The organism is Enterobacter sp. MEB024, from assembly GCF_030209635.1.
Classification (GTDB): Bacteria; Pseudomonadota; Gammaproteobacteria; order Enterobacterales; family Enterobacteriaceae; genus Enterobacter; species Enterobacter ludwigii.
The window spans coordinates 402,737-515,994 of sequence record NZ_JARVRQ010000003.1; the positions used below are offsets into that span (position 1 = coordinate 402,737).

General features: G+C 53.5%; 116 protein-coding genes, 3 tRNA genes and 1 pseudogene (2 of these 120 running past the window's edge). 82 read left to right on the forward strand and 38 right to left on the reverse strand.

Going from position 1 to position 113,258, the window contains the following annotated elements; translation table 11 throughout:
* From QRN24_RS08065 to sdiA, 14 genes are all read left to right on the forward strand, one after another.
* Positions 1-436: the 3' portion of a bifunctional class I SAM-dependent methyltransferase/glycosyltransferase gene (locus QRN24_RS08065; RefSeq protein WP_284942605.1), read on the forward strand. Its footprint begins 2,900 nt before the window's first position; 436 of the gene's 3,336 nt are visible here — the last part of the coding sequence; its start codon lies beyond the left edge, outside the window; it ends in the stop codon at positions 434-436.
* 3 nt (positions 437-439) lie between these two features.
* Complete coding sequence (locus tag QRN24_RS08070; RefSeq protein WP_032680748.1) at positions 440-1,594, forward strand: DegT/DnrJ/EryC1/StrS family aminotransferase; 1,155 nt, start codon at positions 440-442, stop codon at positions 1,592-1,594.
* Between the two features lie 12 nt (positions 1,595-1,606).
* Positions 1,607-2,305 (forward strand): WbqC family protein, encoded by a 699-nt coding sequence (locus QRN24_RS08075; RefSeq protein ID WP_032680749.1) that lies wholly within the window; start codon positions 1,607-1,609, stop codon positions 2,303-2,305.
* Position 2,306: 1 nt separating this feature from the next.
* Positions 2,307-3,269 carry a glycoside hydrolase family protein gene (locus tag QRN24_RS08080; protein ID WP_032680750.1) on the forward strand — a complete coding sequence of 321 codons (963 nt, stop codon included), beginning with the start codon at positions 2,307-2,309 and terminating at the stop codon, positions 3,267-3,269.
* On the forward strand, positions 3,263-4,228 hold the full coding sequence (locus tag QRN24_RS08085) for a glycoside hydrolase family protein (RefSeq protein ID WP_284942606.1): 966 nt from the start codon (positions 3,263-3,265) through the stop codon (positions 4,226-4,228). Before QRN24_RS08080 ends, QRN24_RS08085 begins: the two co-directional genes overlap by 7 nt.
* Positions 4,225-4,677, forward strand: coding sequence for a GNAT family N-acetyltransferase (locus QRN24_RS08090; RefSeq protein ID WP_047355476.1), 453 nt, complete (start codon positions 4,225-4,227; stop codon positions 4,675-4,677). Before QRN24_RS08085 ends, QRN24_RS08090 begins: the two co-directional genes overlap by 4 nt.
* The gene (locus QRN24_RS08095) at positions 4,674-5,411 is read left to right on the forward strand and encodes a class I SAM-dependent methyltransferase (RefSeq protein ID WP_032680753.1); all 738 of its coding nucleotides are present in this window, start codon (positions 4,674-4,676) and stop codon (positions 5,409-5,411) included. The genes QRN24_RS08090 and QRN24_RS08095 overlap by 4 nt, the downstream gene beginning before the upstream one ends.
* Positions 5,412-5,559: 148 nt before the next feature.
* Entirely contained in the window at positions 5,560-6,279 is a 720-nt protein-coding gene (locus QRN24_RS08100; RefSeq protein ID WP_014170714.1) for an RNA polymerase sigma factor FliA, read from the forward strand.
* Between the two features lie 54 nt (positions 6,280-6,333).
* A complete protein-coding gene (gene fliZ / locus QRN24_RS08105) occupies positions 6,334-6,885 on the forward strand; it encodes a flagella biosynthesis regulatory protein FliZ (RefSeq protein WP_284942607.1) in 552 nt (183 codons plus the stop codon).
* Between the two features lie 86 nt (positions 6,886-6,971).
* Positions 6,972-7,772 (forward strand): cystine ABC transporter substrate-binding protein, encoded by an 801-nt coding sequence (gene tcyJ, locus QRN24_RS08110; protein ID WP_020883350.1) that lies wholly within the window; start codon positions 6,972-6,974, stop codon positions 7,770-7,772.
* Positions 7,773-7,879: 107 nt separating this feature from the next.
* Positions 7,880-8,866 (forward strand): D-cysteine desulfhydrase, encoded by a 987-nt coding sequence (gene dcyD / locus QRN24_RS08115; protein WP_047366323.1) that lies wholly within the window; start codon positions 7,880-7,882, stop codon positions 8,864-8,866.
* 20 nt (positions 8,867-8,886) lie between these two features.
* The gene (tcyL, locus tag QRN24_RS08120; protein WP_014170710.1) at positions 8,887-9,555 is read left to right on the forward strand and encodes a cystine ABC transporter permease; all 669 of its coding nucleotides are present in this window, start codon (positions 8,887-8,889) and stop codon (positions 9,553-9,555) included.
* Positions 9,552-10,304, forward strand: coding sequence for an L-cystine ABC transporter ATP-binding protein TcyN (gene tcyN / locus QRN24_RS08125; RefSeq protein ID WP_014170709.1), 753 nt, complete (start codon positions 9,552-9,554; stop codon positions 10,302-10,304). Before tcyL ends, tcyN begins: the two co-directional genes overlap by 4 nt.
* Positions 10,305-10,525: 221 nt before the next feature.
* Positions 10,526-11,248 (forward strand): quorum-sensing transcriptional regulator SdiA, encoded by a 723-nt coding sequence (sdiA, locus tag QRN24_RS08130; protein WP_014170708.1) that lies wholly within the window; start codon positions 10,526-10,528, stop codon positions 11,246-11,248.
* A gap of 66 nt (positions 11,249-11,314) precedes the next feature.
* Here sdiA and QRN24_RS08135 read toward each other — a convergent pair whose 3' ends face one another.
* A complete protein-coding gene (locus tag QRN24_RS08135; RefSeq protein WP_003859644.1) occupies positions 11,315-11,539 on the reverse strand; it encodes a DUF2594 family protein in 225 nt (74 codons plus the stop codon).
* The gene (locus QRN24_RS22820; RefSeq protein ID WP_418251707.1) at positions 11,526-11,606 is read right to left on the reverse strand and encodes a hypothetical protein; all 81 of its coding nucleotides are present in this window, start codon (positions 11,604-11,606) and stop codon (positions 11,526-11,528) included. Before QRN24_RS22820 ends, QRN24_RS08135 begins: the two co-directional genes overlap by 14 nt.
* Before the next feature lie 399 nt (positions 11,607-12,005).
* On the opposite strand from QRN24_RS22820, the gene uvrY reads away from it, so the two are divergent.
* The 6 genes from uvrY to QRN24_RS08165 all read left to right on the forward strand — a co-directional run bounded on the left by uvrY (position 12,006) and on the right by QRN24_RS08165 (position 15,542).
* Positions 12,006-12,662: a UvrY/SirA/GacA family response regulator transcription factor gene (gene uvrY, locus QRN24_RS08140; RefSeq protein ID WP_013096026.1), complete on the forward strand. Its 657-nt coding sequence runs from the start codon at positions 12,006-12,008 to the stop codon at positions 12,660-12,662.
* Complete coding sequence (uvrC, locus tag QRN24_RS08145) at positions 12,659-14,491, forward strand: excinuclease ABC subunit UvrC (protein ID WP_014170707.1); 1,833 nt, start codon at positions 12,659-12,661, stop codon at positions 14,489-14,491. Before uvrY ends, uvrC begins: the two co-directional genes overlap by 4 nt.
* 56 nt (positions 14,492-14,547) lie before the next feature.
* Positions 14,548-15,096 (forward strand): CDP-diacylglycerol--glycerol-3-phosphate 3-phosphatidyltransferase, encoded by a 549-nt coding sequence (gene pgsA, locus QRN24_RS08150; RefSeq protein WP_014170706.1) that lies wholly within the window; start codon positions 14,548-14,550, stop codon positions 15,094-15,096.
* A 152-nt stretch (positions 15,097-15,248) separates the two neighbouring features.
* Positions 15,249-15,324 (forward strand) — tRNA-Gly (locus QRN24_RS08155).
* Positions 15,325-15,370: 46 nt separating this feature from the next.
* Positions 15,371-15,444, forward strand: a tRNA-Cys gene (locus QRN24_RS08160).
* 11 nt (positions 15,445-15,455) lie between these two features.
* Positions 15,456-15,542, forward strand: a tRNA-Leu gene (locus QRN24_RS08165).
* Between the two features lie 824 nt (positions 15,543-16,366).
* On the opposite strand, the gene QRN24_RS08170 is transcribed toward QRN24_RS08165, so the two are convergent.
* Positions 16,367-16,756: a hypothetical protein gene (locus QRN24_RS08170; protein WP_284942608.1), complete on the reverse strand. Its 390-nt coding sequence runs from the start codon at positions 16,754-16,756 to the stop codon at positions 16,367-16,369.
* Between the two features lie 22 nt (positions 16,757-16,778).
* Entirely contained in the window at positions 16,779-16,979 is a 201-nt protein-coding gene (locus QRN24_RS08175; RefSeq protein ID WP_284942609.1) for a hypothetical protein, read from the reverse strand.
* A 289-nt stretch (positions 16,980-17,268) separates the two neighbouring features.
* On the opposite strand from QRN24_RS08175, the pseudogene QRN24_RS08180 reads away from it, so the two are divergent.
* Positions 17,269-17,788: pseudogene (locus QRN24_RS08180) on the forward strand (transposase); the annotation flags it as partial.
* A 482-nt stretch (positions 17,789-18,270) separates the two neighbouring features.
* On the forward strand, positions 18,271-18,660 hold the full coding sequence (locus tag QRN24_RS08185; protein WP_025203818.1) for a DUF1090 domain-containing protein: 390 nt from the start codon (positions 18,271-18,273) through the stop codon (positions 18,658-18,660).
* 373 nt (positions 18,661-19,033) lie between these two features.
* Here the strand turns inward: QRN24_RS08185 and fucO are convergent, their stop codons facing one another.
* Both fucO and fucA read right to left on the reverse strand, forming a co-directional pair.
* Positions 19,034-20,182, reverse strand: coding sequence for a lactaldehyde reductase (fucO, locus tag QRN24_RS08190; RefSeq protein ID WP_284942610.1), 1,149 nt, complete (start codon positions 20,180-20,182; stop codon positions 19,034-19,036).
* A gap of 27 nt (positions 20,183-20,209) precedes the next feature.
* Positions 20,210-20,857, reverse strand: a complete 648-nt coding sequence (gene fucA / locus QRN24_RS08195) for an L-fuculose-phosphate aldolase (RefSeq protein WP_020883353.1) — start codon at positions 20,855-20,857, stop codon at positions 20,210-20,212.
* A gap of 543 nt (positions 20,858-21,400) precedes the next feature.
* On the opposite strand from fucA, the gene fucP reads away from it, so the two are divergent.
* The 5 genes from fucP to fucR all read left to right on the forward strand — a co-directional run bounded on the left by fucP (position 21,401) and on the right by fucR (position 27,247).
* Positions 21,401-22,711, forward strand: coding sequence for an L-fucose:H+ symporter permease (fucP, locus tag QRN24_RS08200; RefSeq protein WP_284942611.1), 1,311 nt, complete (start codon positions 21,401-21,403; stop codon positions 22,709-22,711).
* A gap of 30 nt (positions 22,712-22,741) precedes the next feature.
* Positions 22,742-24,517: an L-fucose isomerase gene (gene fucI, locus QRN24_RS08205; RefSeq protein ID WP_279258406.1), complete on the forward strand. Its 1,776-nt coding sequence runs from the start codon at positions 22,742-22,744 to the stop codon at positions 24,515-24,517.
* A 102-nt stretch (positions 24,518-24,619) separates the two neighbouring features.
* Positions 24,620-26,038: an L-fuculokinase gene (fucK, locus tag QRN24_RS08210; protein ID WP_279258405.1), complete on the forward strand. Its 1,419-nt coding sequence runs from the start codon at positions 24,620-24,622 to the stop codon at positions 26,036-26,038.
* A gap of 1 nt (position 26,039) precedes the next feature.
* Positions 26,040-26,462 carry an L-fucose mutarotase gene (gene fucU, locus QRN24_RS08215; RefSeq protein WP_279258404.1) on the forward strand — a complete coding sequence of 141 codons (423 nt, stop codon included), beginning with the start codon at positions 26,040-26,042 and terminating at the stop codon, positions 26,460-26,462.
* A 56-nt stretch (positions 26,463-26,518) separates the two neighbouring features.
* Entirely contained in the window at positions 26,519-27,247 is a 729-nt protein-coding gene (gene fucR, locus QRN24_RS08220; protein WP_049022886.1) for an L-fucose operon activator, read from the forward strand.
* 191 nt (positions 27,248-27,438) lie between these two features.
* Here fucR and QRN24_RS08225 read toward each other — a convergent pair whose 3' ends face one another.
* Positions 27,439-27,666 carry a hypothetical protein gene (locus QRN24_RS08225; RefSeq protein ID WP_014170703.1) on the reverse strand — a complete coding sequence of 76 codons (228 nt, stop codon included), beginning with the start codon at positions 27,664-27,666 and terminating at the stop codon, positions 27,439-27,441.
* Between the two features lie 57 nt (positions 27,667-27,723).
* Positions 27,724-27,918, reverse strand: coding sequence for a cold shock small protein YmcF (ymcF, locus tag QRN24_RS08230; RefSeq protein ID WP_032669962.1), 195 nt, complete (start codon positions 27,916-27,918; stop codon positions 27,724-27,726).
* 131 nt (positions 27,919-28,049) lie between these two features.
* Between ymcF and QRN24_RS08235 the strand changes: the two genes are divergently transcribed.
* A complete protein-coding gene (locus QRN24_RS08235) occupies positions 28,050-28,214 on the forward strand; it encodes a YnfU family zinc-binding protein (protein ID WP_214579409.1) in 165 nt (54 codons plus the stop codon).
* Positions 28,215-28,511: 297 nt separating this feature from the next.
* Here QRN24_RS08235 and QRN24_RS08240 read toward each other — a convergent pair whose 3' ends face one another.
* Positions 28,512-28,730: a cold shock domain-containing protein gene (locus tag QRN24_RS08240; protein WP_014170702.1), complete on the reverse strand. Its 219-nt coding sequence runs from the start codon at positions 28,728-28,730 to the stop codon at positions 28,512-28,514.
* Between the two features lie 285 nt (positions 28,731-29,015).
* Between QRN24_RS08240 and cspF the strand changes: the two genes are divergently transcribed.
* Positions 29,016-29,228: a cold shock-like protein CspF gene (gene cspF / locus QRN24_RS08245; RefSeq protein ID WP_025203826.1), complete on the forward strand. Its 213-nt coding sequence runs from the start codon at positions 29,016-29,018 to the stop codon at positions 29,226-29,228.
* A 103-nt stretch (positions 29,229-29,331) separates the two neighbouring features.
* Here the strand turns inward: cspF and QRN24_RS08250 are convergent, their stop codons facing one another.
* The 5 genes from QRN24_RS08250 to QRN24_RS08270 all read right to left on the reverse strand — a co-directional run bounded on the left by QRN24_RS08250 (position 29,332) and on the right by QRN24_RS08270 (position 34,339).
* Entirely contained in the window at positions 29,332-30,048 is a 717-nt protein-coding gene (locus tag QRN24_RS08250; RefSeq protein WP_284942612.1) for an ABC transporter ATP-binding protein, read from the reverse strand.
* Positions 30,045-30,920, reverse strand: a complete 876-nt coding sequence (locus QRN24_RS08255; RefSeq protein WP_279258403.1) for an ABC transporter ATP-binding protein — start codon at positions 30,918-30,920, stop codon at positions 30,045-30,047. Before QRN24_RS08255 ends, QRN24_RS08250 begins: the two co-directional genes overlap by 4 nt.
* On the reverse strand, positions 30,917-32,191 hold the full coding sequence (livM, locus tag QRN24_RS08260; RefSeq protein ID WP_020883360.1) for a high-affinity branched-chain amino acid ABC transporter permease LivM: 1,275 nt from the start codon (positions 32,189-32,191) through the stop codon (positions 30,917-30,919). Before livM ends, QRN24_RS08255 begins: the two co-directional genes overlap by 4 nt.
* Before the next feature lie 11 nt (positions 32,192-32,202).
* The gene (locus tag QRN24_RS08265; RefSeq protein WP_025203827.1) at positions 32,203-33,117 is read right to left on the reverse strand and encodes an ABC transporter permease subunit; all 915 of its coding nucleotides are present in this window, start codon (positions 33,115-33,117) and stop codon (positions 32,203-32,205) included.
* 100 nt (positions 33,118-33,217) lie between these two features.
* Entirely contained in the window at positions 33,218-34,339 is a 1,122-nt protein-coding gene (locus QRN24_RS08270) for a branched-chain amino acid ABC transporter substrate-binding protein (RefSeq protein WP_020883361.1), read from the reverse strand.
* A 425-nt stretch (positions 34,340-34,764) separates the two neighbouring features.
* On the opposite strand from QRN24_RS08270, the gene QRN24_RS08275 reads away from it, so the two are divergent.
* The gene (locus QRN24_RS08275) at positions 34,765-35,433 is read left to right on the forward strand and encodes a YecA/YgfB family protein (protein ID WP_020883362.1); all 669 of its coding nucleotides are present in this window, start codon (positions 34,765-34,767) and stop codon (positions 35,431-35,433) included.
* 31 nt (positions 35,434-35,464) lie between these two features.
* On the opposite strand, the gene tyrP is transcribed toward QRN24_RS08275, so the two are convergent.
* Positions 35,465-36,676 carry a tyrosine transporter TyrP gene (tyrP, locus tag QRN24_RS08280; protein ID WP_063215272.1) on the reverse strand — a complete coding sequence of 404 codons (1,212 nt, stop codon included), beginning with the start codon at positions 36,674-36,676 and terminating at the stop codon, positions 35,465-35,467.
* A gap of 248 nt (positions 36,677-36,924) precedes the next feature.
* Between tyrP and QRN24_RS08285 the strand changes: the two genes are divergently transcribed.
* Positions 36,925-37,266, forward strand: coding sequence for a PM0253 family protein (locus tag QRN24_RS08285; RefSeq protein WP_063215271.1), 342 nt, complete (start codon positions 36,925-36,927; stop codon positions 37,264-37,266).
* A gap of 53 nt (positions 37,267-37,319) precedes the next feature.
* Here QRN24_RS08285 and ftnA read toward each other — a convergent pair whose 3' ends face one another.
* From ftnA to QRN24_RS08300, 3 genes are all read right to left on the reverse strand, one after another.
* Positions 37,320-37,817, reverse strand: coding sequence for a non-heme ferritin (gene ftnA, locus QRN24_RS08290; protein ID WP_014170693.1), 498 nt, complete (start codon positions 37,815-37,817; stop codon positions 37,320-37,322).
* A 201-nt stretch (positions 37,818-38,018) separates the two neighbouring features.
* Positions 38,019-38,357, reverse strand: a complete 339-nt coding sequence (gene yecR, locus QRN24_RS08295) for a YecR family lipoprotein (protein ID WP_020883365.1) — start codon at positions 38,355-38,357, stop codon at positions 38,019-38,021.
* Between the two features lie 103 nt (positions 38,358-38,460).
* Complete coding sequence (locus tag QRN24_RS08300) at positions 38,461-40,614, reverse strand: HD domain-containing phosphohydrolase (protein ID WP_262104596.1); 2,154 nt, start codon at positions 40,612-40,614, stop codon at positions 38,461-38,463.
* A gap of 247 nt (positions 40,615-40,861) precedes the next feature.
* On the opposite strand from QRN24_RS08300, the gene QRN24_RS08305 reads away from it, so the two are divergent.
* From QRN24_RS08305 to QRN24_RS08315, 3 genes are all read left to right on the forward strand, one after another.
* Positions 40,862-41,500, forward strand: coding sequence for an RpiB/LacA/LacB family sugar-phosphate isomerase (locus QRN24_RS08305; RefSeq protein ID WP_020883367.1), 639 nt, complete (start codon positions 40,862-40,864; stop codon positions 41,498-41,500).
* Between the two features lie 150 nt (positions 41,501-41,650).
* Positions 41,651-41,734, forward strand: a complete 84-nt coding sequence (azuC, locus tag QRN24_RS08310; RefSeq protein ID WP_014832437.1) for a stress response protein AzuC — start codon at positions 41,651-41,653, stop codon at positions 41,732-41,734.
* 109 nt (positions 41,735-41,843) lie between these two features.
* The gene (locus tag QRN24_RS08315) at positions 41,844-42,095 is read left to right on the forward strand and encodes a DUF2766 family protein (RefSeq protein WP_014170688.1); all 252 of its coding nucleotides are present in this window, start codon (positions 41,844-41,846) and stop codon (positions 42,093-42,095) included.
* Positions 42,096-42,144: 49 nt separating this feature from the next.
* Here the strand turns inward: QRN24_RS08315 and QRN24_RS08320 are convergent, their stop codons facing one another.
* Positions 42,145-43,488, reverse strand: a complete 1,344-nt coding sequence (locus tag QRN24_RS08320) for an anaerobic C4-dicarboxylate transporter (RefSeq protein WP_020883368.1) — start codon at positions 43,486-43,488, stop codon at positions 42,145-42,147.
* A gap of 175 nt (positions 43,489-43,663) precedes the next feature.
* Complete coding sequence (locus QRN24_RS08325) at positions 43,664-44,167, reverse strand: non-heme ferritin-like protein (protein WP_020883369.1); 504 nt, start codon at positions 44,165-44,167, stop codon at positions 43,664-43,666.
* 506 nt (positions 44,168-44,673) lie between these two features.
* On the opposite strand from QRN24_RS08325, the gene QRN24_RS08330 reads away from it, so the two are divergent.
* From QRN24_RS08330 to otsA, 6 genes are all read left to right on the forward strand, one after another.
* Positions 44,674-45,234: a DJ-1 family glyoxalase III gene (locus QRN24_RS08330; RefSeq protein WP_262104806.1), complete on the forward strand. Its 561-nt coding sequence runs from the start codon at positions 44,674-44,676 to the stop codon at positions 45,232-45,234.
* 316 nt (positions 45,235-45,550) lie between these two features.
* Positions 45,551-46,540 carry an arabinose ABC transporter substrate-binding protein AraF gene (gene araF, locus QRN24_RS08335; RefSeq protein ID WP_020883371.1) on the forward strand — a complete coding sequence of 330 codons (990 nt, stop codon included), beginning with the start codon at positions 45,551-45,553 and terminating at the stop codon, positions 46,538-46,540.
* A gap of 71 nt (positions 46,541-46,611) precedes the next feature.
* Complete coding sequence (gene araG / locus QRN24_RS08340) at positions 46,612-48,126, forward strand: L-arabinose ABC transporter ATP-binding protein AraG (protein WP_104440076.1); 1,515 nt, start codon at positions 46,612-46,614, stop codon at positions 48,124-48,126.
* A gap of 14 nt (positions 48,127-48,140) precedes the next feature.
* Complete coding sequence (araH, locus tag QRN24_RS08345; RefSeq protein WP_014884358.1) at positions 48,141-49,121, forward strand: arabinose ABC transporter permease AraH; 981 nt, start codon at positions 48,141-48,143, stop codon at positions 49,119-49,121.
* A gap of 176 nt (positions 49,122-49,297) precedes the next feature.
* A complete protein-coding gene (gene otsB / locus QRN24_RS08350; RefSeq protein WP_014170681.1) occupies positions 49,298-50,101 on the forward strand; it encodes a trehalose-phosphatase in 804 nt (267 codons plus the stop codon).
* Positions 50,076-51,500: an alpha,alpha-trehalose-phosphate synthase gene (gene otsA / locus QRN24_RS08355; RefSeq protein ID WP_014170680.1), complete on the forward strand. Its 1,425-nt coding sequence runs from the start codon at positions 50,076-50,078 to the stop codon at positions 51,498-51,500. The genes otsB and otsA overlap by 26 nt, the downstream gene beginning before the upstream one ends.
* A gap of 15 nt (positions 51,501-51,515) precedes the next feature.
* On the opposite strand, the gene uspC is transcribed toward otsA, so the two are convergent.
* A complete protein-coding gene (gene uspC, locus QRN24_RS08360; protein WP_014170679.1) occupies positions 51,516-51,944 on the reverse strand; it encodes a universal stress protein UspC in 429 nt (142 codons plus the stop codon).
* Positions 51,945-52,740: 796 nt separating this feature from the next.
* On the opposite strand from uspC, the gene flhD reads away from it, so the two are divergent.
* The 6 genes from flhD (at position 52,741) to cheW (ending at position 58,170) form a co-directional block, all read left to right on the forward strand.
* A complete protein-coding gene (gene flhD, locus QRN24_RS08365) occupies positions 52,741-53,091 on the forward strand; it encodes a flagellar transcriptional regulator FlhD (protein WP_020883374.1) in 351 nt (116 codons plus the stop codon).
* A gap of 2 nt (positions 53,092-53,093) precedes the next feature.
* Positions 53,094-53,672, forward strand: a complete 579-nt coding sequence (gene flhC / locus QRN24_RS08370) for a flagellar transcriptional regulator FlhC (RefSeq protein ID WP_014170677.1) — start codon at positions 53,094-53,096, stop codon at positions 53,670-53,672.
* Between the two features lie 123 nt (positions 53,673-53,795).
* On the forward strand, positions 53,796-54,683 hold the full coding sequence (motA, locus tag QRN24_RS08375) for a flagellar motor stator protein MotA (RefSeq protein WP_008500417.1): 888 nt from the start codon (positions 53,796-53,798) through the stop codon (positions 54,681-54,683).
* Positions 54,680-55,609, forward strand: coding sequence for a flagellar motor protein MotB (motB, locus tag QRN24_RS08380; protein WP_014170676.1), 930 nt, complete (start codon positions 54,680-54,682; stop codon positions 55,607-55,609). Before motA ends, motB begins: the two co-directional genes overlap by 4 nt.
* 4 nt (positions 55,610-55,613) lie before the next feature.
* Positions 55,614-57,647 (forward strand): chemotaxis protein CheA, encoded by a 2,034-nt coding sequence (gene cheA, locus QRN24_RS08385; RefSeq protein ID WP_020883375.1) that lies wholly within the window; start codon positions 55,614-55,616, stop codon positions 57,645-57,647.
* A gap of 19 nt (positions 57,648-57,666) precedes the next feature.
* Positions 57,667-58,170, forward strand: coding sequence for a chemotaxis protein CheW (cheW, locus tag QRN24_RS08390; protein ID WP_014170674.1), 504 nt, complete (start codon positions 57,667-57,669; stop codon positions 58,168-58,170).
* A gap of 189 nt (positions 58,171-58,359) precedes the next feature.
* Here cheW and QRN24_RS08395 read toward each other — a convergent pair whose 3' ends face one another.
* Positions 58,360-59,619, reverse strand: coding sequence for a dicarboxylate/amino acid:cation symporter (locus QRN24_RS08395; protein WP_025203835.1), 1,260 nt, complete (start codon positions 59,617-59,619; stop codon positions 58,360-58,362).
* A 430-nt stretch (positions 59,620-60,049) separates the two neighbouring features.
* Between QRN24_RS08395 and QRN24_RS08400 the strand changes: the two genes are divergently transcribed.
* The 16 genes from QRN24_RS08400 (at position 60,050) to bglB (ending at position 78,551) form a co-directional block, all read left to right on the forward strand.
* Positions 60,050-60,622, forward strand: a complete 573-nt coding sequence (locus QRN24_RS08400) for a Csu type fimbrial protein (RefSeq protein WP_020883378.1) — start codon at positions 60,050-60,052, stop codon at positions 60,620-60,622.
* 12 nt (positions 60,623-60,634) lie between these two features.
* Positions 60,635-61,183, forward strand: a complete 549-nt coding sequence (locus QRN24_RS08405) for a Csu type fimbrial protein (protein ID WP_025203836.1) — start codon at positions 60,635-60,637, stop codon at positions 61,181-61,183.
* 16 nt (positions 61,184-61,199) lie between these two features.
* Positions 61,200-61,961, forward strand: coding sequence for a fimbrial biogenesis chaperone (locus QRN24_RS08410; RefSeq protein ID WP_032680765.1), 762 nt, complete (start codon positions 61,200-61,202; stop codon positions 61,959-61,961).
* Positions 61,937-64,321 carry a fimbria/pilus outer membrane usher protein gene (locus tag QRN24_RS08415; RefSeq protein WP_284942613.1) on the forward strand — a complete coding sequence of 795 codons (2,385 nt, stop codon included), beginning with the start codon at positions 61,937-61,939 and terminating at the stop codon, positions 64,319-64,321. The genes QRN24_RS08410 and QRN24_RS08415 overlap by 25 nt, the downstream gene beginning before the upstream one ends.
* A complete protein-coding gene (locus QRN24_RS08420) occupies positions 64,318-65,280 on the forward strand; it encodes a Csu type fimbrial protein (protein ID WP_040017802.1) in 963 nt (320 codons plus the stop codon). Before QRN24_RS08415 ends, QRN24_RS08420 begins: the two co-directional genes overlap by 4 nt.
* Before the next feature lie 84 nt (positions 65,281-65,364).
* A complete protein-coding gene (tar, locus tag QRN24_RS08425) occupies positions 65,365-67,029 on the forward strand; it encodes a methyl-accepting chemotaxis protein II (protein ID WP_262104584.1) in 1,665 nt (554 codons plus the stop codon).
* 44 nt (positions 67,030-67,073) lie between these two features.
* Positions 67,074-68,675 (forward strand): methyl-accepting chemotaxis protein IV, encoded by a 1,602-nt coding sequence (gene tap, locus QRN24_RS08430; RefSeq protein ID WP_032680769.1) that lies wholly within the window; start codon positions 67,074-67,076, stop codon positions 68,673-68,675.
* 19 nt (positions 68,676-68,694) lie between these two features.
* A complete protein-coding gene (gene cheR / locus QRN24_RS08435) occupies positions 68,695-69,561 on the forward strand; it encodes a protein-glutamate O-methyltransferase CheR (RefSeq protein WP_014170664.1) in 867 nt (288 codons plus the stop codon).
* Positions 69,558-70,607 (forward strand): protein-glutamate methylesterase/protein-glutamine glutaminase, encoded by a 1,050-nt coding sequence (locus QRN24_RS08440; protein ID WP_272755411.1) that lies wholly within the window; start codon positions 69,558-69,560, stop codon positions 70,605-70,607. Before cheR ends, QRN24_RS08440 begins: the two co-directional genes overlap by 4 nt.
* Positions 70,608-70,624: 17 nt before the next feature.
* Complete coding sequence (gene cheY / locus QRN24_RS08445; RefSeq protein ID WP_000763862.1) at positions 70,625-71,014, forward strand: chemotaxis response regulator CheY; 390 nt, start codon at positions 70,625-70,627, stop codon at positions 71,012-71,014.
* A gap of 13 nt (positions 71,015-71,027) precedes the next feature.
* Complete coding sequence (gene cheZ, locus QRN24_RS08450; RefSeq protein WP_047744911.1) at positions 71,028-71,672, forward strand: protein phosphatase CheZ; 645 nt, start codon at positions 71,028-71,030, stop codon at positions 71,670-71,672.
* A 275-nt stretch (positions 71,673-71,947) separates the two neighbouring features.
* Positions 71,948-73,096: a flagellar biosynthesis protein FlhB gene (flhB, locus tag QRN24_RS08455; protein WP_014170659.1), complete on the forward strand. Its 1,149-nt coding sequence runs from the start codon at positions 71,948-71,950 to the stop codon at positions 73,094-73,096.
* Positions 73,089-75,167 (forward strand): flagellar biosynthesis protein FlhA, encoded by a 2,079-nt coding sequence (flhA, locus tag QRN24_RS08460; RefSeq protein ID WP_014170658.1) that lies wholly within the window; start codon positions 73,089-73,091, stop codon positions 75,165-75,167. Before flhB ends, flhA begins: the two co-directional genes overlap by 8 nt.
* Positions 75,164-75,559, forward strand: a complete 396-nt coding sequence (flhE, locus tag QRN24_RS08465; RefSeq protein WP_123266835.1) for a flagellar protein FlhE — start codon at positions 75,164-75,166, stop codon at positions 75,557-75,559. The genes flhA and flhE overlap by 4 nt, the downstream gene beginning before the upstream one ends.
* Positions 75,560-75,823: 264 nt before the next feature.
* Positions 75,824-77,407: an MFS transporter gene (locus tag QRN24_RS08470; RefSeq protein ID WP_025203842.1), complete on the forward strand. Its 1,584-nt coding sequence runs from the start codon at positions 75,824-75,826 to the stop codon at positions 77,405-77,407.
* 4 nt (positions 77,408-77,411) lie between these two features.
* Positions 77,412-78,551 carry a beta-galactosidase BglB gene (gene bglB, locus QRN24_RS08475; RefSeq protein WP_284942614.1) on the forward strand — a complete coding sequence of 380 codons (1,140 nt, stop codon included), beginning with the start codon at positions 77,412-77,414 and terminating at the stop codon, positions 78,549-78,551.
* 34 nt (positions 78,552-78,585) lie between these two features.
* Here bglB and argS read toward each other — a convergent pair whose 3' ends face one another.
* Positions 78,586-80,319 carry an arginine--tRNA ligase gene (gene argS, locus QRN24_RS08480; protein ID WP_014170653.1) on the reverse strand — a complete coding sequence of 578 codons (1,734 nt, stop codon included), beginning with the start codon at positions 80,317-80,319 and terminating at the stop codon, positions 78,586-78,588.
* A 239-nt stretch (positions 80,320-80,558) separates the two neighbouring features.
* On the opposite strand from argS, the gene QRN24_RS08485 reads away from it, so the two are divergent.
* Both QRN24_RS08485 and cutC read left to right on the forward strand, forming a co-directional pair.
* Entirely contained in the window at positions 80,559-81,119 is a 561-nt protein-coding gene (locus QRN24_RS08485) for a VOC family protein (protein WP_044867377.1), read from the forward strand.
* Positions 81,120-81,195: 76 nt separating this feature from the next.
* A complete protein-coding gene (cutC, locus tag QRN24_RS08490) occupies positions 81,196-81,939 on the forward strand; it encodes a copper homeostasis protein CutC (RefSeq protein ID WP_284942637.1) in 744 nt (247 codons plus the stop codon).
* A gap of 184 nt (positions 81,940-82,123) precedes the next feature.
* On the opposite strand, the gene cmoB is transcribed toward cutC, so the two are convergent.
* Genes cmoB through QRN24_RS08515 form a run of 5 tightly spaced genes read right to left on the reverse strand, consistent with a single transcriptional unit; the run spans position 82,124 to position 85,704 of the window.
* Positions 82,124-83,095, reverse strand: a complete 972-nt coding sequence (cmoB, locus tag QRN24_RS08495; RefSeq protein WP_020883389.1) for a tRNA 5-methoxyuridine(34)/uridine 5-oxyacetic acid(34) synthase CmoB — start codon at positions 83,093-83,095, stop codon at positions 82,124-82,126.
* Positions 83,092-83,835: a carboxy-S-adenosyl-L-methionine synthase CmoA gene (gene cmoA / locus QRN24_RS08500; RefSeq protein ID WP_020883390.1), complete on the reverse strand. Its 744-nt coding sequence runs from the start codon at positions 83,833-83,835 to the stop codon at positions 83,092-83,094. Before cmoA ends, cmoB begins: the two co-directional genes overlap by 4 nt.
* Positions 83,836-83,875: 40 nt before the next feature.
* Positions 83,876-84,271 carry an MAPEG family protein gene (locus tag QRN24_RS08505; protein ID WP_020883391.1) on the reverse strand — a complete coding sequence of 132 codons (396 nt, stop codon included), beginning with the start codon at positions 84,269-84,271 and terminating at the stop codon, positions 83,876-83,878.
* A gap of 51 nt (positions 84,272-84,322) precedes the next feature.
* Positions 84,323-85,141: a DUF72 domain-containing protein gene (locus QRN24_RS08510; protein ID WP_232946948.1), complete on the reverse strand. Its 819-nt coding sequence runs from the start codon at positions 85,139-85,141 to the stop codon at positions 84,323-84,325.
* Positions 85,138-85,704, reverse strand: coding sequence for a hydrolase (locus QRN24_RS08515; RefSeq protein WP_032678431.1), 567 nt, complete (start codon positions 85,702-85,704; stop codon positions 85,138-85,140). The genes QRN24_RS08510 and QRN24_RS08515 overlap by 4 nt, the downstream gene beginning before the upstream one ends.
* Before the next feature lie 264 nt (positions 85,705-85,968).
* Between QRN24_RS08515 and aspS the strand changes: the two genes are divergently transcribed.
* From aspS to ruvB, 6 genes are all read left to right on the forward strand, one after another.
* A complete protein-coding gene (gene aspS, locus QRN24_RS08520) occupies positions 85,969-87,756 on the forward strand; it encodes an aspartate--tRNA ligase (protein WP_032678430.1) in 1,788 nt (595 codons plus the stop codon).
* 1 nt (position 87,757) lies between these two features.
* Positions 87,758-88,201 carry a dihydroneopterin triphosphate diphosphatase gene (gene nudB / locus QRN24_RS08525; RefSeq protein ID WP_014170644.1) on the forward strand — a complete coding sequence of 148 codons (444 nt, stop codon included), beginning with the start codon at positions 87,758-87,760 and terminating at the stop codon, positions 88,199-88,201.
* Positions 88,202-88,228: 27 nt separating this feature from the next.
* Positions 88,229-88,969, forward strand: coding sequence for a YebC/PmpR family DNA-binding transcriptional regulator (locus QRN24_RS08530; protein ID WP_014170643.1), 741 nt, complete (start codon positions 88,229-88,231; stop codon positions 88,967-88,969).
* 34 nt (positions 88,970-89,003) lie between these two features.
* Positions 89,004-89,525 (forward strand): crossover junction endodeoxyribonuclease RuvC, encoded by a 522-nt coding sequence (ruvC, locus tag QRN24_RS08535; RefSeq protein ID WP_025203848.1) that lies wholly within the window; start codon positions 89,004-89,006, stop codon positions 89,523-89,525.
* A gap of 80 nt (positions 89,526-89,605) precedes the next feature.
* Positions 89,606-90,217: a Holliday junction branch migration protein RuvA gene (gene ruvA, locus QRN24_RS08540; protein WP_020883395.1), complete on the forward strand. Its 612-nt coding sequence runs from the start codon at positions 89,606-89,608 to the stop codon at positions 90,215-90,217.
* 8 nt (positions 90,218-90,225) lie between these two features.
* Complete coding sequence (ruvB, locus tag QRN24_RS08545; protein ID WP_014170640.1) at positions 90,226-91,236, forward strand: Holliday junction branch migration DNA helicase RuvB; 1,011 nt, start codon at positions 90,226-90,228, stop codon at positions 91,234-91,236.
* Between the two features lie 39 nt (positions 91,237-91,275).
* On the opposite strand, the gene znuB is transcribed toward ruvB, so the two are convergent.
* Positions 91,276-92,061, reverse strand: coding sequence for a zinc ABC transporter permease subunit ZnuB (gene znuB / locus QRN24_RS08550; protein WP_014170639.1), 786 nt, complete (start codon positions 92,059-92,061; stop codon positions 91,276-91,278).
* Positions 92,058-92,813, reverse strand: coding sequence for a zinc ABC transporter ATP-binding protein ZnuC (gene znuC, locus QRN24_RS08555; protein WP_014170638.1), 756 nt, complete (start codon positions 92,811-92,813; stop codon positions 92,058-92,060). Before znuC ends, znuB begins: the two co-directional genes overlap by 4 nt.
* A gap of 77 nt (positions 92,814-92,890) precedes the next feature.
* On the opposite strand from znuC, the gene znuA reads away from it, so the two are divergent.
* The 3 genes from znuA (at position 92,891) to lpxM (ending at position 96,261) form a co-directional block, all read left to right on the forward strand.
* Complete coding sequence (gene znuA / locus QRN24_RS08560; RefSeq protein WP_025203849.1) at positions 92,891-93,835, forward strand: zinc ABC transporter substrate-binding protein ZnuA; 945 nt, start codon at positions 92,891-92,893, stop codon at positions 93,833-93,835.
* Between the two features lie 15 nt (positions 93,836-93,850).
* Entirely contained in the window at positions 93,851-95,170 is a 1,320-nt protein-coding gene (gene mepM, locus QRN24_RS08565; protein WP_014170636.1) for a murein DD-endopeptidase MepM, read from the forward strand.
* Positions 95,171-95,289: 119 nt separating this feature from the next.
* The gene (gene lpxM, locus QRN24_RS08570; RefSeq protein WP_025203850.1) at positions 95,290-96,261 is read left to right on the forward strand and encodes a lauroyl-Kdo(2)-lipid IV(A) myristoyltransferase; all 972 of its coding nucleotides are present in this window, start codon (positions 95,290-95,292) and stop codon (positions 96,259-96,261) included.
* Positions 96,262-96,317: 56 nt separating this feature from the next.
* Here the strand turns inward: lpxM and pyk are convergent, their stop codons facing one another.
* Complete coding sequence (gene pyk, locus QRN24_RS08575; RefSeq protein WP_020883399.1) at positions 96,318-97,760, reverse strand: pyruvate kinase; 1,443 nt, start codon at positions 97,758-97,760, stop codon at positions 96,318-96,320.
* A gap of 124 nt (positions 97,761-97,884) precedes the next feature.
* Positions 97,885-98,754: a MurR/RpiR family transcriptional regulator gene (locus QRN24_RS08580; protein WP_025203851.1), complete on the reverse strand. Its 870-nt coding sequence runs from the start codon at positions 98,752-98,754 to the stop codon at positions 97,885-97,887.
* Positions 98,755-99,111: 357 nt separating this feature from the next.
* Between QRN24_RS08580 and zwf the strand changes: the two genes are divergently transcribed.
* The 3 genes from zwf (at position 99,112) to kdgA (ending at position 103,314) form a co-directional block, all read left to right on the forward strand.
* The gene (gene zwf / locus QRN24_RS08585; RefSeq protein WP_020883401.1) at positions 99,112-100,587 is read left to right on the forward strand and encodes a glucose-6-phosphate dehydrogenase; all 1,476 of its coding nucleotides are present in this window, start codon (positions 99,112-99,114) and stop codon (positions 100,585-100,587) included.
* Between the two features lie 234 nt (positions 100,588-100,821).
* The gene (gene edd / locus QRN24_RS08590; RefSeq protein ID WP_014170631.1) at positions 100,822-102,633 is read left to right on the forward strand and encodes a phosphogluconate dehydratase; all 1,812 of its coding nucleotides are present in this window, start codon (positions 100,822-100,824) and stop codon (positions 102,631-102,633) included.
* A gap of 39 nt (positions 102,634-102,672) precedes the next feature.
* The gene (gene kdgA, locus QRN24_RS08595) at positions 102,673-103,314 is read left to right on the forward strand and encodes a bifunctional 4-hydroxy-2-oxoglutarate aldolase/2-dehydro-3-deoxy-phosphogluconate aldolase (protein WP_020883402.1); all 642 of its coding nucleotides are present in this window, start codon (positions 102,673-102,675) and stop codon (positions 103,312-103,314) included.
* A 40-nt stretch (positions 103,315-103,354) separates the two neighbouring features.
* Here the strand turns inward: kdgA and purT are convergent, their stop codons facing one another.
* The gene (purT, locus tag QRN24_RS08600; RefSeq protein WP_284942615.1) at positions 103,355-104,533 is read right to left on the reverse strand and encodes a formate-dependent phosphoribosylglycinamide formyltransferase; all 1,179 of its coding nucleotides are present in this window, start codon (positions 104,531-104,533) and stop codon (positions 103,355-103,357) included.
* Between the two features lie 170 nt (positions 104,534-104,703).
* Between purT and QRN24_RS08605 the strand changes: the two genes are divergently transcribed.
* Positions 104,704-105,354, forward strand: a complete 651-nt coding sequence (locus QRN24_RS08605) for a tellurite resistance TerB family protein (RefSeq protein ID WP_014170628.1) — start codon at positions 104,704-104,706, stop codon at positions 105,352-105,354.
* Positions 105,355-105,439: 85 nt separating this feature from the next.
* Positions 105,440-107,500: an oligopeptidase B gene (ptrB, locus tag QRN24_RS08610; protein WP_262104574.1), complete on the forward strand. Its 2,061-nt coding sequence runs from the start codon at positions 105,440-105,442 to the stop codon at positions 107,498-107,500.
* On the opposite strand, the gene exoX is transcribed toward ptrB, so the two are convergent.
* The 3 genes from exoX to QRN24_RS08625 form a co-directional block, all read right to left on the reverse strand.
* A complete protein-coding gene (gene exoX / locus QRN24_RS08615) occupies positions 107,497-108,159 on the reverse strand; it encodes an exodeoxyribonuclease X (RefSeq protein WP_148576285.1) in 663 nt (220 codons plus the stop codon). The two genes, ptrB and exoX, sit on opposite strands and share 4 nt — an antisense overlap.
* A 24-nt stretch (positions 108,160-108,183) precedes the next feature.
* Entirely contained in the window at positions 108,184-108,834 is a 651-nt protein-coding gene (locus tag QRN24_RS08620; protein ID WP_148576286.1) for a carbon-nitrogen hydrolase family protein, read from the reverse strand.
* A 109-nt stretch (positions 108,835-108,943) separates the two neighbouring features.
* On the reverse strand, positions 108,944-109,174 hold the full coding sequence (locus QRN24_RS08625) for a DNA polymerase III subunit theta (RefSeq protein ID WP_013096102.1): 231 nt from the start codon (positions 109,172-109,174) through the stop codon (positions 108,944-108,946).
* 137 nt (positions 109,175-109,311) lie between these two features.
* Between QRN24_RS08625 and yobA the strand changes: the two genes are divergently transcribed.
* Genes yobA through QRN24_RS08640 form a run of 3 tightly spaced genes read left to right on the forward strand, consistent with a single transcriptional unit; the run spans position 109,312 to position 110,909 of the window.
* Positions 109,312-109,683, forward strand: a complete 372-nt coding sequence (yobA, locus tag QRN24_RS08630) for a CopC domain-containing protein YobA (RefSeq protein ID WP_063215247.1) — start codon at positions 109,312-109,314, stop codon at positions 109,681-109,683.
* A 1-nt stretch (position 109,684) separates the two neighbouring features.
* Positions 109,685-110,554: a copper homeostasis membrane protein CopD gene (copD, locus tag QRN24_RS08635; protein WP_059306267.1), complete on the forward strand. Its 870-nt coding sequence runs from the start codon at positions 109,685-109,687 to the stop codon at positions 110,552-110,554.
* Positions 110,555-110,570: 16 nt separating this feature from the next.
* Entirely contained in the window at positions 110,571-110,909 is a 339-nt protein-coding gene (locus tag QRN24_RS08640; RefSeq protein WP_014170622.1) for a YebY family protein, read from the forward strand.
* Between the two features lie 406 nt (positions 110,910-111,315).
* Here QRN24_RS08640 and QRN24_RS08645 read toward each other — a convergent pair whose 3' ends face one another.
* Positions 111,316-112,257: a VirK/YbjX family protein gene (locus tag QRN24_RS08645; RefSeq protein WP_020883410.1), complete on the reverse strand. Its 942-nt coding sequence runs from the start codon at positions 112,255-112,257 to the stop codon at positions 111,316-111,318.
* Positions 112,258-112,424: 167 nt separating this feature from the next.
* On the opposite strand from QRN24_RS08645, the gene pphA reads away from it, so the two are divergent.
* Positions 112,425-113,069 carry a protein-serine/threonine phosphatase gene (pphA, locus tag QRN24_RS08650; protein WP_050736985.1) on the forward strand — a complete coding sequence of 215 codons (645 nt, stop codon included), beginning with the start codon at positions 112,425-112,427 and terminating at the stop codon, positions 113,067-113,069.
* A 34-nt stretch (positions 113,070-113,103) separates the two neighbouring features.
* Here pphA and QRN24_RS08655 read toward each other — a convergent pair whose 3' ends face one another.
* Positions 113,104-113,258, reverse strand: the 3' portion of a protein-coding gene (locus QRN24_RS08655) for a YebV family protein (protein ID WP_020883412.1). The gene runs 85 nt beyond the window's last position; 155 of the gene's 240 nt are visible here — the last part of the coding sequence; its start codon lies beyond the right edge, outside the window; it ends in the stop codon at positions 113,104-113,106.

A 113,258-nucleotide genomic window follows, 5' to 3' on the forward strand; every position in this document is an offset into this window, starting at 1 on the left:
GGATGAGCAGCTTATCTTCCGTAAAACGACGGGACTGGAGTCGTATCTTCATATGCATCATGAGGTAGACATGTTGCTTGATTCCTTCCCGTACAACGGGGGAACCACCACCAGTCATGGCATATGGATGGGCGTCCCGACGCTTACCCTGGCAGGCGCAACCTATCCCGCGCGGCAGGGGCTGGAGATCTTGCATATTTACGGGCTGGATGAGTTTGTGGCGGAAAGTCAGCAAGACTATTTCGACAAGGCCGTTAGCTGGCAAACCCGACTGGAAACCCTCAGCGCTTTGCGTCAAAGCATGCGGAGCACAATCCCACTCCAGAGCCAGAGCAATGTGGCGATTCCTTTCCAGCAGGCCCTGCGCGGGGCCTGGCGAAAATGGTGTGCTGATGAAGCACCCCGCAGTTTCCAGGTATCAGGTACTGAGGATTAACTTATGAAAAATGTCTACGTTACCAGTCCACTTCTTCCGCCCCTTGAGGAGTTCATCCCTTACCTGGAGACCTTGTGGGAAAGTAAAATTTTGACCAACAGCGGGCAATTCCATCAGCAACTGGAAGAGGCGCTGGCGGCGTATCTTGGGGTAAAACATGTCTGCCTGTTCTCCAACGGCACGCTCGCGTTGCTGACGGCGCTTCAGACATTGCGTATAACCGGTGAAGTGATCACCACGCCATACTCTTTTGTCGCCACGTCTCACAGCCTGCTGTGGAATGATTTAACACCGGTGTTTGCTGATATTGACCCCGCCACTTTTAATATCGATCCGGATCGCATTGAAGAACTGATTACGCCTAAAACGACGGCGATCATGCCAGTCCACTGCTATGGTATTCCGTGCGATATGGAACGCATCCAGAAGATTGCCGATACCTATGGACTGAAGGTGATTTACGATGCGGCCCACTGTTTCGGCGTCAAACAGGATAACGCCAGCATTCTCAATTATGGCGATCTGTCCGTACTGAGCTTCCATGCCACAAAGGTGTTTAATACCTTCGAAGGGGGGGCCATTATTTGCCATGATGCCAAAACCAAGCAGCGCATCGATTATCTTAAAAACTTTGGTTTTGCCGATGAAACCATTGTGATGGCGCCGGGTATTAACGCCAAAATGAATGAAGTGCAGGCGGCCATGGGGCTGCTGCAGTTAAAGTATATTGACAGTGCGCTGCAGGAACGCGCGGTTATTTATCAACGTTACGTTGAACTGCTCGATTCCGCTCTTCCGGCGCTGGAGTACATTAAACCTGCCAGTAATATTGAATGGAATTACTCCTACTTCCCGGTACTTATCCGCGAAGATTCGGCGGTCAGCCGGGATGCTATCTATTCGGAATTACGCAAGCATAATATCTATGCCCGCCGTTATTTCTATCCGCTTATCAGCGCGTTCCCGATGTATCGCCACTTCCCGACGGCGAATGCACAACATCTCCCGGTTGCCGATGAAATTTCTCATGCGGTGCTCTGCCTGCCCATCTATCCCGGACTACTGGTGGCCGATCAACGTCGTATTATTGAGATTATCCAGGAACTCTTTATCAATGCCGCCCGTGCGGCAGAGCCTGCGCTTGTGGTCAATGGATAGGAAAGAAAACCGATGAAGCTGGCGATCATGCAACCCTATTTTTTCCCGTATTGCGGCTATTTCCAACTGATGGCGGCAGTGGATGCTTTCGTGGTGTATGACAACATCAAGTACACGAAAAAAGGGTGGATTAACCGTAACCGTATTCAGGTTCGCGGTGCGGAGTCATTAATCTCGCTGCCACTAAAAAAAGACTCGGACTTTCTGGATATCAGGGAGCGGCAGCTCTCAGCAGCATTTGACCGCAATAAGCTGTGCAATCAAATTGTCGGTGCGTATCGCCACGCACCCTCATTTTCCGCGGTAATGCCGATCGTTGAGGAGATTATTCAGAACCCGGAGGATAATCTTTTTAATTATCTGTGGCTGGGCCTGAACCGGTTGCGGGACTATTTTGGCTTCTCGTGTGAGCTAATTGTCTCGTCTTCGTTACCGGCGAATCACGCGTTAAAGTCTCAGGATCGCGTCATCGATATTTGTCAGGTGATGAACGTCCGTACGTATATTAACCCCCCGGGGGGCATGGCGCTCTATTCCCGGCAGGATTTTGTCGAACGCGGGCTTCAGCTGCAATTTATCCAGCCGCAACCGTGGCACTACCCGCATTCTGACGCGGCGTTTATTCCCTGGCTGTCCATTATTGACGTCATGATGTTTAACTCTCGCGATGAGGTGGTTCGTCGCCTGCAACTTGGTTATGAGTTAATTTAATATGTTTACATGGAAAAAATTGGGTAAGGTCTTTACCCCGCAGGAGGTGACTCATCTCCCTTGGCTTAAAGAGTTTGCTCAGGCCCCTGCGACGCTGATCTTTGATGATTTCGTGCGCGTCTATTTCTCCTGCCGCCCGCCTGCTGATGAACAGGGGAAATATGTCAGCTATTCCGCTTGGGTGGATTTGGCTCGTGACGATCTCTTCCAGGTATTGCGCTTTGCCCGTGAACCGATTCTCCCGCTGGGTGGATACGGAGAATTTGACGAATTTGGTACCTATCCCGTCTCCGTGATGCGCGATAAGGATGTGGTAAAAGCCTGGTATGCAGGCTGGACTCGCTGCGAATCGGTGCCGTTCAACGTGGCAATTGGCATGGCAGTAAGCCATGACCAGGGGGAGACCTTTGTTAAAGCGGGTCCGGGGCCAGCAATCGGTTACTCTCCGGATGAGCCGTTTGTAATGAGTGGGCCGAAAATTCGAAGATTCAATAACCAATGGCAGCTTTTTTATATTGCTGGTCGCAAATGGAAATGGGTGGATGGCCGCGCAGAGCCGGTCTACAAGATTCGCATGGCGACATCTGAAGATGGCATCAACTGGACGAAGCTGAATAAAGATCTGATCCCCAGCCGTATCGAAGAGGACGAGGCACAGGCCAGCCCGGATGTCTTTTACGCCAACGGCAAATACCATATGTTTTTTTGCTACCGCTACAGCGCCCATTACCGCGGAAAGCAGAACGGTTACCGCATCGGCTACGCGTGGAGTCTGGATATGATGTCGTGGCACCGGGATGATAGCAAAGCTGGCATTGACGTTTCTGCTTCCGGATGGGATGCAGAAATGATCAGCTACCCACACGTTTTTGAACTCGATGGCAATATTTACATGGCTTATCTGGGGGATCAGGTGGGCCGCTATGGCTTTGGCCTGGCACAACTTGAGGGCAAATTATGCTGACCCTGAAATGGCGTAAGCACGGGCTTATCTATTCGCCTTCACAGGTTCCTCCTCTGGCAAATGGGGTGGGTTTTGCCCAGTCTCCGCAAGCGCTGGTGTTTAATGACTTTGTCCGAATCTACTTTTCCACGCGTGAGCGGGAGGCGAATTCAGCAAAGTTTATTAGCCGTGTCTGCTATGTGGATATGGATAAATCTTTGCGGGAGGTGCTTCGTATCAGTCCCGAGCCGGTGATAGCATCTGCTGAGTTGGGCACATTCGATGAGCACGGTATTTTCCCTTGTAACGTTCTGCGTCATGAAGGAAAAATCATGGCATGGACGACGGGCTGGAATCGTCGCGTTTCGGTCTCGGTTGATACAGCCATTGGTTTTGCGGTAAGCACAGACAATGGCGAACACTTCACCCGTTTCGGTACTGGGCCCGTGATGGGCCCCTCATTGCACGAGCCACACTTAGTGGGAGATGCCTTTGTTATACATACCTGTGAACGTTTCCACATGTGGTACATCTTTGGAACGGGCTGGAAGAAGCGCACACCGGATTCGGTTCCGGATCGCATCTATAAAATTGCTCATGCGGAATCACACGATGGCATCCACTGGCAGCGTGACAGCCAGCAAATTATCCCTTCCGTACTGGGGGACGATGAATGCCAGGCACTGCCGACGGTGATTGAAATCAATGGCCGTTATCATATGGTCTTTTGCTTCCGTGAGTGTTTCGATTTCCGCACAGAGCAGGGGCGCGGCTATCGTCTGGGCTATGCCTGGTCTGATGATTTACACCACTGGCATCGTGACGACAGCCAGATGGCGTCGCTCGCGTCCGTGAATGACTGGGACAGCGAAATGCAGTGCTATCCCCATCTGTTCCGCTGCGATGAGAAAGTTTATTTGCTTTATAACGGTAACGCGTTTGGCAAAGCAGGATTTGGCCTGGCGGAACTGGTGTTATGAATTGCTGGGCGTTTTGCCAGAACCGTGCCTCACCGGAGGAGATCGTCGAACACTTTAATCAGTGTGACCCGCTTTTTGTCGCGTCTATTACCGAAATAATCGCGTTGCAGGACTATGCCAAAAAAATAGCGGAGCGGGCATGGCGAACCGAAGCCTGGCATAACAACACGCTCACCGGACTGGTTGCAGCCTATTATAACGCGCAGCGTCAGCAGGGATTTATTACTCATGTTTCCGTTTTGCCTGACGCCCAGCATTGCGGTGTGGGTAGCAAGCTATTAATTCAAAGCATTGAACATCTACAGTCCCTGGGTGTGATGGAAATTAATCTTGAAGTCGATAAGAATAACGTGTCGGCACAACATTTATATCTAAAGCATGGATTTATCTTCGGCAGATCAAACGCTTCAAAGATAACCATGACTTTGCACAGTGAGATAACAACATGACCCTTCGTGATTACAATCTGGAAATCAAAGATACTGCCGATCATCAGTATGCCTATAACTTTGATTTTGATGTGATGCACCCTTTTATGATCCGTGCGTTCACACCATTTTTTAAGCCGGGTAATTTACTTGAACTTGGTAGTTTTAAAGGTGATTTTACCGCACGATTGACCGAAAAATTCAGCGACATCACCTGCGTGGAAGCCTCGGCAGAGGCGATGAATATCGCCAGTAAGCGCCTGGGGGAAAATGTCTCGTTTGTGCATTCCCGCTTTGAGGATGTTGAACTGCCGGAGCGTTATGACAATATTATTCTCACCCATGTGCTGGAGCATATTGACGATCCCGTTAACCTCTTAAAACGCATTAATAATGAATGGTTAACGGATGAAGGCCACTTTTTTTTGGTTTGTCCAAATGCGCATGCCGCCTCCCGACAGATTGCCGTAAAAATGAACTTAATCTCGCATAACAGTGCGGTGACGGAGGCTGAGTTTCAGCATGGCCATCGTTGTACTTATTCTCTGGATACTCTTGAAAGAGATGCCCGTCTTGCGGGACTTAACGTTGTTTATCGCACGGGTATTTTTTTCAAGGCGCTCGCTAATTTCCAGTGGGACAAACTTTTACAGACAGATATCATCTCAAAGCAATATCTTGAGGGGTGCTACGAGTTAGGCCATCAATACCCTGATTTATGTTCAAGTATATTCTTGCTATGTAAAAAAGGCTGACGTTATCCTTACCACAGGATGCATGTTATCCCTGCATGCATCGGTAACCCCCAAATAACCCCTTATTTTACCCACTATTCATCCAATTGAACGCCCTGCAGAATCGGATAATCATGCCGATAACTCAACTAACGCAGGGCTGTTTATCGTGAATTCACTCTATACCGCTGAAGGTGTAATGGATAAACACTCGCTGTGGCAGCGTTATGTCCCACTGGTGCGTCACGAAGCATTGCGCCTCCAGGTGCGTTTGCCGGCGAGCGTGGAACTTGACGATCTGCTACAGGCGGGCGGTATCGGGTTATTGAATGCAGTTGACCGATACGACGCTCTGCAAGGAACGGCATTTACGACTTACGCAGTTCAGCGTATTCGTGGTGCGATGCTGGATGAGCTGCGCAGCCGCGACTGGGTGCCGCGCAGTGTTCGCCGCAACGCGCGCGAAGTGGCGCATGCGATGGGGCAGCTGGAACAGGAACTGGGACGTAACGCAACGGAAACAGAAGTGGCGGAACGTCTTGGCATTGCTGTTGAAGAGTATCGTCAGATGTTGCTCGATACCAATAATAGCCAACTCTTCTCTTATGACGAGTGGCGAGAAGAGCATGGCGATAGCATCGAGCTGGTGACGGATGAGCATCAGCAAGAAAACCCGTTACACCATTTAATGGAAGGTAATTTACGCCAGCGCGTAATGGAAGCGATTGAGGCTTTACCTGAGCGCGAACAGCTGGTGTTGACCCTCTATTATCAGGAAGAGCTTAATCTCAAAGAGATTGGCGCTGTTCTGGAAGTGGGGGAGTCTCGGGTAAGCCAGTTGCACAGCCAGGCCATTAAACGTTTACGCACAAAGCTGGGTAAGTTATAGGTGATTGATTCACCTGAAAAATGCCGCACAACGTATTGACAACCAGGAGTTATCATGACGGTGCAGCAATCTAAAAGACGGCCTTTAAGCCGCTACCTGAAAGACTTTAAACACAGCCAGACGCATTGCGCCCACTGTAACAAGTTACTCGATCGTATCACGCTGGTTCGTCGAGGCGAAATCGTTAATAAGATCGCGATTTCACGCCTCGACACGTTGATGGATGAAGCAGCATGGCTCGAAGAACAAAAAGAGTGGGTGGCACTTTGCCGTTTCTGCGGTGATCTCCACTGCAAAGAGCAAAGCGACTTCTTCGACATTATCGGCTTCAAACAATTCCTGTTTGAACAAACGGAGATGAGCCACGGAACCGTACGCGAATATGTCGTCCGCCTGCGCCGTCTCGGACAACATCTCACCGTGAACAACATCTCCCACGATCTGCTGAAGACCGGCTATCTGGATGAGAATCTTGAGCCGTGGTTGCCTGCGACCAGCACCAACAACTACCGCATTGCGCTGCGCAAGTATGCACAATATAAGGTACAAATGCCGGGTGTCATAAAGCAGAAAGCCCACGCTGGAACAACTTCTGATATATATTAAAAAAGAATAAGATGTAGCGCAGTCGCCTTTGACCTTGCAGGTGATTTCTCTACACTACTCAAAAATTCCACTATATCGGGGTATTTATGAAATTAGCACTTCTGGGTCGTCAGGCGCTGATGGGTGTAATGGCAGTCGCGCTGGTCGCGGGTATGAGCGTGAAAACGTTCGCCGCAGAAAATCTGCTGAATAAAGTGAAAGAGCGCGGTACGCTGCTGGTCGGGCTGGAAGGAACCTATCCTCCGTTCAGCTTCCAGGGCGATGACGGTAAACTCACCGGTTTTGAAGTGGAATTTGCACAGGAACTGGCGAAACACCTTGGCGTGAAAGCCTCCATCAAACCGACCAAATGGGACGGTATGCTGGCGTCGCTGGATTCCAAACGTATTGATGTGGTGATTAACCAGGTGACCATTTCTGACGAGCGTAAGAAGAAGTATGACTTCTCCACGCCGTACACCGTGTCTGGTATCCAGGCGCTGGTGAAGAAAGGTAACGAAGGCACCATCAAAACGGCCGCTGACCTGAAAGGCAAAAAAGTCGGTGTCGGTCTGGGAACCAACTATGAAGAGTGGCTGCGCCAGAACGTTCAGGGTGTGGATATCCGCACTTACGATGATGACCCGACAAAATACCAGGATCTCCGCGTAGGTCGTATTGATGCGATTCTGGTTGACCGTCTGGCCGCGCTGGATCTGGTGAAGAAAACCAACAATACCCTGGCGGTAGCCGGTGATGCGTTCTCTCGTCAGGAATCCGGTGTAGCCGTTCGTAAAGGCAACGACGACCTGGTTAAAGCGATTGACTCCGCGATTGCTGACATGCAAAAAGACGGCAGCCTGAAAGCCCTTTCTGAGAAGTGGTTCGGGGCAGACGTCACGAAATAAGTCTTTGACGTTAAAAAAAGGCGCTTTTAAAAGCGCCTTTTTTATTTCTTACGCGTCTGCGTGCATAATGAAAAATATCACATTGAGTCAGTGTTACCGGAGAACCCATGTCACTACAGAATTTAACGCGCTTTCCCCGCCTGGAGTTTATCGGCGCGCCGACTCCACTGGAGTATCTGCCGCGATTTTCTGACTATTTAGGACGCGATATTTTTATCAAGCGCGATGACGTAACGCCGATGGCGATGGGGGGCAATAAGCTCCGTAAGCTGGAGTTTCTGGCCGCTGACGCCCTGCGTGAAGGCGCGGATACGCTCATTACCGCAGGTGCCATTCAGTCTAACCATGTCCGCCAGACCGCCGCGGTGGCTGCAAAGCTGGGTCTCCACTGTGTGGCATTGCTGGAAAACCCAATTGGAACGCAAGCAGAAAACTATCTGACTAACGGCAACCGTCTGCTGCTGGATCTGTTTAACGTACAAGTCGAAATGGTCGAGGCATTAACCGACCCGACCGCACAACTTGATGAACTGGCGACGCGTCTGGAAGCGCAGGGTTTTCGTCCCTACGTTATTCCTGTCGGCGGCTCGAATGCGCTGGGCGCGCTGGGGTATGTGGAAAGTGCGCTGGAGATTGCCCAGCAATGCGAGGGGGCGGTCAGCCTCTCTTCTGTCGTTGTTGCTTCCGGCAGTGCAGGTACCCACGCAGGGCTGGCCGTAGGTCTGGAGCAATTATTACCCGATGTCGAGCTTATTGGCGTGACGGTATCGCGTAGCGTCGCGGACCAGAAGCCGAAAGTGGTCACCTTACAGCAGGCGGTGGCAGAGCAACTGGCGTTGAAGGCAACGGCTGATATCCAGCTCTGGGACGACTATTTTGCACCAGGCTACGGCACGCCTAATGAAGAGGGGATGGACGCGGTGAAATTGCTGGCGCGCCTCGAGGGTATACTGCTTGATCCCGTGTATACGGGCAAAGCGATGGCCGGTCTTATCGATGGCATTGAACAGAAGCGCTTTAAGGATGAAGGGCCGATTTTGTTTGTTCACACCGGCGGGGCACCTGCGCTGTTTGCCTACCATCCTCATGTCTAAAATCAGGTCGAAAAATAATAATGCAAGAAAGTATTCAACTGGTTATTGATTCCCTGCCGTACCTGCTTAAAGGTGCGGTATTTACGTTACAGCTCAGTATTGGCGGGATGTTCTTCGGTCTGGTACTCGGGTTTGTGCTGGCCTTAATGCGTATGTCACCCGTCTTACCAGTACGCTGGGTGGCGCGTTTTTATATCTCTGTGTTTCGCGGCACGCCGCTTATCGCGCAGCTCTTTATGATCTACTACGGTTTACCGCAGTTTGGTATTGAGCTGGATCCGATCCCGGCGGCGATGATTGGTTTGTCGCTCAATACGGCGGCATACACCTCTGAAACGCTGCGTGCGGCAATCTCGTCCATTGATAAAGGGCAGTGGGAAGCGGCGGCCAGTATCGGTATGACGCCCTGGCAAACGCTGCGCAGAGCCATTCTGCCTCAGGCGGCGCGTGTGGCGCTTCCGCCGCTCAGCAACAGCTTTATCAGCCTGGTGAAAGACACGTCGCTGGCGGCCACCATTCAGGTACCGGAACTGTTCCGTCAGGCGCAGCTTATTACCTCGCGCACCCTGGAAGTGTTCACCATGTATCTGGCGGCCTCGCTGATTTACTGGGTAATGGCGACGGTGTTATCCGCCTTGCAAAACTATTTCGAAAACCAGCTTAACCGCCAGGAGCGTGATCCAAAATGAGTGCTATCGACGTTAAAAACCTGGTGAAAAAATTCCACGGTCAAACGGTGCTCCACGGGATTGATCTGGAGGTTGAGCAGGGTGAAGTGGTCGCCATTATCGGCCCGAGTGGTTCCGGGAAAACAACGCTGCTGCGCAGCATCAACCTGCTTGAACAGCCTGAAGAAGGCACGATTCGGGTAGGGAACATTACGATTGATACCGGCAAATCCATCAGCCAGCAAAAAGGTCTGATTCGCCAGTTGCGCCAGCATGTGGGCTTTGTTTTCCAGAACTTCAATCTCTTCCCACACCGGACGGTGCTGGAGAACATCATTGAAGGCCCGGTCATTGTAAAAGGGGAAGCCAAAGAGGACGCGACGGTTCGCGCGCGCGAGTTGCTCGCAAAAGTCGGGCTGGCCGGTAAAGAAACCAGCTACCCGCGCCGCCTGTCAGGTGGTCAGCAGCAGCGTGTGGCGATTGCCCGCGCGCTGGCGATGCGCCCGGATGTGATCCTCTTTGATGAACCGACCTCTGCGCTCGACCCTGAGCTGGTGGGAGAGGTGCTGAACACCATCCGCCAGCTGGCACAGGAGAAACGCACAATGGTTATCGTTACCCACGAGATGAGCTTCGCTCGTGATGTGGCGGACCGCGCCATTTTCATGGATCAGGGAAGGATTGTGGAGCAGGGGCCGGCAAAACACTTATTTGCCAACCCACAGCAGCCGCGAACCCGTCAGTTCCTTGAAAAATTCCTTATGCAGTAGAATTTTTGCACTAATTTGCTCCAGAAAATTCATCTGGGGCAAATTATTCTCCCCCTGCGCCCGACACCGTGTTTTTTTATTCCGCTCAGGCCCAATAAACCTTATCAAACGTAAAGTTAATTGTGCTGTTGCCGATATTTTGTAGTTAGAAATAAGTTTTATGTGTTAGGTTATATTCACCATAATAATGAATATCATTTCAGAGGCTTCATTTAGTAAGTATGAAGGATTCAGACTTTTTCACCTGGCGACGGGAATGCTCCCTCCGGTTTCAGAAATTGACCTGTGCCGACGAGGTATATCAGGAACTTCAGCGACAAACTCAGGCGCTAGAATTCGATTATTACGCACTCTGCGTACGCCATCCCGTGCCTTTTACGCGGCCTAAGATTTCTGTGCATACCACTTATCCGCCACAGTGGCAGGCGCAATATCAGTCGAAGAATTATTTCGCCATTGACCCGGTGTTAAAACCGGAGAATTTCATCCAGGGGCATTTACCCTGGACAGACGAATTATTCGCTGATGCTGAGGAATTATGGCATAGCGCACGGGAGCACGGCTTACGTACAGGAATAACGCAGTGTCTGATGCTGCCGAATCATGCTCTCGGTTTTCTGTCGGTTTCTCGTACTAGCATGCTGGAGAGCCCGCTAGACCACGAGGAAATAGAGCTGCGGTTACAACTGCTGGTGCAAGTGGCCTTAACATCGTTGATTCGATTTGAGGATGAGATGGTGATGCCGCCTGAGATGAAATTCAGCAAACGTGAACGGGAAATTCTTAAATGGACCGCGGAAGGGAAGACGTCGGCGGAAATTGCGATCATTCTCTCCATCTCAGAGAATACGGTTAACTTTCATCAGAAGAATATGCAGAAGAAATTCAATGCGCCTAACAAGACGCAGATCGCGTGTTACGCGGCGGCGACCGGGCTTATTTGAGTAGAGAGTACGTTCTGCGTGTCAGACGAGGCAACGGCTGAATGCACCGCATCCAGCCGTTTTTTATTACTGGCGGTAGGCTTGTTTAATTTGCTTAACGGTGTTGGCAAATACCGCGGATTCCGCCTGGTCTTCCATCTGCGCGATTTGTTTTTCCATTTTAATGATCACACGACCGGCGTCAGCCTGGCCCATCGCCTGTAGCATCAGCGTTAGCAGCGATTTCAGGCAGTTTACTTCCTGTGCCAGTTCCTGGTTATTCTCCGCAGTGGCAAATTCAGGTGTGCTCATTTATTTTCCTCATTATAAAACGGCGCTCGTGCGCGACGATGAAAGTCAAGGCGGCGGAGTATACCACAAGGCGCAGCAAAAAATGCAGCGGTTGTTTTTCGTACTTTTACACTGGATGTTTATTTGCGTAAACAACGCGTGCCGCTAAACTGTACGGCGTTAATAGCGACGAATTGTTTATACCCGGTTCGCTTGCCGTTAATTATTGTTACAAAAATTTAAGAACTGTTTTTTTACGGACTCAGGCGACAGGTTTTTTGTAACTTTTTGAATACAGATGCTTAAAAAAAGCTGCACAAGCCCTGGTGGCGCGGGCTCTCTTTCCACGTTCTGTACAGCCTAATTTCCAAAAACGAGAGCGAAATCGAATAGCCGATTTTTTAACGTTTTAATCTTGTGAGGAAAACCGTTAATATAAACCAAATTATCACTCAGTAGCGTTATCCCTATTCTGGAGACATTTCCTTTGATCAACGTCCTTCTTGTTGATGACCACGAACTGGTGCGCGCAGGGATACGACGCATTCTTGAAGATATAAAAGGTATTAAAGTTGCTGGTGAGGCTTGTTGCGGCGAAGATGCCGTAAAATGGTGCCGCACTAATTCAGCCGATGTGGTGTTGATGGATATGAACATGCCCGGTATCGGTGGTCTTGAAGCAACCCGCAAAATCGCGCGTACCTTTGTTGATACAAAAGTCATCATGCTGACCGTGCATACTGAAAACCCGCTGCCCGCGAAAGTGATGCAGGCGGGCGCTGCCGGTTACCTGAGTAAAGGTGCCGCGCCGCAGGAGGTTGTCAATGCTATCCGTTCCGTGTTTGCCGGACAGCGTTACATTGCTTCCGACATTGCTCAGCAGATGGCCCTGAGTCAGATCGAACCCGAGAAAACGGAATCGCCGTTTGCCAGTTTGTCCGAGCGTGAATTGCAGATTATGCTGATGATCACCAAAGGTCAGAAGGTAAATGAGATCTCGGAACAGCTGAATCTTAGCCCGAAAACGGTGAACAGCTATCGTTATCGCATGTTCAGCAAACTGAACATTCATGGTGATGTTGAACTGACTCATCTGGCCATCCGGCATGGTTTATGTAATGCGGAGACGTTGTTAAGTCAGTGAGTGATGTGTTCGATTCAAAAGCATTTCTGAAAACCGTAACCAGCCAGCCTGGCGTCTATCGTATGTATGACGCTGGCGGTACGGTTATCTACGTGGGGAAAGCGAAAGATCTCAAAAAGCGCCTCTCCAGCTATTTTCGCAGTAACCTTGCCTCCCGCAAGACCGAAGCACTGGTCGCACTCATACAGAATATTGATGTTACCGTCACGCATACCGAGACGGAGGCGCTGCTGCTTGAGCATAACTATATTAAGCTCTATCAGCCGCGCTACAACGTGCTGTTACGCGATGATAAATCCTATCCGTTTATCTTCCTGAGTGGCGATACGCACCCCCGGCTTGCTATGCACCGCGGTGCAAAACATGCCAAGGGTGAATATTTCGGCCCGTTTCCCAACGGCTATGCCGTCCGTGAGACGCTGGCGCTGCTGCAAAAAATCTTCCCTGTTCGCCAGTGTGAAAACAGTGTCTATCGCAATCGCTCACGCCCGTGTCTGCAGTACCAGATTGGCCGCTGTCTGGGGCCATGCGTTGCCGGGCTGGTGAGTGAAGACGAGTATGCGCAGCAGGTCGAGTATGTGCGCCTGTTTTTAGCCGGGAAAGACGATCAGGTATTAACGCAGCTGATCGCCCGGATGGAGAAAGCCAGTGCAGCGCTGGAGTTCGAAGAGGCCGCGCGGATCCGCGACCAAATCCAGGCGGTGCGCAGAGTCACTGAGAAACAGTTTGTCTCGAACACCGGTGACGATCTCGACGTGATCGGCGTTGCCTTTGACGCCGGCATGGCCTGCGTGCATGTGCTGTTTATTCGTCAGGGTAAAGTGCTCGGGAGCCGCAGCTATTTCCCGAAAGTGCCGGGAGGGACGGAGCTGGGTGAGGTGGTTGAAACCTTCGTCGGGCAGTTCTATCTGCAGGGGAGTCAGATGCGCACGCTGCCATCGGAGATCCTGCTTGATTTCAATCTCGATGATAAAACGCTTCTGGCGGATTCGCTGTCAGAACTGGCTGGTCGTCGGGTTAACGTGCAGACCAAACCGCGCGGTGACCGCGCGCGTTACCTGAAGCTTGCCCGGACCAACGCGGCGACGGCGCTTACCACAAAACTGTCCCAGCAATCGACGGTCCACCAGCGTTTAACGGCACTGGCTACGCTCCTGAAGCTGCCGGAGGTTAAACGGATGGAGTGTTTCGACATCAGCCACACGATGGGCGAGCAGACCGTGGCCTCCTGCGTGGTGTTTGATGCTAACGGCCCGCTGCGCGCGGAATATCGTCGCTATAACATCACCGGGATCACGCCGGGCGATGACTATGCCGCCATGAACCAGGTGCTGCGCCGTCGCTACGGTAAAGCCATCGAAGAGAGCAAAATCCCGGATGTGATACTGATTGACGGCGGGAAAGGGCAGCTCGGGCAGGCGAAAGCGGTCTTTGACTCACTTGATGTGAGCTGGGATAAAAACCATCCGTTGCTGCTGGGTGTGGCAAAAGGGGCCGATCGTAAAGCCGGTCTGGAGACGCTCTTCTTTGAGCCGGAAGGGGAGGGCTTCAGCCTGCCGCCGGATTCTCCGGCACTGCATGTTATCCAGCATATCCGCGATGAGTCACACGATCACGCCATCAGCGGGCACCGGAAAAAACGGGCGAAGGTAAAAAACACCAGTACGCTTGAGACCATCGAAGGCGTCGGGCCAAAACGCAGGCAGATGCTGCTTAAATATATGGGCGGATTGCAAGGATTACTCAATGCCAGCATGGAGGAAATTGCAAAAGTGCCGGGTATTTCGCAAGCGCTGGCAGAAAAGATCTACTACTCGTTGAAACATTGAGGGCTCTGTAGCAACATAGAGCTAAATTTTACTGACAACAAACAGTTACCGTCATTATGCAATTTAATATCCCTACGTTGCTCACTCTTTTTCGCGTTGTGCTTATCCCGTTCTTTGTACTGGCGTTTTACCTGCCAGTCGTCTGGGCCCCTTTTGCCTGTGCACTGATTTTCCTGGTGGCTGCGGTTACGGACTGGTTTGACGGTTATCTGGCACGCCGCTGGAACCAAAGCACCCGCTTCGGTGCCTTCCTCGACCCGGTCGCCGATAAGGTCATGGTCGCTATCGCGATGGTGCTGGTGGCTGAGCACTACCACACGTGGTGGGTAACGCTGCCTGCAGCAACCATGATTGGTCGTGAGATCATCATCTCTGCACTGCGTGAGTGGATGGCGGAGCTGGGTAAGCGCAGCAGCGTCGCGGTATCGTGGATTGGTAAAGTGAAAACCACCGCGCAGATGGCCTCGCTGGTCTGGATGCTCTGGCGTCCAAACGCCTGGGTTGAGTGGGCGGGGATTGGGCTGCTGTGGGTTGCTGCGGTACTGACGCTGTGGTCTATGCTGCAATATTTAAACGCTGCCCGCGGCGATTTGCTTGATCAGTGATCGTTTCGACGTAATTTTCAGCAAACGATCCGGGGATGCAAAAAATAACGTTGACTCATACCGTCATATCAGTAGAATGCAACGCATCGAACGGCGGCACAGCTAGCCGGACGATAATGAAATCAAGTGGTTAGAAGTTAACTTGATGACATGCGGGAATAGCTCAGTTGGTAGAGCACGACCTTGCCAAGGTCGGGGTCGCGAGTTCGAGTCTCGTTTCCCGCTCCAGATTAAAGACATGCGCAATCGCGGGTGTCGCGTAAAAAAGTTTTACGGCGCGTTAGCAAAGCGGTTATGTAGCGGATTGCAAATCCGTCTAGTCCGGTTCGACTCCGGAACGCGCCTCCACTTTCTTCCCTGGCCGGATGGTGGAATCGGTAGACACAAGGGATTTAAAATCCCTCGGCGTTCGCGCTGTGTGGGTTCAAGTCCCACTCCGGCTACCATGGGAAAAAGCAGAATAATCAAAGCAATAAGCAGTGTCGTGAAACCACCGAAAGGTGGTTTTTTTGTGCCTGAAATCCATTTTCCTAACATCGTTCCTAACATTATTTGTCATTTTTGCCCGCATGCGAGCGGCACAAGGTTAACGTTAGGATCATAACGTACTGTATGAGTGATGGTCTTGTGTCCAGAAGTTTGCTGTTTTTCCTGAAGGCTTCAGAACTGTCGTCGCGACATAGATGTTATGGTCCGCCTGGCGAAGAAAGTCACCCTTATGTATAACAAAACGTGGTAAGCGAACTGCCCGTGCAGGGGAACACTATTGATCAAAAGCTAGTAGTGCAAGAATAGAGAACGAGTTTCAAATGGATACTGACTGCTTGTCAATTAATCAGTTAGTCCAGCATATAACTTTGCGTCTGTAACATTGAAGGGGGAGAGCCCAATGGTTGCGGAATATCAACCTCAAAGCACCCCTTAGCAATATTAGTGTCAGCACTGTGGATGATGGTTAACTCACCAGTTTTTACGTGTTCCATAGAGCAAAATTCATTTCCATCTCCTGTCGGGAATAGAACAGTAAAGCCAATCCTTACCGGAAGGCCGCTATCTGCCAGGTTAGATGTATCTTCATCTATGATATCCCAGTTGATGGAAATAAAGAGCAGCGTGTGCGTTTGGGCTCTCGGGCATAGCGCACCTCTGCTCCATGAATGTCAGATCCACTCTGGGACTCCAGTTGGGCCTTTGTCATAGCGGCGGCCGAAAATCATCATGTCTGGAAGTTAAGCGGTTTTTCCGGTTTTTGTAACGATATTAAACGCAGCTATTTAATAAGGGTGATTTTCCCTTTATTATACATTTCACTAAGAATGTCCCATGCTTTTTTAAATTCATCATCAACATATTCACCGTCAGTATTGATGTTTTTATTAACATCCGGATATAAATTATTCAATGCATCGCTGAATGCTATTCTCAGATCATCATAGAGGTGTGTATATTGTTTTTTTATCAAGACCAGGTTTTGGTTGAGGATGATATTTGAGGTGCTATTTAATGTTGCATTTTTCGCCCCAATCAGTTCGTCACCATTCACGATTGGATCCGTGAGTCGCAAATAGCTATCACTCATTCCAGACGTTGTCACTTCATTCCCGCTGGAATCAAAATACACAGGTGATAATGTTATTTTAACTTTCCCTGCCAGGGCCATTAACACTCCATAGCCACCACCGCTATACTTCCCCCCCCTGGACAGGTATGGTGTTACTTAATGATGAAGATTTGAATGTACATTTCCCATCTGGTTTAATAGTGATTTCATCACCTGCGGAAAGATGAATGTATCCTTTTGCTACATCCCCTTCATTAATAACAATGAAGTCATTATCTACATCTGTACTCCAGTCACTTTCTACGGTGCCTAACGTAGTCATATAACCCCTCACATATAAATCTCAGTTGATACGGAAAAAACTTTTGCTTTTCAGTAATAGTTGATGGTTGTCTATTTTTCAAGGAAATAATTCAATGAAATGATTAGTAATTTTTTTAATTGAATAATCTCCCATGTGATTTTATTCCCATACGGTTGGCTAAAGCATAAATTGGCCGACCACTGTCATATTACTAAATAGCTAAATAGATCACTTAAAGGGAACCCAGCCCATATTTTGTGATCTGATCAATCGCCAAATCAAAACAAATCATCAAACGGACTGAACGATGTCGATCATGGTTCTCATTCACCATGACGAACGGTACCTGATGCAGAAAGCCATTCATAAAACGAACGATAATAATTATGCCCGCAGGCTGACAGCCATGCTGATGTTGCACCGGGGAGCAAGCATCAGCGAGGTCGTCAGCACATTCTGTTGTGTCCGTTCATCCGTTGGACGCTGGAATAACTGGTTAACACTGTCAGGGGTTGAAGGTCAGATATCTTTACCCGCCGGACGATCCCGCCGATGGCTTTTTGAACATATCTGTACCTTGTTACGTGAACGGATAAAGCTTTGTTCCCGCGATTTTGGTTATCAGCGTTCACGCTGGAGTACGGGACTACTGGCAATAAAAAAATCAGAGATATAGTCGGGTGTACGTTACATGCGGAAACGTTTCTCGCTGGCTGCCGCCATCTGAACTGGTATAGCGCAGGTCAGCACCACCCCTGCACATCCACGACTCGTATAAAGATGAAAAAGTAGCGGCAATCCACAACGTGCTGGATGAATGCAGTGCGGGGGGGTGAGTCTCGCATAACTTAGCTATCGGACAGGATTATGAATTACTAAGTTTTTTGTGTTTTATCTTTATCGATAAAAAAGGCTTTGTTTTTAAGGTTAATTTTGTTAATAGAATTGGATTTTCGACATAAGAGTAAGTTTGAGATGGTTATGGGGCAAAAAGCTTAAAAAATCGTTGCTTTATTACCCTTTACATTTTACGAGTATTCGTTGCTTCAGAAAATAGAGTGTTTAGACTAAAGAGGTAAGTATTACAACTTTCGCGAGAGGTTAATATATATAGAAAGAATAAGTACGATGTACATCATCATGTTGTGGATGTAGGATACGATAAACTACTTTTTCTCGTTTTATCCTGGCTTTTTTTCGTCGGTTCAGAATTTTTTATTTATAGAACATTCCTAAAAAACCATTAACAATATTAATGCACTATCTGTATTATCTCGATAAAGGTAAAAGGATTAATCTGGAGAATATTATGAAACATACTCAAACATTGCTGGCAGGTTTGCTGGTACTTGCCCCTCTTTTTTCTGTTCAGGCTGCCTCTCAGGTAAGCACAGGCTGTGACGCCAAACGTCAGAATATTGAGGAGCAAATAGATTACGCCCGCACCCATGACAACAATCACCGCATAGCGGGTCTTGAAAAAGCGCTTTCTGAACTTAATACCAACTGCACCAACGAAGGGTTGCGTGCTGAGCGTGAAGCCGATATCCGTAAAAAAGAGCTGAAGGTAGAGGAACGCCGTCAGGAACTGGCTGAAGCCAGGGTCGACGGACGTCCGGATAAAATCATTAAAAAACAGCAGAAGTTGGAAGACGCTCAATATGAGCTAAACGAAGCCAGAAATAGGCTAAACAAATAGCAATTAAAGGGCGGGGTGTAAGGAATGATGGGTAACTCCTTACGCTTCGTCGTACGGTGTCTTTCGTGCTTTTCAATGCGGGCGCATATTCTGAACGCTTGCTGAAAATATCCGTTGCAACACGTTCAGGGCTGGAGAAACAAGGGGCGAATTGATTCTTTAACTACATCTAATCAACTCTTCGCCGTATACCATAGTTTCACCTTTCAACTTCGCCACAATAAGAGGGCAATCATGCCCAACAATGGCCATTAGCGATAGGATCTGTCGGCGTCGGTCGTCAGCTGCGAAATCACGGTTTAAATACTGATGGCGCTGTCTCTCTGCGTAACCCGGCCCAGAAGGGTCCTCTAAACCGGGTAACGCAGTCGCACTACCAGGCGGTATGGTACAGCTCGCTAATATCTGCCAGGCTCGCTTCCCCTGGGTTGCCGGCAGTACAGACATCATCATATGCCGCCTGGGCCAGCATCGGGATATCTTCTTTTTGTACTCCAGCCTCACGCAGATGGAGCGGGATGCCCACATCGTGATTAAGCCTGAAGACAGCATCCACGGCAGCATTGCGCGCGTCTGCAAGGCTCAGCCCTTCAACCTTCACGCCCATCGCCCGTGCAATATCGCGGAATTTATCGCCTGTAAAGTCAGCGTTGTAACGCATGATATGAGGCAGCAAAATGGCATTCGCCACGCCGTGCGGTGTGTCATAAAAAGCACCCAGCGGGTGCGCCATACCGTGAACCAGCCCCAGGCCAACGTTGGAAAAGCCCATGCCGGCAACATACTGGCCCAGCGCCATCGCCTCGACGGCATCTCGATCGCCCTTGACTGAATCGTGCAGTGCGCCGGCAATAATCTCAATCGCCTTGATGTGTAGCGCATCGGTCAAGGCCCATGCGCCCCGGGTAATATACCCTTCAATCGCATGGGTCAGCGCATCAACGCCGGTTGCTGCTTTCAGCACTGGCGGCATACCGTCCATCATATCTGCATCGATAAAAGCGACCTGCGGAATGTCGTGCGGATCGACGCAAACAAATTTACGCCGCTTCTCTTCATCAGTAATCACGTAGTTAATGGTCACTTCAGCCGCTGTTCCGGCTGTAGTGGGAATGGCCAGAACGGGTACGCTGGGGTTACGGGTTGGGGACAGGCCTTCAAGGCTACGAACATCCTTAAACGCCGGGTTATTGCTGATAATGCCGATTGCCTTACAGGTATCCTGAGGCGAGCCGCCCCCGATAGCGATAAGGTAATCTGCGCCGCTGTTCTGAAAAACACCCAACCCTTCCTGTACTATTCCGATTGTCGGGTTAGGAAGCACGCCGGAGTATATTTCCCAGGCCAACCCCGCTTCGTCCAGCTTATCCGTGACCTTCGCCACCACGCCACACTGTATCAGCGTCCTGTCGGTGACAATCAGCGCTTTTTGATAGCCGCGACGCTTTACCTCATCGCAAAGCATCCCTGTCGCGCCCCGGCCAAACCAGGCCGTTTCGTTCAAAATCATTCTTTTCGCCATGGCATTTCTCCTGTTTGCTATGCGATGTCATTCTTCAATGCGCAGTCCGTAGGTTTTGAATTTTTCCAGCACAATGGCGATAGCATCGTCATCCAGTACCGGGACCGGATCCGTTATTGCCAGCGTGCAAAGGTACAGTTGTGCCAGTACTTCAACTTCATGCGCCAGCCACAGGGCTTTTTCCAGATTTGCTTCACAGGCAATTAAGCCGTGGTGCTGTAACAGCGTTGCTTTGCGGTTCCTGAGGGCAAAGGCGACATAATCGGACAGCTCGCGTGTCCCAAATGTGGCATATGGCGCGCAGGGTATGGAATTACCGCCTGCGGCGGCAATCATGTAATGAATGGCTGGGATAGGGCGGTTAAGAATAGACACGGCGGTACAGTGCACCGCATGGTTATGCACCACCGCCTGCGCATCCGGACGCGTCTGGTAGGCGGCCATATGGAAACGCCACTCGCTGGAAGGCAGTTTGCCCTGTTCATGCTGACCGTCGGCATCAATATAAACGATGTGTGACTCCGTCAGTTTTTCATAGGGGATCCCCGTTGGCGTTATCAATATCCCGTCCTGATAGCGCACGCTGACGTTGCCAGCCGTGCCCTGATTTAGCCCCAGGCGGGTCATTTCCAGGCAGGTATCAATAATCTGCCGCGCCAGTCTATTTCGTTCCATTTGTTACCTCTCTTGATGATCTAAAGCACCAGCAGAACAAGCCTGTTGTCCTGATGAATTAACCGTATATTTGCGCACCATCTTTATAGGGAATAACGCTAAAAGAATTACGGTGGTTTCACTTTGTGATCGCCATCAATTAATAGTCGGGAATTGATCCTTATTCGATTAATTCATTTCGGTAAAAATGACCGATTCAGAAGATTTTTATTCAAACAGTCGTTTTGATGATTTTTACCGTGAAAATGCCCGTTTTCGGAGTAATACATTAAATCGGTCACTGGGGTTGTGGGTTTTAATGTTTATTTTCCCCGGCGGGGGGCGTTTTTATTAAATTTAAAGTGATAACGATCACATAAAGATATCGCGTTGCCGTTAAATGTGATTGTCATCATATTCGCCCCCCTTTTTTACATGAAAATGCATTCACGAGATCATTCCGATCGCCAGATTCGCGCCAGTAAGAGTAAAGCACCTTTTTATTTTTACCGTCTGGCAAGAAAGGAAAGTCACATTCTGACGCTTCTGACTAACGAGGGTGTTATGGGAAATACAACAATACCAACGCAGAGTTTTCGTGCGGTCAATGCCGGGCAAGCCCAGCGTTACATTATTCCTTTCGCGTTACTCTGTTCACTGTTTTTTCTTTGGGCAGTCGCTAATAACCTGAATGACATTTTACTCCCCCAATTTCAGCAAGCCTTTACCCTGACAAACTTCCAGGCTGGCCTGATACAATCTGCGTTCTATTTCGGCTACTTTGTCATTCCAGTTCCTGCCGGGATACTGATGAAAAAACTCAGCTATAAGGCAGGTATTATTACCGGGTTGTTTTTATATGCCATTGGTGCTGCATTATTCTGGCCTGCGGCTGAGTTAATGAATTATACATTGTTTCTTGTCGGTCTTTTTATTATAGCGGCGGGGTTAGGTTGCCTTGAAACTGCTGCTAACCCCTTTGTGACAGTGCTGGGGCCAGAGAGTGGTGGTCATTTCCGTCTTAATCTGGCGCAAACTTTTAATTCTTTTGGCGCTATTATTGCCGTTGTGTTTGGACAAAGCCTAATTTTGTCTCACGTGCCCCATCACTCTCAGTCGGTACTCGATAAAATGACGCCAGAACAGCTAAGCATTTATAAGCATAGCCTGGTGTTATCCGTACAAACGCCTTATATGATTATCGTGGCAATTGTATTGTTGGTCGCCCTGCTGATTATGTTGACCAAATTTCCGGTCCTTCAGAGCGATAATCACGTCGACGGCACACAAAGCACATTTTCTGCCTCTTTTTCCCGTCTGGTCCGTATTCGCCACTGGCGCTGGGCTGTGCTGGCGCAGTTCTGCTATGTCGGCGCGCAAACTGCCTGCTGGAGCTACCTGATCCGGTACGCTATTGAAGAGATCCCCGGCATGACACCAGGTTTCGCCGCCAACTACCTGACCGGCACCATGGTGTGCTTCTTCATCGGTCGTTTTACCGGTACATGGCTAATCAGCCGCTTCGCACCGCATAAAGTACTGGCCGCTTATGCCCTGCTTGCCATGGTGCTATGCCTGTTCTCCGCCGTATTCGGCGGCCATTTCGGTCTACTGGCCCTAACGCTGTGCAGTGCATTTATGTCTATTCAGTACCCAACCATTTTCTCCCTTGGGATTAAGAACCTGGGTCAGGACACCAAATACGGCTCGTCATTCATCGTCATGACCATTATCGGCGGCGGGATTGTGACGCCGGTCATGGGCTTTGTCAGCGATGCTGCAGGCAATATCCCAACAGCAGAACTGGTTCCGGCAGTGTGTTTTGCCGTCATCTTCATCTTTGCCCGTTTCCGTTCGCAAGCGGCAACGAATTAAACCTGTATCCGAAAACGTGAGGGATCTGTCATGAAAAAAATCAGCTTACCGAAAATAGGTATCCGTCCGGTGATTGATGGTCGTCGTATGGGGGTTCGTGAGTCTCTGGAGGAGCAAACCCTGAATATGGCCAACGCCACCGCCGCGCTGCTCACTGAAAAGCTTCGTCACCCCAACGGCGAGCAAATTGAATGCGTCATTGCTGACGGTTGCATTGCGGGGATGGCCGAATCTGCCGCCTGTGAAGAAAAATTCAGCAGCCAGAACGTCGGCGTGACCATCACCGTGACGCCGTGCTGGTGCTACGGGAGCGAAACGATCGATATGGACCCCATGCGTCCGAAAGCCATCTGGGGTTTTAACGGGACTGAACGTCCGGGCGCCGTTTATCTCGCCGCCGCGCTGGCTGCACACAGCCAGAAAGGGATCCCGGCATTTTCTATTTATGGTCATGATGTCCAGGACGCCGACGACACCTCGATTCCCGAAGATGTTGAGGAAAAACTGCTGCGCTTTGCGCGTGCCGGTTTAGCCGTCGCCAGTATGAAAGGGAAAAGCTATCTCTCCATTGGGGGGGTGTCGATGGGGATTGCCGGTTCCATCGTCGACCCTAACTTCTTCGAATCCTGGCTGGGGATGAAGGTACAGGCAGTTGATATGACTGAACTGCGCCGCCGCATTGATCAGAAAATCTTCGATGAAACCGAACTGGAAATGGCGCTGGCCTGGGCGGACAAAAACTTCCGCTACGGCGAAGACCAGAACGCGCAGCAGTATAAGCGTAACGAAGCGCAGAACCGCGAGGTGCTGAAAGAGAGCCTGCTGATGGCGATGTGTATCCGCGACATGATGCAGGGCAACCCAGCACTGGCGGAAAAAGGGCGGGTGGAAGAATCGCTGGGCTACAACGCCATTGCGGCAGGCTTCCAGGGCCAGCGTCACTGGACCGATCAATACCCGAACGGCGATACCGCCGAAGCGTTGCTTAACAGTTCCTTTGACTGGAATGGCGTGCGTGAACCCTTTGTCGTCGCGACCGAAAATGACAGCCTCAACGGCGTGGCGATGCTAATGGGCCACCAGTTGACCGGCACAGCACAGGTGTTCGCCGACGTGCGCACCTACTGGTCTTCAGACGCGGTAGCGCGCGTGACCGGTCAACCGCTCAGCGGTCTGGCTGAGAAGGGTATTATCCACCTGATCAACTCCGGCTCTGCGGCTCTCGATGGCTCATGCAAACAGCGTGGCAGCAATGGCAAGCCAACGATGAAGCCATTCTGGGACATTAGCCAGCAGGAGGTTGATGCCTGCCTGGCGGCCACTGAATGGTGTCCGGCGATACATGAATATTTCCGCGGCGGCGGTTTCTCTTCTCGCTTCCTGACGGAAGGCGGCGTGCCGTTCACCATGACCCGCGTGAATATCATCAAAGGTCTTGGCCCGGTTCTGCAGATTGCAGAAGGCTGGAGCGTGGAACTGCCGAAAGAGATGCACGATCAGCTTGACGCCCGTACCAACTCAACCTGGCCGACCACCTGGTTTGCGCCACGTCTGACGGGTAAAGGTCCCTTTACCGACGTTTATTCCGTGATGGCGAACTGGGGGGCAAACCATGGCGTGCTGACCATCGGCCACGTTGGCGCAGACTTCATCACCCTGGCATCAATGCTGCGAATTCCGGTCTGCATGCATAACGTGGAAGAGTCGAAGGTCTATCGTCCTTCCGCCTGGGCTGCGCACGGCATGGATAGCGAAGGCCAGGATTACCGCGCCTGTCAAAACTATGGCCCGCTGTACAAACGTTGAGTAAACGTTTTTGCCCGGTAGCGTATGTTTACCGGGCCTGTAAAACACCGAATTGCAGGCCGGATAAGCGACACGTTAGCCGGCGACGTTTCAGGAGTTGCTATGAAACAAGAGGTTATTCTGGTTCTCGACTGCGGAGCGACCAATATCCGGGCCATTGCCGTTGACCGGCAGGGCAAAATTATCGCCCGTGCCGCTACGGCAAATGCCAGCGACATCGCCATAGAAAATAGCGCCTGGCACCAGTGGTCTCTCGAGGCCATTATGCAACGCTTCGCGGACTGTTGCCGCTCGCTGAAGACGAGTCTGGCAAACTGCCACGTTCGCGGCGTCACGGTGACCACCTTCGGCGTTGATGGCGCGCTGGTCGATGAGCACGGCAGGCTGCTCTACCCAATCATCAGCTGGAAATGCCCACGCACCGCCGAAGTGATGAAAAATATTGGCCGCTTGCTGTCACCTCAGCGGCTTCAGGACATTTCCGGCGTGGGGGCATTTGGCTTCAATACGCTGTATAAGCTGGTGTGGCTAAAAGAAAATCACCCGCAGCTGTTGGAACAGGCACACGCCTGGCTGTTTATCTCGTCGCTGATTAACCACCGTCTGACCGGCGAATTCACCACCGACGTTACTATGGCAGGGACCAGCCAGATGCTGGATATTCAACAGCGCGATTTCAGCCATGAAATTTTGCAGGCGGCGGGTTTGCCGCGTCGGCTCTTCCCACGTCTGGTGGAAGCCGGTGAGCTCGTCGGTAAATTACAATCTGATGCTGCCCAATGGCTTGACCTACCCGCCGGTATCCCGGTGATTTCCGCCGGACACGATACCCAGTTTGCGCTGTTTGGTGCAGGTGCCGCGGCGGATGAACCCGTCCTCTCCTCGGGAACATGGGAGATCCTGATGGTGCGCAGTGCGCAGGTCAACACGCCGCTGCTCAGTCGCTACGTCGGTTCTACCTGCGAACTGGACAGCCAGCCAGGGCTGTATAACCCTGGCATGCAGTGGCTGGCATCGGGCGTACTTGAATGGGTACGTAAACTGCTTTGGACCGAAGAGACGCCCTGGCAAACGCTGATTGAGACAGCCCGCCGCATACCCATGGGGTCCGAAGGGGTGAAAATGCACTGTGATCTCCTCGGCTGTCAGCATGCGGGCTGGGAGGGCGTCACACTCAACACCACACGCGGTCATTTTTATCGCGCTGCGCTGGAGGGCCTCACCGGGCAGCTGGCGCAGAATCTGCGCACGCTGGAAAAGATTGGTCACTTCAACGCGACTGAACTGCTGCTGGTCGGCGGTGGCAGCCGTAACATGCTGTGGAACCAGATCAAAGCCAATATGCTCGGCATCCCCATCAAGGTACTTGATGATGCAGAAACCACTGTCGCGGGGGCAGCCCTGTTTGGCTGGTACGGGGTCGGAGAATTTACGAGCCCGGAACATGCCAGAGCGCAGATGCATTATCAGTACCGCTATTTCTTTCCGGAAACCGAATCTGCACCGATCGAGGGAGTTTGAGATGTTAAAAACGATTTCACCGTTAATATCACCTGAACTACTGAAAGTCCTGGCCGAAATGGGCCACGGCGATGAGATTATTTTTTCTGATGCCCATTTCCCCGCCCACACTATGGGACCGCAGGTTATACGCGCCGATGGGCTAAAGGTCAGCGAATTGCTGCATGCGATTATCCCGCTGTTTGAGCTCGACAGCTACGCGCCGCCACTGGTGATGATGGCTGCAGTTGAGTGTGACTCCCTCGATCCCCGTGTTGAGGCTCGCTATCGCGATGCGCTTTCACGTCAGGCACCCTGTCCGGCAATTACCCGCATTGACCGCTATGCGTTTTACGCACGTGCCAAAAAATCCTTTGCGATCGTTGTCACAGGGGAGTGTGCTAAATACGGGAATATTCTTTTAAAAAAGGGGGTAACGCCGTAATCTCATGCCGGTGCGCCCGCCAGCGCGGGCGTGTATCGAATGATGGGTGAGAAAAAATGAAAGAGGCACGTCAGCAAACGATAATCGACCTGTTGATTCAGCATCATAGTCTGACGACGGACGTTTTATCCACCCAGCTTAACGTCAGTAAAGAGACCATTCGCCGCGATCTCAGCGAACTGCAGGCGCAGGGAAAAGTGCTGCGCAACCACGGTCGGGCGAAATATATTCACCGGGAAAACCAGGACAGCGGCGATCCTTTTCATATTCGCCTTAAGAGCCACTTCACGCATAAAGCGGATATCGCCAGAGAAGCGCTGGAGTGGATTGAAGCCGGGATGGTCATTGCTCTGGATGCCAGCTCAACCTGCTGGTATCTTGCGCGTCAACTGCCTGACATCGATATTCAGGTCTTTACTAACAGTCACCCCATCTGTCTGGAACTGGGCAAACGTGAACAGATTCAACTTATTAGCTCCGGCGGTAAACTCGAGCGTAAGTATGGCTGCTACGTTAACCCCTCGTTGATTTCACAACTCAAAGTGCTGGACATCGACCTGTTTATCTTCTCCTGCGAAGGGATAGACAGTCATGGAGGGTTGTGGGATTCCAACAGGGTCAACGCTGGCTTCAAATCGCTGCTACTCAAGCGTGCTTCTCAGTCTTTATTGTTGATAGATAAGAGTAAGTTTAATCGTTCAGGGGAGGCCAGAATTGGGCACCTGGATGAGGTAACGCATATTGTGTCTGACACACAACTGAATGAATCAGGGCTGAGACAATAAGCCACCTGACACATTATGACGCAATTAAGTCTATTAGGGATGTGTTTGTTCGCGATAGCGTTAACGTATTATTCATTCCGTATAAGGTTTTTAACGCGGGGAGGGTAAATAAAAGATGTTAGCAGCACAAATAAGAAGGGGATTACCCTTAAACAAGGGCATCTACAAGAACAGCAATACATTCAGAGTAATTATAAATATTTCTTAGCCGCATCCAGAATTTCCTGAGAAGTCAGTTCCCTGTCCGACGCCACATAAACCACTTCATGATCGCCGGTCAGAGAAGGAAAACCTGCGGACATTATCTGCAGGTTTATTGCTTCACCATTCGGATATTCCTGCCGTATGGATGTAATACCCTTAAGCACGGTGACAACATTGCTCGGTTTACCATTGAAAAAGACGATGACTTTCTTCATATCTCACCTTGTTGGTCGTTATCTGCTTAAGCACCTTCTCTGTGAAGGCTAGGGGGATCAGGACGGCGCGAAAATTTTTGTCTGGCTGTCAGGCCTGTCTGCGAATGTCATCGTCGATTTGCAGAAAATGCATTTAGCGCCATACGGATTTTTTTCAGACACATCAAAAATCGACGTTCTGTATTGGGAGCCATGACAACATGGGCATCTGAAGTGAATATTTAAGTTGATATCATTTACCTTTTTTAACATTAGCGGTATTTAATTTTCGAAAAAACGTTGCATTTGTACTTTCTTTGGTTTTTGCAATTATTCGGAAATAAAAGCAAGCAATCATCTTCGTGAACGTGTATGGTGACAGTCGTTTAAATCAGGAGATGCCTATGTCAGGACGTAAAAATACACAATTCCGTCGCAATTACTTAGTAAAATGTCCATGTCCAAACTGTTCAAAAGACTCTGAGCATAGTTTCAGCCGTGTACAAAAAGGGGCTCAACTTGTCTGCCCACACTGCAGCACTCTTTTCAAAACCGCTCAAAAATTCTAAAAATGCATTTGCCAGATGATGAATTTGCGTCTTTACAGACGATCTCATTTGGCAAAGCAACATTGAAGAAGTGATGCTTTTGGAGGTTGCCTGACCTCTTACGCACTTTGATATTTTACAAGCAGCTCGCTTCTGCTTTAAGACTCTTCGTGCAGCAGACCTGCACTTCATCACATCGGTCAGCACACTCTTTCTACGAGAAAAATATGCTGACCTGTTGCTCAGAAAAAGCCTTCTAATCCAGGACCCGTCTACTCAGGAAAAATCCATCATCGTGATCGCGGGTCCGTGATAACTTTATCTATCGCAAAGTATTACGCTTGCAGCAGCAGGGCCTTTTTCGCCACTCTGGATAGCAAATTCGACCTTCTGGCCTTCAAAGAGAGTTTTAAAATCATCACCCTGCAGAGCAGAAAAGTGCACAAACACATCTTTGCTACCATCGACAGGAGAGATAAAACCGAAACCTTTATCTTCGTTAAACCACTTAACCAAACCTATAATTCTTGAAGACATGCAGACTCCTTGTGAGTATTTGAAATGCTAAGAAACGTATAATATTAAACGTATGGACTCAAAAGGAGGGGATATCAGCGATAGCGCCTGGTTATGAGGACTGCCGGGTAAAATTTTTTACGCTCGTGTGTGGATTAAACCAACGACTTCATTAATGCATGAGGAGGGAGAATTAGCAATTTTTATTTTAGCCTTCCGGAAGGCTCACATAAAAAGTGTCATACTGCATTAGCTTAAAATTAATTTGTGTGTATAGTTAATGCATGTTTTCTAAGAGGATCTTATTTGTCTCGTAAAATGACAGGAATTGTCAAAAGTTTTGATATGCACAGTGGCAAAGGCCTAATCATCCCTTCAGATGGTCGAAAGGACGTTTTTCTCCACATTTCAGCCTTTAATAACAACGAAAAAGAAACGCTCCTTCCCGGGATTCGCGTTGAGTTCTGTCGCATCAACGGACTCAGCGGACCGATGGCCGCAAATGTCTATCTTTCATAAATAATCAGCGAAGATGTTAAAAGCGGTATATTGAATCACCCGCGTCGTATCGCCTGACATATATTTACAGTTATGCGCGACATGCGTATGACACGCGTATGAATTACACTCCGCCTAAATAGGCTTTTCTTACCTCCTGGTTTCCCTGCAACTCCTCGCCGCTGCCGCTGAGGCGAATTTGCCCGTTGACCATGACGTAGCCACGGTCAGAAAGCTTCAGAGCATGATGCGCATTTTGCTCTACCAGAAAAATGGTCATGCCGTTGCGAGCCAGCTCGCGCAGCGTCTGGAAGATCTGCTTAACCACTATGGGCGCCAGACCCAGGCTGGGTTCATCCAGCAGTAGCAGTTTAGGGCGGCTCATTAGCGCGCGGGCGATGGCAAGCATTTGCTGTTCTCCGCCGGACATGGTCATGGCTCGCTGTTTACGGCGTTCTTTGAGGCGCGGGAACAGCTCAAACATGCTCTGCATATCGTCGGCGGCAAATTGATTGCCGACAGGAATGGTCCCCATCAGCAGGTTCTCTTCAACCGTCATATCCGGAAAAATACGCCGCCCCTCGGGTGCCTGTGCTATGCCGCCGGAGGCCACATAGTGGGTAGATTTATGGCTGATGTCTTCGCCGCAAAACAGGATTTGCCCGTTACGAATACGCGGTTGGCCAAAAATAGACATCAGCAATGTCGATTTACCCGCGCCATTCGCGCCGATAAGCGCCACCGTTTCCCCTTTATGCACTTCGAGGGATACCTGCTTCAGCGCCTGAATCACGCCATAGAACACATCCACCTCGCGAAATGCCAGCAGCGGCTCATTCATAGAGTGACCTCGCTTTCATCGGTGCCCAGATAGGCGGCAATCACCTTTTCGTCATCCTGGATCTGATCAGGTTTCCCCCGGGCAATTACATCGCCATGGTCGAGCACAATAATGTCGTCCGATATTTCCATCACCATCCCCATGTCGTGCTCAATCAGTAATACCGTTATGCCGTGGTTGTCGCGCAGAAAACGAATAATGTTACTCAGCTTATGTGTCTCTACCGGGTTCAGCCCGGCGGCGGGTTCATCCAGACAGATCATTTCCGGGCCGGTACACATGGCCCGCGCGATCTCCAGGCGCCGTTGTTGACCGTACGACATCTCGCCCGCCAGGCGGTTGGCGCACTCCACAAGATCGACCACCTCCAGCCAGTAAAAGGCCCTGTCCAGCGCGTCGTTTTCCGCCCGTCGGTACGCTGGCGTATTGAATACGCCAGCCAGCAGGTTGCGATTGACGCGCATGTGCTGGGCCACGAGCAGGTTTTCCACGACCGACATCTCGCGAAAAAGACGAATATTTTGAAAGGTGCGCGCAAGTCCGGCGCGGTTCACCAGGTGAGTGCCGCCGAACATTTTGTAGAACAGGCGTTGCCCAAACTGCGCAGGGTGGATCCAGTCTCCTGGCTGGAATTTTTGCCCGAGGATCTGAATGACGTTGGTCGTCTTATTGCGCGTATTGAAGAAAATATTGCCGCCGGAAGCCTTATAGAAACCGGTCAGGCAGTTGAAGACGGTGGTTTTTCCCGCGCCGTTTGGGCCAATAAGCGCAGTAATTGAACCGCGCTGCACGTCCAGGTTGACGTCGTTTAACGCCTTGATCCCGCCGAAATGCATCATCAGATGTTCAACGCTTAATATCGTTCCGTTCATGGCGCTACGCCCTTACGCACGGCAAACCCGCTGCGGTTAATGCGGATCAACCCGCGTGGACGCCAGATCATCATCACCACCATCAGCATGCCAAACAGCAAAACCCGGTACTCGGCAAAACTGCGCAGCAGCTCCGGCGTCACCGTGAGCACAAACGCCGCCAGCACCACGCCAAGCGTTGAGCCCATACCGCCGAGCACCACAATCGCCAGGATCAGCGCCGATTCAAAAAAGGTAAACGATGTCGGGTTGACAAAGCCCTGATAAGTGGCAAAAAACACCCCGGCGATGCCGGCAGTCGACGCACCCAGCGTAAAGGCCGAGAGCTTGACCAGCACATGATTTAATCCCATTGAGCGACAGGCGATTTCATCTTCCCGCAGGGCTTCCCATGCCCGACCAATAGGCATCCGCGTCAGACGATGCTTGATATACAGCACCAGCATCACCACCAGGAACAGCACCGTGTAGATAAAGATAAACTTCATGTTCGGGTTGTAGGTCAGATGGAAAAATTCGTGAAAGGGTACGCCTCCTTCTTTGGCACGGCGGCCAAACTCCAGTCCGAAAAAGGTGGGAGGCGGGGCAGAAACGCCGTTCGGGCCACCGGTGAAGGTCAGCCAGTTGTTGAGGATCAGGCGAATAATCTCCCCAAAGCCAAGCGTGACGATCGCCAGGTAATCACCGTGCATTCGCAGCACCGGAAAGCCGAGCAGGGCGCCGGCCGCAGCAGCCATAATCGCCGCCAGCGGCAGCATGCTCCAGAATCCTAATCCCAGATACTGATACCCCAGCGCCAGCCCGTAAGCGCCGATGGCATAAAAAGCGACATAACCGAGATCCAGAAGCCCGGCCAGACCGACCACAATATTTAGCCCGAGACCGAGAAGCACGTAGATAAGACCAAGAATGGCGACGGTGAGAACGTACTTGGTGGCAACAAAGGGAAAGCAGATCGCAAGGGCGATAATCAGCGGGATTATCCAGCGCATGCGGCTTTTGTATTCCGGCGGCCGGACATAAACCCCCGCGCTGTCGGCTTCAAAACGTGCCTGGAAACGTGCACCCGGAGCGGTGCCTAAAAAAGCGCTCAGCAGAAAACGGCCCAGCATCACGATGCCGACTATCCATGCGAGCCGCTGTCCGGCGAAATTAAAGCTGTATCCGTCCAGCACCACGCCGGCAATCGGGCCAAAAATTATTAACGCAATCAGCCCGGAAAAAATGGCGTCCAGAATGCAGCGCTTAAGCGAAAAGCCGTGAGAGGTCATCGTATTCTCCTTCACACTTTGGCGACAATCGGGCGGCCAAGCAGACCCTGAGGACGAAAAATCAGGATCAAGACCAGCAAGCCAAACGAGAACACATCTTTATAATCTGAGTTCACCATGCCGGAAAATTGCGCCTCGGCGACGCCCAGAATCAACCCGCCGAGCATCGCACCGGGCAGGGAGCCAATCCCGCCGAGCACCGCTGCGGTAAACGCCTTGATGCCAATGACAAATCCGACGTAGAAATCGAAGGTGCCGTAATTCATGGTGATGAGTACACCCGCCAGACCGGCCATCGCCGCGCCAATCACAAAGACCAGCGAAATGATTCTGTCGGTGTTAATGCCCAGAATGGAGGCCATTTTGCGGTCCTGCTGCACCGCACGGCACATCCGTCCAAGCCGGGTATTGTTGATTATCCATGTCAGCAACAGCATGCCGGCGAACGAGGCAACCAGAATAAACACTTTGGTGTAGGTTATCTGAACGAACCCCTCACCGATATGCAGGCGAAGTACGCCATCCAGCATTGTGGGCACCCCTTGCTGACGCGGCCCCTGGCTCAGCTGCGCGTAGTTTTGCAAAATCAGAGACATCCCGATGGCGGAGATAAGCGGTGCCAGACGGGTAGAGTTGCGTAGCGGCTTATAGGCAATGCGCTCGATAGTCCAGCCGTAAACACCGGTCACCACAATCGTGAAGATCAGCGTACCGAGGATAAGCAACGGGAACGACTGCAGGCCGAAGAAGGAGAGCAGCGCCAGGCCAATGGCGCAGAGGTAGGCGGAGATCATATACACTTCGCCGTGGGCGAAATTAATCATACCAATGATGCCATACACCATGGTGTAGCCGATGGCGATTAATCCATACACGGAGCCCAGCGTTAAGCCATTTATTAACTGTTGCAGGAAGAATGTACTCATCATAGCGCGCTCGTTTTTTTAAGCTGCGCGGCACGCGCAGCCTGATGTTTATTACGCGCCGACAGGCGAACCTGCCGGCGTTGAGCGTGACTCCGTCCCGTTACTGAACTTCCTTATATTTTCCGTTATCGTCCCACTGATACACCACGTAGTCAGACACTTTCAGATCGCCTTTGCTGTCCCAGGCTTTTTTGCCCATAACCGTGTCGACGGCATTGGCTTTCAGCCATTCGCTGGCTTTGGCCGAGTCTTTACCGCCCGTGGCCTTGAAGGCCGCGGCAATGGCCTGAACGGAGGCATAAGAGTAGAGGGTATAACCTTCAGGCTCGAATTTTCCGGCGCGGAATTTCTCAATGACCGCTTTCCCATCCGGGATCAGACGCGGGTCTTTACCGAAGGTCATATAAATACCCTTGGTATATTGCGGCCCACCCGCCGCGGTCACCATCTCTTCGTTGACGATACAGTCGCCGGAGAAGAATTTCGCCTGCACGCCCTGTTCACGCATCTGGCGAACCAGCGGGCCGGCTTCAGGGTGACAACCGCCGAAGAACACCACATCCGGCTTTTGCGCGCCGATTTTTGTCACCAGCGCGTTAAAGTCTTTCTCACCACGGGATAAGCCCTCATACATCACATCCTGAACCCCGCGCTTCGCCAGCGCAGCTTTGGTGGCGTCTGCCAGCCCCTGACCGTAGGTGTCTTTGTCATGGATGATGACCACACGTTTGGCTTTCAGCTTATCGATAATGAAATCGCTGGCGACCTGGCCCTGCTGGTCATCGCGACCACACATGCGGAACATATCGGTCATGCCTCGTTCGGTAATGAGGGGGTTGGTCGAGCCGGGGGTAATGGCAAGGATCCCCGCGTCGCTGTACACCTCGGAGGCGGGCATTGTGGAAGAGGAGCAGAAATGGCCGACCACCGCGTTGACTTTATCCTGGTCGACCAGACGGTTGGCGACGGCCACGGCTTGTTTCGGCTCGCAGGCATCATCCCCCTGAACCAGCTTAATCTTCTCGCCGTTAATGCCGCCTGCGGCGTTAATGTCTTCAGCGGCCTGCGTTGCACCGTGCCAGTACTGATCGCCATAGGTGGCGTTTGGGCCGGTAAACGGCCCGGCCACACCAATGACAATATCTGCATGCGCAGAAAATGCCGTCACCAGACAACCGGCCAGCACGAGAGAAAGGGGAGTTCTGATAAATTTCAGCGACATTATTATGTTCCTTAGCAAAGAGGTTTTTGCACCACGGCGTAAACCCGGACGCCGACGGCGCAGCCAATCCAAAAACACGAGCAAGAACAAAATGCACTAAACGAACAAGATCCAGACAACGCCTGCGTAATACGGCGAGGTTTCCCTGCGCAGGTTCGCGCGAAGAACATTAAGCAAAATCGTTGCCAGAATGGTTAACCCATTGAGCGGGTTGTGACATGTTTGAGTATAGAGTGCGGTGATATGGCACCTTGTGGGACGCGATGAAATTACAGCGGAGATCACATATCGTTAACAACAAAGCCCATAAGTTGTGCAATGGTCACGATTTGCACGTTTTTGCAGCAATAAAGACCTAAACTTCAGATAGGAAAGCCGTGAGATATGTGTCAGGATCTTTTCCTTTTTTATCAGGAGTGTCAGCGATGACTGAAGGCCCATTGAATGAAAGCGAAATGGCGTGGCTTGAAGAGACATTAATGTCTTACGGTCATGACGATGCGTCCGTGATTGACGTGTCTGAACTGGACGGCATGCTTACCGCAGTCCTTTCCGGCCCTGTTGTCGTTGAGCCAGATACCTGGCTGGTGGCCGTGTGGGGTGGCGAGAAATACATTCCGCGCTGGAAAAACGATCGTGAAATGCACCGTTTTATCGATCTCTGCTTTAAGCATATGAACGACATTGCTGAGCGCCTGAGCGAATACCCGGATCAGTTTGAGCCGATGTTTGGTTACAACGATGTCGACGGCGAGAGCTATACCGTTGTTGAAGAGTGGTGTTATGGCTATATGCGCGGTGTGGCGCTGACGGACTGGTCAGCCTTACCGGAAGCACTGAAGGCCGATCTTGATGCGATTGCGCTGCACGGTACAGACGAGAACAGCGAGAAGCTGGATGAGCTGAGCGAAGACGAATATAAAGCCAGCATTGAGAGCATTCAGCCTGCGGCTCTGCGTTTGTACAATTACTGGGTGGACAACCCACAGCAGCCGGAAGCAAAAAAACCGATTGTTAACGGCACAAAGGTCGGGCGTAACGATCCGTGTCCGTGCGGCAGCGGTAAGAAGTTTAAGAGCTGCTGTTTGCACTAATAAAAAGGGGCTGATTTCAGCCCCTTTTTTGTTAACCCACTTCCGGTAGCATCCCTGCGGCTATCAAGCACTGCACCAGAATAATCATCACTCCGCAGGCAAACACAATGCACAGCAGCGGTTTGCCGCCCATGACGCGGTACCCTTGCTGAGGATGCTGCTGGCGGCTCTTCCAGGCCAGCAGGGAAGGGAGCAGCAGGGCCAGCACGGATAACGCCACACCTGCATACCCCAGCGCCATCACGAACCCACGCGGGTAAAACAGCGCGAACGCCAGAGGAGGCAGGAAGGTGACTGCCCCTGTCTGTAAGCGTCCTGCGGCAGTATTACGACGCTGGAACAGATCGGCCAGGTAATCAAACAGGCCGAGCGCCACGCCCAGGAATGAGGTGGCCAGCGCCAGGTCGGCAAACAGATGGACCGCCAGCTCAACGTGCGGGGAGGTGACAACCTCGCGCAGTGCCAGCAGAAAACCGTTCAGGCCAGCGTGTTCCGCCATCAGCCCGGTAAAGGTCGACGCGTCAATGCTCCCCAGCGTCACCAGTTGCCAGAAAATATAGGCAATCAGCGGGATGGCGCTCCCCACCATAAAGACGCGGCGTAGCTTGCGGATATCGCCGTTCATATAGCTCACGATGCTGGGCACGCTACCGTGGAAGCCAAACGAGGTGAAAATAACCGGGATCGCGGACAGCGCCAGCCCTTTTTCCAGCGGCAGCGTCAGCAGATTAACCTTGTGAACATGCGGTGCCAGCAGAACCAGCATCACAATCAGGAACAGTATTTTGGCGCTGAACAGAAAACGGTTAAACAGATCGACCAGCGAAGTCCCCACACAGACCACACCCCCGCCAATAAGCGCAAAGAAGATAACGCCCGTTGAAGGCGTGATGTCAGCGTCGAACCAGTCGTTAACGCTGGAGGCGATTAACTCTCCGGCGCCGCTGATATAGGCCGCGGTCAGGGCGTACATCAGGAACATCATGCTAAAGCCGGTTATCCACTGGCCATAGCGTCCCAGGTAGCGTGCCGCAAGAGAACCCAGGCCGGTATCCGCGGGCACATGCTGATAAACCTCAAGCAACAGCAGGGCGGTGTAGCACATCAACGCCCAGAGTGTGCCAAGGAGCAGCAGTGTCACTCCAAATCCAACGCCTGCGGCAGCCAGAGGCATCGCCAGCATTCCTGCGCCAATCGTCGTTCCGGCGACGATAAAAATACTTCCCAGGGTTCTGTTTTTCACGCATTCCTCTACAACGATTCGTAATCGCGACAAATTCTGCGGCGCAGAGTAAGGGAAAAGCCCCGCCTCGTCAAATGACCGTTACAGTAGGTGTAATGAATTATTTACGATATTTTTTCGACTTTAAGTAATTTCCCCGCACCTGCCCCTTTGGGAGGGGATACCTACTTCGTAAGGGCACTATTTTTGCCGAAAAATCAGGCGTAATTTAAACAATAACTATAAGTTTTCAAATAAAGTGAGGGCAGATGGCGGGAAATAATCCCTTTACCGCGGCGTGGAGCCGGGGCGGTAATTTACTGTGCCATGGTCACTGGATAATCAGCTGGCAGAACCAGGCCCTGCAGCTTCCTGAATCGCGTCGTGAAAAGGATATGGGCACCTGGGCCATTTATTCGATCATCGATCCTGAGGACGACACCTTTGCGCAGGGGCTAAAAGAAAATGAGTGGATCATCGAAAACGTAGACTGGCTGACAGATGTTTTTTTTGACGCCGGTATTCCGCTGGAGACGGCTAACTACCGGTATTTTTACCAGGCGGTCAATACGCAGGACTGGCGGTGTACAAGCTGTGCGGGGTGTATGTAAATCTGTGCGCGGAGAATAAAAAGTGCGGCGCTGAAAACAGCACCGCAGCAATATTATTTCTGTGTATCGAGGGTAGAAAGTTCTTTATCGATAAAGTAAAGACCTTCGCCTGTTTTCCCCACCAGAGACAATTTATCCAGCACGGATTTAAACAGTTTCTCTTCTTCGTGTTGCTCTGCCACGTACCACTGCAGGAAATTAAAGGTCGGATAATCCTGGCCGATCATTGCCGCATGAACCAGTTCGTTAATTTTTTGCGTAATCAGCTGCTCGTGCTCATAGGTCGCACGGAAGAGCTCATCAAGCGAATTATACTCGGCAAACGGGGACGCAACGTTATCGATGCGCGGCAGGCTGCCCGTGTCAGTCAGATAATCAAACAGACGCTGCATGTGGGTCATCTCTTCCTGCGCGTGGCGGCGCAGGAAGGCGGCAGCGCCTTCAAAACTGTGGTAGCTGCACCAGGCGCTCATCTGCTGGTAGAGAAGGGATGAAAAAAGCTCAAGGTTCATTTGCGCATTGAGCTTGTCGATCATTTCAGTTTTCAGCATGGTGACGCTCCGGGTTATTAATTCTGGTTCACAATGAGCGACACTATAATTTGTTATTTAATTATTTGCAAAACGTAAAATAATTATTTCTTTATTTAAAATACGAATGGGAATAAAACGCATTGCCGATTTATATTTTATTAATGAGAATTGTTTTTGTTCGTAATGAAATACACTGCCAGTCAATACTGGCAGCACAGATTAATACCACGGGTTATTTGCCTTAGGGTTTACGGCAAAGCCCATGCATTTATACTGGATCGTCACGCTCTCATTGAGACACAGAGAGCCGCTGGTCAGGGTGCAGGTTTTAATGGGCTGGCCATAGGCAGAGGCGGTGGCATATCCCATGCTCTGACACGCTTTAGCTGCGGTGCCGTTATTAACATACTCATCGGAATAGGCGTTTTGCAGCATTGCTTGCCCGTAGTCGAGGCGGACGATGCCATTTGGCGCGTCCAGGGTGCTGACCTCAGCCTGGCGATTAATGTTACAGCCCGCCAGCAGCAGGATCGTACCGGCGACGAAGACTCTTTTCATGGTTCGCTCTGAGTGAGTGGAAATACGTTATCGTACCTGCAGATGTGAGTCGCAATGGGAGGAATAGCCGGGCAATCTGCGCTTTCTCTTTGCGACGGGCCGTTTAGTCGGCCAGGCTGTCAAAAATGGTTTTAAACTTAAGATGATGCAGGCGAAACAGCGCAATAAGCTGCGGGTCAAAATGGCGGCCGTCACCCTCCAGAATGATTTTGCAGGCTTGCTCGTGTGTGAATCCCGGCTTATAGACCCGCTTTTGCCTCAGGGCATCATACACATCGGCCAGCGCCAGAATGCGGGCTTCCAGCGGGATCTGTTCTCCCCGCAGCCCCTGCGGATATCCGCTGCCATCCCATTTTTCATGATGGAAATGGATAATATTCTCCGCAACTGCGCCCAGCTCTAAGCCCTGAATAATCCGCCACCCTTTCACGGTATGAAGTTTCATCTCGGCAAACTCGTCCTGGGTCAGCGGGCCTTGCTTACGCAGAATACGCTCCGGCACGGCAATTTTTCCGACATCGTGAAGAGAGGCAAAATGTTCTATCTCACGGGTCATTTTGCGCGAAAGCCCAAGCTCACGCGCCATCAAGCCGCAATATCGGGCGACGCGCTGAATATGGCTGCCGGTCTCGTCATCGTGCGCGCGGTTTACCTTCTCCAGCGCCTGCACCATATTGCGGTTAACCATCCGGTTCTGGCGTAAATGGCGACGCATCATGATCAGCATACCGATGCTGAACAGGGCCACGATCAGCAAAATTACGCTGATAATCTTCAGCGTGTTTTTAGAAAAATCGGGTAAGTAACTCTGCTCATCCTGACGTTCTATTTGCGTGCGGTATTCTGACAGGCGATGAACCTGAGTCAGCAGATGAAAGAGCGGATGCTGCGGATCCACCCACGGGCCAATAATAAATTCAGAGCGGGTGACCCCCGCGACTTTCAGCACCCCGCGAAACAGTTCGTTGCCGCGAAGCGTGGACTCCAGCGAACTGAGGTCGCCCAGAATATAGTCAATCTCATCGTTCTCAATCGCGTCGATAAGACCGTCAATGGTTGGCCGGGTCACGATGATCACATCGCTGCCAAAACGCTGGCGTAAATAGGCTGCGGCAAACGAACCGTCGATTACGCCGACGCGCTGGCTGCGAATACTCTCTTCGTTCCACAAGAAGGGCTGACTGCTGCGATTGTAATAGGCGTTGTGCCAGGCGATGTCGGGGCCGATACGACCCTGTGCATGCGCACTGTCGCTTCGATCAACGATATCAATCAATCGAACCGCCCACTGCTGTCGCGGAAGACTCGAATAGTGATCGATAAAATTGACATCAACCTTCATGCCCAGTAAATCGCGCATGTTGTTAATCATATCAATGGCTGTGCCGTGGTAGCCCTTGCTGTCCCGCCAGATAAGCGGGGCAAAATTCTCGTTTTTGGGCAGGTTGATCTGCAGGCGGTTATGCGCGATCCAGGTTCGCTCCTCCTCTGACAGGGTGATACGGCTTAGCAGGTAATTGCGCTTGCTCTCCTCCAGCATCGTGTTGATTTCGCCGTTGCGATACCAGGTGCCAATCAGCGCATTGATTTTATCCCGCAAGGGAAGCAGGTCAGGGCTGAAGGCGAGGACGACAGGAATGCGTAGCTCAGGAAAGGGCCGGGAGACCAGATAATAGCGCTGGGTATTCTCCATCTCCGGAGCGTCATTAATATAGAAATCAGCCTGGTTGTCGCTCAGTAAGCGAAAAGCCTCGTCGCTGGTGGCGACGAGGCGCAGAGAACGAAATTTAAGGTCGGGATAACGTTGTTGCACACTGTCGAGCGTCGCGTCATCTTTACGGAACAGCACCCGGGCATGGCTGAGCTGTTCGGCAGTTGTCACCGTCATCGATGGACTGGCGGCCACCACGTCGTTATCAAATAAACGTGCTGAGAGAATTTTGGTTCTGGCTCGCTTCTCCGTGCGCAATACCCCGGCATACACGCCATACTCATTTTGTGCAAAACGCTGGCTAATATCGGCTCCGGAGAGCGGCCGCAGCTGCAGCTGCGTACCCGCCTGTTTATTGATGGCCTTAATCAGTTCAGGATAAAAACCCTGCCACTCTCCTTGCGGTGTGCGCCAGAATTCGAAGTTGTTAGCATCAAAGATCCAGACCGGTACAGGCTCTTCTGCCCGGGCAGGGGGGCAAACAAGCAACAGACCCGTCAACGCGAGTAGAAAGAGGGAGCGAAGCATCCGGCAGCGCTGATTCACAGGTCAACCCCATACGGTTTTAGCGTGTACTTTTGCAGTCTAGCTAACGGGCTGAAGCGGCAACAGGTTTGCTTTAACTTTTTAATGCACGTTTGGCGTACGGTCTCATTCTCGCTAAATTGTGAACCTGTCTTTATTTTTTAAAACAACCTTTCATTTAATTTGAAAGGTTGTTTGTTTGATAGTAGGGTGAACAGGTAAAGGTATCCATAGCGGGATCTCCCGCCACGCATTCAGGAGAGATGAAATGAAAATTGCACTGATGATGGAAAACAGCCAGGCCGCGAAAAACCCAGTGATACTGAAAGAGTTGAAAACGGTAGCCGATGAAAAAGGGTTCCCGGTTTATAACGTGGGCATGAGCGACGAGAATGACCATCACCTGACCTATATCCATCTGGGGATTATGGCGAGCATTTTACTGAATGCGAAAGCCGTTGATTTTGTTGTGACCGGCTGCGGTACGGGGCAGGGAGCATTGATGTCGCTGAACATCCACCCGGGCGTTATCTGCGGCTATTGCATTGATCCTGCGGATGCGTTCCTGTTTGCTCAGATCAACAACGGTAATGCGCTCTCCCTGCCGTTTGCCAAAGGCTTCGGTTGGGGGGCTGAACTGAACGTTCGGTTTATCTTTGAAAAAGCGTTCACTGGTCGAAACGGTGAAGGTTATCCGCCCGAGCGCAAAGAGCCGCAGGTGCGTAACGCCGGTATTCTGAACCAGGTTAAAGCGGCGGTCGTGAAAGAAAACTATCTGGATACGCTGCGCGCAATCGATCCCGAGCTGGTGAAGACGGCCGTTTCGGGTCAGCGTTTCCAGCAGTGCTTCTTTGAGAATTGCCAGGACAAAGAGATCGAAGCTTTTGTTCGCGGGATCGTAGGCTGACGCTTTAAGGTGCCGTGAGCCCCACTTTTCAGGTTTGGCAGGAAGCATAAAATTGTGACGCACATCACAAAAATATTGATTTTTGTGACGATGGTCATATTATAAGCACATTGACGATAAAGTTGTATAACAAGTTAATGGAGCTACCTGATGAAACTTCGCAAAATCCTGAAAAGCATGTGGGCTAACTACTGCAACACTTTTAAAGACGTGCCACCGGGCGCAATGTTCTGATGAAAAAAACCTGCTTCGGCGGGTTTTTTTGTGCCCGTAAGCGACGAGAGGGAGATGAATGGGCCTGCGTTTTGTTACTATGGCGGCCTTTAAATAAGGAGAAAGCCCCATGTCACAAAACCTGAGCGCCGATCAGGAGCTGGTGTCTGACGTTGTCGCCTGTCAGTTAGTTATCAAACAAATCCTTGATGTCCTGGACGTTATTGCGCCGGTTGAAGTGCGCGAGAAGATGTCCACGCAGCTGAAAAATATCGATTTCAACAGCCATCCCGCTGCGGCTGACCCGGTCACGCTTCGCGCTATTCAGAAAGCCATCGCGCTGATTGAACTGCGATTCACGCCGCAGGGCGAGTCTCACTAAAGCCCGCCTGACGCTAAAAAGGGCGACCGTTTGTCGCCCTTCGCTCACCTTAAAAGAACGTCTGTACCAGCAGATAGCTCGCCGCACACGCGCAGCTTACGCCAATTAATCCCGGCAGAATAAAGCTGTGGTTAATGATAAATTTGCCGATGCGGGTTGTGCCCGAACGGTCAAAGCCGATGCAGGCTAAATCGCTTGGGTAGGTCGGCAGGACAAAATAGCCGTAAGAGGCCGGGAAAAAGGCGATCAGCATTTTCGGGTCGATTCCCAGCATCAGCCCCATAGGCGCAACGGCCGTCAGGGCTGCCGCCTGGCTGTTCACCAGCTTTGATACCAGGAACAGCACAATCGCGTAGGTCCACGGATGGCTTTTCACCACGCCTTCCAGCGCCAGCTTTAACTCATCAAGATGCGCCTGGAAAAAGGTATCGCTCATCCACGCCACCCCGAACACCGAGAAGATCGCGACCATACCCGCCTTAAACACCGCGCCGTTAGAAATGGCAGACGCATTGACCTTGCAGGCCATCAGCATTACGGCACCGGCAATTAACATCATCATCTGGATGACAAGGTTCATCGACAGCGCCGTCATCTTTCCTTTTATCTCAAATGCAGGGCGCAGGTCAGGGAATGCCCCCAGCAGGACAACCACGGCAATGCCGGCGAAGAAAATCCACGTGGACCAGTAGGCCTGCTTTGGAAAACGTTGATTCATTAACGTTTCCGTCCCGCCGTAGATGAATTCACGCTGCTTCGGATCTTTGAGCTTTTCCTGAAACTCCTTATCGTCCGCTAACGCTTTCCCACGACGCAAACTCCACAGCGCAGCAATCGCCACACCGAACAGTGAGGCAGGAACCGAGACGGCGAGAATTTCCAGTATTCCCCACGCGTGGCCGAGCCCATGCTGCGCGCCCAGAATGGAGACCAGTGACACAACGGCCACGGAGACCGGCGAGGCCGTAATTGCCATCTGCGATGCCACTGATGCCACGGCCATTGGGCGTTCCGGGCGGATCCCTTTTTTCAGGGCGATATCCGCAATGATGGGAAACATGGTGTACACCACGTGTCCGGTCCCGCAGAGAAAGGTCAGCATCCAGGTGGTAAAAGGGGCGAGAAGCGTGATGTGTTGAGGATGTTTGCGCAGCAGGCGCTCAGCAAATTGCATCATGACGTTCAGGCCGCCTGCGGTCTGAAGCGTTGCGGCACACCCAATGACGGCGAGAATGGTCAGCATCACGTCAACCGGCGGTTTGCCGGGTTGCAGACCAAAGACAAAACATAAAATAAAAAGGCCAATACCGCTTATCAACCCAAGCCCCATGCCGCCGAAACGCGTACCTGTCAGCAGGCAGAGGAGGATGACAATAAACTCAATGGTGATCATGATGCTCCCTCTTCAATGATAATGTAATTAAATAAATCATTACATGTTGTGTGGTTAATCATTGAGAGCGAGATCTGATTTGTTAAATCTTAGCAAAAGCAGAAGGTTGGCGACGAGAGGGGGAACCTGCTCCCGGTAGGCCGAAAAGCGCGCCTGTCAGGGAGCAGGAAAATGATCAGTGGTGCTGTACCGTCACAAGGTCAAGCAGATGACGGTCGGTTTGTTCCGGACATAAACCCGCCTGCTGCGCGTTATGGATTTCGTCCGCCAGCGTTTTGAGCAGCATGCCGTCCTGCTGTTGCGCTTTATCCATATCGCGTAAGAATTTAAGGGTTTTGGTGTCGTGTTGTGCTCTGGCTTCATCGGCCAGCTTGTTAAGCGTGCTGCAACGCTGTTCGTACTGTTCCAGCGTTTTCTCAAACAATTCTTCCAGAGAAGAGTAGTTATCGTCGATCGTATCAAGCGCTTTTACGGTTGGGTTCGCCCCTGCGGCTTTCATGAAGTTAAAAACACGCATCATATGGGTGACGTTGCTTTGCGCCTGGCTGCGAAAAAAAGTGGCAGAGCCATTGAGACTGTTTTCGGAACACCACGAGCTGATATGCAGGTGCAGATTCGAGGCATAGAACTCGAGGTTCAACTGGGCATTGAGTTTTTGCATCATCGTTTGGGTAGTCATACTCATATCCTTATTGACTGTGGGACGTGATGTCCGCGGCTAACCTGACCCGGCAGGCACATATAATGGAATGCAGAAATGGCATTTCTGCGGCGACAAAAGTCGATCGAATATTCACTTCCTGTGTTCGATATAAATAAGCATACCCTTGTATTCTGTCTAAGAAAACTCTTAATTAGGCTGTGTTTACCATACATTACAAAATTTAATATAGTACAGAAATGAAAACAGGTGGATATAAATTAACACATTAATAACTGATTGATTTTTATGTGTTTGTGTATTTTTTATCTCGTTTTTTCAAGAGTGAAAATATTAAGGCAACAGAATCTTCTGTGACGATGTGAAAAACAGATCAATCAATCAGGATATATTTTGAGGAATAAAATTGCGCTAAATCAATTTATCGCAAAAAGGCGAGTGTGTGATCGCTGTGCAAGATTGTTCTTAATGATTATGTAAAAATGAAACACTGTTTTATCTTGTTTCAATCATTGAGATCTATGATGGCAAAGGTTGCGGTGCTGTTGGCACCCGGTTTTGAGGAAGCAGAGGCGATTATCACCATTGATATTTTGCGCCGGCTGAACATCGACGTGGAAACTCTGGCCTGCGCGCAGTCGCGTGCAGTGGTCAGTTACCATAACATTCCCATGGTGGCAGACAGCACCTTATCAGAACGCAGCGATTCGCTTTACGATGCGATTGTTCTACCCGGGGGACCGCAGGGCAGCGCAAATCTGGCCGCGGATCCGCAGGTTATCCGTTTTATTTCTGCACATGACGCGCGCGGAAAGCTGATTTGCCCTATTTGTTCAGCAGCGGCGCGCGTGCTGGGGGGAAATGGGCTGCTTCGGGGGCGTCGCTACGTCTGCTCCGGGGATTTATGGGAGACGGTAAAAGACGGTGAATATGTGGATGCACCGGTCGTCCAGGATAAAAACCTGCTCAGCGGCAAAGGTCTTGGTCATGCTTTTGACTTTGCGCTGGCCCTGGCTGCTCGACTGTTGGGTGACGAAACGCCCGTTCGCGATCACGCTGACCACATCTATTATTACGCCTGGTAAATTTCCCGCCGGATGCTAGAGCGTCCGGCGCTCAGGGACTTCTTAGCTGATCTTATGGATAATTCTGCTTAACCCCGTTTCATTTGTCCGACAATTCCTGCCGTTTTTATGTCATTTTCCGCTGAATTTATGTACGCAATTACTGTAATTCTGCGGTGTGATGGCGCTCTCTTATGGATGATTAATTTCCCGCTAAAACTATCACCAGCAATAACGCTTATGACGAGGTAAGCGCTAATGCCTTGTTTTAAGTCCGATTAAATAAGAAGCACGCAAATATTCCCTACAGAAAAGAATGCTAAAGCTGGAGTTTACCATGCACAAATTTACTAAAGCGCTGGCGGCCGTTGGTCTGGCTGCTGTTATGTCACAATCCGCTATCGCAGAGAATTTAAAACTCGGTTTTTTGGTAAAACAGCCAGAAGAGCCGTGGTTCCAGACTGAGTGGAAATTCGCCGATAAAGCCGGAAAAGATTTAGGTTTTGACGTCATTAAAATCGCCGTGCCTGACGGTGAAAAAACCCTGAACGCCATCGACAGCCTGGCGGCCAGCGGTGCGAAAGGTTTCGTTATCTGTACACCCGATCCAAAACTGGGGTCGGCAATTGCGGCTAAAGCGCGCGGTTACGACATGAAGGTTATTGCCGTTGACGATCAGTTCGTCAATGCCAAAGGCAAGCCAATGGACACCGTGCCGCTGGTAATGATGGCCGCGACCAAAATTGGTGAGCGCCAGGGTCAGGAACTCTATAAAGAGATGCAAAAGCGCGGCTGGGATGTAAAAGAGACGGGCGTCATGGCCATCACGGCTGATGAGCTGGATACTGCACGTCGTCGTACTACCGGTTCCATGGACGCTCTGAAAGCCGCCGGCTTCCCGGAAAAACAGATCTATAAAGTTCCTACCAAATCCAACGATATCCCCGGCGCGTTCGACGCCGCGAACTCAATGCTGGTTCAACACCCGGAAGTTAAACACTGGCTGGTGGTCGGTATGAACGACAACACCGTGCTGGGTGGCGTGCGTGCGACAGAAGGTCAGGGCTTCAAAGCTCCGGATGTTATCGGTATCGGCATCAACGGCGTTGACGCCGTCAGCGAACTGTCCAAAGCGCAGGCGACCGGCTTCTATGGCTCTCTGCTGCCAAGCCCGGACGTACACGGCTACAAATCCAGTGAAATGCTCTACAACTGGGTGACCAAAGGGGCTGAACCGCCGAAATTTACTGAAGTGACCGACGTGGTGCTGATTACCCGCGACAACTTCAAAGAGGAACTGGCGAAAAAAGGATTGGGCGGTAAGTAATACGCTGTGATTGCGCCCCTCATTCACCATGAGGGGCCAGACGTACACACTACAGGAATCACGGAGACGTTATGCGACAGTCTGATCCGTATCTCTCATTTCGCGGCATCGGGAAAACGTTCCCCGGTGTTAACGCGCTGACCGATATCAGTTTCGACTGCTATCCCGGCCAGGTTCATGCCCTGATGGGTGAAAACGGCGCGGGGAAATCCACGCTGTTGAAAATCCTCAGCGGCAACTATTCCCCTACGACCGGCACACTGGCCATTCGTGGCGAAGAGGTGGCTTTTACTGATACCACGGCGGCGCTTAATGCCGGGGTGGCCATTATCTATCAGGAACTGCACCTGATCCCAGAGATGACCGTGGCCGAGAACATCTATTTAGGACAGCTCCCGCACAAAAGCGGCGTGGTTAATCGTTCGCTACTTAATTATGAAGCAGGGCTGCAGCTTAAACATCTTGGGCTGGACGTCGATCCTCAGACGCCGCTGAAATACCTCTCCATCGGCCAGTGGCAGATGGTTGAAATTGCCAAGGCTCTGGCGCGTAACGCCAGAATTATTGCCTTTGACGAACCCACCAGTTCGCTTTCCGCACGTGAAATCGAAAACCTGTTCCGCGTGATCCGGGAGTTGCGCCAGGAAGGCCGCACGATTTTGTATGTTTCGCACCGTATGGAGGAGATATTTGCCCTGAGCGACGCCATCACCGTGTTTAAAGATGGCCGCTATGTGCGCACCTTTAGCGATATGGCGCAGGTGAACCATGACCAGCTTGTCCAGGCGATGGTCGGACGCGATCTGGGGGACATTTACCACTGGAAACCGCGTGAGTACGGCCCTGAACGCCTGCGACTGGATAATGTAAAAGCGCCGGGAGTACGCATGCCGGTTTCGTTATCGGTACGCAGCGGTGAAATCGTCGGGCTGTTCGGCCTGGTGGGCGCCGGGCGTAGCGAATTAATGAAAGGGTTGTTCGGCGGCACGCGCATTACCGAAGGCGTGGTGTCTATTGACGGCGCAGCGGTGGATATTCAGAAGCCCGCCCACGCGATTAAGGCAGGCATGATGCTCTGCCCGGAAGATCGCAAAGCGGAGGGGATTATTCCGGTGCATTCGGTGCGTGACAACATCAATATCTCCGCCCGTCGCAAATTTATCCGCGCAGGATGCCTGATCAACGATAGCTGGGAATCGAGCAATGCCGATCACCACATTCGTTCACTCAATATCAAAACGCCGGGACCGGAACAGCTGATCATGAATCTTTCCGGGGGCAACCAGCAGAAGGCCATTCTGGGCCGCTGGCTGTCGGAGGATATGAAGGTCATTTTACTGGACGAACCGACGCGCGGTATCGATGTGGGGGCAAAACACGAGATTTATAACGTGATCTATGAACTGGCAAAACGCGGCGTGGCGGTGCTCTTCGCCTCCAGCGATCTGCCTGAAGTGCTTGGCGTCGCCGATCGCATTGTCGTCATGCGTGAAGGTGAAATTGCCGGTGAATTGCTTCATGAACAGGCGAATGAACAACAGGCGTTGAATCTCGCCATGCCTAAAGTCAGCCAGGCTGTCGCCTGAGTAAGGAGTTAATGATGTCCTCTGTTACTACATCCGGAGCGCCAAAGTCGGCGTTCAGTTTTGGCCGAATCTGGGATCAGTACGGCATGCTGGTGGTCTTTGCCGCCCTGTTTGTCGCCTGTGCGATCTTCGTTCCTAATTTTGCCACCTTTATTAATATGAAAGGGCTGGGGCTGGCCATTTCCATGTCCGGCATGGTGGCCTGCGGTATGCTGTTCTGCCTGGCCTCGGGCGATTTTGACCTGTCGGTGGCCTCGGTTATTGCCTGTGCCGGTGTCACCACGGCTGTGGTAATCAACATGACGGAGAGCCTGTGGATTGGCGTGCTGGCGGGTCTGTTACTGGGCGTGCTCAGCGGTCTGGTGAACGGCTTTGTCATTGCTCGCCTGAAGATTAACGCCCTGATCACAACGCTTGCGACCATGCAAATTGTGCGAGGTCTTGCCTATATCATCTCTGACGGTAAAGCGGTGGGGATTGAAGACGAGCGCTTCTTTACCCTCGGTTACGCTAACTGGCTGGGGCTGCCAGCGCCAATCTGGCTGACCGTGGCCTGTCTTATCCTGTTCGGGTTCCTGCTCAACCGGACCACGTTTGGCCGTAATACCCTGGCTATCGGGGGCAATGAAGAAGCCGCACGTCTGGCCGGTGTGCCGGTGGTGCGTACCAAGATTATTATCTTTGTTCTCTCCGGGCTGGTCTCTGCAGCCGCAGGGATTATTCTGGCGTCGCGAATGACCAGTGGCCAGCCAATGACCTCTATCGGTTATGAGCTTATCGTCATTTCAGCCTGTGTTTTGGGGGGCGTTTCCCTGAAAGGCGGCATCGGAAAAATCTCATATGTGGTGGCCGGTATCCTGATCCTGGGGACGGTAGAGAACGCCATGAACCTGCTCAATATTTCGCCGTTCTCTCAGTACGTCGTTCGTGGCCTGATCCTGCTGGCAGCGGTGATATTCGACCGTTACAAGCAAAAAGCGAAGCGTACCGTTTGAGATTTTTCCTATCTTTATATTGCTCAACTAATAACCTTAGCTGACCCCCGAACCGCCTCGCCAGTTTTGCTGGCGGGGCGGTTGTCAAATGGCGAGCGACGTCACACTGTCTATACTTACATGGCTATGAAAGAGGTAAAGGCGTTTACCTCTCGTAAACCGTAAGGAGGAATAGGGTGGCTGACTTGTTAACTGCACCGCCTGTACTGCCCGGACACTATGCTTTCTTTTTTGATCTCGACGGTACGCTCGCCGAGATAAAGCCGCATCCTGACCTGGTGGCGATCCCCGCCACGGTTCTTCAGAAGTTGCATCAGCTCTCGCAGATGACTGAGGGAGCAGTGGCATTGATATCAGGGCGCTCGATGGCCGAACTGGACCAGCTTGCCAGGCCTTATCGCTTTCCGCTGGCCGGTGTACACGGAGCGGAGCGCCGCGACATCCATGATCAAACGCATATCGTTTCACTCCCCGACGCATTAATCCAGGCGCTACAGGTACAACTCTCGTCTGCGCTGGCAGAACTGCCCGGTACGGAGCTTGAAGCCAAAGGGATGGCCTTTGCCCTGCATTATCGCCAGGCGCCGCAGCACGAAGCGGCTGTGCTTGCGCTTGCGACCGCTATAGCAAATGCACATCCGGAGCTGGCGCTGCAGCCGGGTAAATGCGTGGTGGAGCTTAAACCTAAAGGGATCAATAAAGGCGCGGCGATTGCGGCGTTTATGGCGACACCGCCTTTTAACGGCAGGACGCCCGTTTTTATTGGGGATGACCTGACCGATGAGGCAGGGTTTCGTGTGGTGAATCAGGCCGGAGGGATCGCCATCAAGGTCGGGCCTGGTGAGACTGTCGCCGAATGGCGTCTGGCGGATGTCGCCAGCGTCTGGCAGTGGATATCTGACATCGCTAACCAGCAACAACAACAAATAGCGCAAAACAAAGGGGGAAACCATTATGGGTCGCTTAGTCGTCGTCTCTAACCGAATTGCACCGCCTGATGATAAAAAATCCAGTGCAGGTGGCCTGGCGGTTGGGGTATTAGGTGCCTTAAAAGCCGCCGGTGGGCTGTGGTTTGGCTGGAATGGTGAAATCAGTGAAGAACAGAAACCGCTCAAGAAAGTGACGCGCGGAAATATTACGTGGGCGTCGTTTGCGTTAAACGAAAAAGATTATGACGAGTATTATTCGCAGTTCTCCAATGCTGTGCTGTGGCCAGCGTTTCACTATCGTCTGGATCTGGTCAAATTCCAGCGCGAGTCCTTTGAAGGCTACACGCGGGTGAATTCGCTGCTGGCGGATAAACTGCTGCCTTTAATCGAGGAAGACGATATTTTATGGATCCACGATTATCACCTGCTGCCCTTCGCCAGAGAGTTGCGTAAAAGGGGAGTGAATAACCGGATTGGCTTTTTCCTGCATATTCCGTTCCCGACGCCGGAAATCTTTACCGCGCTGCCGCCGCATGAAGAGTTGCTGGATGCGCTGTGTGACTACGATCTGCTGGGCTTCCAGACCGAGAATGACCGACTTGCGTTCCTTGATTCTGTGTCCGGCAAAACGCGAGTGGTGACCAAAGGGGGTAAAACCCATACGGCCTGGGGCAAGACATTCCACACAGAAGTGTATCCCATCGGTATTGAACCTGAAGAGATTGCCGAGCAGGCTTCCGGTCCGCTGCCGCCCAAACTGGCGCAGCTTAAGAATGAACTCAAGCACGTGAAGAATATTTTCTCGGTGGAGCGTCTTGATTATTCCAAAGGGCTGCCGGAACGTTTCCTGGCGTATGAAACGCTGCTGGAGAAGTATCCGCAGCATCACGGTAAAATCCGCTATACGCAGATAGCGCCCACCTCGCGCGGTGAAGTGCAGGCTTATCAGGATATTCGTCACCAGCTGGAGACGGAAGCTGGGCGCATTAATGGCCGCTACGGTCAGTTGGGCTGGACGCCGCTCTTTTATCTCAATCAACACTTTGACCGTAAGATCCTGATGAAAGTGTTCCGCTATGCGGATGTCGGGCTGGTAACGCCATTGCGGGACGGGATGAACCTGGTCGCGAAAGAGTACGTCGCCGCCCAGGACCCCGCCGATCCGGGTGTGCTGGTGCTTTCCCAGTTTGCCGGGGCCGCCAATGAATTGACGTCTGCGCTTATCGTCAACCCTTACGATCGTGACGACGTGGCGAATGCCCTCAACCGTGCGCTGACGATGCCGCTCACGGAGCGTATTTCCCGCCATGCCGAGATGATGGAAACGATCCGTAAGAACGATATTAACCACTGGCAGGCGCGTTTTATTCGCGATCTTCGTGATATTGCCCCGCAGAGTAATGAAGGCCATCTGCAAAAAAAGATCGCGACATTCCCTAAACTCGCCTGATTTTCCTCTGGGGGTTTAACGACCCCCAAGAGGCACTAACAACACATCCACCTGGCTTGACGCCACAATCGATTTCGCCGCACAGGCTGCGCGAGAAAAAAAGCTGTGGTTATGATTCCCGCATATTACTAAATCAATATTCTGCTTACTGCATATGCTGAGAATATGCGCATTAAGCTCCCCGGTCGCAATAATGGTGTCATATATAGGATATTGCGCCTTTTCTACCAGCTCTCGCATAAATTGCTGCGTTTCTTCCTGTAATACCTCACGAATATCTTCCAGCATGGGGGCAGCCAGTTGATTATACATCTCAGGCTCGGCCGCGAGGGTGATCAGGCTGATACGGGCATTATGCGGTCTGGCAATGGAAACCGCCCGGGCGATGAGTTCATGGCTTTCGGGCGAAACCGCAACAGAAACAAGAAGATGGGAGTAACTCATAACGCACTCCTTAGGTGTCTGAAAGACAGCGTCTTAGTCACCATTACCGCGATTTCACCGGATCTGCAAGAGGTGAATACGACATAAGTGTGAAGCTAATCATAATTATTCATTAATTATTCTTATAAGAAGAATACCGGGAAAACGTGCCTAAATGAAAAAAATTAACAACTTAACCTGAATCACACTTTTTTACGTTTCCTGTGTTAAATCGTTTTAAGACGTTATAAACACATTTCTAATGATTACCATGTGAAACAATTGTTATAGGCGTTTTGCATAACTACATGTTTTTTATAGATAATGAAAATGTGACCTTACGATGGATTTGCTGTGACGCGCATCCGGTCGCTGACACGTTTCGAACAGCACATGTCATGCCACTTCTGCTCATACTCCTGCATGAGTATTCGCCCATAAAGAATAGAAAACAGTGTCGATCGTTCAAAAAACAACCAATTTACAAGTCATACTGATGGATTTATGGGAGATATTCACTTAAATTGTGTGACGTAGATCACATTTTTTTTAAATTTGGGGGTAGCTGCATTGTATGTGTCAAAACTGACGAGTAGAGTTTGCGTCGAATTAGGAAAAATCTTAGTTATTTGTAAGAAATGATAAAACGTGTAAGAGACGTAACCGCGTTTCAGCTGTTGCGCGTTTCAATGAATACAAACCTAAATTCGACTATGCATTTAGCCTTTTCTTTTTTATACCGGGTGATTTCCCGGCGACATCACGGGGTGCGGTCTTTCCGCATAAAAATAATAGTTGGTTATTCGGGATGGGAACAATGCATACATCCGAGTTGCTAAAACATATCTATGACATCAATTTGTCGTATTTACTGCTCGCGCAGCGTTTGATTAGTCAGGACAAGGCGTCCGCGATGTTTCGTCTGGGTATTAATGAAGAAATGGCAACCATGCTGGGTGGGTTAACCCTTCCTCAAATGGTTAAACTGGCGGAAACAAACCAACTGGTTTGCCAGTTCCGTTTTGACAATCCTCAGACTATCACGCGTCTGACGCAGGATTCCCGTGTTGACGATCTTCAACAGATCCATACCGGTATTCTTCTTTCCACTCGCTTGCTTACCGAAATCAGCCAGCCTGATGACGCAGCCCGTAAGAAAAGGGCCTAGCAATGAGCGAGAAAAGCATTGTTCAGGAAGCGCGTGACATACAGTTAGCAATGGAGCTGATTACGCTCGGTGCTCGTTTACAAATGCTGGAAAGCGAGACTCAGCTGAGTCGTGGTCGCCTCATCAAATTGTATAAAGAGTTACGTGGTAGTCCCCCGCCGAAAGGAATGCTGCCGTTTTCAACGGACTGGTTTATGACCTGGGAACAGAACATTCATGCCTCCATGTTCTGTAATGCCTGGCAGTACCTTCTCAAAACCGGTTTGTGTAGCGGCGTTGATGCCGTGATCAAAGCGTATAAACTTTACCTTGAACAATGCCCGCAGCAGGACGAGGGTCCTTTGCTGGCGCTCACCCGCGCATGGACGCTGGTGCGTTTTGTTGAAAGCGGAATGCTTGAGCTGTCGCGCTGTAACTGCTGCGATGGCAATTTTATTACCCATGCGCATCAGCCTGCAGGCAGCTTCGCCTGTAGTTTATGCCAGCCTCCATCCCGAGCAGTAAAAAGACGTAAACTTTCCCGGGAAGCTGCCGATATTATTCCACAACTGCTGGATGAACAGATCGAACAAGCTGTTTAACCCGAACGTGTGGGCAAGATTCCAGCAGCGGTAAGCAATTACCGCTGCTTTTTTTTACCCCGCAAACGGTAAACGCTGCGAGCTGAACATCCTTGCCATAGTCACTAGCGGAAGGATGATGTCGTGCTTATCTTATTAGGTTACCTGGTAGTTCTCGGTACAGTTTTCGGCGGTTACATGATGACCGGCGGGCACCTTGGAGCACTCTATCAACCGGCTGAACTTATTATCATCGGCGGCGCAGGGGTAGGGGCTTTTATCGTTGGTAATAACGGTAAATCGATCAAGGGCACGCTGAAAGCTATTCCACTGCTGTTCCGTCGCTCTAAATACACCAAAAGCATGTATATGGATCTGCTTGCGCTGCTCTATCGTCTGATGGCGAAGTCGCGTCAGCAGGGCATGTTCTCGCTTGAGCGGGATATTGAAAACCCGAAAGAGAGCGAAATTTTTGCCAGCTACCCGCGCATTCTCGCTGACGCAATGATGCTGGATTTCATCGTCGATTACCTGCGACTGATCATCAGCGGCAACATGAATACCTTCGAAATCGAAGCGCTGATGGACGAAGAGATTGAAACGCATGAAAGCGAATCCGAAGTGCCGGCAAACAGCCTGGCGCTGGTGGGCGATTCCCTTCCTGCGTTCGGTATCGTCGCGGCGGTGATGGGCGTGGTACACGCGCTGGCCTCGGCGGATCGTCCTGCGGCAGAGCTGGGCGCGCTGATTGCGCATGCGATGGTGGGCACCTTCCTCGGTATTTTGCTGGCGTATGGTTTTATCTCTCCGCTGGCCAGCGTTCTGCGTCAGAAGAGCGCGGAAACGACCAAAATGATGCAGTGCGTGAAGATCACGCTGCTCTCTAACCTCAACGGTTATGCGCCACCTATCGCAGTTGAATTCGGCCGTAAAACGCTTTATTCCAGCGAGCGCCCGTCGTTTATCGAGCTTGAAGAACACGTGCGTGCGGTGAAAAACCCAAACCAACAGACGACAACTGAGGACGCATGAAAAATCAGTCCCATCCGATCGTCATCGTAAAAAAACGCAAGCACAAGGGGCATGGGCACGGCGCGCATGGCTCCTGGAAAATCGCGTACGCCGATTTTATGACCGCAATGATGGCATTCTTTCTGGTGATGTGGCTCATCTCCATCTCCAGCCCGAAAGAGTTGATCCAGATTGCCGAGTATTTCCGAACGCCGCTGGCGACCGCCGTGACCGGTGGGCAGCGAATCTCTAACAGCGACAGCCCGATCCCTGGCGGCGGCGATGATTACACCCAGCAGAAGGGTGAGGTGAAGAAAGAGCCGAACATCGACGAGCTGAAAAAACGCATGGAGCAAGCGCGCCTGAAGAAACTGCGCGGCGATCTCGATCAGCTGATTGAGGCGGATCCTAAACTGCGTGCCCTGCGACCACACCTGAAGATCGATCTGGTGCAGGAAGGTTTACGTATACAGATTATTGATAGCCAGAATCGCCCGATGTTCAAAACGGGCAGCGCGGAAGTTGAGCCATACATGCGCGACATTTTGCGCGGCATTGCGCCAGTGCTGAACGGTATTCCTAACCGTATCAGCCTGTCTGGACACACGGATGACTTCCCATACGCCACGGGTGAGAAGGGATACAGCAACTGGGAGCTTTCTGCCGATCGTGCCAACGCCTCGCGTCGCGAGCTGGTGGCAGGTGGGCTTGATGATGGCAAGGTACTGCGCGTGGTCGGCATGGCATCAACCATGCGTGTCACTGACCGCGGGCCGGATGACGCCATCAACCGTCGTATCAGTCTTTTAGTGCTGAACCAGCAGGCGGAGCAGGCCATCCTGCACGAAAACGCCGAAAGTCAGAATGAGTCACTGGACGATTTAAAACAGCCTGGGGCCGTTCCTTCGGCTGCCGTTCCAACATCGCCACCAGCCAATCCGAGGTGATAGCGTGAGCATGGATATTAGCGATTTTTACCAGACATTCTTTGATGAAGCCGACGAATTGTTGGCCGATATGGAGCAACACTTGCTGGATTTGGTGCCTGAAGCACCGGACTCCGAGCAGCTCAATGCCATCTTCCGTGCAGCGCACTCGATTAAAGGCGGAGCCGGAACGTTTGGATTTACCATCCTGCAGGAAACGACCCATTTAATGGAAAACCTGCTGGATGAAGCACGACGCGGTGAGATGCAGCTCAATACCGACATTATCAACCTGTTTTTGGAAACCAAAGATATTATGCAGGAACAGCTCGACGCCTATAAAAGCTCGGCAGAGCCTGATGCCGCCAGCTTTGAATACATCTGCAATGCGCTGCGCCAGCTCGCGCTGGAAGCCAAAGGTGACGCAGCCGCAGCTGTTGTTCCGGCAGCCAAACTGAGCGTTGTCGATGCCGTTACCGCACAAGAGGCGGCCCCGGCCGCCGCTGCGAGTAAAGTGCGCGTGGTGCTGTCTCGCCTCAAAGAGAACGAAGTTGACCTTCTTGAAGAAGAGCTGAGTAACCTGGCGAAATTAAGCAACGTGGTGAAAGGCAAAGACAGCCTGAGTGCGACGCTGGAAGAGGGGATTAGCCAGGACGATATCGTGGCGGTCCTGTGCTTTGTTATCGAAGCCGACCAGATCGCGTTTGAAACCGAAACGGCGGCGGTTGACGTGCCAGCGGCAGTGGAAGAGGTGGCGGTTGTTCCTCAGGCGGCCGCGCCTGCCGTTGCGCCTGCGGCGCCGGTATTGAAAGCGGTGCCAAAAGATGCTGCCGCGCCAGGCCGTGGTGAAAAACCGGCCGCGCGCTCCAGTGAATCCACCAGCATCCGCGTCGCCGTCGAGAAAGTTGACCAGCTGATTAACCTGGTGGGTGAACTGGTGATTACCCAGTCGATGCTGGCACAGCGGTCTAACGAACTGGACCCGGTGACCCACGGCGATCTGATCACCAGCATGGGGCAGTTGCAACGTAATGCCCGCGACCTGCAGGAATCGGTGATGTCCATCCGTATGATGCCGATGGAATATGTCTTCAGCCGCTTCCCGCGTCTGGTGCGTGACCTGGCCAGCAAACTGAATAAACAGATTGAACTGACGCTGATGGGCAGCTCCACCGAGCTGGATAAAAGCCTGATCGAACGCATTATCGACCCGTTAACGCACCTGGTGCGTAACAGCCTCGACCACGGTATCGAACTGCCGGAAAACCGCATTGCCGCCGGAAAATCCCCGGTCGGGAATCTGATCCTCTCCGCCGAACACCAGGGCGGGAACATCTGCATCGAAGTGACCGATGACGGTGCGGGCCTGAACCGTGAGCGCATTCTGGCGAAAGCCATTTCGCAGGGAATGGCGGTCAACGAAAACATGACTGACGAAGAAGTGGGCATGCTGATCTTCGCGCCAGGCTTCTCGACCGCAGAGCAGGTGACGGACGTTTCCGGACGCGGCGTGGGAATGGACGTGGTGAAGCGTAACATTCAGGAGATGGGCGGCCACGTTGAGATCAAGTCTAAGCAAGGTTCCGGCACCACCATTCGTATCCTGCTACCGCTGACGCTGGCAATCCTCGACGGCATGTCGGTGAAAGTGGCGGACGAAGTCTTTATTCTGCCGCTGAACGCAGTGATGGAATCGCTGCAGCCGCGTGAAGAAGATCTGCATCCGCTGGCGGGTGGTGAGCGCGTTCTTGAAGTGCGCGGTGAGTACCTGCCGCTGGTCGAATTGTGGAAAGTGTTCGAAGTGGATGGCGCGAAAACCGAGGCCACGCAGGGGATCGTGGTGATCCTGCAAAGTGCGGGTCGCCGCTACGCGCTGCTGGTTGATCAGCTGATTGGCCAGCACCAGGTGGTCGTGAAGAACCTCGAAAGCAACTACCGCAAAGTGCCAGGTATTTCTGCCGCCACTATTCTGGGTGACGGTAGCGTGGCGCTGATCGTTGATGTGTCGGCGCTTCAGGGATTAAATCGTGAACAACGTGTGGCGTACACAGCCGCCTGATTAAGTAGAAGGTAATAACATGACCGGTATGAGTAATGTAACGAAACTGGCGGGCGAGCCATCAGGGCAGGAATTCCTGGTATTCACTTTAGGCGATGAGGAGTACGGCATCGATATCCTGAAAGTGCAGGAAATTCGTGGTTACGACCAGGTTACCCGCATCGCGAACACGCCTGCCTTTATTAAAGGTGTCACCAACCTGCGCGGCGTGATTGTGCCTATCGTTGACCTGCGCGTGAAGTTCAGCCAGGGTGACGTGGACTATAACGAGAACACCGTGGTGATTGTCCTGAATCTGGGGCAGCGCGTGGTTGGGATCGTGGTGGATGGCGTATCTGATGTGCTGTCCCTGACGTCCGATCAAATCCGTCCGGCGCCGGAGTTTGCGGTCACGCTGTCTACCGAGTATCTGACCGGGCTGGGAGCGCTGGGTGAGCGTATGCTAATTCTGGTGAATATTGAGAAGCTGCTGAACAGTGATGAGATGGCGCTGCTGGATATCGCGGCGAATCACGTGGCGTAATGTTTCTCTAAACGGTTCTGTGAGGCTTTCGTGGAACCGTTTCGTTCAGTCGGGCATTTCGGTTATCTGATTCGCCCGCTGCGGTGAACGTATTAAGGGGGCTATTGCAGCCCCCTTATCTTATTCGACTACTGCAGACATGGTATTTTCTGCTGGCCTTAAGGTGAACGAAACCATTCGGCCAACCCGTTACGCTTCCTGCTCTACCAGCTCAGTCTCCGCTTCACGCGCCCCTTCATTTTGCGACAGCATCGCAGTCGCAATACCGTTACCCAGCACGTTAATCGCTGAACGTCCCATATCCAGGAAATGATCGATCCCCATCAGCAGCAAAATACCCGCCACCGGAATATTGAAACTCGGGATGGTTGCCGCCAGCACCACCAGCGACGAACGAGGCACCCCAGCAATCCCTTTTGAAGCCAGCATCAGCGTCAGCATCAGCACGGTCACTTCGGTGAAGCTCAGGTGAATATTGTACGCCTGGGCGATAAACATCGAGGCGAAAGAGCAATACACCATAGAGCCCACCAGGTTAAAGGAGTAACCGATCGGCAGAACGAAAGAGGCGATATTGCGCGAGCAACCAAAACGCTCAAGCTGTTCCAGCGTTTTTGGATACGCCGCTTCTGAACTGCTGGTGGTAAACGCCACCAGCACTGGGTCCTTCAGCATGCTGACCAGGCGGAACACCTCTTTCTTCAGCACCATATAGCCGACGGCCAGCAGCACCATGCAGGTGAGAAGGATTGCCACGTAGTAGCCGCCAATAAAGGAGGCGTAGTTCAGCAGAATGCCCAGACCCTGAGTGGCAATCACAGATGAGATGGCGGCGAAAATGGCCAGCGGGGCGACGTACATCACGTAACCCGTCACCTTCAGCATGATATGGGAGACCACATCCAGCGCGGCCACCAGCGGGGCATTGAATTTTTGCCCCAGCGACGCGCCGGCGATGCCGAAGAACATAGAGAAGACCACAATCTGCAGGATTTCATTGTTCGCCATCGCACCGGCAATACTGGTCGGAATGGTATGGGACAAGAACGCTTTCAGCGTCATCCCCCCCACCGCAAGGCCGGTGTCTACCGCCTCTTTCGGGATAGCCAGGTTCAGGCCGCTGCCCGGACGCTCCAGCGTGACGATAAACAGTCCCACCAGAATGGAAAGCACGGATGAGCTAATAAACCACACCATCGCTTTGCCGCCCACGCGACCAATGGTGGAGGTTTCACCCAGTTTCATAATGCCTACGGTCAGCGTGCTGAAGACCAGTGGTGCAATAACCATTTTAATCAGACGCAGGAAAATATCGGTCAGCAGCGTGATGTTATCCGACCATGCTTTGATGGCATCCGCAGAGGCATACTCATGAATCGCCGCCCCTGAAAGAATACCCGCCAGCATGAAAATCACGATGAAGAGTGTGAGTTTGTTTGCACTTGCCACGAAAAAAGACCCTCTATGCGCTTTGGTTGCCGTCTGCGCCGATGTATATAGATTTTTTATTACGACGCAGGAAATTATTCGGCACATAAATTGAAGTAAAGCGGAGGGAGATACAACTAGTTTTTAATTTTTATTAATTTTGTTGTTAACGCCTCGACGATATATTGTGATGCAGATCACATTTCGATGGATATATCCTCTGCGTATACGAGAAATAAGGCATTTACAAAGTATTAACATCCTGTTTTATAAATAAATATTCAGTCAATAAGCCATCAGTCTTGCCCTCCGCGGCGCGGGTGGTCGAAGCGGTATCCATAAACTAAATTCTCAATAACCCCCGGAAGAGGAACGTTAAGTGGGGCTAACATCTTGAACAGCAAAAATAAAATGTGGCAAGCGAACGGAAATGTCTTCTGGAGGGTGGTAAATGAAAAGAAAACTCCTTTTGATCTGTGCAGGCACGTTGCTGACGGCGACAACAGCCCAACAGGCGCTGGCGGTGACCAGCAGCGGTACTATTGGCGCGACGTTAACCCTGACGAACGGTTGTCTGATAAACGGCTCGCCCACGCAAAATGGCATTAACTTCGGGACCCTGGATTTCGGCACCCATCCCGCAACGTTTTCCACCCTGACGACGCAGTTGACCGGTGCCAGCGGCGGTAACACGTTCACCATTCAATGTACGACCGCCAGCTATACGGTGGCGATCACCGGGAATACCAACTCCACCGCGCCGGGTACCGTTGTGGGGACGCCAGGCACGCCTGCGCGCTATCTGGTCAACACCACCAATGCTGCACAGGGTGTGGCTTACAGCCTGTATAGCGACAGCGGATTTAACAACGTCGTTGCCAACAACGCGGCACTGCCAATAGCGTCAACCGCCGGGGGCATCGACAGTTACACACTTTACGGGCGCATTACCGGGGGCGGTAACAGCGTTACGGTCGTTCCGGGCACCTACACCGACACGATTAACGTCAGCGTCACCTATTAGTTTCACGCAGCCATGAAGGCATCCATTTTGCGTCTGCGCAACAGCGCGGAGGGGATCGTGCACCCTTTGTACGCGCTGATCGTCTGCCTGATGCTGGTGCCTGCGGCGGGTGCTGTGACGTCACAGTCATTTAAGGTCAGCGCGACCATTGTACCCGGGTGCGCGGTATCCACGGGCAGCGGAGGAGTTTTCGGTACGCTCGATTTCGGTACCCACAACGGGGTGGAAAGTGCCCCGGTGAGCACCAGTTTTGTGCCTAACGGGGCCTTGTCCATCGCCTGCACGCCCGGCGTGGCGCTGAGTATGAGCATTAACGGCGGACAGAATTACTCCTCCGTTCGGCGTATGAAGCGCTCAGGGGGGACGGAAGTGGTGGGATATCGCCTTTACAGCAGCAGTTCGCTGGCGGCGAACAGCGAAATTGGCGTCAATCAGGCAATACCGGTGACCTATACCAACAGTAATAACATTGCGCTGCCGCTTTTTGGTGTGGCGCTGCTGACCGGGTTTAGCCCGGCAGGAACGTATTCTGATCAGCTCACCGTGACCTTGTCATGGTGATAAAGGGAGACAGTCGATGAAGCCATTTTTCAGACACCTTTGTCTGGTGAGTTTGTTGGGGGGAATGGCTGCGGCGACAGGCCAGGCGCAGGCGGCGGCAACCATTCTGTTGTGGCCCATCGATCCGTGGCTGTCAGCGGATGCCAAAGCCACTGAATTATGGATCCAGAATCAGGGGAACAGCGCAACGACAATGCAGGTCCGCATTGTGCGCTGGAAGCAGGAGGGCGGTTATGAACGCTACTCCGCACAGCAGGATGTGGTGGCCAGCCCGCCCATCGTCACCATTGGCAAAGGCAGTAAGCAGCTTATTCGTCTGATTAAGCAGGGTTCGGTGCCGCTCGGCGTCGAACAGGCCTACCGCATTATTGTGGATGAAATCCCCCAGCCGGATGCCAAAGCCGAGCCGGCCATTGGCCTGAAATTGCAAATGCGCTACTCCATTCCTTTGTTCGTTTATGGACAGGGGATCCCGACCCTAAAAGAGGGGGCACATCATGCGCTGGTGGAGACCAAAAATCTGAGCTGGCGGGTGACGCAGGAGAAGGGACATCCTGCCCTGGAGGTCCGTAATCAGGGGGATGTGCACGTCAAACTCAGCCAGGTGGCGCTGGAGCAGGGCGGGCAGAAGCGGACGGTTGCAGACGGATTACTCGGGTATGTTCTTGCGGGCAGCACCCGCACCTGGTCAATCCCGGCCGGAATAGGTCAGCCAGACCGGCTGAGCGCGCAGATTAATGCCAGGGATACGCAATGGCAGTCGACGCCCGTCAACTGAAACCGGCGATGATGATCCTGCTCTGCGTCAGTACCAGCACCTGGGCTGAGCCCGGCGATGACAGTTTACCGCCGCCGCCGCAGGCTCAGGCGTTGAACGGCGAAGCGGTCTTTCAGCTCTCGATTGTGTTGAATCACTACGACACCGGTATGGTGGTGCCCGTGACGCAGCGCGAGGGGGCATTCTTTATTTCCAGCGCCGACCTGCTGCGGGCAGGGCTTCCGCCGGAGCATGTGCCTGCCGGAGACGTGAACCTTTCTACCCTGCCGCAGGTGCGCGTAGAGTACGACAGCGCGGCGCAGCGTCTGCTGCTGGGCGTTCCGGCCGACTGGGTCGCCTCACGCGTGACCCCTTTCAGCGGACAAATGTCACAAAGCAAACCGCACTTCGGGCGGGGAGCGCTGCTCAATTACGATCTCTACACCAACCATACGGAACATGTCGGCGGACAGGCCTCGCTCTGGCATGAATTCCGCTACTTCAATGAGAACGGCTCCTTTTCTTCAACCGGCTATGCCCGGGAAAATTTCACCGGAAACGACGGTCAGCAGGAAGGGTATGTGCGCTATGACACGACGCTTCTGATGACGAACGAGGACGAGGCCACGACCTGGACCGCCGGGGATGTGATCAGCGATGCCCTGAGCTGGAGCACCAGCGTGCGCATGGGCGGGATCAGCTACGGGCGGGATTTCTCCCTGCGTCCTGACCTCGTGACCTGGCCACTGCCAGAGTTCTCGGGCGAAGCGGCGGTTCCCACCTCGGTGGATCTCTTTATCAATGGCTATCGTTCCGGCTCGACCCAGCTTCAGCCGGGACCGTTCACCCTGACCAATCTGCCCTATATCAACGGAGCAGGGGACGCGGTACTGGTCACCACCGATGCGCTGGGGCGCCAGGTGAGTACCACGCTGCCGTTTTACGTCACCAGCGAATTGCTGAAACAGGGCCTGAGCGACGGGGCGGTGACGCTCGGCAGCCTGCGGCGTAATTACGGCATCAAGAATTTTGACTACGGCCCGGCGGCGGGTAGTGGGTCGTATCGCTATGGCGTTACGGACTGGCTGACGCTGGAGGGCCATGCCGAAGGAGCAGAAGCGCTGGCGCTGGGCGGGATGGGGACGGTGGTTAAATTGGGTCGGTTTGGCATCGTGAATACCGCGTATTCTCAAAGCCGCATGCGTGGAGATAATGGCGGGCAAATCAACTGGGGCTATCAGTACAGTACCAGTGAATTTAGTGTAGCGACACAGCATACGCGGCGCGATCGCGACTTTGGCAACCTCGCCCTCTACGACCAACCGACGGTCTATGACGAAAATGACCGGCCCATCGCCAGTTTTAGTCGCAACACCGACCAGTACTCTCTCACCTTTAACCTGGGCGAATATGGCAGTCTCGGTGCTGCGTGGATCGGCGTGGAGAGCTTTGACAACCAAAAAACCGAACTGCTGAATCTCTCCTGGAGCCGCAATTTGTGGGGGGCGAGCAGTATTTATCTGGCTGCAAGCCGCGATCAGCAGCGGGGAGACTGGACGGTGGCCATGTCGCTTCAGGTGCCGCTGGGAGAGCGTGACAGTGCCGCCGTAACCTATGAAAACACGCCAGATGCCGGCAGCACGCAGCGTATCAACTACAACCACTCCATGCCTTCCGACGGTGGCTTTAGCTGGAACATGGCATGGGCCAACCAGTCGAAAGCCAATGATTATCAACAGGGAACGCTGGGCTGGCGCAATAACAACATCGAACTTCAGGGCGGTGGTTATGGCGAAAGGGGCATGATGACCTGGTGGGGAGAGGCGATGGGCGCGGTTGTGCTGATGGACGGCGAGCTGTTTGCGGCAAATAAAATCAACGATGCGTTTGTGGTGATCAGCACCGACGGTCACCCGGACGTTCCCGTCAGCTATGAGAACCAGCCGGTCGGCAAAACAAACAATAACGGCTACCTGCTGGTCAGCGGGGTATCGGCTTATTACCCGGCCAGTTATCGCATTGATACCCTGAATCTGCCCGCGGATACCCGGCTGAAAGAGACAGAGCGGCGGATCGCTATTCGCCGCCACAGCGGTTATCTGGTCGATTTCCCGATGGAGCAGGAGCGGGTGGCAAGCGTCATTCTGCATGACAAGCAGGGGCAGGCTATCCCGGTGGGAAGCCAGGTTCGACGCGACTCGCGCAACAATGCGGTGGTGGGGTATGACGGCATCGCCTGGCTGGAAAATCTCAGCGATGTGAACCCGCTTGAGGTGATTACGCCAGACGGAAAACACTGCTCGGCCACGCTGACCGTGGGGGCCAACCCGGAACATAAGCTGCAGACATACGGACCGCTGATTTGCCGGGAGGAACGGTGAAGCGCTTACTGCTGTTGATACTGCTGCTGTTTTCCGGCGGCGGCTGGGCGGCGTGTACCGTCAGTACGGTAAATGCGTCATTTGGTAGCGTCACCTCGTTCGCGCTCAGCGGAACCGGGGAGGTCGAAACCACCGGCAGGCTGATCGTGGCATGCGACGCTGTGCTCAATCTTCTGACCAACGACTCGGTGACGCTGAACTACACCGCCGCGTCGGTTTCAGGCAACAGCCGTGCCACCATGAAACGCACCGACAATGCGGCCATCACGGATGTGATCCCCACCCGGTTGTGCGGGTTAACGGGGTGTTCGAGCAACAGCGAAGTGCAAATCAGCAAAGCTTATACCTGGAGCGGCAACACCCTGCTGGGATTACTGGGGTCAAAACAGTACAGCATTCCGCTTTATTTCCGCACCGTTGCCGGACAAAACGTCACGGCCGGGCCCTATCAGGTGCTGCTCACCTTCAGCATCAACTACAGCGTCTGTTCCGTGGGCGTGCTGGGCCTTTGCACCGTTCCCCAGACAGGCACGGCGACCACCAGTATTCTTCTCAACATGACCGTTACCAACGACTGCAGCGCCATGACCACGCCGGACGTCAACTTCAACAGTGCGCCGCTGGTGCAAAGTTTCCCCACTGTCTCGCAGGCGATTGCCGTCACCTGTACCAAAGGAAGCACTTACACTATCGGAATTAATAATGGTGCCAACGCGCTGAATAACGTTCGCCGCATGGTGAGCGGCAGTAACTACATGAGTTACGACATTTATAAAGAAGCCACGACCAACCGCTGGGGTGGCAGCGGTACCGAGCGCTGGACCAGCGCAACCTCCTCGCAGGTCAGTACCGACGGTTTATTGCGAACCTACAACTACACTGCCAAAGTCCTTACCAGCCAGTCTACGCCGCCTGCCGGCACCTATACCGATACGCTGATCGTTGACGTTGCGTTTTAACCCCGCGCTTTTCCCTTTCTCAAATGTAAAGTTCCTGTAGTCAGTGCCGATAACACCGTTAATAAATCTATGAGAAGGTGTTGTATGTTGAACCGTATCCGCGTTGTCACAATGCTTATGATGGTGCTGGTCATTTTCGCACTTCTTCAGCTTACCTCCGGCGGGCTTTTTTTCTCGTCACTTAAACAAAACCAGGACAGTTTCGCCGCCTCGAACGATCTCCGCGTACAGCAGAGTGAACTGACGTCGACGTGGGATCTGATGCTGCAAACGCGTATCAACCTCAGCCGCTCTTCCGCCCGCATGATGATGGATCCAAATAATCAGCAGAGCAGTGCGAAAACGGAATTGCTGAAAAATGCGCGGGCGACCCTTGCTGACGCCGCGAAACACTACGACGCCTTTAAGAAAATCACGCCACAGCCTGCCATGGCGCAGGTGAGCCAGAATATCGATGAAAAGTACAACGCCTACTATGCCGGTCTGACGGAGCTTATTCAGTTCCTGGAAAGCGGCAACATGGACGCGTATTTCGCGCAACCTACCCAGGGGATGCAAAACGCCCTTGGTGCGGCACTCGGGGAATACGCCAAAGCCAGTGGCGACCTGTATCACTCGGCCTTTACGCAAAGCCAGAATGATTACCGCTTTGCCAAATGGCAGATGGCCGTCATGGCGCTGGCGCTGGTCATCGTGCTGGTGGGCGTGTGGTACGGCATTCGCCACATCCTGCTTAATCCTCTCGGTCACGTCATTGCCCACATTCGCGAGATTGCCGGTGGTGACCTGACCAAAACGCTGACCGTCTCCGGGCGCAATGAAATTACCGAGCTGGCAAACAGCGTTGATCATATGCAGCGCTCGCTAATTGAGACCGTCGCCAACGTGCGTAACGGATCGGAAGCCATTTATACCGGTACCAGCGAAATTGCGATGGGCAACAACGATCTGTCGTCGCGCACCGAACAGCAGGCGTCGGCGCTCGAAGAGACCGCCGCCAGCATGGAGCAACTTACCGCGACCGTGAAGCAGAACGCGGACAACGCCCGTCAGGCCTCACAGCTGGCGGAAAGCGCGTCCGAAACGGCGCAGCGAGGCGGTCGCGTGGTGGACGGCGTGGTGAAAACCATGCACGAAATCGCCGACAGTTCGAAGAAAATCGCCGACATCATTAGCGTTATCGACGGCATCGCTTTCCAGACCAATATCCTCGCCCTCAACGCCGCCGTTGAAGCCGCACGTGCGGGCGAGCAGGGGCGCGGGTTTGCCGTGGTGGCCGGGGAAGTGCGCAACCTTGCCAGCCGCAGTGCCAACGCGGCGAAAGAGATCAAGGCCCTGATTGAAGACTCCGTTTCCCGCGTCGATACCGGCTCCGTGCTGGTAGAAAGCGCAGGGGAAACCATGAATGACATCGTGAATGCCGTTACCCGCGTAACGGACATCATGGGTGAAATCGCCTCTGCGTCGGATGAGCAGAGTCGTGGTATCGACCAGGTCGCTCTGGCGGTATCGGAAATGGATCGCGTGACACAACAAAACGCCGCGCTGGTGCAGGAATCCGCTGCGGCGGCGGCTGCGCTGGAAGACCAGGCAAGCCGTCTGAAGATGGCCGTCTCGGCGTTTCGTCTCGCTTCACTCGCTGGAAACACGGTCACCCCGCAAGCAACGTATCTCGCGCCTGCCGCAGCAGCGGCAGCGACCCGTAAACCTGCAGCGACGACCGGACATGAAAACTGGGAAACATTTTGACTGACATTTAAACCGCGGCTGCTTGCCGCATGATGGGAGCGTGGATGTTAAATCGTATTCGTATCTCGACCACACTGTTTTTGATTCTGATCCTTTGCGGTGTGTTGCAGGTTGGCAGTAACGGGTTGTCTTTTTGGGCGTTTCGCGATGGCTATCAGAATTTGCAGGAAGTTGAGGCGAGTAACCAGCAGCGCGCCGCCGTGGCACAGACGCGCGCCGTACTGTTGCAGGCAAGCACGGCGCTGAACAAAGCGGGAACCTTAACCGCCCTGAGTTATCCGCCGGATGACATCAAGGCATTGATGGTGACCGCGCGCGACAGCCTGAAGCTGGCTGACGCGCAGTTTAACGCCTTCGCGGCACAGGACGCCGGCAGCGCGGAAGTGAAAGCGCTGAAAGTCGCGATGAAGAAGCGTTTTGATCAGTGGCACAGCGACCTGGATCACCAGGCGACCTGGCTTGAGAACAACCAGCTCTCGGACTTTATGACCGCGCCGGTCCAGGCGTCCCAGGCGGCGTTTGATGCGAGCTTTAATGCCTGGCAGCAGAACATTAACCAGTTTGTCCAACGCGCCGGGAATGACAGCCGTAAAAACTACCATATGTCAGGCGTGATTTTTGCCGTGGTGGTGATTCTGGCGGTGCTGCTGACCGGCGGTGCCCTGTACTGGTCGCGCAGAATGATTGTGCAACCGCTGGCGATCGTCAGCAGCCACTTCGACAGTATTGCGAAGGGTAACCTGGCGCGTCCGGTGGCGGTGTACGGCAAGAACGAAATTTCGGCGATTTTTGCCAGCCTGAAGGCGATGCAGGGCGCCCTGCGGGAAACGGTCTCCGATGTGCGACAGGGCAGTTATGCCATGCACACCGGGATCTCGGAGATTGCGGCAGGCAATAACGATCTCTCATCGCGCACCGAGCAGCAGGCAGCTTCGCTGGCGCAAACGGCTGCCAGCATGGAGCAGCTCACCGCGACGGTAAGCCAGAACGCGGATAACGCGCGTCAGGCGTCTGACCTGTCCAGACAGGCGGCGATGACGGCGAAGAAGGGGGGCGATCAGGCCTCTCACGTGGCCAGTACCATGCAGGATATTGCCGCCAGTTCACAGAAAATTGGCGACATTATCAGCGTGATTGACGGTATTGCGTTCCAGACCAACATTCTGGCGCTGAACGCGGCCGTTGAAGCGGCACGCGCCGGTGAGCAGGGGCGTGGTTTTGCGGTTGTGGCCGGTGAAGTCCGTAATCTGGCGAGCCGCAGCGCCAACGCCGCGAAAGAAATTAAAGGACTGATTGAAGAGTCCGTTTCGCGCGTCCAGCAAGGCTCTGCCCTGGTGGACACGGCGGCGAAAACCATGCACGAAATCGTCACCTCCGTTACGCGGGTTAACGACATCATGGGCGAGATTGCTTCTGCGTCCGATGAACAGCGTCGCGGAATTGAGCAGGTGGCCCAGGCGGTAAGCCAGATGGATCAGGTCACGCAACAAAACGCCTCGTTAGTGGAGGAAGCGGCAGCGGCAACCGATCAGCTGGCCAGCCAGGCGGATCATCTGACCGGGCTGGTCGCGGTATTTAATGTGAAAGAGCACGTTGAAGCAGTAACAGAAGTCGGGCGGTCGCAGGCCGTGCCAGTTGTATCCTGAATGTAATTAAGAAGGCGCTATGACATCACCAATGCCCCCAGGGCAAACGTCATTACTGTTGCAGATGACACAGCGCCTCGCGCTGTCCGACGCGCATTTTCGTCGGATATGTCAGTTAATCTACCAGCGTGCGGGGATTGTGCTTGCCGATCATAAGCGAGACATGGTCTACAACCGTCTGGTGCGGCGCTTGCGTACGCTGGGGCTGGACGATTTTGGTCGCTATCTGAGCATGCTCGAAGCGAACCAGAACAGCGCAGAATGGCAGGCTTTTATTAACTCGTTAACCACCAACCTGACCGCATTTTTCCGTGAAGCTCACCACTTCCCGGTCCTGGCGGAGCACGCGCGTCGCCGCAGCGGGGAGTATCGCGTCTGGAGTGCGGCCGCCTCAACCGGGGAAGAGCCGTACTCGCTGGCGATCACCCTTGCCGACACGCTGGGCATGGCGCCTGGACGCTGGAAAGTCTACGCCAGTGATATTGATACCGAAGTGCTGGAAAAGGCACGCAACGGCGTGTATCGCCAGGATGAACTGAAAACGCTGTCACCTCAGCAGTTGCAGCGTTACTTCATGCGCGGAACCGGCCCGCATGAAGGCCTGGTGCGCGTGCGCCAGGAGCTGGCGAACTGTGTCGAATTCGCGCCCGTTAACCTGCTGGATAAGCAGTACAACGTGCCGGGGCCATTCGACGCTATTTTTTGCCGTAACGTCATGATCTATTTTGATAAAACGACGCAACAGGACATTCTGCGTCGGTTTGTTCCGTTGCTCAAGCCTGACGGTTTACTGTTTGCCGGGCACTCGGAAAACTTCAGCAACCTCGTGCGTGAGTTTAGCCTGCGTGGGCAAACGGTATATGCGCTGAGTAAGGAAAAAGCATGAGTAAAATCAGGGTGTTGTCTGTCGACGATTCTGCGCTGATGCGCCAGATCATGACTGAAATTATCAATAGCCACAGCGACATGGAGATGGTGGCGACAGCGCCTGATCCGCTGGTAGCGCGGGATTTAATTAAAAAATATAACCCCGACGTGTTAACGCTGGATGTCGAAATGCCGCGCATGGATGGCATTGATTTCCTGGAAAAATTGATGCGCCTGCGGCCCATGCCGGTGGTGATGGTCTCATCCCTGACCGGAAAAGGATCTGAAATTACCCTGCGTGCGCTGGAGTTAGGGGCGGTGGATTTTGTCACCAAACCTCAGCTTGGCATTCGTGAAGGGATGCTGGCGTACAGCGAAATGATCGCCGAGAAGATCCGCACCGCGTCACGTGCGAAGCTTGCCGTGCACAAACCGATGGATGCACCGGTAACGCTGAAGGCCGGTCCTTTACTCAGTTCGGAAAAACTGCTGGTAATTGGGGCGTCAACCGGGGGAACAGAGGCAATTCGTCATGTACTCCAGCCATTGCCGCTGTCAAGTCCGGGTATTCTGATCACGCAGCATATGCCGCCAGGCTTTACCCGCTCGTTCGCCGAGCGTCTGAACAAGCTGTGTCAGATCAGTGTGAAAGAGGCGGAAGACGGTGAGCGCGTACTCCCCGGCCATGCGTATATCGCACCGGGTGACAAGCATATGGAGCTGGCGCGCAGTGGCGCTAACTATCAAATCAAAATTCATGACGGACCGCCGGTAAACCGGCACCGTCCGTCGGTGGATGTGCTGTTTCATTCGGTGGCGAAACATGCGGGGCGCAACGCCGTTGGGGTGATCCTGACGGGGATGGGTAACGACGGTGCCGCCGGAATGCTTGCAATGCACCAGGCTGGCGCCTGGACGATTGCGCAGAATGAAGCAAGTTGTGTGGTGTTCGGCATGCCGCGCGAGGCCATCAATATGGGTGGCGTGAGCGAAGTGGTCGATCTTAGCCAGGTAAGCCAGCAGATGCTGGCGAAAATCAGTGCCGGACAGGCAATACGTATTTGACTCAGGAGTATTATTTTATGGCGGATAAAGAGCTTAAGTTTTTGGTTGTGGATGACTTTTCCACCATGCGTCGTATCGTACGCAACCTGCTGAAAGAGCTGGGCTTCAACAACGTTGAAGAAGCAGAAGACGGCGTTGATGCGCTGAACAAACTGCAGGCGGGCGGGTTTGGTTTTGTTATCTCCGACTGGAACATGCCAAACATGGACGGTCTGGAACTGCTGAAAACCATCCGTGCGGACGCGGGAATGGCGTCATTGCCGGTTCTGATGGTGACCGCAGAAGCGAAAAAAGAGAACATTATTGCCGCAGCACAGGCGGGCGCTAGTGGCTATGTCGTGAAGCCGTTCACTGCGGCCACCCTGGAAGAGAAGCTCGGTAAGATCTTCGAGAAACTCGGCATGTGAGGTGTTGGTTATGATGATGCAACCTGCTATGAAACCCGTTGAAGAACACTCGCCCAGCGATATCATTGCCCGCATCGGCAGCCTGACACGCATGCTGCGTGACAGCCTGCGTGAACTGGGGCTGGACCAGGCAATTGCCGAAGCGGCGGAAGCCATTCCGGATGCCCGCGATCGTCTGGACTACGTTGTGCAGATGACCGCTCAGGCGGCTGAACGTGCGCTGAACAGCGTTGAAGCGTCACAACCGCATCAGGATGCGATGGAGAAAGGCGCGAAAGCGCTGACCAAACGCTGGGATGAGTGGTTTGAGAATCCAATCGAGCTGGCGGATGCCCGCGAGCTGGTCACGGATACCCGTCAGTTCCTGGGCGATGTGCCGGACCACACCAGCTTTACCAACGCGCAGCTGCTGGACATCATGATGGCGCAGGATTTCCAGGACCTCACGGGCCAGGTTATCAAGCGCATGATGGATGTGATTCAGGAAATTGAACGTCAGCTGCTGATGGTGCTGCTGGAGAACATTCCGGAACCGGCCGCTCGTCCAAAACGCGAGAACGAAAGCCTGCTCAACGGTCCACAACTCGACGCCACCAAAGCGGGCGTTGTGGCAAGCCAGGATCAGGTAGACGACCTGCTGGACAGCCTTGGTTTCTGATTGAGGTGATGACCCTCAGGTTGCGCGCGCAACCTGAGGGTATGCCGCTTAATTTTGGGTGCATAACGCTGGGGTGGCTGGCCCTTGCTCACGCACTGCTTGCTGACAGTGTTGCCAAACGCTATCTCAAATTTTTTTTGCCGTTTTTTACTCATCACCCGATTGCTCCGACGCTGAACTGGCTAAAAGAACCCGGTTATTGGGTTTTTTCAACCCATTGATGAAGGGTCAGGCTGGCATGATACCCGTGACTAAATGGGCTGCGAGCAGGCACTGTGGCAGAAGAGAACGACGACAAAACGGAAGCCCCCACACCCCACCGACTAGAAAAAGCGCGTGAGGAAGGGCAGGTCCCCCGATCCCGAGAACTGACATCCCTGCTGATCCTCATCGTAGGCGTGTGCATTATCTGGTGGGGTGGGGAGGCGCTCGCCCGCAAACTGGCGGGAATGCTCTCGGCTGGCCTACGTTTTGACCACAGTATGGTCAACGACCCTAACCTGATCCTCAGCCAGATAATCCTGCTCGTTAAAGATGCCATGCTTGCGCTGTTGCCCCTGATTACCGGCGTCGTGCTGGTGGCGCTGGTCTCGCCCGTAATGCTGGGCGGTCTGGTGTTTAGCGGGAAATCGCTGCAACCCAAGTTTTCGAAACTGAACCCGCTGCCGGGGATTGCGAAAATGTTCTCGGCGCAAACCGGTGCGGAGTTGCTTAAAGCGATTCTGAAATCGGTCCTGATGGGCAGTACCGGCGGTTTTTTTCTCTGGCACCACTGGCCGGAAATGATGCGCCTTATCAGTGAATCGCCGTTAACCGCGATGAGCAATGCGCTGAACCTGGCCGGGCTCTGTGCCCTGCTGGTGGTGCTCAGCATTATTCCCATGGTGGGTTTTGACGTTATCTTCCAGCTTTACAGCCACTTCAAGAAACTGCGCATGTCTCGTCAGGATATTCGGGATGAATATAAGCAGATGGAAGGTGACCCGCACGTGAAAGGGCGTATCCGCCAGATGCAACGTGCTGCCGCCCGTCGACGGATGATGGAAGATGTGCCAAAAGCCGACGTCATTGTGACTAACCCGACACACTATTCCGTTGCGCTGCAGTACGACGAAAACAAAATGAGCGCGCCGAAAGTGGTGGCGAAAGGGGCGGGGCTTATCGCCCTGCGTATTCGTGAAATTGGTACCGAAAACCGGGTGCCCATACTCGAAGCGCCTCCGCTGGCGCGCGCGCTGTATCGCCATGCGGAAATTGGACAACAGATCCCAGGACAACTCTACGCCGCGGTGGCGGAAGTGCTGGCCTGGGTATGGCAGTTGAAACGCTGGCGTCTGGCTGGCGGTCAACGGCCTGTGAAACCTGAGAACCTTCCGGTGCCTGACGCGCTGGATTTTATGAACGAGAAGGACACTGATGGCTAATCTGGTGGCAATGTTGCGCCTGCCCGGCAACCTGAAATCGACGCAATGGCAGATCCTTGCCGGACCGATTCTCATCCTGCTAATTCTGTCGATGATGGTTTTGCCGCTTCCGGCGTTCATCCTCGACCTGCTTTTCACATTCAACATTGCGTTGTCCATTATGGTTTTGCTGGTGGCGATGTTCACCCAGCGCACCCTTGAGTTCGCCGCATTCCCGACCATTCTGCTGTTTACCACCTTGTTAAGGCTGGCGCTGAACGTGGCGTCAACCCGTATCATTCTGATGGAAGGTCATACCGGTGCTGCCGCAGCGGGTAAAGTGGTTGAGGCATTCGGCCACTTCCTGGTCGGCGGTAACTTTGCCATCGGTATCGTGGTGTTCGTCATTCTTGTCATCATCAACTTTATGGTTATCACCAAAGGTGCCGGACGTATCGCGGAAGTGGGCGCGCGTTTTGTGCTTGACGGGATGCCGGGCAAGCAGATGGCCATCGACGCGGATCTGAACGCCGGGCTTATTGCCGAAGATGAAGCCAAAAAGCGCCGCTCGGAAGTGACGCAGGAAGCTGACTTCTATGGCTCAATGGACGGTGCGAGTAAGTTTGTTCGCGGTGATGCCATTGCGGGCATCCTGATCATGGTGATTAACGTGGTCGGCGGCCTGCTGGTGGGCGTGCTGCAGCACGGCATGGACATGGGCCACGCGGCGGAAAGCTATACGCTGCTGACCATTGGTGACGGTCTGGTGGCTCAGATCCCGGCGCTGGTCATCTCAACGGCGGCGGGGGTTATCGTGACCCGCGTCAGTACCGATCAGGATGTTGGCGAGCAGATGGTCGGGCAGCTCTTCAGCAACCCGCGCGTGATGCTGCTGGCCGCCGCGGTGCTGGGCCTGCTCGGTCTGGTGCCGGGAATGCCAAACCTGGTGTTCCTGCTGTTCACTGCGGCATTGCTGGGCCTTGCCTGGTGGATGCGTGGCCGTGAGATGACCCCGGCAGCGGAACCTGCTCCGGTAAAAATGCCGGAGAACACGCAGGCCGTGGAAGCGACCTGGAACGACGTTCAACTGGAAGATTCACTGGGAATGGAAGTGGGGTATCGCCTCATCCCGATGGTCGATTTCCAGCAGGATGGCGAACTGCTGGGCCGAATCCGCAGCATCCGTAAAAAATTCGCCCAGGACATGGGCTTCCTGCCGCCGGTGGTTCACATCCGCGACAATATGGATCTGCCGCCTGCGCGCTATCGAATTCTGATGAAAGGCGTAGAGATTGGCAGCGGTGATGCTTATCCAGGCCGCTGGCTGGCCATTAACCCGGGCACCGCGGCGGGTACGCTGCCAGGCGAGCAAACCATCGACCCGGCCTTTGGCCTGGCTGCCATCTGGATTGAAAGCGCGCTGAAAGAGCAGGCGCAAATTCAGGGCTACACCGTGGTGGAGGCGAGTACCGTGGTGGCGACTCACCTGAACCATCTGATTGGACAATTCTCGGCCGAGTTGTTTGGTCGTCAGGAAGCCCAGCAACTGCTCGATCGCGTCACGCAGGAGATGCCGAAGCTGACGGAAGATCTCGTGCCAGGCGTCGTGACGCTGACCACGCTGCACAAGGTGCTGCAAAACCTGCTCGAGGAAAAAGTGCCGATCCGCGATATGCGTACCATTCTGGAAACCCTCGCCGAGCATGCACCGTTGCAAAGCGATCCGCACGAACTGACGGCGGTGGTGCGCGTGGCACTGGGGCGGGCGATCACGCAGCAGTGGTTCCCGGGCACCGGGGAAGTGCAGGTTATCGGCCTCGATACGCCGCTTGAACGTCTGCTGCTGCAGGCTCTGCAGGGCGGTGGAGGGCTGGAACCTGGCCTGGCCGACCGTCTGCTGGAGCAAACACAAGAGGCGCTGGCGCGTCAGGAGATGCTGGGTGCGCCACCGGTTCTGCTGGTGAACCATGCGCTGCGTCCGCTGCTGTCGCGCTTCCTGCGCCGTAGCCTGAACCAGCTGGTCGTGCTGTCGAATATGGAGTTGTCGGATAACCGTCATATCCGTATGACGGCGACGATCGGAGGAAAATAATGCGTAAGTGGTTATGGATTTTACTTTTTCCGCTGGTGGCCCAGGCCGCCGGGGAAGGGACCTGGCAGGCCAGCAGCATTGGCGTGACCCTCAGCAACCGCGGTGTCGCCATGTCTTCGCGACCATTATCACCGACTGAGCCGGTGTCCGGTCTGATGACCCTGGTGGTCTGGAACTACACGCTTATTGGCCCAACGCCAGCCGGGCTTCGGGTACGACTGTGCTCCCAGACACGCTGTACGGAAATTGACGGAGAGAATGGCACCACTCAGGCCTTCAACGGCGTGCCTGCTGTTGAACCTTTGCGCTTTATCTGGGAAGTGCCAGGCGGCGGACGCCTGATCCCTGCGCTGAAAGTTCAGCGTAATTCCGTCATCGTCAACTACCGCTAATACCCCGCTTTCTACGCCAGCCATCAGCCATTTCTGATGGCTGGCTCGCAAAAAATGACCTCCTCTTTTGATGTAAAAGAAACGCTGTTTTATAAATCAGTGACACGCGTAACGACACTCTTTGCATTTTTGCCAGCCGCTTGCCGGTGATGGCAAAAACAGAAAGGTATCACCAGGTCGATACTCTTACTGTAGCCGTGTAATAACTCCCGGATCAGATTTTGCTTACAGGGAGTCTCCCAAAACTGAGTAGGGTTGACGGCAATGAAAACACGAAAAATTGGACTCGCAAATTATCTTGCTTACGGGTCAGGCGATTTCCTCGGGGCGGGAACCACCGCCCTGACGGCGGCCTGGCTTTTGTATTTTTATACAACGTTCTGTGGACTCTCCCCGATTGAAGCAACCTTCATCTTTGCTGCCGCAAGGGTACTGGATGCCGTCGTCAGCCCTTTGATGGGCTTTTTGACCGATAACTTTGGCACGACATGGCTCGGCAAGCGCTTCGGTCGGCGTAAGTTCTTTATTCTGCTGGGGATCCCGTGCGTATTCAGCTACTCCCTGATGTGGGTGGGGGAGATGAGTTTCTGGTATTACCTGCTGACCTATCTGGTGTTCGATATCGTCTACACCATGATTCTGGTGCCGTACGAAACGCTGGTGCCGGAAATGACCGATGACTTTAAACAGAAAACCCGCTTCTCAGGTGCCCGTATCTCGATGGCGCAAATGTCTGCCATCCTGGCCTCATTCCTGCCGGGGATCCTGCTCACGCATTTCGGCAAAGACAACGCGGTCTCCTTTTTCTATGCAAGCCTGGTCTTCTCCGTGCTGTGCGCGCTGATGCTCATGCTCGTCTGGTTCTTCACCTGGGAGCGACCGCGGGAAGAGTGGAGCGAAGCCGCCCTGCGTGCCGAAGAAGAGAAGAAGAAACTCTCGCTCGGGCAGAGCCTCAACCGCCTGTTTGTTGAGTTGAGCTCAACGCTGCGCGTGAGAATTTTCCGTCAGCATCTGGGGATGTACCTTGGCGGGTATATCGCCCAGGACGTCTTTAATGCCGTGTTTACCTACTACGTGGTTTTCGTGCTGATGCAGGAAGCATCCATGGCCTCCAGCCTGCTGGGCACGATGGCCATCTTCCAGTTTATTGCGGTTATCGCCATGATCCCGCTGTGCATTCGCTTCGGACCCGCGCCGTCCTATCGAATGGTCGTGGTGCTGTTTGGCCTGGCATCGCTTTCCTACGCCGTGCTGTATTACGCGGGCCTGAGTGATATCTACTCTCTGTTATTGCTGGTCTCTGCAGTTGCCGGTCTGGGACGCGGTGGGATCAACTATGTGCCGTGGAATACCTACACCTACATTGCTGATGTCGATGAAGTGATCACCGGCCAGCGCCGCGAAGGGATTTTCGCCGGCATCATGACGCTGACCCGCAAAGCCTCGCAGGCGGGGGCGGTAATGCTGGTGGGCATTGTGATGCAGATGTCCGGCTTTGTAAGCGGACAAAAGACCCAGCCCGCGGAAGTGAGCCACACCATTCTGCTGATCCTGAGCGTGGGAACGCTTCTGGTTCTGTTCTGCGGCTTCCTGGTCTCGCTGCGTTTCAAACTCAATTTGCACACCCACACCACGCTGCGTGAAGAGACCGCCAAAATGCGCGCGTCTGGTCGCGCCATTCCTGAGAGTGCGACACCAGAAGCCCGCGCCACCGTGGAGATGCTGGCCGGTATGCCTTATGCGTCGCTGTGGGGCAATAACAACATCGGTTATCTGAATCGTAATAAGCCTGCGGCACCTTCGCTGAAGGGGCGTGCGGTACTGAATTCGACATACAACAGAGGTTAAGATAATGAAAGTTTGGCCGGTCAAACACAGTCCACTCCTGCGTCAGCCTGCGCATTTCATCGCCCGGGACGAGCTGAAATCGCTGATTGAAAAGGTGACGCATAACCTCGTTAATATCCACGATACAACAGGTGAGTTTTTACTGCGCCTGGACGACGGGCGGGTCATTGACACCAAAGGTTGGGCAGGCTGGGAGTGGACCCACGGCGTGGGGTTATACGGTATCTGGCAGTATTACTGCCTGACGGGCGACGAAGCGATGCGTGACATCATTGACCGCTGGTTTGCCGATCGTTTCAGGGAAGGGGCGACCACCAAAAACGTGAATACCATGTCACCGTTCCTGACGCTGGCTTATCGTTACGAAGAGACCAGAAACCCGGCCTGGCTGCCGTGGCTGGAAAGTTGGGCGGAGTGGGCTATGAATGAGATGCCGCGCACCGACCATGGCGGCATGCAGCACATCACCCTGGCGGAAGAGAATTCTCAGCAGATGTGGGATGACACGCTGATGATGACGGTTCTGCCGCTGGCGAAAATCGGCAAACTCCTTAATAAACCGGAGTACGTTGAAGAGGCGGTGTATCAGTTTCTGCTGCACGTGCAAAACCTGATGGATCGTGAAACCGGCCTGTGGTTCCACGGCTGGAATTACGAAGGCCACCATAACTTTGCGAAGGCACGCTGGGCACGAGGCAACAGCTGGCTGACCATCGTGATCCCGGATTTCCTTGAGCTAGTGGATTTGCCTGAACATAACGCCGTTCGCCGCTACCTTGTGCAGGTGCTGAACGCGCAGATTGCGGCCCTCGCCAAATGTCAGAACGATAGCGGCCTGTGGCATACGCTGCTCGACGATCCGCATTCCTACCTTGAGGCGTCAGCCACGGCAGGCTTTGCCTACGGTATTCTGAAAGCGGTGCGTAAACGCTATGTCGGCGCGGAATATGCTGAGGTGGCGGAGAAAGCGATTCGCGGCATTGTGGAAAATATCTCGCCGGAAGGGGAGTTACTGCAGACGTCGTTCGGTACGGGGATGGGCCGCGATCTGGCGTTCTATCGCCAGATCCCACTCACGTCGATGCCCTATGGACAGGCCATGGCAATCCTGTGTTTAACGGAATACCTGCGCAAATATTTTTGAACATAAAAAACCCGGCGATGGCCGGGTTTGTTTATTACATGCGCTCTACGGTTTCGATACCCAGGGTATCCAGACCCAGCTTCAGGGTCTTCGCCGTCAGCTGAGCCAGCTTCAGGCGGCTGTTGCGGACCGCTTCGCTTTCCGCAGACAGGATAGGGCAGTGTTCGTAGAAACCGGAGAACAGACCCGCCAGATCGTACAGGTAAGAGCACATCACGTGCGGGGTACCGTCACGTGCGACAACGGCCAGCGTCTCTTCAAACTGCAGCAGACGTGCCGCCAGCTGGGCTTCGCGATCTTCGGAAATGATCACCTCAGCATTGGCCAGCGCGCTTTCATCGATACTGGCTTTACGGAACACGGAGAGCACGCGGGTGTAGGCATACTGCATATACGGCGCAGTATTACCTTCAAAGGCCAGCATGTTATCCCAGTCGAAGATATAGTCGGTGGTACGGTTCTTGGAGAGATCCGCGTACTTCACTGCACCGATACCCACGGCGTTGGCGAGTTTTTCCAGCTCATCGGCAGGCATATCCGGATTCTTCTCGGCCACCAGACGGCGGGCGCGTTCCAGCGCTTCGTCCAGCAGGTCGGACAGCTTCACGGTACCGCCCGCACGGGTTTTGAACGGCTTACCGTCTTTACCCAGCATCATGCCGAACATATGGTGTTCAAGCGGCACGGAATCCGGCACGTAGCCTGCTTTGCGCACGATAGTCCACGCCTGCATCAGGTGCTGGTGCTGACGGGAGTCGATGTAGTACAGCACGCGGTCCGCATGCAGCGTTTCGTAACGGTATTTCGCACAGGCGATATCGGTGGTGGTGTAAAGATAGCCGCCATCCTTTTTCTGGATGATCACGCCCATCGGTTCACCTTCCTTGTTTTTATACTCATCTAGGAACACGACCGTCGCGCCTTCGCTCTCAACCGCCAGGTTTTTGGCCTTCAGGTCAGCCACAATGCCAGGCAGCATCGGGTTATAGAGGCTTTCACCCATCACATCGTCACGGGTCAGGGTGACGTTCAGACGGTTATAGGTGAGCTGGTTCTGGGACATGGTGATGTCAACCAGTTTGCGCCACATCTCGAGGAAGTACGGGTCGCCGCCCTGCAGTTTTACCACGTAACTGCGCGCGCGCTCGGCAAAAGCGTCGTCTTCGTCGTAGTGTTTTTTAGCTTCGCGGTAGAACCCTTCCAGGTCTGCCAGGGCCATCTCACCCGCGTTTTCCTGCTGCTGTTTTTCCAGGTAAGCAATCAGCATCCCGAACTGGGTACCCCAGTCGCCCACGTGGTTCGCGCGGATCACTTTGTGACCGAGGAATTCCAGGGTACGCACGGCCGCGTCACCGATAATGGTGGAACGCAGGTGCCCGACGTGCATCTCTTTCGCCACGTTTGGCGCTGAGTAGTCAATCACCACGGTCTGCGCTTCTGGCTGGGAGACACCCAGACGGTCAGATTTCAGCGCCGCGTCAACGTGGCGTGCCAGGAAAGCAGGCTCAAGGAAGATGTTGATAAATCCAGGGCCGGCGATTTCAGTTTTGCTGGCAATACCGGTGAGATCCAGATGAGTCAGCACCTGCTCAGCGAGTTGTCGCGGCGGCATACCCAGTTTTTTAGCCACTGCCATCACGCCATTAGCCTGATAGTCGCCAAACTGTACTTTTGCTGACTGACGAACCTGCGGTTCGCAATCCGCAGGCGCGCCTGCTGCAATCAGTGCCTGACTGACTTTTTCGGAGAGAAGAGCCTGAATATTCACCTGGATACCTTACATTTTTGATGCGGGCAAATAACCGCCCGCGCCAGTTAAAGAATTTAGGGCGGGAGTATACTGCAAATGCCTTCTGGCGTCAGCATTGCGGGGGCCGAAGATTGCTCAGAATCCAGGCTAAGAAAGCATGCATAAACATGCAGTCGTAAAAACCGCTATTCAGAGGTTGGTCGAAAGAGGGCAACAGAGTAAATTAGCGGCTTTGCGACACGATAAGAGACTGACGTATGGCGAACTGGCACTCCATTGACGAACTGCATGATATTTCCGCAGATTTACCGCGCTTCACCCAGGCGTTCACAGAACTTGCCACCCGCCTTGGTCTGGATATTGCGCCGCTTGAGGCCGATCACATCTCCTTGCGCTGCCATCAGAACGCAACCGCCGAGCGCTGGCGTCGCGGGTTTGAACAGTGTGGCGAGTTACTCTCAGAGAACATCATCAACGGTCGCCCCATCTGCCTGTTCAAACTGCAAGAACCGGTTTGCGTGGCTCACTGGCAGTTCAGTGTGGTCGAATTGCCCTGGCCGGGCGAGAAACGCTACCCGCATGAAGGCTGGGAGCATATCGAAATTGTCCTGCCGGGTGAGCCCGAAACGCTGAATGCTCGTGCACTGGCGCTGTTGTCTGACGAGGGCCTGAGCAAGCCTGGCATTTTTGTGAAAACAAGTTCCCCGAAAGGCGAACGAGAGCGTCTGCCTAATCCTACTCTGGCCGTCACTGACGGACAGGTGACCGTGAAGTTCCATCCCTGGACGATTGAACAGATTGTTGCCAGCGAAGCATAAGATGTGACCGTACGCTGAGACCGGGCGTAGCCTGCGTGTCATGATGGTGCGTTAAGTGGATATTAAGGAGGATGTAATGGCGCTGCTGGAGATTTGTTGTTACAGCGTGGAGTGTGCCGTCATCGCGCAACAGCACGGGGCTGACCGCATTGAACTGTGCGCCGCACCCAAAGAGGGTGGGTTAACGCCTTCATACGGGATGCTGAAGTCTGCCCGTCAGGCTGTCACCGTTCCGGTACACCCGATTATTCGTCCTCGCGGCGGCGATTTCTGTTACACGCCGGGCGAGTTCAGTGCCATGCTTGAAGATATCACTCTCGTTGGCGATCTGGGATTCCCCGGCCTGGTTATTGGGTTGCTTGATGAAGACGGCAATGTCGATCTGCTGCGCATGCGTCAGGTCATGAACGCGGCAAAAGGGATGGCGGTCACTTTTCATCGCGCGTTTGATATGTGTAAAAATCCCCTGCAATCCTTTGATATTCTTGCTGAACTTGGCGTGGCGCGGGTCCTGACATCGGGTCAGCAGTCATCTGCTGAAAAAGGACTGCAATTAATTACGGAACTAAAAGCACATTCCGGTGTTCCAATAATAATGGCGGGTGCGGGAGTGCGTGCCAGCAATATGGAACTGTTTTTAAACGCCGGGGTAGAGGAGCTTCACAGCTCTGCGGGCAAATGGATGCCATCGCCCATGCGTTATCGCAACACAGGGTTGTCAATGTCGACGGATGCTGAAGCGGATGAGTACTCACGCTACGGTGTAGAGGGAGCGTCGGTTGCGGTAATGAAATCGATGATTGAACGTCATCACGTGTAGCAACGTACCGATTTTTACCGCGCATCATGTCGCCCAATATGATGCTTGCTTGTACCAGGCCCCTGCAATTTCAACAGGGGCCTTTTTTTATGCCCCTCACCCTAACCCTCTCCCCAAAGAGGAGAGGGGACAGTACGGTGCGGTCTTTTCTCCCTCGCCCCTTTGGGAAGAGGACCGGGGGAATCTACGGTTTCGTCGCGATCAACACCGCGCGCATTGGCGCAGGATACCCTTCGACAGTCTTGCTGTGGTCTGCCGGGTCGAGGAATTCCGCCAGCGATTCGGTGATCATCCAGTCGGTGCGACGCTGTTCTTCAGTTGACGTTACGCAGACATCGGCAATACGGACATCCACAAAACCGCACTTCTCCAGCCAGTTTTTCAGCGCCGGCGCGGAAGGAATAAAGTAAACGTTCCGCATCTGCGCATAGCGATCGCCCGGCACCAGAACGGTATTTTCATCACCCTCTACCACCAGCGTTTCCAGCACCAGCTCGCCGCCGCTGACCAGCTGATCTTTCAGCTGCCACAGATGTTCGAGTGGGGAGCGGCGGTGGTACAGGACACCCATCGAAAACACGGTGTCAAACGCCTTCAGGGCAGGGAGCTGCTCAATACCCAACGGCAGCAGGTGCGCGCGCTGGTCGTTACCCAGCAATTTACGCACCGCTTCAAACTGGCACAGGAACAGCTGCATAGGGTCAATCCCCACCGCCAGATGTGCCCCTGCGCCAATCATGCGCCACATGTGGTACCCGCTGCCGCAGCCAACATCCAGAATGGTTCGCCCGGTCAGGTCGGAAAGGTGAGGCAGCACGCGATCCCATTTCCAGTCAGAACGCCATTCAGTATTAATGTTAACGCCGTAGAGTGAGAACGGACCTTTGCGCCACGGCATCAGGTTACGCATTAGCGTTTCAATGCGGTTTATTTGCCCGGGCGGAAGCGGCGTTTCGCTTTGTGCGGTAACGCTGTGGAGCAGATCCAGACGGTGTGGGGTCAGTTCCGGCAGAAACTCCACCGCGTTGGACCACTGCTTTAACAGACCATGCTGCTGATCCCGCTGCCAGGCAGCAATTTGTGCCGGCAGCGTCTCCAGCCAGTGGGAGAGATGGTTTTTGGCAATCAGCTGATAGAAATTACTGAACTCGATCATGCGATGTCCCCACCTTTCAGCGCCACCAGCGAGCCGAAGTTGAAGCACTGGAACCACAGTTCGCTGTGCTCGAAGCCTGCCTGACGCAGGCGTGCTTTATGGGTTTCGACGGAGTCCGTCAGCATCACGTTTTCGAGCATGCTACGTTTCTGGCTAATTTCCAGCTCGCTATAGCCGTTGGCCCGTTTGAAGTCGTGATGCATATTGAACAGCAGCTCACCCACTTCGGCATCTTCAAAGCTGAATTTCTCGGACAGCACCAGCGCGCCACCGGGTTTCAGGCCTTTATAAATTTTGTCCAGCAACAGCTGACGGTCTTCAGGCACCAGGAACTGCAGAGTAAAATTCAGAACCACCAGCGACGCGTTATTGATGTCGATATCACGGATATCACCTTCCACAACCTCGACTGGCGTCGGGGCTTTATACGCGTCGATGTGGCGACGGCAGCGTTCCACCATGGCCGGGGAGTTATCGACGGCAATGATTTTGCAGCCTTCATGGTGAACGTTACGACGAACAGACAGCGTTGCCGCGCCGAGCGAGCAGCCCAGATCATACACCTGCGTGCCGGGTTGAACGAAACGCTCAGCCAGCATGCCGATCATAGAGATGATATTGGAATAACCGGGAACAGAGCGCTGGATCATATCCGGGAAGACTTCGGCAACCCGTTCATCAAAGGTCCAGTCGCCCAGGCTGGCGATAGGCGCGGAAAAAAGCGTGTCGCGATCTGACATAACGTAAAAATCCGGGAAAAATAAAGTGGCGTATTGTGCGCTAATGGAAGGAGAAAACCAACTCCCACGGCATATACCAAAGGTTAGCCAGCACCATCAGCAAAAGCGAACACCAGGTCGCGCTCATGCCGGAACGACGCCAGCGGAATAAGCGGTGGTGAAAGCCGTAATAATGCATTAACCGGCCGGCAATCAGAAGCAGGCCGCAGACGTGCACCATCCAGGTTTCCGCGCCGTTCATTTCCATAAACAGCAGCAAAATTAACGCAACGGGGATGTACTCAACCGCGTTACCGTGAATGCGGATAGCGCTCTGTAACTCCGAAAAACCGCCGTCACCGTAAGAAACACGGTACTGCATTCGCAGGCGCACAACATCAAATGAAAACTTAATCAGCAGTAATGCACCTAACACCGCATACAGCGCGCTGACCATACTAACTCCCTGTTTTTGGCAGATGGCACCTTCCTATGATAGGGGCTGATATCAGAAAAGAGAAGATTGTTGTGGGATAGAAGGGGCGCTGCCTACAGACGGAACCGCAGCCTGCAAGGCCTGCCAGAGAACATCGACCAGTTCGGGGGCATGAGCGATATCCGGCGTATGGAGAAAGAGATACGGCGTGGTGGTTTGCTCCCATTTCGCTAATTTTTGCAGCCAGACGGCGAACATCTCCTGGTTTTGCTGCATGTTATCGCTGCCGATAAACCTGACCATCGGGTTTTGCGCGGTGACCACGGCGTGAACAGGCACTCTGGGCTTTTTACGCTGGGCATCAATGATGGCCTCGTTATGCGGGATGGCGCTGTGCACGGGACGGCTGTCGAGAATCACCCGGTTCACCCCGCGCGCATGTAAGCCACGGTTAAGGGCCGTTTCAGCCTCTCCCTTGGCAAAAAACGCCGCATGTCTCACCTCAACGCCGTAGGTGAAGTCCTTGGGCAGGGTATCAAGGAACTGCCATAGCGCAGGCAGGTCGCGTGGGCTAAAGGTGGCCGGAAGCTGCAACCAGTACTGACCGATGCGGTTCGCCAGCGGCGACATCCGGCCAAAGAACTCGCCGGTCAAATCACCGCAGTTTCGCAGCGCAGCGGTGTGGGAGATCGTCGCCGGAAACTTGAAGCAGAAGCGGAAATCATCGGTCGTCTGGTCGCGCCAGCGCTCAACAATCTCTGCTCTGGGTAGCGCGTAGAGAGTGGTATTGCCCTCGACGCAGTTGAAATGACGGGCATATTCTTCAAGGCTGGTAATACCCAGGCGCACCCATTTCGGGTGCGACCACTGGGGCAGGCCAAGGTAGATCATAGGGCGCTTATAATGTCGTCCGTGCTACGCACGCGGCCAATGCGCGGGAAGATGTGGGTCATACTGCCCTGGTGCTGCTCCGCAGACGCTGCGCTGCATGCATCTTCAGCAATCACCAGGTTAAAGCCCAGCTCCCAGGCGTTCCGGGCGGTGGATTCCACGCCAATGTTGGTGGAGATCCCACAGAGAATCAGGGTGTCGATACCGCGCCGACGCAGCTGCAGCTCAAGATCGGTGCCGTAGAATGCGCCCCACTGGCGTTTGGTCACTTCGATATCGCTGTCCCGTTTGCCGAGCGAAACCGGATAGGTCCACCAGTTTTCAGGTAGTGAATGTGCTGCAACCTGAGCATCGACAGGCTGTTTTAAGGCCTCCGCGAAATCCGCTGACCAGCCAACGCGCACCATGATCACGGGGGCACCGCTGGCACGGCATTTTTCTGCCAGACGCGCGGCGCGGCTGACAACATCTTCGGCGCTGTGCGGGCCTCCGGCAAACGGCAGGATCCCTTCCTGTAAATCAATCACCACAAGCGCGGTTTTGCGGGCATTAAGTGTTAACATGGTAACTCCAGTGAAATGAGTCGCTTCCGCTACACCTTACGACGTAATGACCTGTTATCGGTCGGATAATTTTGTTAATTTTTGTGAGAATACACAATAAGCGCGCAGCAAACGACCGTCTGGCCGTGGTTCGCTCTTATCGTCTGGCGGAATTTCCAGTATAATAGCCGCCTTTTTTCATCCAGTTGTGACATACAGAAAGCTGCGACATAGTAGCCTGCATTCCAGGCGACATTTAGCCTGCGGCTAATTAAGGGATATCTCATGCGTACAGAATATTGCGGGCAGCTGCGTCAGTCCCACGTTGGACAGCAGGTAACCCTGTGTGGTTGGGTCAATCGTCGTCGTGATCTTGGGAGCCTTATCTTCATCGATATGCGCGACCGCGAAGGTATCGTTCAGGTGTTCTTCGACCCAGATCGCGCAGATGCGTTGAAGCTGGCTTCTGAGCTGCGTAATGAGTTCTGCATTCAGGTCACCGGCACCGTACGTGCGCGTGACGAGAAAAACGTTAACGCAGACATGGCGACCGGCGCAATTGAAGTGCTGGCGTCGGATCTGGTTATCATCAACCGTGCTGAAGCGCTGCCGCTGGACTCCAACCACGTCAACACTGAAGAAGCGCGTCTGAAATACCGCTATCTGGACCTGCGTCGTCCGGAAATGGCTCAGCGCCTGAAAACCCGTGCGAAAATCACCAGCCTGGTGCGTCGCTTTATGGATGACCACGGTTTCCTCGACATCGAAACCCCGATGCTGACCAAAGCCACGCCGGAAGGCGCGCGCGATTACCTGGTTCCATCCCGTGTACACAAAGGCAAATTCTACGCGCTGCCACAGTCTCCTCAGCTGTTCAAACAGCTGCTGATGATGTCCGGCTTCGATCGCTACTATCAGATTGTAAAATGCTTCCGCGACGAAGACCTGCGTGCTGACCGTCAGCCAGAATTTACCCAGATCGATGTGGAAACCTCCTTCATGACGGCCGAGCAGGTGCGTGAAGTGATGGAAGCCCTGGTGCGCAGTCTGTGGAATGACGTGAAAGGCGTGGAACTGGGTGATTTCCCCATCATGACCTTCGCTGAAGCTGAACGTCGCTACGGTTCTGACAAACCAGACCTGCGTAACCCGATGGAGCTGGTGGACGTTGCAGACCTGGTGAAATCCGTTGAGTTCGCGGTATTTGCCGGCCCGGCTAACGATCCAAAAGGTCGCGTGGCTGCCCTGCGTGTACCGGGCGGTGCGGCGCTGAGCCGTAAGCAGATTGACGATTACGGCAACTTCATCAAGATCTACGGCGCGAAAGGTCTGGCCTATATTAAAGTGACCGAACGTGCGAAAGGTCTGGAAGGCATTACCAGCCCGGTGGCGAAATTCCTGAACGCGGAAATCGTGGAAGCGATCCTCGAGCGCACCGGCGCACAGGATGGCGACATGATCTTCTTTGGCGCAGACAACAAGAAAATCGTTGCTGACGCGATGGGCGCGCTGCGTCTGAAGCTGGGTAAAGACCTGAGCCTGACGGACGAGAGCAAATGGGCTCCGCTGTGGGTAATCGACTTCCCAATGTTCGAAGACGACGGTGAAGGCGGCCTGACCGCAATGCACCACCCGTTCACCTCGCCAAAAGACATGACGGCGGCAGAGCTGAAAGCGGCACCGGAAGATGCGGTAGCAAACGCGTATGACATGGTTATCAACGGCTACGAAGTGGGTGGCGGTTCCGTGCGTATTCACAGCGGCGAAATGCAGCAAACCGTGTTTGGTATTCTGGGAATCAACGAGCACGAACAGCGCGAGAAATTCGGCTTCCTGCTGGATGCCCTGAAATACGGTACGCCGCCACACGCGGGTCTGGCATTCGGTCTTGACCGCTTGACCATGCTGCTGACCGGCACCGACAACATTCGTGATGTTATCGCCTTCCCGAAAACCACGGCTGCGGCCTGTCTGATGACGGAAGCCCCAAGCTTTGCCAACCCGGCCGCGCTGGCTGAGCTGGGCATTCAGGTGCTTCCGAAAGCTTCAAAAGAGATTTCGGAGAACGAATAATATGCAGTATAAGCGTCCCGTTTCGGTTCTGGTTGTCATTTATGCAGAAGATACGAAACGGGTGCTGATGTTGCAGCGGCGCGATGACCCTGATTTCTGGCAGTCGGTTACCGGCAGCCTGGAAGAGGGGGAGACCGCGTCGCAGGCCGCCGCGCGCGAAGTAAAGGAAGAGGTCACCATTGACGTTGCTTGCGAGCAACTGACCCTGAAGGACTGTCAGCGCACGGTGGAGTTTGAAATTTTTAGCCATTTACGTCATCGCTATGCGCCGGGTATTGAGCGCAATACGGAATCGTGGTTCTGTCTCGCGCTCCCCCATGAACGGGAGATCGTGTTTACCGAACACCTGACCTACCGCTGGGTGGATGCGGCGGATGCCGCTGCACTGACCAAATCGTGGAGCAACCGGCAGGCGATTGAAGAATTTGTAATTAACGTAGCCTGAAAAGGCGCGCTCTTTGAGGAAATTTTTATGGCAGGTCATAGTAAGTGGGCCAACACCAAACACCGCAAAGCGGCACAGGATGCCAAGCGCGGTAAGATCTTCACCAAAATTATTCGTGAGCTGGTTACAGCGGCACGTCTGGGCGGCGGCGATGCGGCGTCTAACCCGCGTCTGCGCGCGGCAGTAGATAAAGCCCTGTCCAACAACATGACGCGTGACACCCTGAACCGTGCTATCGCACGTGGCGTAGGCGGTGATGAAGACGCGAACATGGAAACCATCATTTATGAAGGTTACGGTCCTGGCGGTACGGCGGTGATGGTTGAATGTCTGTCCGACAACCGTAACCGTACCGTAGCGGAAGTGCGTCATGCCTTCAGCAAATGCGGTGGTAACCTGGGCACTGACGGCTCCGTGGCCTATCTGTTCAGCAAAAAAGGCGTCATCTCCTTCGAGAAAGGCGACGAAGACGTAATCATGGAAGCGGCGCTGGAAGCCGGTGCAGAAGACGTTGTGACCTATGATGATGGCGCAATCGACGTCTACACCGCGTGGGAAGAGATGGGCGCAGTACGTGACGCGCTGGAAGCGGCGGGTCTGAAAGCCGACAACGCTGAAGTCTCCATGATCCCGTCAACCAAAGCGGACATGGATGCGGAAACGGCACCTAAACTGCTGCGTCTGATCGACATGCTCGAAGACTGCGACGACGTGCAGGAAGTGTATCATAACGGTGAAATCTCTGATGAGGTTGCAGCGACTCTCTGATGAGAGCGTATAAACCGTTTACGGGAGACGCGTGATGTCGATTATCCTCGGGATTGACCCCGGCTCGCGCGTCACCGGTTATGGCGTCATCCGGCAGGTAGGGCGCCAGTTAACCTACCTTGGCAGCGGCTGTATTCGGACCAAAGTGGACGATCTGCCGTCGCGCCTGAAGCTAATCTATGCTGGCGTGTCGGAGATCATCACCCAGTTTCAGCCCGACTTTTTTGCCATCGAGCAGGTCTTTATGGCGAAAAACGCCGATTCAGCGTTAAAACTGGGTCAGGCACGGGGCGTCGCCATTGTTGCGGCGGTGAATCAGGATCTTCCGGTGTTCGAATACGCAGCCAGACAGGTCAAACAGACCGTCGTGGGGATTGGTAGCGCGGAGAAAAGTCAGGTGCAGCATATGGTGCGCACGCTCCTGAAGCTTCCCGCGAACCCGCAGGCAGACGCCGCCGATGCGCTGGCGATAGCCATTACCCACTGTCATATAAGCCAGAACGCGGTTCAGATGAGCGAATCGCGGCTTAATCTGGCGCGAGGCAGGTTACGATAATGACAAATCAGGCTGGATGTTTATCCAGCCTTTTTTTATTATGTCGGCAGTTAATTTCTTCCAGAACGCAGGAGCGTCACGTGATAGGCAGACTCAGAGGCATCATCATTGAAAAACAACCCCCGTTAGTGCTGCTGGAAGTCGGTGGCGTGGGCTATGAAGTCCATATGCCGATGACTTGCTTCTATGAGTTGCCGGACGCGGGCAAAGAGGCGATTGTCTTTACCCAGTTTGTGGTGCGTGAAGATGCCCAGTTGCTGTATGGCTTCAACAACAAACAGGAACGGATGCTGTTTCGCGAGCTGATCAAAACCAACGGCGTCGGGCCGAAGCTGGCGCTGGCTATTTTGTCCGGCATGTCCGCTCCACAGTTCGTCAATGCCGTTGAACGCGAAGATCCTGCTGCGCTGATTAAACTCCCGGGTATCGGCAAGAAAACCGCGGAGCGTTTGATTGTTGAGATGAAAGACCGCTTTAAAGGTCTGCATGGCGATCTGTTTACGCCTGCCGCTGATCTGGTGCTTACCTCGCCGGGCGCGCAAGCCTCTGACGATGCTGAACAGGAAGCGGTTGCTGCGCTGGTGGCGCTGGGATATAAACCTCAGGAGGCCAGCCGGATGGTGAGCAAAATTGCCAAACCGGATGCCAGCAGTGAAACCCTGATTCGTGAAGCGCTACGCGCGGCATTGTGAGGTAAAGGATGATTGAAGCAGATCGCCTGGTATCGGCAGGCACCCTTCAGGCAGAAGACGTGGTGGATCGCGCCATCCGCCCGAAACTGCTTGATGAGTATATTGGCCAGCCGCAGGTTCGTTCTCAGATGGAGATCTTCATCCAGGCGGCAAAACTGCGCGGCGATGCACTCGATCACCTGCTGATTTTTGGCCCTCCCGGTCTGGGGAAAACCACGCTGGCGAACATTGTCGCCAATGAAATGGGCGTTAACCTGCGCACAACTTCTGGCCCGGTGCTGGAAAAAGCGGGCGATCTGGCGGCAATGTTGACCAACCTTGAACCGCATGACGTGCTGTTTATCGATGAGATCCACCGCTTGTCGCCAGTCGTGGAAGAGGTGCTCTATCCGGCGATGGAAGATTACCAGCTGGACATCATGATCGGTGAAGGTCCGGCAGCACGTTCCATCAAGATCGATCTGCCTCCGTTTACCCTGATTGGCGCGACGACGCGTGCCGGGTCATTGACCTCTCCGCTTCGCGATCGTTTTGGTATCGTTCAGCGTCTGGAGTTCTATCAGGTTGCGGATCTTCAGCATATTGTTGGCCGCAGTGCCCGCTATATGGGGCTGGAGATGAGCGAGGAAGGGGCGTTTGAGGTAGCGAAGCGCTCCCGGGGGACGCCGCGTATTGCGAACCGCCTGTTGCGTCGCGTACGTGACTTTTCCGAAGTAAAACACGATGGCACGATCTCGGCTGAGATTGCAGCGCAGGCGCTGGATATGCTGAATGTGGATGCCGAAGGCTTTGACTACATGGACCGTAAGCTGTTGCTGGCGGTACTGGATAAGTTCTTTGGCGGTCCGGTCGGACTGGATAACCTGGCGGCAGCGATTGGTGAAGAGCGCGAGACAATTGAAGATGTGCTTGAGCCGTATCTGATCCAGCAGGGTTTCTTGCAACGTACCCCGCGCGGTCGTATGGCAACGGTGCGGGCGTGGAACCATTTTGGTATTACCCCGCCAGCGATGCCGTAGCAGAGGTTCCCTCTCCCGGGTGGGAGAGGGGAGAGGCGATCAGCTTGCAGGCTTCTTCATCATACTGAAGATAAACAGCAGCGCCGCACACAGCACCACAGACGGGCCGGCAGGGGTATCGTAGAACGCCGAGAAGGTTAACCCTCCCGTTACCGCAATCATCCCGATGATAACCGCGACACCGGCCATTTGCTCCGGCGTACGGGCAAAACGACGCGCAGTGGCCGCGGGGATAATCAGCAGGGAAGTGATGATCAGCGCGCCGACGAATTTCATCGCCACACCAATCGTTAACGCCGTCACCAGCATCAGCAACAGCTTCACGCGCTGCAGCTTCACGCCGTCGACAAACGCCAGATCCGGGCTGACGGTCATCGCCAGCAAATTACGCCACTGCCAGAGCAGAATACCCAGCACGACCACCACACCAGCGGCGATGGAGATCAGATCTTCAGGCGTCACGGCCAGCAGGTCACCGAACAGGTAGGCCATCAGATCAACACGAATGTTCGACATCAGGCTCACGACCACCAGACCCAGCGACAGGGCGCTGTGGGCCATAATACCAAGCAGCGTATCGATGGCGAGGTGAGGGCGCTTTTCCAGCCATACCAGCCCTGCGGCCAGCAGCAGCGTGACCACAATCACCGCGTAGAAGGGATTCACGTCCAGTAACAGGCCAAAGGCAACGCCCAGCAGAGACGCGTGTGCCAGCGTATCGCCAAAATAGGACATTCTGCGCCACACCACAAACGAGCCCAGTGGGCCCGCGGCGCAGGCAAGCATAATCCCGGCCAGCCAGCCGGGCAGTAACAGTTCAATCATGAGTGTCCATTTCCCCGGCGCAGGACAATTCGTCCCTGTAAATCATGGCGGTGATTGTGATGATGGCGATAAATTCCCAGCTGCTCAGCGCCGCGAGGGCCGAACATGGAGATGAATTCAGGGTGCATTGACACCACTTCCGGCGTGCCGGAACAGCAGATGTGATGGTTAAGGCACAGCACTTCGTCGGTCTTGGCCATCACCAGATGGAGATCGTGGGATACCATCAGCACCGCACAGTTGAGTTCGCGGCGTAGCTGGTCGATTAAATCGTAAAGTGCGACCTGACCATTGACGTCCACACCCTGCGTCGGCTCATCCAGCACCAGAAGCTGTGGGCTGCTCAACAGGGCGCGGGCAAGCAATACGCGCTGGGTTTCACCGCCGGACAGTTTCTGCAGCGGGGCATCAATCAGATGGCCTGCCTGCACGCGTTTCAGCGCCGGAAGAATATCGGCTTTATGTGTCCCGGGGCGCAGACGCAGGAAACGGCTAACCGTCAGCGGCAGTGTGGCGTCGAGGTGGAGTTTTTGCGGCACATAGCCGATGCGTAATTTTTCCTCACGGCGGATAACCCCTTCGTCAGGTGTTACCAGACCCAGCACCACGCGCACCAGGGTGGATTTCCCTGCGCCATTGGGGCCGAGCAGCGTCAGAATTTTGCCGGGTTTCAGATCCAGCGACACGTCAGAGAGGACGCGGCGTTGGCCAAATGAGACCGAAATATTGTCGAGAGAAACCAAAGTCGTCATGTCAATTTAAGCTTGCAGAAGTCAACGAATGTTATAATATCACATCCCACGCATTCATTACGATGATTAGTCGCATTATGTTACATAAAAATACGCTTCTTTTCGCAGCATTATCCGCTGCCCTTTGGGGTTCAACAGCACAAGATGTTAACGCTGCTGTTGTCGCTTCGCTTAAACCGCTCGGTTTCATTGCTTCCGCGATTGCAGATGGGGTTACTGACACCCAGGTTCTGCTCCCTGATGGGGCTTCCGAGCATGATTATTCCCTGCGTCCATCTGATGTAAAACGCTTACAAAACGCGGACTTAGTTGTCTGGATTGGTCCAGAGATGGAAGCGTTTATGCAGAAGTCGGCAAAACAGGTGCCGGGCGAAAAACAGGTCGCCATTGCCGAACTCCCGGGCGTGAAACCGTTGCTCATGAAAGGGGCTGACGACGACGGTGATGAACATGATGCCGGACACGCCGACGGCGAAAAAGGTGATGGGGATCACCATCACGGCGAGTACAACATGCACCTTTGGCTATCCCCAGAGATAGCGCGGCTTTCGGCGGTTGCAATCCATGACAAATTAGTGGAACTTATGCCGCAAAGTCGAGCCAAACTAGACGCCAACCTGAAGGATTTTGAGGCACAATTAGCCGCAACCGATAAGCAGGTGGGTAATGAGCTCGCACCGTTGAAAGGAAAAGGGTATTTCGTTTTTCATGACGCCTATGGCTATTACGAGAAACACTACGGCCTGACCCCGCTGGGGCACTTTACCGTCAACCCTGAAATTCAACCTGGTGCGCAGCGTTTACATGAAATCAGAACACAGTTGGTTGAGCAGAAAGCGACATGCGTTTTTGCTGAGCCACAGTTCAGGCCAGCGGTCGTAGAAGCCGTGGCCAGGGGAACATCCGTGCGCATGGGAACCCTTGACCCGCTAGGTACGAATATCCAGTTGAGCAAAGCGAGCTATTCGCAGTTTCTCAGCCAACTGGCGAACCAGTATGCGAGCTGCCTGAAAGGAGATTAACGAGGAAGTGAATACGTGCAACAGATAGCCCGCTCTGTCGCCCTGGCATTTAACAATCTGCCTCGACCCCATCGCGTTATGCTGGGGTCTCTTACAGTTCTCACGTTAGCGGTCGCCGTCTGGCGGCCCTATGTTTACCATCCGAGTTCTGCCCCAATCATCAAAACCATCGAGCTTGAGAAGAGTGAGATCCGCTCTCTCCTCCCTGAGGCCAGTGAACCTATCGACCAGGCGGCTCAGGAAGATGAAGCCATCCCGCAGGATGAGCTGGACGATAAAACCGAGAATGAAGCGGGGATCCACGAATATGTCGTTTCGACGGGTGATACGTTAAGCAGCGTTCTGAACCAGTACGGTATCGACATGGGAAACATCAGCCAGTTGGCGGCGGCTGATAAAGATCTTCGTAACCTGAAAATTGGTCAACAGCTCTCCTGGACGTTAACCGCTGATGGCGATCTGCAACGCCTGACCTGGGAAATGTCCCGTCGCGAAACCCGCACCTACGATCGCACTGCAAACGGTTTCAAAATGACCAGTGAAATGCAGAAAGGCGACTGGGTGAACAGCGTGATGAAAGGGACCGTAGGCGCAAGCTTTGTCTCCAGCGCGCGCGATGCGGGGCTGACCAGCGCCGAGATCAGCTCGGTAATCAAAGCCATGCAGTGGCAAATGGACTTCCGCAAACTGAAGAAAGGCGATGAATTCTCTGTCCTCATGTCCCGTGAAATGCTTGACGGCAAGCGTGAGCAGAGCCAGCTGGTGGGCGTGCGTCTGCGCTCTGATGGCAAAGATTATTACGCCATTCGTGCTGAAGACGGTAAGTTCTACGACCGCAGCGGTACCGGGCTTGCGAAGGGCTTCCTGCGCTTCCCGACGGCTAAACAATTCCGTGTCTCATCCAACTTTAACCCGCGCCGTCTGAACCCGGTCACCGGGCGTGTTGCGCCGCACCGTGGCGTTGACTTTGCCATGCCGCAGGGGACACCTGTGCTGGCTGTGGGTGATGGCGAAGTGGTGATTGCAAAACGCAGCGGTGCAGCCGGGTATTATGTTGCGGTGCGTCATGGTCGTACCTACACCACCCGCTATATGCACCTGCGTAAGCTGCTGGTTAAGCCGGGACAGAAAGTGAAACGTGGCGACCGTATCGCGCTCTCCGGGAATACCGGGCGCTCTACCGGGCCGCATTTGCACTATGAGGTGTGGATTAACCAACAGGCAGTGAACCCGCTTACGGCGAAACTGCCGCGTACCGAAGGCCTGACAGGTAAAGATCGTTCCGATTACCTGGCGCAGGTGAAAGAGGTGATTCCGCAGCTGCGCTTTGATTAAGCCCTCTGTTTAGTGAAAAAGCCGGCCTCAGTATGTGCCGGCTTTTTGTTTTGTACGCGAGCGGCTGCCTCGCTACACTATCTGAATGAAATTTTGCGTCACCAGACCCTGGAACCAGCATGGAAACCCAAAAAAACAATATTGAGTACATTCCTGAGTTTGAAAAATCTTTTCGCCACCCGCGCAACTGGAGTGCCTGGCTTGGCGTTTACGCATTTGCGGGGATTGCGATGTTACCTGCCTCGGTTCGCGATCCGGTACTGGGAAAAATAGGCCGCCTGGCGGGTCGGTTTGGTAAAAGTGCCCGTCGCCGTGCGCAGATTAACCTCCTGTACTGTTTCCCGGAGAAGAGTGACGCCGAGCGTGAAGCGTTGATTGACGACATGTACACGACCGCGCCGCAGGCCATGGCAATGATGGCCGAACTGGCGCTCAAAGGGCCGGAGAAAGTTCAGACACGAGTTGACTGGAAAGGGCTGGAAATCATCGAAGAGATGCGCCGCAACAACGAGAAGGTGATCTTCCTCGTTCCTCACGGCTGGGGTGTGGATATTCCTGCAATGCTGATGGCGTCACAGGGGCAGAAAATGGCGGCAATGTTCCATAACCAGGGCAATAAGATCTTTGATTACGTCTGGAACACCGTGCGTCGCCGTTTTGGTGGCCGTCTGCATGCGCGTAATGATGGCATCAAACCGTTTATACAGTCCGTGCGTCAGGGCTACTGGGGTTACTATCTGCCGGATCAGGACCACGGCCCCGAGCACAGTGAGTTTGTGGATTTCTTCGCGACGTATAAAGCCACGTTGCCGGCGATTGGCCGCCTGATGAAAGTCTGCCGTGCGCGCGTCATCCCGCTGTTTCCGGTATACGACGGGAAAACCCATCGCCTGAGCATTGAAGTGCGTCCACCTATGGATGATTTACTGACGGCGGACGATCACACCATTGCGCGTCGAATGAACGAAGAGGTCGAGATTCTGGTGGGACCGCATGCTGAGCAATACACGTGGATACTGAAGTTGCTCAAAACGCGTAAGCCCGGTGAAACAGAGCCGTACAAACGCAAAGAGCTTTACCCGAAGAAATAAGCAGAAATAAAAAAAAGCCCGCTTCGAAAAGAGCGGGCTTTTTAACAGGGGCGTACTTACTCGACGGTCAATACGCGAGTGGTATTGGTCGAGCCGATGGTGCTCATCACGTCACCCTGAGTCACAATCACGATATCACCGGAGACCAGATAGCCTTTGTCGCGCAGCAGGTTCACGGCGTCGTGGGCAGCCGCGACACCGTCGTTGGTGCTGTCGAAGTGAACCGGCGTGACACCGCGATACAGCGCCGTCAGGTTCAGCGTACGCTCGTGGCGAGACATGGCGAAGATGGGCAGACCGGAGCTGATACGGGAGGTCATCAGCGCGGTACGGCCAGATTCGGTCATGGTGATAATCGCCGTTACGCCTTTCAGGTGGTTAGCGGCGTACATGGCAGACATCGCAATCGCTTCTTCCACGTTGTCGAACTGCACGTCCAGACGGTGTTTAGAGACGTTGATGCTTGGGATCTTTTCAGCACCCAGGCAAACGCGTGCCATCGCGGCTACGGTTTCAGCAGGGTACTGGCCGGCTGCGGTTTCTGCAGAAAGCATTACGGCATCGGTACCGTCCAGCACGGCGTTAGCCACGTCCATCACCTCTGCACGGGTCGGCATTGGGTTGGTGATCATGGATTCCATCATCTGGGTTGCGGTGATCACGGCGCGGTTAAGCTGACGTGCACGGCGGATCAGGGCTTTCTGGATCCCCACCAGTTCAGGGTCGCCAATTTCCACGCCCAGATCGCCACGGGCAACCATCACCACGTCAGACGCCAGAATCACGTCATCCATCGCGTCCTGATCGCAAACGGCTTCCGCACGTTCCACTTTAGCAACGATTTTGGCATCACAGCCCGCATCACGTGCCAGACGGCGCGCGTAGTTCAGGTCTTCGCCACAGCGTGGGAAGGAGACGGCCAGGTAGTCAACGCCAATCAGCGCAGCGGTCACGATATCCGCTTTGTCTTTATCGGTCAGCGCTTCGGCTGAGAGGCCACCGCCAAGTTTGTTAATGCCTTTGTTGTTTGAGAGCGGGCCGCCGACGGTGACTTCGGTGAATACCTTCATCCCCTGAACTTCCAGCACTTTCAGCTGAACGCGACCGTCATCGAGCAGCAGGATATCGCCAGGCACAACGTCAGCCGGCAGACCTTTATAGTCGATCCCAACTTTTTCTTTATCGCCTTCGCCTTTACCCAGGTTGGCATCGAGCAGGAATTTGTCGCCGATATTGAGGAAGACTTTACCTTCTTTGAAGGTTGAAACACGAATTTTTGGACCCTGCAGGTCCCCGAGGATAGCAACATGACGGCCAAGTTTGGCCGCAATTTCACGCACTTTATCGGCACGTAATTTATGGTCTTCTGGCGTACCGTGAGAGAAGTTCATACGCACCACGTTGGCACCCGCGGCGATAATTTTCTCGAGATTGTTATCGCGGTCAGTGGCCGGGCCTAAGGTGGTTACGATCTTGGTTCTGCGAAGCCTTCTGGACATGTAATACTCCGTTGACTGAAACAACTTTGGTGTTGCGTGAACATTAAATCGGCCTTCATCTGCTGCAAGGCAACAGAGAGAGGACCGAATGCCGTAAATCGTTACATCGTAGTTATTAAACTATTTAGGGAACATCGCTTTTCATAAGCAATTCTTTATCAAAACGCGATTCCTTAAGCGCTTCCTTGACACGCTTCAAGTTATCTCTGAATTTTGCGCCACGACGCAGGGTGAAACCGGTTGCCAGCACGTCAATCACCGTGAGCTGCGCCAGACGGGAGACCATCGGCATATACATGTCGGTGTCTTCCGGGACGTCAAGGGTGATGGCGAGCGTTGCTTCTCTTGCCAGCGGCGTGCCCGCCGTCGTGAGGGCAATAACCATGGCATCGTTTTCACGCGCCAGTTGCGCCAGCTCCACCTGGCTTTTGGTGCGCCCGGTGTGCGAAATGAGTACCACGACATCATCTTCACTGCAATTCATACAGCTCATGCGTTGCAGGACAATGTCATCGGAATAAATGACCGGGACGTTAAAGCGGAAGAACTTATTCATGGCGTCATGCGCCACGGCCGCCGACGAGCCGAGGCCAAAGAACGCAATGCGCTTGGCCTGGGTCAGTAAATCCACCGCGCGGTTCACGGAATTCATATCCAGGGACTGGCGAACGTGGTCCAGCGTAGCCATGGCCGACTCAAATATTTTCGCCGTATAGGCATCAACACTGTCGTCTTCATCCACATTGCGATTAACATAAGGCGTGCCGTTTGCCAGACTTTGTGCAAGATGCAGTTTAAAATCAGGAAAGCCGCGCGTTTCAAGGCTACGGCAGAAGCGGTTAACCGTCGGTTCGCTGACGCCTGCCTCCTGCGCCAGAGCGGCGATGCTTGAATGAATCGCCTGAGCAGGAGCGGCAAGAATGACTTCGGCCACTTTTCGCTCGGATTTGCTAAGGTGTTCCAGTTGGAACTGGATTTTTTCCAGCATGTTCATTGTTAACAGGGCGCTCATGGGTGGAAACGATTTCATTAATACATGAAATCATGATTCGATTTAGCCGATATTACCCCTGTGGCTTCCATAAAGGGTAACAGTCGACAAGATAATGTTGTTGTTTTTTTTCATTACTTGATCGGTGTCGGGTTTTGTTATGACCCTGTAGTTCAAAGAATCAACACTTTTTGCGTGATTCCGCCACCACACGCGTCTGACGGCGAAAAAATCGCGGTATCGCACGCGAGGTTAAGCGCTAATGGTTTCGGGAATGACGTAAAAGCAGTACAGTGCAACGTAATAAAATTACAACGATACCTGGCAGAAGTACCAGGTGATCCAACTGAGGAGAATGACATGGCGGTAACGCAAACAGCCCAGGCATGTGACCTGGTCATTTTCGGCGCGAAAGGCGATCTTGCACGCCGGAAATTGCTGCCTTCCCTGTATCAACTGGAGAAAGCGGGCCAAATTCATCCGGATACGCGTATCCTGGGCGTTGGGCGCGCCGACTGGGACAAGGAAGCTTATACCAAGGTCGTACGCGAGGCGCTCGAAACTTTCATGAAGGAAAAGATTGATGAAAGTTTGTGGGATACCCTCAGCGGACGTCTTGATTTCTGTAACCTGGACGTGAACGACGTCAGCGCGTTTAACCGTTTAGGCGCGATGCTGGATCAGAAAAACCGTGTCACCATTAACTACTTCGCCATGCCGCCAAGCACTTTCGGTGCAATCTGCAAAGGCCTGGGCGAAGCGAAGCTGAACGCTAAACCGGCACGCGTGGTGATGGAGAAACCGCTGGGGACCTCTCTTTCAACCTCCCGCGAAATTAACGACCAGGTCGGCGAGTACTTCGAAGAGTGCCAGGTCTACCGCATCGACCACTATCTTGGTAAAGAGACGGTACTGAACCTGCTGGCGCTGCGTTTTGCCAACTCCCTGTTTGTGAATAACTGGGACAACCGTACCATCGACCATGTGGAAATCACCGTGGCCGAAGAGGTGGGGATTGAAGGCCGCTGGGGTTACTTTGACCAGGCCGGTCAGATGCGCGACATGATCCAGAACCACCTGCTGCAAATCCTTTGCATGATTGCCATGTCTCCACCGTCTGACCTGACGGCGGACAGCATCCGTGACGCTAAAGTGAAAGTGCTGAAGTCGCTGCGTCGCATCGATCGCTCAAACGTGCGTGAGAAAACGGTACGCGGCCAGTACACCGCAGGGTTTGCTCAGGGTAAAAAAGTGCCGGGCTACCTGGAAGAAGAGGGCGCCAACAAGGCGAGCAATACCGAGACGTTTGTGGCGATCCGCGTGGATATCGATGACTGGCGCTGGGCGGGCGTTCCGTTCTACCTGCGTACCGGTAAACGTCTGCCGACCAAATGCTCTGAAGTGGTCGTTTACTTCAAAAACCCTGAACTCAACCTGTTCAAAGAGTCCTGGCAGGAGCTGCCACAGAACAAACTGACCATTCGTCTGCAGCCAGACGAAGGGGTGGACATCCAGATCCTGAACAAAGTGCCGGGCCTGGATCACAAACATAACCTGCAGACCACCAAGCTGGACCTGAGCTACTCCGAAACGTTCAATCAGACGCACCTTGCCGATGCTTACGAGCGTCTGCTGCTGGAAACCATGCGCGGTATCCAGGCGCTGTTCGTGCGTCGCGATGAAGTGGAAGAGGCGTGGAAATGGGTCGACTCCATCACTGAAGCCTGGGCTGCAGATCAGGATGCGCCGAAACCGTATCAGGCGGGCACCTGGGGGCCTGTCGCGTCCGTCGCGATGATCACCCGTGATGGCCGCTCCTGGAATGAGTTTGAGTAAAATAATCAGCTGCCTCTTAGGTGTTATTTTACCGGTAACATGATCTAACACAGCTCGTGGCACAATTTATAAACTTTTAAGCTCCGCGTGGATTCACCCGCGGAGCTTTTTTTATTACACTGCCGGAAGTGATTTTGCCCCTGAGCTCCGGACAGCAAGCGTTTCAGCGTTGTTAATAATCGCCAGCGACTTTGTAAACTCCCGAGCCCGGACAGATAAATTAGAGGAGCTTTTATGAATCCGACATTGTTACGCGTAACACAACGCATTATTGAGCGCTCGAAAGAGACCCGTTCTGCCTACCTCGCCCGGATTGAACAGGCCAAAAGTAATACCGTTCATCGCTCACAACTCGCCTGCGGTAACCTGGCGCACGGTTTCGCCGCCTGCCAGCCCGACGATAAAGCCTCGCTGAAAAGCATGCTGCGTAACAATATCGCCATCATTACCTCCTACAACGACATGCTTTCTGCGCATCAGCCGTACGAAGTGTATCCGGAGATCATCCGTAAAGCGCTGCACAGCGTCAATGCGGTAGGCCAGGTTGCGGGCGGCGTGCCGGCCATGTGCGACGGCGTGACGCAGGGTCAGGATGGGATGGAGCTCTCTCTGCTGAGCCGCGAAGTGATTGCGATGTCGGCCGCAGTGGGCCTGTCTCACAATATGTTTGATGGCGCGCTGTACCTCGGCGTGTGCGATAAAATCGTCCCGGGGCTGGCCATGGCAGCGCTGTCGTTTGGTCATCTGCCTGCGATCTTCGTGCCATCAGGTCCGATGGCAAGCGGTCTGCCAAACAAAGAAAAAGTGCGTATCCGTCAGCTGTATGCGGAAGGTAAAGCAGACCGTCAGGCACTGCTGGAAGCGGAAGCCGCCTCCTACCATGCGCCGGGCACCTGTACTTTCTACGGTACGGCCAACACCAACCAGATGGTGGTGGAATTTATGGGGATGCAGCTTCCTGGGTCCTCTTTCATTCAGCCGGATGCGCCACTGCGTAAGGCCCTGACTGAAGCAGCTGCCCGCCAGGTAACGCGTCTGACCGGTAACGGCAACGCATGGATGCCGCTGGGTAAAATGGTCGACGAGAAAGTGATCGTCAACGGTATCGTTGCGCTGCTGGCAACCGGCGGTTCAACCAACCACACCATGCATCTGGTGGCGATGGCGCGCGCGGCGGGTATCCTGATTAACTGGGATGATTTCTCTGATATCTCGTCTGTGGTGCCACTGATGGCGCGCCTGTACCCGAACGGCCCGGCTGACATCAACCACTTCCAGGCTGCCGGTGGCGTGCCGGTGCTGATGCGCGAGCTTCTGAAAGGCGGTCTGCTGCATGAAGATGTGAACACCGTGGCGGGCTTTGGTTTGCAGCGTTATACCCATGAGCCGTGGCTCAATAACGGTGAGCTTGACTGGCGTGAAGGCGCCACCGCCTCGCTTGACGCACAGGTTATCGCCACCTTTGAACAACCGTTCTCTCGTCACGGCGGCACCAAAGTGCTCAGCGGTAACCTGGGGCGTGCGGTGATGAAAACCTCCGCCGTACCGGAAGAGAACCAGATTATCGAAGCGCCGGCCGTGGTGTTTGAAAGCCAGCATGACGTTTTGCCTGCGTTTGATGCCGGTCTGCTCGACAAAGATTGCGTCGTTGTGGTGCGCCATCAGGGGCCAAAAGCGAACGGGATGCCAGAATTACATAAACTTATGCCGCCACTTGGTGTATTATTGGACCGCCGTTTCAAAATTGCGTTAGTGACCGATGGACGCCTCTCTGGCGCATCAGGTAAAGTGCCTTCTGCCATCCACGTGACCCCGGAAGCTTACGACGGCGGTTTGCTGGCGAAAGTTCGTGATGGAGACATGATCCGCGTCAACGGTCAGACAGGTGAGTTAACCCTGCTGGTGGATGACGCTGAACTGGCGGCACGTAAGCCACATATTCCTGACCTGAGCGCATCGCGCGTGGGAACCGGACGCGAAATGTTTGGCGCGCTGCGTGAGAAACTCTCCGGTGCGGAGCAGGGCGCAACCTGTATTACGTTTTAAGACGACTTGATTTTATCGATCTGGCGAGAGAAAACTCTGATGAAAAACTGGAAAACAAGTGCAGAAGCAATCCTGACCACTGGCCCTGTCGTGCCGGTAATCGTGGTGAACAAGCTGGAGCATGCTGTCCCGATGGCGAAAGCCCTGGTCGCGGGTGGTGTTCGTGTTCTGGAAGTGACCCTGCGTACCGCCTGCGCTATGGACGCTATTCGCGCTATCGCCAAAGAAGTGCCGGACGCGATCATCGGTGCGGGTACCGTACTGAACGCACAGCAGCTGGCTGACGTGACCGAAGCGGGCGCGCAGTTCGCTATCAGCCCTGGCCTGACCGAGCCGCTGCTGAAAGCTGCAACCGAAGGCACGATCCCTCTGATCCCGGGTATCAGCACCGTATCTGAACTGATGATGGGTATGGATTACGGCCTGAAAGAGTTCAAATTCTTCCCGGCTGAAGCTAACGGCGGCACCAAAGCGCTGCAGGCTATTGCGGGTCCATTCTCTCAGGTTCGCTTCTGCCCGACGGGCGGTATCTCTCCGGCAAACTACCGTGACTACCTGGCGCTGAAAAGTGTCCTGTGCATCGGCGGTTCATGGCTGGTTCCTGCGGATGCGCTGGAAGCAGGCGACTGGGATCGCATCACTAAACTGGCTCGCGAAGCGGTTGAAGGCGCGAAGCAGTAAGCGAAGACAGTATGAAAAACGGGCCTGCTGGCCCGTTTTTTTATCCTGCAACCTTCACGTTCGCGGCGGCTGTTTTGGCTCTTGCCACAGCCTCATCCACGTTTTCACCGGTCGCTAGCGCCACGCCAAGGCGGCGCGTGCCGTCAATCTCCGGTTTCCCGAACAGACGAACCTGCAAGCCTGCACCCATAGCCCCTTCGACGTTATCAAAGGTGACGTTCTGGCTGGTTAATTGCGGCAGGATCACCGCCGAAGCCGCCGGGCCGTACTGACGAATGCCGCCAACGGGCAGGCCGAGGAAGGCGCGCACATGCAGGGCGAATTCAGAAAGGTCCTGTGAAATCAGCGTGACCATCCCGGTATCGTGCGGGCGAGGGGAGACTTCACTGAAAATTACCTCGTCGCCGCAGACAAACAGCTCCACGCCAAACAATCCGTAACCGCCCAGCGCCAGAACCACTTTACGGGCAATTTCCTGCGCACGTGCCAGCGCCAGGTCGCTCATCTGCTGCGGCTGCCAGGATTCACGATAGTCGCCATCTTCCTGACGGTGGCCAATCGGATCGCAGAAATGGACGCCATCAACGGCGCTGACCGTCAGCAGCGTGATTTCGAAATCAAACTTTACGACACCTTCGATAATCACGCGACCGGCACCGGCACGTCCTCCCTGCTGGGCATACTCCCACGCCTTATCCAGAGTGCTGCTGTCGCGGATAAAGCTCTGTCCTTTACCGGAGGAACTCATGACGGGCTTAATGATGCACGGGTAGCCAATTTCGTCGACAGCCTGCAGGAAAGCGGCTTTATCGCCGGCAAAACGGTAGCCTGAGGTAGGTAAGGCCAGCTCTTCAGCCGCCAGACGACGAATGCCTTCGCGGTTCATGGTCAGTTTGGCCGCTTTTGCGCAGGGCACCACGCGCTGGCCTTCCTGCTCAAGGGCGATCAGCGTATCGGTGGCAATGGCTTCAATTTCGGGTACCACGAAATCCGGTTTCTCCTGCGTAATCAGCGTACGCAGGGTATCGCCATCCAGCATATTGATCACATAAGAACGGTGGGCGACATGCATGGCAGGTGCGTCAACGTAACGATCCACTGCAATGACTTCCACGCCCAAACGCTGGCACTCAATGGCGACCTCTTTACCCAGTTCGCCCGATCCTAACAGCATCACACGCGTCGCCGCAGGTCGCAGCGCGGTTCCTAAACGAGTCATAACAATCCCCCTGAAAAAGTTGCGCGCATTATAAACGTAAACGTTTGCGTCTGTCTTGTTCAGGGCCCGAGAGCGGTTAAGAAATTTGCGCTTCTTTAGCCGTGGCAGACATTTCCTGACGCCTGCTCGCTTACGCTGGGAGACATATTTACCGTTAAGTGAGGGAAACCATGTCAGGCTGGCTAAATCAATTGCAATCCATGTTGGGACAGAAAACGTCGTCATCCGGCGAGCAGGGGCTGAGCAAACTCCTGGTACCGGGGGCGCTTGGCGGGCTGGCTGGACTGCTGGTTGCCAATAAATCCTCGCGTAAGTTACTGGCAAAGTATGGTACCGGCGCGCTGCTGGCGGGCGGCGGCGCTATTGCGGGTACCGTACTGTGGAACAAATACAAGGACAGAGTGCGGACCGCGCACAGCGACGAACCCCACTTTGGTGAGCAGACCTCGCCGCTGGATCTGCGTACCGAACGGCTCATCCTGGCGCTGGTGTTCGCGGCGAAAAGCGACGGGCACATTGATGACCAGGAACGATCGGCGATTGAGCAGCAACTGCGCGAAGCCGGTGTCGAAGAAAAGGGCAGAGCGCTGGTGGCGCAGGCCATCGAACAGCCACTCGAACCGCAGCGTCTGGCGCAAAGCGTGAAAAATGAGGAAGAGGCGCTTGAGCTCTATTTTCTGAGCTGTGCCGCCATCGATATCGATCACTTTATGGAGCGCAGCTATCTCAATGCGCTGGGTGATGCCCTGAAGATCCCACAAGATGTCCGGGACGGGATCGAGAAGGATATTCAGGAGCAAAAACGGGCGTTACAGGGCTAACTGCCACCGTCGCAGCCATGTTTCGCTTGCATCATGCGTGGGTTTTGCCAACCTTATAGGGTGTAAAACTCAAAAGAATGATGACATGCCACCGAAAGCCCGACGTACTCCTTATGCGATCACCACGCATGGCGATACGCGTATAGACAATTATTACTGGCTGCGGGACGACTCCCGTTCCCGGCCAGAAGTGCTCGACTACCTGCACGAGGAAAACGACTATGGCCGCAAGGTCATGTCCAGCCAGCAGGCGTTGCAGGACCAGCTGTTAAATGAAATGGTGCAGCGAATCCCCCAGCACGATATTTCTGCGCCCTGGACCAAAAATGGCTATCGATATCGCCATATCTACGAACCTGGCAACGAGTATCCCATCTACCAGCGACAGTCGGTGTTATGCGCCGAATGGGATGAGTGGGACATCCTGCTGGATGCCAACCAGCGCGCTGCTCACAGCGAGTTTTATACCCTCGGCGGCATGTCCATCTCTCCCGATAACACCATTATGGCGCTGGCGGAGGATTACCTCTCCCGTCGTCAGTACGGTTTGCGTTTTCGCAACCTGGAAACCGGTAACTGGTATCCGGAAATGCTGGATAACGTTTCGCCGGACTTTGTCTGGGCGAATGATTCCGAAACGGTCTACTACGTTAAAAAGCATGCCTCCACGTTGTTGCCTTATCAGGTGTGGCGCCACACCGTTGGGACGGATTCTGCTGACGACGAACTGGTTTACGAAGAGAAAGACGAAACGTTTTATGTCAGCCTGCACAAAACCTCGTCCCGCCACTATGTGATCATCTTCCTGGCCAGCGCCACAACCTCTGAAGTTCTGCTTCTGGACGCCGAGCTACCTGATGCGCAGCCGCTGTGCTTCCTGCCGCGGCGTAAAGATCATGAATACAGCCTCGATCACTTCCAGCACAGCTTTTACTTGCGCTCTAATCGGGAGGGTAAAAACTTTGGCCTCTACAAAACCAAAGTACGCGATGAACGTAAGTGGGAAGTGTTAATCCCCGCCCGGGAGCAGGTGATGCTCGAAGGGTTTACGCTGTTCACCGACTGGCTGGTGGTTGAGGAGCGCCAGCGGGGGCTGACCAGCCTGCGGCAAATTAACCGCAAAACGCGGGAAGTGATCGGGATTGCGTTTGACGACCCGGCCTATGTTACGTGGATAGGGTTTAATCCTGAGCCGGAATCGTCGCGTCTGCGCTACGGCTACTCGTCTATGACCACGCCCGATACGCTCTTTGAGCTGGATATGGACACCGGGCAACGTCAGGTGCTTAAACAGTCCGAAGTGAAAGGGTTCGATTCCGACAACTACCGAAGCGAACACCTGTGGGTTACCGCCCGTGATGGCGTCGAGGTGCCGGTCTCGCTTGTTTATCATCGGGCGCATTTCCAGAAAGGTAAGAATCCGATTCTGGTTTACGGCTACGGCTCCTACGGCTCAAGCATGGACGCTGATTTCAGCAGCAGCCGGTTAAGTCTGCTGGATCGCGGTTTTGTGTTCGCCATTGCGCATGTTCGCGGCGGCGGGGAGTTGGGACAGCACTGGTATGAAGACGGGAAATTCCTGAAAAAGAAAAATACTTTCAATGATTATCTCGACGTCTGCGATGCGTTGATTGAGCAGGGCTATGGCGATCCTGGGCTTTGCTTTGGTATGGGCGGCAGCGCGGGAGGATTATTGATGGGGGCCGTCATCAATCAGCGTCCCGAACGCTTTAAAGGGATTATTGCGCAGGTGCCGTTTGTCGATGTGGTAACGACCATGCTGGATGAATCCATCCCGCTGACGACCGGAGAGTTTGAAGAGTGGGGCAACCCGCAGGATGAGATCTACTATCGCTACATGAAAGAGTACAGCCCGTACGACAATGTAGAAGCGAAAGCGTATCCGCACATGTTGGTGACCACCGGATTGCACGATTCACAGGTGCAATACTGGGAGCCTGCAAAATGGGTGGCGAAACTGCGGGAACTGAAAACCGACGACAACCTGCTGCTGCTGTGCACGGATATGGACTCCGGTCACGGCGGGAAATCGGGACGATTTAAATCTTACGAAGGCGTGGCTCTGGAGTATGCGTTTTTGATTGGCCTGGCGCAGGAGACGCTGCCAGGCCGTGCGGAGCGTTAAGCTTCGCCAAGATAGTGCTTAAGTGTTAAACGCAGTTCCGGGCTCATCTTATCGAGGTTGTTATAGAGCCAGCGCAGATAGCCCGGATCTTTATCCGCAATATCGGAAACCGCCCGACCGCGGTATTTGCCAAAGGTGAAGGTAGTCAGCAACGCCGGACGCCCGGTAATGGTCACCATATCATCAGGGGTCCAGCCGGAGTTATTCATAATATCAATGAGTAACGCGGCGGTGATGTAGCAGTCATACAGGGCGCGGTGATGGTGCAGACCCTCCGGCGTTCTGACGCTCAGCTTACGGGATTTGTACAACGCCATATTGCTGTACTTAATCCCAGGCCAGAGACGACGCGCCAGTTTCATCGTGCAAATCCATTCTCCGGGCATGTCGGGGAGCACCCGGCGGTCAAAACTGGCGTTGTGCGCGACGTACCACGGGCTACCGTAATAATGGGGTATCACCTCTTCTATCCACGGTTTGTCCGCCACCATCGATTCTGTAATGCGATGAATAGCCATTGCCTGCGGGCTGATCGGGCGGTCGGGACGTACCAGATGGCTCATTGGGTTGACTATTTTTCCATCAATCACGTCGACAGAAGCCACTTCCACTATTCCGCCCTGAAGATCGCAGGTTTCGGTATCGATGACGCGCAGCATTGAACTCTCCTGAGCCTAAAACGCCTAGCCTAAAGGAATGATATCGCCTTGCCAACCCTGTCTGCCAAGAGATCCGGTCAATAGCAGTTCACCTTTGTCCGCGCGGACGATCAGCTGACCTTTTTCATCCCATAACGCGCTGCCGCCGCGCGCGTTCGCCATTAACACCGCAATGGCATATTTGTGTGCGAATCGCTGCAGGGTACTGATGGATTGCCGCCAGCGGCTATCTCCCACTGACTGGCAGCTGGTAAACAGCGTCGCCTGTGGGTCGAGATTTGGCGAATCAGCATGTGCATCGATGATCGTCAGCTGTTTATCACCCGGGATCAGGCTTGCACCACGACCCTGAGGGTAGCGCAGGATGCTATGGCGAGAAGGGGTAAACAGGGCAAGGCCTTTCTGACGACGGCCATTCACGTCGAGCGGAAGCCCGGCAATAATAGTGATCCGGTATAATTTCGCGGCGTTTAGCAACGGGGCCAGCTGTTTATCATCGGGAGGGGCAGGGAGCGTCGTTGTCCCTGGGCCAGTTAATGAGAGCTCCGGGAATACCAGCAAATCGCACTGCTGGCGTGCCGCTTCGGCAATGAAACGGAGATGGTGCGCGACATGTTCATCTACATTGTGGTGCAGCCCGGCATACTGGGCCGCAGCAATATTCCATTGTGACATCGTGACTTCCTTTACACAGAGTCGCAGTGATTTAAGAATACACCTAATTTAATCAGGGTTTTCTTATCCTGCCATATTCCGCGTAAGGAAGTGTAACGACTCGTTAAGCTTATTTAACTTTAGGTTCGTACGGTAAACGAGAGAGGTTAACTGAGGCGAGACGATGCGCAATTAAGCGTTCGCGAAACCAGTCGCGCAGATGAGCAGGTTGCTCACGTTCGACCACTTCAGCCACGATGGGCATGTTGTAACGCTCTTTAAATGCGACGCCAGCGGCAGCGAGATCGACATTCACTTTATCCATCTCGTCCTGAGGAAGGGCGGCCAGATTGATCTTCATTACCTTCTCCTTTTTAGACGGCGGCAACGTTACCGCGATTGCTCGACGATGACAAGCAGAGGTGGGATGATCCTCGACTCGCTTATTATACAGAGTTATTCTTTGCCATACAGGCATAACAAAAAGGAATGATTGCGATGGGTTTATCCTCTTCCCGCGCGGCAGGCGCACTGGTCTTTTTGGCCTCTTGCGTGATGTCACCCTCCGTGCTGGCGCACGCTCACCTTAAACAACAGACTCCGGCAGCAGATAGCCTCGTGACGGCACCGCGGACGCTGACGCTGACATTTTCAGAAGGTATTGAGCCCGGTTTTAGCGGTGTGGTGGTGACGGATGCACAAAAGCAGACCATCAGGACCGGTGCCGTTAAACGTGATGAGAAAGACAAGACGCAGCTGAATGTGCCGCTGGATGGCGAGTTGACGCCCGGAACCTACCAGGTTGACTGGCATGTGGTGTCGGTAGACGGCCACAAGACAAAAGGCAGTTATCACTTTAGCGTGAAATAGCATGCTGGCGATGTGCTACGTAGGGCTGCGCTTTCTCCATTTCGGCGCGTTAATGCTTATTTTTGGCAATGCGCTGTATAGCGTCTGGTTTGCTCCTTCCTCTCTGCAACGGCTCATGTCCCGGCGTTTTCAGTCGCAGCAGAGAATGGCGGCGTTAATCAGCCTGGTGACAGCGCTCCTGATGTTTACGCTTCAGGGCGGGTTAATGGGGAATGGCTGGGGCGATGTCGTCAACCCAGACATCTGGCGTAGCGTGCTGGGGACGCAGTTTGGAAGCGTCTGGCTGTGGCAAATTATTCTCGCGGTCCTTACTGCCGGTACAGCATGGCTGGCACCGCATAAAGGCTCACGGCTGTTACTGCTCGCCATGGGACAGTTCATCCTGCTGGCGGGAGTAGGGCATGCGACAATGAACGAAGGCGCGGTGGGCGCATTACAGCGTCTTAATCATGCTCTTCATGTGTTATGTGCTGCAACCTGGCTTGGCGGATTACTGCCGCTGCTGTTTTGCATGCGTCTGGCGAAAGGGCAGTGGCAGCCTGCCGCAATCTACACCATGATGCGCTTCTCACGCGTGGGACATTACGCCGTAGCAGGCGTGGTGCTTACCGGCGTTTTCAATGCGTTGTTTATTCTGGGTATCGATATTCCCTGGCAGGCCCGTTACGTGCAATTTTTGTTGTTCAAATGTGCGCTGGTGGCTTTGATGGTGGTAATTGCGCTGGCAAATCGGTATTTTCTGGTGCCACGGTTTCGTGCGCAAAGCGGGCGAGAACAACAAATATTTATCAGAATGACACAAGCAGAAGTGGTGCTGGGTGCGCTGGTGCTGGCTACAGTCAGTCTGTTCGCGACCTGGGAACCCTTCTGACAAGGTTAACTATCCTATGAAAAAGACACTACTTTCTCTCATCTTGCTGGCCTGCACGGGGAGTGCCCTGGCCGCACCACAGGTCATTACCGTCAGCCGTTTTGAAGTGGGTAAGGACAAATGGGCGTTTAATCGTGAAGAGGTGATGCTGACCTGCCGTCCGGGGCACGCCTTGTATGCGATTAACCCAAGCACGCTGGTGCAATACCCTTTAAATGATGTCGCAGAGCAGCAGGTCGCCAGCGGCAAAAGCAGTGGACAGCCAATCAGCGTTATTCAGATTGATGATCCCGCGCATCCAGGGCAGAAGATGAGTCTGGCACCGTTTATCGAACGTGCAGACACGCTTTGTTAATCTTCGGGTTTCCAATAAAAAACCGCAGATACTTGCGAAAGCACTGCGGTTTTTCACTTTTAATGATGCTCATACGCTTTTTTTCCGGCCGCTTTAACTGAGGACTGGAAAACCTGGCGTCGTCATCTATTCTTAAAAGGCAAGGCGACTTAGCCTGCATTAATGCCAACTTTTAGCGCACGGCTCTCTCCCAAGAGCCATTTCCCTGGACCGAATACAGGAATCGTATTCGGTCTCTTTTTATCTGATTGAAAGCAAACGATTTATTTCTTTCGCCGGCTCTCTCAGAAGGGACACGTTCAGTGATCCGCCTTCAACCATATCACAAAACGGCAGGCGTAAGTCCAGCCCTTTTTGCCGGTTTTGTTAAATTTTTGTGCAGAGTTGAAGAAAGCTCTCAGCGCACTTAAAAGCGTGATTTCACCTCAGCCTCAATGCAGTCAAGCAGTTCAAAGCGACGGCGATATTCCGCCCGTTTTTTACTGGCGATATCTTCCAGTGATTTACGCTCCATCTGTAACGGCAGTTGCCAGCAGAAAGAGGAGATTTTTTTACCGTCCAGACTCGCCCAGAATTCGTCATAGCTGGCGTGGAAATGACGGCCTTTGCTCAGGCGGTAACGCAGTGCGCGGAAAACGTGTCCCTCATCACCAACAGCAAAAATTGCCCGGACGGATGAATGTGCGGCCAGTTGGAAAACCACTTCCATCAGCACGCGTTTTGGAAACAGGCCATGGCAGGCGCGGGTCGCCAGTTTAATGGCGTCATGCGAGACGTTGCGACGTGGCCCCTGAAGCCCACCAATCACCAGCACTCGCTGCCCGTTGCTGCGTGCGACGCTAAATGTCAGGCTTGCGAGCACGGTATTCTCGCTGTCGCGCAGCCACAGCGTGCTTTCACCTTCCCGCTCGGCTTTGCCGGCAGAGGAGGCACTCACGGTATACGTCGCGTCGTTTTTTGCCTGAAATTGCACTATTGTCTGCTCTTGCGGGCTGGTCAGCGCGTTGGCGAGGGTGATATTTTTCAGGCTATCGACCCAGTGATAATGGCTGATGATAGCGTCAGCCCGATCGCCGGCCGTCAGGCCACGCATCAGATACTGCCTATGGGTTTTACTCGGTAAGGTAATTTGAGAGGCCAGCAGACGGTCAAAATCATCACGTCCTGAGAGCGTTTCCAGCACGCGATGGGTGGAAGACCAGAACAGGAGCGAGCGCAGCAGGAACTTCAGACGATACTCGCGCTTCTGCCAGATTGGACCCGGAACGCGTTTTCCTTTCACCAGCTCGGAAATGATATTTGTGCGATGCGGATAGAACACATCGTTGTGCAGGTGCATATTAGACACGTTAAGACCTCTCGTTTAATTCATGCCTTATTCTAAAGAGTCAGCAAAAAGGGATTAATAGCGCGCGGATCTTTATTTCCATTTGGTTTACCGTTCGTTTGGCTTTGTGAATGCTGCGCGTGTCAGCTGCAATTTCTGCTGCGTCTATACTTAAGCAAGGAGGTTTTATGTATCAGCGAATCGATGGTGGGAAGTGGCGGCACGTCTGGGTTGTCAGCGACATACATGGTTGTTATCAATGGCTCATGGATGAACTGAAACGCCGGCATTTTAATCCTTATGAGGATTTGCTTATTTCCGTAGGGGATGTAATTGACCGTGGCCCTGACAGTATTAAATGTTTACAGCTCATGAATGAAAAATGGTTTCGTGCAGTACGGGGCAACCATGAACAAATGGCTATCGACAGCCTTGATAATAATGATTTCGCACTCTGGACAATGAATGGCGGAATTTGGTTTACCCGCCTTGAGCACACACAGCAGCAGCAGGCGCTGACGTTACTTAATGCGTGTCGGGAACTGCCGCACATTATCGAGATAACCTGTGCAAACGGTGTGAATGTGATTGCTCACGCTGACTATCCCGCTGCGGAATACCGCTGGCAAAAACCCGTAAGCGCCCGGCACGTACTATGGGATCGCGACCGGTTGATGGGGTTTATGGTCGGGAAAGGGCAGGGGATCGGCGGTGCGGACCATTTCTGGTTCGGACATACGCCACTTGACCGGCGGTATGATTTTAATAACCTGCACTACATTGATACGGGCGCCGTTTTCGATGGTTACTTTACGCTGGCGCAGCTTCAGTAATAAATAACCCGCCTTCGGGCGGGTTCTCTTTAGGTCAGGCAAGACGCATGACCCAGGCATCGGATTGACTATCGTAATGCTCACGGTAAAGAACTGAGTGTTCGCCATCAAGTATTGCCGGTACGCTGGTATCGGCATCCCAGGCATCCAGTTGCATGCACAAATCCGGGTCGGATTTGCAGGGAATAC

Excerpts from the sequence above, each read along its gene's own strand:
- QRN24_RS08070 (WP_032680748.1), top strand. The coding sequence starts at position 440 with ATGAAAAATGTCTACGTTACCAGTCCACTTCTTCCGCCCCTTGAGGAG.
- QRN24_RS08075 (WP_032680749.1), top strand. The coding sequence starts at position 1,607 with ATGAAGCTGGCGATCATGCAACCCTATTTTTTCCCGTATTGCGGCTAT.
- QRN24_RS08080 (WP_032680750.1), top strand. The coding sequence starts at position 2,307 with ATGTTTACATGGAAAAAATTGGGTAAGGTCTTTACCCCGCAGGAGGTG.
- QRN24_RS08085 (WP_284942606.1), top strand. The coding sequence starts at position 3,263 with ATGCTGACCCTGAAATGGCGTAAGCACGGGCTTATCTATTCGCCTTCA.
- QRN24_RS08090 (WP_047355476.1), top strand. The coding sequence starts at position 4,225 with ATGAATTGCTGGGCGTTTTGCCAGAACCGTGCCTCACCGGAGGAGATC.
- QRN24_RS08095 (WP_032680753.1), top strand. The coding sequence starts at position 4,674 with ATGACCCTTCGTGATTACAATCTGGAAATCAAAGATACTGCCGATCAT.
- fliZ (WP_284942607.1), top strand. The coding sequence starts at position 6,334 with ATGACGGTGCAGCAATCTAAAAGACGGCCTTTAAGCCGCTACCTGAAA.
- tcyJ (WP_020883350.1), top strand. The coding sequence starts at position 6,972 with ATGAAATTAGCACTTCTGGGTCGTCAGGCGCTGATGGGTGTAATGGCA.
- dcyD (WP_047366323.1), top strand. The coding sequence starts at position 7,880 with ATGTCACTACAGAATTTAACGCGCTTTCCCCGCCTGGAGTTTATCGGC.
- tcyL (WP_014170710.1), top strand. The coding sequence starts at position 8,887 with ATGCAAGAAAGTATTCAACTGGTTATTGATTCCCTGCCGTACCTGCTT.
- tcyN (WP_014170709.1), top strand. The coding sequence starts at position 9,552 with ATGAGTGCTATCGACGTTAAAAACCTGGTGAAAAAATTCCACGGTCAA.
- sdiA (WP_014170708.1), top strand. The coding sequence starts at position 10,526 with ATGAAGGATTCAGACTTTTTCACCTGGCGACGGGAATGCTCCCTCCGG.
- QRN24_RS08135 (WP_003859644.1), bottom strand. The coding sequence starts at position 11,539 with ATGAGCACACCTGAATTTGCCACTGCGGAGAATAACCAGGAACTGGCA.
- pgsA (WP_014170706.1), top strand. The coding sequence starts at position 14,548 with ATGCAATTTAATATCCCTACGTTGCTCACTCTTTTTCGCGTTGTGCTT.
- QRN24_RS08170 (WP_284942608.1), bottom strand. The coding sequence starts at position 16,756 with ATGGCCCTGGCAGGGAAAGTTAAAATAACATTATCACCTGTGTATTTT.
- QRN24_RS08175 (WP_284942609.1), bottom strand. The coding sequence starts at position 16,979 with ATGACTACGTTAGGCACCGTAGAAAGTGACTGGAGTACAGATGTAGAT.
- QRN24_RS08185 (WP_025203818.1), top strand. The coding sequence starts at position 18,271 with ATGAAACATACTCAAACATTGCTGGCAGGTTTGCTGGTACTTGCCCCT.
- fucO (WP_284942610.1), bottom strand. The coding sequence starts at position 20,182 with ATGGCGAAAAGAATGATTTTGAACGAAACGGCCTGGTTTGGCCGGGGC.
- fucA (WP_020883353.1), bottom strand. The coding sequence starts at position 20,857 with ATGGAACGAAATAGACTGGCGCGGCAGATTATTGATACCTGCCTGGAA.
- fucP (WP_284942611.1), top strand. The coding sequence starts at position 21,401 with ATGGGAAATACAACAATACCAACGCAGAGTTTTCGTGCGGTCAATGCC.
- fucI (WP_279258406.1), top strand. The coding sequence starts at position 22,742 with ATGAAAAAAATCAGCTTACCGAAAATAGGTATCCGTCCGGTGATTGAT.
- fucK (WP_279258405.1), top strand. The coding sequence starts at position 24,620 with ATGAAACAAGAGGTTATTCTGGTTCTCGACTGCGGAGCGACCAATATC.
- fucU (WP_279258404.1), top strand. The coding sequence starts at position 26,040 with ATGTTAAAAACGATTTCACCGTTAATATCACCTGAACTACTGAAAGTC.
- fucR (WP_049022886.1), top strand. The coding sequence starts at position 26,519 with ATGAAAGAGGCACGTCAGCAAACGATAATCGACCTGTTGATTCAGCAT.
- QRN24_RS08225 (WP_014170703.1), bottom strand. The coding sequence starts at position 27,666 with ATGAAGAAAGTCATCGTCTTTTTCAATGGTAAACCGAGCAATGTTGTC.
- ymcF (WP_032669962.1), bottom strand. The coding sequence starts at position 27,918 with ATGTTAAAAAAGGTAAATGATATCAACTTAAATATTCACTTCAGATGC.
- QRN24_RS08235 (WP_214579409.1), top strand. The coding sequence starts at position 28,050 with ATGTCAGGACGTAAAAATACACAATTCCGTCGCAATTACTTAGTAAAA.
- QRN24_RS08240 (WP_014170702.1), bottom strand. The coding sequence starts at position 28,730 with ATGTCTTCAAGAATTATAGGTTTGGTTAAGTGGTTTAACGAAGATAAA.
- QRN24_RS08250 (WP_284942612.1), bottom strand. The coding sequence starts at position 30,048 with ATGAATGAGCCGCTGCTGGCATTTCGCGAGGTGGATGTGTTCTATGGC.
- QRN24_RS08255 (WP_279258403.1), bottom strand. The coding sequence starts at position 30,920 with ATGAACGGAACGATATTAAGCGTTGAACATCTGATGATGCATTTCGGC.
- livM (WP_020883360.1), bottom strand. The coding sequence starts at position 32,191 with ATGACCTCTCACGGCTTTTCGCTTAAGCGCTGCATTCTGGACGCCATT.
- QRN24_RS08265 (WP_025203827.1), bottom strand. The coding sequence starts at position 33,117 with ATGAGTACATTCTTCCTGCAACAGTTAATAAATGGCTTAACGCTGGGC.
- QRN24_RS08270 (WP_020883361.1), bottom strand. The coding sequence starts at position 34,339 with ATGTCGCTGAAATTTATCAGAACTCCCCTTTCTCTCGTGCTGGCCGGT.
- QRN24_RS08275 (WP_020883362.1), top strand. The coding sequence starts at position 34,765 with ATGACTGAAGGCCCATTGAATGAAAGCGAAATGGCGTGGCTTGAAGAG.
- QRN24_RS08285 (WP_063215271.1), top strand. The coding sequence starts at position 36,925 with ATGGCGGGAAATAATCCCTTTACCGCGGCGTGGAGCCGGGGCGGTAAT.
- ftnA (WP_014170693.1), bottom strand. The coding sequence starts at position 37,817 with ATGCTGAAAACTGAAATGATCGACAAGCTCAATGCGCAAATGAACCTT.
- yecR (WP_020883365.1), bottom strand. The coding sequence starts at position 38,357 with ATGAAAAGAGTCTTCGTCGCCGGTACGATCCTGCTGCTGGCGGGCTGT.
- QRN24_RS08305 (WP_020883367.1), top strand. The coding sequence starts at position 40,862 with ATGAAAATTGCACTGATGATGGAAAACAGCCAGGCCGCGAAAAACCCA.
- azuC (WP_014832437.1), top strand. The coding sequence starts at position 41,651 with ATGAAACTTCGCAAAATCCTGAAAAGCATGTGGGCTAACTACTGCAAC.
- QRN24_RS08315 (WP_014170688.1), top strand. The coding sequence starts at position 41,844 with ATGTCACAAAACCTGAGCGCCGATCAGGAGCTGGTGTCTGACGTTGTC.
- QRN24_RS08320 (WP_020883368.1), bottom strand. The coding sequence starts at position 43,488 with ATGATCACCATTGAGTTTATTGTCATCCTCCTCTGCCTGCTGACAGGT.
- QRN24_RS08325 (WP_020883369.1), bottom strand. The coding sequence starts at position 44,167 with ATGACTACCCAAACGATGATGCAAAAACTCAATGCCCAGTTGAACCTC.
- QRN24_RS08330 (WP_262104806.1), top strand. The coding sequence starts at position 44,674 with ATGGCAAAGGTTGCGGTGCTGTTGGCACCCGGTTTTGAGGAAGCAGAG.
- araF (WP_020883371.1), top strand. The coding sequence starts at position 45,551 with ATGCACAAATTTACTAAAGCGCTGGCGGCCGTTGGTCTGGCTGCTGTT.
- araG (WP_104440076.1), top strand. The coding sequence starts at position 46,612 with ATGCGACAGTCTGATCCGTATCTCTCATTTCGCGGCATCGGGAAAACG.
- araH (WP_014884358.1), top strand. The coding sequence starts at position 48,141 with ATGTCCTCTGTTACTACATCCGGAGCGCCAAAGTCGGCGTTCAGTTTT.
- otsA (WP_014170680.1), top strand. The coding sequence starts at position 50,076 with ATGGGTCGCTTAGTCGTCGTCTCTAACCGAATTGCACCGCCTGATGAT.
- uspC (WP_014170679.1), bottom strand. The coding sequence starts at position 51,944 with ATGAGTTACTCCCATCTTCTTGTTTCTGTTGCGGTTTCGCCCGAAAGC.
- flhD (WP_020883374.1), top strand. The coding sequence starts at position 52,741 with ATGCATACATCCGAGTTGCTAAAACATATCTATGACATCAATTTGTCG.
- flhC (WP_014170677.1), top strand. The coding sequence starts at position 53,094 with ATGAGCGAGAAAAGCATTGTTCAGGAAGCGCGTGACATACAGTTAGCA.
- motB (WP_014170676.1), top strand. The coding sequence starts at position 54,680 with ATGAAAAATCAGTCCCATCCGATCGTCATCGTAAAAAAACGCAAGCAC.
- cheW (WP_014170674.1), top strand. The coding sequence starts at position 57,667 with ATGACCGGTATGAGTAATGTAACGAAACTGGCGGGCGAGCCATCAGGG.
- QRN24_RS08400 (WP_020883378.1), top strand. The coding sequence starts at position 60,050 with ATGAAAAGAAAACTCCTTTTGATCTGTGCAGGCACGTTGCTGACGGCG.
- QRN24_RS08405 (WP_025203836.1), top strand. The coding sequence starts at position 60,635 with ATGAAGGCATCCATTTTGCGTCTGCGCAACAGCGCGGAGGGGATCGTG.
- QRN24_RS08410 (WP_032680765.1), top strand. The coding sequence starts at position 61,200 with ATGAAGCCATTTTTCAGACACCTTTGTCTGGTGAGTTTGTTGGGGGGA.
- QRN24_RS08415 (WP_284942613.1), top strand. The coding sequence starts at position 61,937 with ATGGCAGTCGACGCCCGTCAACTGAAACCGGCGATGATGATCCTGCTC.
- tar (WP_262104584.1), top strand. The coding sequence starts at position 65,365 with ATGTTGAACCGTATCCGCGTTGTCACAATGCTTATGATGGTGCTGGTC.
- tap (WP_032680769.1), top strand. The coding sequence starts at position 67,074 with ATGTTAAATCGTATTCGTATCTCGACCACACTGTTTTTGATTCTGATC.
- cheR (WP_014170664.1), top strand. The coding sequence starts at position 68,695 with ATGACATCACCAATGCCCCCAGGGCAAACGTCATTACTGTTGCAGATG.
- QRN24_RS08440 (WP_272755411.1), top strand. The coding sequence starts at position 69,558 with ATGAGTAAAATCAGGGTGTTGTCTGTCGACGATTCTGCGCTGATGCGC.
- cheY (WP_000763862.1), top strand. The coding sequence starts at position 70,625 with ATGGCGGATAAAGAGCTTAAGTTTTTGGTTGTGGATGACTTTTCCACC.
- cheZ (WP_047744911.1), top strand. The coding sequence starts at position 71,028 with ATGATGCAACCTGCTATGAAACCCGTTGAAGAACACTCGCCCAGCGAT.
- flhA (WP_014170658.1), top strand. The coding sequence starts at position 73,089 with ATGGCTAATCTGGTGGCAATGTTGCGCCTGCCCGGCAACCTGAAATCG.
- QRN24_RS08470 (WP_025203842.1), top strand. The coding sequence starts at position 75,824 with ATGAAAACACGAAAAATTGGACTCGCAAATTATCTTGCTTACGGGTCA.
- bglB (WP_284942614.1), top strand. The coding sequence starts at position 77,412 with ATGAAAGTTTGGCCGGTCAAACACAGTCCACTCCTGCGTCAGCCTGCG.
- QRN24_RS08485 (WP_044867377.1), top strand. The coding sequence starts at position 80,559 with ATGGCGAACTGGCACTCCATTGACGAACTGCATGATATTTCCGCAGAT.
- cutC (WP_284942637.1), top strand. The coding sequence starts at position 81,196 with ATGGCGCTGCTGGAGATTTGTTGTTACAGCGTGGAGTGTGCCGTCATC.
- cmoB (WP_020883389.1), bottom strand. The coding sequence starts at position 83,095 with ATGATCGAGTTCAGTAATTTCTATCAGCTGATTGCCAAAAACCATCTC.
- cmoA (WP_020883390.1), bottom strand. The coding sequence starts at position 83,835 with ATGTCAGATCGCGACACGCTTTTTTCCGCGCCTATCGCCAGCCTGGGC.
- QRN24_RS08505 (WP_020883391.1), bottom strand. The coding sequence starts at position 84,271 with ATGGTCAGCGCGCTGTATGCGGTGTTAGGTGCATTACTGCTGATTAAG.
- QRN24_RS08510 (WP_232946948.1), bottom strand. The coding sequence starts at position 85,141 with ATGATCTACCTTGGCCTGCCCCAGTGGTCGCACCCGAAATGGGTGCGC.
- QRN24_RS08515 (WP_032678431.1), bottom strand. The coding sequence starts at position 85,704 with ATGTTAACACTTAATGCCCGCAAAACCGCGCTTGTGGTGATTGATTTA.
- aspS (WP_032678430.1), top strand. The coding sequence starts at position 85,969 with ATGCGTACAGAATATTGCGGGCAGCTGCGTCAGTCCCACGTTGGACAG.
- nudB (WP_014170644.1), top strand. The coding sequence starts at position 87,758 with ATGCAGTATAAGCGTCCCGTTTCGGTTCTGGTTGTCATTTATGCAGAA.
- QRN24_RS08530 (WP_014170643.1), top strand. The coding sequence starts at position 88,229 with ATGGCAGGTCATAGTAAGTGGGCCAACACCAAACACCGCAAAGCGGCA.
- ruvC (WP_025203848.1), top strand. The coding sequence starts at position 89,004 with ATGTCGATTATCCTCGGGATTGACCCCGGCTCGCGCGTCACCGGTTAT.
- ruvB (WP_014170640.1), top strand. The coding sequence starts at position 90,226 with ATGATTGAAGCAGATCGCCTGGTATCGGCAGGCACCCTTCAGGCAGAA.
- znuB (WP_014170639.1), bottom strand. The coding sequence starts at position 92,061 with ATGATTGAACTGTTACTGCCCGGCTGGCTGGCCGGGATTATGCTTGCC.
- znuC (WP_014170638.1), bottom strand. The coding sequence starts at position 92,813 with ATGACGACTTTGGTTTCTCTCGACAATATTTCGGTCTCATTTGGCCAA.
- znuA (WP_025203849.1), top strand. The coding sequence starts at position 92,891 with ATGTTACATAAAAATACGCTTCTTTTCGCAGCATTATCCGCTGCCCTT.
- lpxM (WP_025203850.1), top strand. The coding sequence starts at position 95,290 with ATGGAAACCCAAAAAAACAATATTGAGTACATTCCTGAGTTTGAAAAA.
- pyk (WP_020883399.1), bottom strand. The coding sequence starts at position 97,760 with ATGTCCAGAAGGCTTCGCAGAACCAAGATCGTAACCACCTTAGGCCCG.
- QRN24_RS08580 (WP_025203851.1), bottom strand. The coding sequence starts at position 98,754 with ATGAACATGCTGGAAAAAATCCAGTTCCAACTGGAACACCTTAGCAAA.
- zwf (WP_020883401.1), top strand. The coding sequence starts at position 99,112 with ATGGCGGTAACGCAAACAGCCCAGGCATGTGACCTGGTCATTTTCGGC.
- edd (WP_014170631.1), top strand. The coding sequence starts at position 100,822 with ATGAATCCGACATTGTTACGCGTAACACAACGCATTATTGAGCGCTCG.
- kdgA (WP_020883402.1), top strand. The coding sequence starts at position 102,673 with ATGAAAAACTGGAAAACAAGTGCAGAAGCAATCCTGACCACTGGCCCT.
- purT (WP_284942615.1), bottom strand. The coding sequence starts at position 104,533 with ATGACTCGTTTAGGAACCGCGCTGCGACCTGCGGCGACGCGTGTGATG.
- QRN24_RS08605 (WP_014170628.1), top strand. The coding sequence starts at position 104,704 with ATGTCAGGCTGGCTAAATCAATTGCAATCCATGTTGGGACAGAAAACG.
- ptrB (WP_262104574.1), top strand. The coding sequence starts at position 105,440 with ATGCCACCGAAAGCCCGACGTACTCCTTATGCGATCACCACGCATGGC.
- exoX (WP_148576285.1), bottom strand. The coding sequence starts at position 108,159 with ATGCTGCGCGTCATCGATACCGAAACCTGCGATCTTCAGGGCGGAATA.
- QRN24_RS08620 (WP_148576286.1), bottom strand. The coding sequence starts at position 108,834 with ATGTCACAATGGAATATTGCTGCGGCCCAGTATGCCGGGCTGCACCAC.
- QRN24_RS08625 (WP_013096102.1), bottom strand. The coding sequence starts at position 109,174 with ATGAAGATCAATCTGGCCGCCCTTCCTCAGGACGAGATGGATAAAGTG.
- yobA (WP_063215247.1), top strand. The coding sequence starts at position 109,312 with ATGGGTTTATCCTCTTCCCGCGCGGCAGGCGCACTGGTCTTTTTGGCC.
- copD (WP_059306267.1), top strand. The coding sequence starts at position 109,685 with ATGCTGGCGATGTGCTACGTAGGGCTGCGCTTTCTCCATTTCGGCGCG.
- QRN24_RS08640 (WP_014170622.1), top strand. The coding sequence starts at position 110,571 with ATGAAAAAGACACTACTTTCTCTCATCTTGCTGGCCTGCACGGGGAGT.
- pphA (WP_050736985.1), top strand. The coding sequence starts at position 112,425 with ATGTATCAGCGAATCGATGGTGGGAAGTGGCGGCACGTCTGGGTTGTC.